Source organism: Sporosarcina sp. NCCP-2716 (assembly GCF_023707985.1).
Taxonomy (GTDB): domain Bacteria; phylum Bacillota; class Bacilli; order Bacillales_A; family Planococcaceae; genus Sporosarcina.
In genome coordinates, this window is sequence record NZ_BRCF01000002.1 from 288,388 (window position 1) to 386,225 (window position 97,838).

Genomic DNA, 97,838 nt, shown 5'->3' on the forward strand with positions numbered 1-97,838 from the left:
CTGGTTCCCCTTGTCGTAGCTGAATGTCTTGTTGCCGGTCGTTGACGTAACGGTCTGAAGGAGACCGAGCACATCATAGCCGATCTTCTCTTCAAGCAATACGGAAGTCCCTTTGGTCACTTTCAGACTGTCCATTTGCTGGTTGGCGTCGTAAGTGTACGTTGTATGCACGCCATTGACATAACGGCGTTGCTGCGGCTCACCGGTTGGCAGGTAATCGTATGCCCCCATGATGCCGCCATTTCGGTACATCGATTTCAGCTGATCGCCAGCGTCAAAGGCGAAACGCTGTGTGAAGGACACCGTTTTGGACGTACCTTTGATATCCGTCAGTGTTTCTGTCGGTGAATAGCCATATTCAATCTTTTGGGCACCTGACGTAATGGATTTGAGCTTGTCTGTGGTATCGTACGTAAAGCTAGCAACTGCATTGGTTTCTCCATTTGTGATGGTCGACACGTTGCCATTGACATCATACGTATACATCCACTTCAAGTAGTTATTGATGCGGATCTTGGTCAATTGATCATTGGCGTTATACTCATTTTTCAAGACACTGCCACTTGGCATGGTTTCCGTTTCTATATTGCCAAGTGCATCATACGTGTAGATGCTTTTCCCGTGTAGCGGCTCCTCTCTTGAGACCAGCTGGTTTTGCGCGTTGTAGTCAAATACTGTCTGGAATTTACGAGGGTTCAGGATGGTCTTGAGGTTTCCGTTTTTGTCATACGTATAGAACGTTTGGTTGCCGTTTTCGTCGGTCATCGACTTCAGCTGTTCGAGCTCGTTATATTCGTAGGAAACTTTGTTTCCTTTCGGATCTGTCACTTCCGTGGTATTTCCATATTTATCATTGACAATGGAAGTCTTTCGACCGAGCGCGTCAGCAAACTTCGTCTGGTAATTCTGCATGGCATCGTATTCATATGTCTCCGGGACGCCCCCAGGCGGTGTCATACTTTTTAAATTGCCATACGGTTCGTAATAGGTATACGTGGTTGTTTCGCCAAGCGGATTCGTTTCAGCAATGACATCTCCATATTGGTTATACTGAAACGTCGTAGTTCCGTCCGTATCTGTCACAGTCAGTGGCTGACTGAAATTGTTGTACGTGTAGGTTGTGCTCGCTTTCAGCGCATCTGTAGTTTTAATCAGATTCCCTTTGCTGTCATATTCATTTATAGTTTCGCTTCTGTTTGGTGCAAATTCGTTGGTGACATTATAATTATTGTCATACACGAAGGAGGAGGTTGCACCAGAAGGATCCGTAATCGAATGGATGCTATATTGGTTTGTCAACGCGTATTTAGTTTCGGCTCCATTGGCGTTAAATTCACTTGCACTGAAATTGCGGGTATCATAGGTGTAGGTTGTGCTGGATGCCTTTGGTGCAATTGCCGGCTGAATAACCCTTCTCAAAAAACCGGCATCGTACTCATATTGTGTTAGCTGGCTCTTCGAATCCACAATGCCTGTTAATTCTTGGTTCGTATTATAATTGTAGGTGGTGGTTAAGCCTGTAATTCCATCCTCGAAAAGTGTGGAGGACTTCAATCGTCCATCCGGACTGTAAGTGAAAGCGAATTTTTTCACGCCCCCGAAGACGCCAGATTCGATTCGCCCACCCGCATAATTGAGTGTCAATGTCCGACCAGTTGCATCCGTGATTCCGGTCAAGCGCCCGTCTGCCGAGCGTGTATAGGTCACTTTGTTTTTATTCCGATCTTCTGCATAGTCGATTCTGTAAATACGCGATTGGACTTCAGGATCTTTGATCAGATCTCTGTAGACGACGCGATTGCCATTAAAATCCGTTAGGACAAATGCGTCTGCGTTCGCTTTTGTCAATGTCAAGTATGTTCCTGGAGGAGCCAGGTACGCACCTGTAACCGCATTGTACGTGAAATGATGAGTGGTTCCATCGCTGTCTTGATAAACAACGTCCCGATTAGGAAACTCAGAAACCGTTTCACTTCCCGTAAAGGACCACCCATAACCGACCGGAGAATCCTCGACCGCTTTCGAGTTATACGTCCGAGCAAACTCAAATCCCGAGTTGCCTCGTCCGGATATTGCAAAATCCGTAAAATCGAGAACCAAGTTGCCTGTCCCTAAGTTGACATAGCCTAGACCTTCCGAAAGATCGTGTTCGGTATAAGACCAGTAACTTTCCAGCCCGAGACGGCTAACCGGATAGTAGGTGATCGTCAGCTTCGGTGAGTACTGCAGCTTCCCGGAGTAGTCCCCTGAGTAGAACTTTTTATATGTGGCTGTCTTTTCATTTGTCGCTTTTAGCATGACGCCGAGATTGCTGGATGGGTTAGCCATCCAATTCTGTACGATCTCCGGTGAAATTGCCCATTTAAATAGCTGGGGCTCACTAGCAGTAGTATCCAGTGCACCGATGGTTTGTGATGAAAGCAGCGCCGGACTGATGTCTCCTCCTTTAGCTGTCCATAAAGCCGCCAGTGTCCTGCGCTGCCACGTCGCACGGTTTTCTTCCCATGGACTATTCACTTCATACAGACCGATGGAACTCGCCGTATCGTTCCAGACAGAGGATAATCGCATATTCAGCTGTGCGTTCATAATTTTGGAACCTGCCGGCAGTTGCCCTACATCGAACTTCAGTAAGGACCGGACCGTATTACCAGAAGTACTGTGCAGGCCTGCTCCGAGTTCCAAGTCCGCCCCGCCCGTTTGATCTGGCAACGCACTACGAATCGTTGTGTCATGGAGATCATTCTTTGGCTGGAACACTTTCACCGTCGGATCAATGATGACAGGGTAGGTCCGCTCTGCCGCAGTGATCCATTCCATATCGGGCTTCAACGTAATCTGAACGGTTGTCCCTGTTTGCGTAACTTCCATGTGGATTTGATCACTCACGGAACCTTCCGGCATTGGGTTGTCTAAACGGGATGCGAACCCTTCTGGTAGATAAGAATCCATCATGACAGGCTTTTCAATTGTAAACAGCTTTTCTCTTGTCGAGGAATCGACGAAAAAAAGTTCACCATCTTCAGTCTTTTCAAAGGTCAGTCCTGTAACGTCAAATTCAAACACGTATTCTAACGGGTCATTGCTCGTCGGCTTTTCATGAAGGATGATGTCTTCTTTAAGCGAACTATTCCCGATCGTATAGTTGATATCCGTCTTCGGGTAGATTTCGTTGTACTCTACTGTGTTATCTGTGACATGTGCAGCCACTTGCTTCGCGGGTTGTGCATTTTTTCGCAGCCCCCGAATAGAGATTTTTTTACCTTCCTTCTCAATAGCGACAAGTGGCTCGTTTGGCTGAGCTGTAGAAGAAGAAAAAGAAGCGTCGAATTGACTCTTTTTGTTATGATATCTACCGTTTTTTCCCTTAACAATCGTATTGTCGATCTTCTCCCATTTTTTCGTTTCCTTATTTTTCACATGGATCGGTTCAGGCGAAATTTCCAGTCGGTATGCGCCATCCTTTTGTTTGAACACTTGGGATGTAGCAGTACGTTCGTCCTGTAACTCCACTTCTTTTTGAACAGCTTTCACATTCTCTTTCTGTTGAACAGGTTCGTTCGCACTCGCTTCCGACGAGACAAACGGCAACACCTGGTTTCCTAACATGAAAACAACAACTAACGACGCAATAAACTTCTTCAATCCTGTTCCCCCTACTGATTTTATAAAAGAATAATAGCAGGGTGATTCGGATAATACAATCTATTTTTTCTAAAATGAGTAAAAAAATTCAACCTAAAAAAATTCAACTACATGACCGCGCTTCTTTTCAATCCGTCTCCACCTTCAACAGCTGCATCCGTTCATTGAAGAAACTCCGGTACGACAAGTAGCCGAGGATGACACTCGTCATCGCGGCCGTCGCCAGCAGCAGGAAGACGATGAGCAGCTGGAACTGCACCGCCTGGATCGGATCTGCGCCGGCGATGATCTGGCCGCTCATCATACCGGGCAGCTGGACGAGGCCGATCGTCTTCTGGCTTTCGATCGTCGGGATCATGCTCGCCTGGATCGCCTTCAGCAGCTGCCGGTTGATCGACTGTTTTGGGGTTCCGCCGAGCGAGAGGATCAGTTCCGTCTCATCCCGATGGCTTTCGACTTCGGACGTGAACCGGTTCAGGAACAGGATGGCCAATACCATCGAGTTGCCGATCAGCATGCCGCTGATCGAAATGATGTATTGCGCGGTGGCCGGCACGATATGCAGGCTGAGCAGCACGCCCTGCGTGATCAGTTCGATCGCCGCAAATGTCACGAACAGCTTCCACGTGATGCCTTTCACGGCTTTCCCTTTGCGCCGCGCATTCTGGACAGCCGCCCCGATCATTAACAGCACCATCAGGACGATGAACACCGCCTGCTCCGACTCGAAGACGAACTTCAGCACGAATCCAACCGCGATCAGCTGGACGGCCGAGCGTACGGTCGCAATGAGCGTGTCCTTCTCCAGCCCAAGATTTAGCGTCTTCGATAACAACAGCGGGATGAGCACGAATATCAGCGTCAGACTCAGTGTCAGCCAGCTCACGACAGCACCCCTTTCACGAACCGCTGAACTTCCTCGTCCTCCGACGCATGGATCTGTTCCTTCGTGCCGGCCGCGCGTATGACTCCGTCCGCCATCACCCAGAAATTCTCCCCGACACGGGCCGCCTGCGCCAAATTGTGTGTGATCCAGACGACTGTCACCGACTCGGCGCGGTTCAGGCCGACGATGAGTTCCTCGATTTCCTGCAGCGATTCCGGATCCAAGGACGCCGTGATTTCATCCAGCAGCAAGATCTTCGAATTGTTGACGAGTGTCCGGGCGATCGACACTTTCTGGCGCTGACCGCCTGAAAGCTCCCGTGCATCCTGCGTAAGCACAGCCGCCGGCAGCCCGACCCGTTCCACCAGTTCGGCCGCCTGCTGATCAGACAGTGTCTTCCCCTGCAATCGCAGCGGCAGTTCCAAGTTATCATACACGGTCCCTTTCACCATTGGCGAACTTTGCAGCACGATGCCGACGCGGCGCCGGAGGGTGATCGGCGAAAGATCCCCGATCAGCTTCCCTTCTATGTAGATCTCCCCTGCTGTCGGACTGATAAGCCCATTGCACAGCTTCAACAGCGTCGTCTTCCCCGCGCCGGACGGTCCGATCAGTGCAGTGATCTGACCGTCCGGTATACTGCCCGTCGCATCGGTGATAATCTGTTTTCCATTGACTCCATACTGAACCCCTTCCAGACGAAGGGAGTTCACAACCTGATTCTCTTCTATATTCATCTCCACTGAGCTCCCATCACGTCAACTTTTATGCACTTGTTCCAAGCTGCAAAAACAGGTCTGACAATAAACATATTGGCCTATTGTTTTTATACCTTTTCGATCAATAATCAAACAATACCATATTTCATCTGCAAAGGAGCCTGAACACCCATGAATCTTCCGTTTCTTCATAAGAAAAGACGGAGCACCCCGCCGCTTCTGATTGCCGGCAGTTTCCTTTTCACCATTGCCGTCGGTACTGTGCTGCTGAAACTGCCCGCTGCGACCACGGTTCCGATCACCTGGACGGATGCCATGTTCACCGCGGCCTCCGCCACAACCGTTACGGGACTCTCCGTGTTCGATATCGCCTCGACACTGACCCTGTTCGGCGAGCTCGTCCTGCTGGCGCTCATCCAAATCGGGGGTGTCGGCCTCATGGCGTTCGCCGTTGCTGTGCTGATCCTGCTCGGACGGAAAGTCGGCATGAAAAATCGGCTGTTCCTGCAGGAGTCCTTCAGCCAGCAGTCGATCGGCGGCACCGTCAAGTTCCTGCGCAGCATCTTTGCCTTCGTATTCATAACGGAGGGCATTGCGTTCGTCCTGCTTTCCATTGTATGGGTGCCGAAGTTCGGCTGGACACACGGTCTGTACTACAGTCTGTTCCACGTCGTATCGGCGTTCAACAATGCAGGGTTCTCGCTGTTCCCGGACAACCTGATCGGATTTGCAGGGGACTGGCCAGTGACACTCATCATTTCGTCACTGTTCATTATCGGCGGGCTCGGGTTCACGGTTGTGCTCGACCTGCTAACAGTCCGCCGGCCGAGAAGTTGGTCGCTCCATACGAAAATGATGGTTTACGGCACGCTTCTGATGAATGCAGCCACCATGGTCATCTGGTTCCTGCTGGAATTCCAGAACGCCAAGACGATCGGCGGCATGCCAGTTGGTGATCAGCTGCTGACGTCCTACTTCCAGGCGGTCACCCCTCGGACGGCAGGGTTCAACATGGTGCCGATCGGCGAGATGACGGACAGCTCGATGCTTCTGACGCTTGTCCTGATGTTTATCGGCGGGGGGAGCGCCTCGACAGCGTCCGGTATTAAACTGACGACATTCCTCGTCATCGTGCTGTCGACCATCGCCTATTTCCGCGGCACCAGCGAACCGCACCTGTTCAACCGGACCATCAAGACCGAGATCATCGTCCGGTCGCTCGCGATCGCGGCCATCAGCTCGATGGTCGTCTTCCTCGCCGTTTTCCTGCTGACGGTGACCGAGCCATTCGGCTTCATGCCGCTTATGATGGAAACCGTCTCCGCCTTCGGGACGGTCGGCTTATCCGTCGGTATTACGGGGGACTTGAGCCCGGCCGGCGAGTGGATCATCAGTCTCGTCATGTTTCTCGGTCGGATCGGTCCGCTGACGCTGTTCTTCCTGCTGATCCGCCAAAAGAAAGAAACGTTCCGTTACACGTATGACCGCGTGCATACCGGATAACGAAAAAAAGCTGCACACCCCTTGCTCATAGAGGGGTGTGCAGCTTTTTGCTTTGGACAGCTTTCTCGGAAGCAGCGGTACAGCTTGCTTAGGTCAATTCCATCTTGCATCGCAGGCCGGAGGTCACTGGATCTTCAGCAGATCGAACGGGGTAATGATACCGATCAGCGGTTCCTCGGGATTGGCGGTCTCCGTAATGAGCAGGGCTTCCAAGCGGGTCCCTTTCGAGATGGCACGTTTGAAGTAGTCTTCCGCTTCATACACGGATAGATCGCGTCTGACAAATTCAAACGATTCTTTCCTTTTTTCGTAATTGTAGACGTCAGATAATGTCGGTATTTCCCGGGGAATATCGCCTGACGTCGAATGGCCGGCGAGCCAGTAAGTGATGCCCGCTGCAGTGATCAGCCCGAGGAACTTGCCGTCTTCGTAGAATGGCACCTGGCTGAACTTGTTCTCGTGCATGAGGCTCAGGGCGGCCGTCAGCTTGTCGGATGCCTGCAGACTATGTACCTTGCAGCCGAACAGGGCGCCCACGTTCAGCGGATTGCTCAGTTTCTGCTCCAGCTCTTCAATCCGCTCCACGATATCGTCATGCGGCTCAGCAATGACATAATCGACCCCCGTCCGGTGATGGACGATGGCGTTCCGCAAATCGCCGAATTCCCGCAAGTCCTCTTCGTTGTTGCGGACAATGGAGTTCTTTACTTTCGCTTTGTCGAGCAACCGGTAGAACGGCAAGTAACTGCTCTCGCCCACTTTACGGACAAGCGTTTTTTCCAGCCGGTTGTACGCCGCAATGAAGCGTTCTGAGTTTTTGACAGTCATACGAATAGTCAGCTCCTTTGTGGAAGTATACCCTTCTTCGGATGCAAACAACAAAAAAGAAAGCATCTCTCTTGATACGATAACGTACCAAGAGAAATGCCATAGCAGTTCTTTAAAATTGAGTTATCCCAAATACCGCATTGTAAAATTTATCTTCTTCCGGGTTTAGGCTTCTCGCCACCACCTCCGGCGCCTCCCCCAATACCTTTTCCATTACCACTGCCATCACCGTAATGATCCTGATAGGGAGGTGTGTATGCAATTGCGCTAGGTATATTCATACCTATGATTGCCAAAGCCAATGCCAAAGGAAGAGATAATTTTAAAAGGCTTTTAAAGTTACGCATATAATTAGCTCACCACCTTTCCAAATTTAATTGTATAATTTATTCCATTTATTGTCAATATAATGTTTAGTTTAATATGTTTTAATACTCCAGTAAAAAGGAAAATTGTTTTGGAGAGAAGCTTTGATATGATTCGTAGCTTATGAAAAGTCAACAGGATCTTGCTCGTCTAGCAACAATCAATAATTAATATAACAATACGTAAATTAATTCATCTTTCCTATGTTGAAGTGTTTAATCCTGAGATAATACTCGTACATACCAAGTGTATTTATACACTTTCTTAGGTTTTTTCCCGTACACTTCCTATCTAAAGTAAGTTTATGATTATTTAAAATTATTTAAAATATAAATTTTCCATCACCAGATATTACAGGAATTTTTGAAAAAGACTACAGATCAATCCAAACTTCCGGATCTTTCTGTAGTCTAATTCAATTATTAAATAGCTTACTACCCTTTAAAGTTATCTTTCTTTTTTAAACTCATCTCAATACAGACTTATTATTGGTTACTCGCTTACACCCATTTCATACAAACGCAAATCAGAACCCGGGTCTTTTGTATAGTTTACTACACGCTTGTTCGCACTTGTAAGCTCATAGCGGTATAGTGTCGGTGCAACCGGAACTTCGTCAAACATCAGTTCCTGCCATTCATTATAGATTTTTTTACGGTAGTCCAAGTCGAATGCTTTCTCAGAAGTACCTTGTTTCAACAGCTCATCATTCTTTTCACTAGTCCAGCGAGTGTAGTTGAATGAAGCGGTACGGCCGTAAAGACCGGATGGATCTGGGTCAGACCCAGTACCCCAAGCACCTTGGTAGATATCGATCTTCGGATCGTCGTTTTCAACCATGTCATAGAATGCGTTGAAGTCGTGCAGACGGCCGTCAACAAGTTCTACTTTCAAGCCGATATCTGCCCAGTTCTGCATGTAGGCTTTCGCGATTGGCTCAGCTGTTTCTCCGCCAGACATAGAAGCGAAGTTGATGACCAACTTTTCACCTTTCTGATCTTCACGGAATCCATCACCATCCGTGTCTTTGAAGCCCGCATCGTCAAGAAGCTGCTTCGCTTTTTCAGGGTCGTACGGACGTCCTTCGATGCTTTTATCATGGAAAGTATCGAATACAGGGATGATCAGAGAGGTTCCCGGGAAACGAAGACCGTGATACAATTTCTCTCCGATTGTTGCGTTATCCATTGCATACCACATTGCCTGACGCAATTCTTTGCTAGCCATTTTTGCATTTGGATCAGTTACGTTCTCTTTTTTCTTCGCATCCCACTTACCTTGTTTGAATCCAATGTACGTGTATGCATAGTCAACGTTCGCCAACAACTCAACATTGTCTACGTTTTTTACAGTGTCATACTGGTCAGTTGGAATTGTTGCCAGGTCAATCTCACCATTTTTAACAGCCTCGACGATTGTCGCTGGGCTCACTACTTTTTGTACCATTGACTTCAGAGCCGGCTTGCCTCTCCAGTAGTCGTCGTTACGAGCGTAAAGGACGGACTCGCCTGGTACGATCTTTTCGATTTTGTAAGGTCCGAAACCAATTGGATTAACACGGATCTTGTCTGAAGACTCAAGGTCTTTGATTGTTGTTTCACCAGTCATTACATCACCTACGTAGTGACGCGGAGTCGCATATGACCAGAATCCGGAAAGAATTGATGGTGATGCTTCAGTGAAATGGAATTCCATGTTCTTGTCGTCGATGATTTTAATTCCCGAAATTTCTTTTGTTTTACCTTCGTGGTAAGCGGGCATTCCTTCAACGTTCTCAATATTGAAGTCGTAGCGGTTGCCTGCATAGTCCGGGTGTCCAAGCAATTCATACGAGTAAAGAAGGTCAGTAGTCTTAACCGGCTCACCGTCGTGCCAGTTAACATTATCTTTAATTGTCAATTTTAGCACTTTGTTGTCTTCCGAAAGCTCGTATGTTGCAGCTCCGTTGTTTGTGATCAAATAGTCGCCGTCTGTGTCCAGTAATCCTTCATCAAAGTACTGGAGAATTTCAGCGTCATACTGCCCAGAGTAGAAGTTGCGGTTCAAAGTTCCTTCAAATGGTTCACTTGCCACCATAGCAATTGTCATTTCCCCGTCTTCCATCGGTTCTTTGTCATTCGATGTTTCCAATGGGAAATCAAGTTCCGCAGCATTTTCGTCGCCGCCCTTACCTGTTTCAGAGCCACCGTCCTTGCCGCCGTCTTTACCATTGTCTTTTCCACCCGCGCCATCTTTTCCGTTACATGCTGCAAGGAAAATGCTGAGGACGAGCATGAGACTTGCCAGAAGCATGAATCTTTTCTTTGTCAATTGTCTTACCTCCCCTTTTTTTAGGCCAATCTTTGTCTTGCATCCGACGCGCGTTTGACCGCTTGCCCGATGTAATTTATACACAGCATCATTACTAAGATCAGCAATGCTGCAGGTAACCATACCCATGATTTGTTTTGCACGATATCAGGATTCGTTGCAAATGCAATCAGTGTCCCGAGGGACGGTGTACTTGCTGGAAGACCGAAGCCCAAGAAGGTTAACCCGGTTTCCAAGCCAATGTTCCCCGCCAAGCTTAGTGTCATGTTAACGATGACGAGTGAACTTAAATTCGGGAACATTTCAAAAAACATGATTTTCCAGTTCGGGGTGCCGAGTGTCTTCGATGCATTGATATAATCGAGTTCTCGTTCCGCCAGTCCTTTTGACCGGATAAGCCGGGCTTTTCCAAACCAGGCAAATGCACTCATAATAAGCACAAACGAAAAAATCGAGTAGTTCGGCACGATGACAACGAATACGATGATGAACATCAAGTTCGGCAACACCATAAGGAAATCTATAATTCGCATGATCACATTATCGACCCATCCACCGAAGAAACCAGAAATCAGTCCTACGGTAAGTCCAAACAGGCCAGCGATCAGCGTGACGCTAAGTCCAATGGTAAATGAGTTGCGTGTACCGATCAGAAGCTGTCCAAATACGTCCCTTCCGCCATCATCGGTTCCGAGTAAGTGTTCCGATGATGGAGCTTCCCAAGTTTCGAGAAAGTTGACCCGCTGCAGTTGTTCTTGGTCGATAAACAACGGTGAGCTGTAAGCGGTTATCAGAAGAGCAAGCAGTAAAACCAAGGAAATGAGCGCCATTTTGTCATGTTTTATCTCTCGCCAGATCGTCTTTGCAAACGATGGATTGTTCACTTTCTCATCGGCAATCAGTTTTTTATCATCAATTGTTACCATCTATGATTCCTCCTCATTCGCTTTTCCTATTCAATCCGGATGCGCGGGTCTATAATGCTTAGAATTATATCTGAGAGCATTGTACCCACAATTACAGCTGCGCCAGAAATCATGACGATGGCTGTTGTGACGGTGAAGTCACGTCCTGTAATCGATTGAATGAAAAGCTGGCCGAGGCCCGGGTAACTGAAGATCATTTCCAAGAAGATCGATCCGGCAATCAGCCCGGTGATCTCATAGCCGAGGAATGCAGCGATCGGCAGCAGCGAGTTGCGTAAAATGTGGCGTGTGTACACTTTGCCTTCCGGCACACCTTTGGCCCGTGCTGTCTTAACAAAGTCCTTCAATTTCGTATCGATAATATCATTCCGCAAATACTGGATCGTACCGAATGTTGCTAGGATTGCTCCTGACATACCCGGCAGTACCAGGTGCTTAAATTTGCTGACATAGTACTCCCATGATCCGGCATCCAACCGGACGTCCACACTATTCCCGGTCGGGAACCATCCCAGCACAAATCCGAAGAAATACAGCATGAGTAGTGCGAAGACGAACAGCGGTGTCGCAAACGAAAAGTAGTTATACAGGACAATCAGCTTATCAGCCCACGTATCCGTCCACCTGCCCGCTATAATTCCGAGCGGGATGGCGATAATGTACGAGACAATTAGGATGAACAGTCCTAAAGTGACAGTCGTGGTAACACGGCCGGCAAGAAGAGATGTTACCGGCTGCTTGTGCGTATACGAGCTTCCAAGATCACCTTTCACTGCCTTGCCGATCCAATGACCATACTGCACATACCAGGGATCGTTCAGTCCATATTCCTCCCGTATTTTCTCCATTTGTTCGTCTGAGACGTTCGGGTTGCCCATGAAGGCACCAGTGACGGCGTCCCCCGGCATCTGTTTCGCGAGGACGAAGATGATCAAGCTTAGCAGGAACAACTGCGGAATCATGATGAGTACCCGGCGAATGATGAATTTGACCATCGGTTACATGCCCCCTTGCTGGATCGCAACGGAATGTGTCGGGGAGATTGGCTTCAAGTCAAACATCCGGCCATCCTTGTCAAAATAGCTATCGTATTCGGTACGGTATGCTGCATTGATCTCTTTGCGCATTTCCATTTTTTCGAATTTTTTTGCTGGATCCATTTCAGGGATCGCTGAGATGAGACGCTTTGTGTATAGATGCTGCGGATCCATGTAGACATCTTCCGCTGTTCCTTCTTCGACGAAACGGCCTTTGTACATGATACCGATCCGGTCGCAGATGTGTTTGATGACCCCCAAATCGTGGGAGATGAATAAGTAGGTGAGACCGAAGTCTTTTTGGATCTCCTGCATGAAGTTGAGCACTTGCGCCTGGACGGATACGTCGAGGGCGGAGACCGGCTCATCCGCAATGATCAGTTTCGGGTTGAGCATGAGCGCCCGGGCGATGCCGATCCGCTGACGCTGTCCGCCGGAGAACTGGTGCGGGTACTTATAGATCGATTCCGGGTTCAGACCGACACGCTCGATCATGTTCTGCACGCGGCTCAGCTCTTCTTTCGGTGACAGCCGTTCGAAGTTGCGGAGCGGTTCGGCGATGATGTTGAGAACGTTCTTCCGGCCGTTCAGCGAGGAGTACGGATCCTGGAAGATCATCTGGATGTCGCGCATATGCTTCTTGCGCTCATGGGCGTTCATCGTGGCGAGGTTCTCTCCATTGAAGAGCACTTCACCACCGGTCACTTTGTTGAGACCGATGATCGCACGTCCTGTCGTCGTCTTGCCGCAGCCCGATTCGCCGACGAGTCCGTATGTTTCCCCGGGTTCGAGTTCGAAACTGACGCCGTCGACTGCCCGGACTTGGTCGACGACCGACCGGAAGAATCCTCCGCGGATCGGGAAATGGACTTTCAAGTCTTTTACGTTAAGTAGTGACATAATGTTCATCCTCCACTCGTTCTTCCGGGAAGTGGAAGTCTTTGTAGCACGTACAGCGTACATAATGACCAGGTTCCACTTCATGGAGTTTCGGATTCTTTTCATGCGCCTCTGCAGAAATCCATGGAATCCGCGGGGCGAACCGGCATCCTTCCCTGTCCAGGTTCTGGATGGACGGGACGATCCCTTCGATGACATGCAGCTTTTCCTTGTCTGACATGTTGGACGGGATCGAGTTCAGCAGTGACCGGGTGTATGGATGGAGCGGATTGTCGAACAGCGACTGGACGTCTGCGATTTCGACGAATTCGCCTGCATACATGACGGCGACACGGTCCGCCATCTCCGCGACGACACCGAGGTCGTGGGTGATGAGGATGATGCCCGAGTCCGTGATGCGCTGCAGTTCTTTCATAAGGTCCATGATCTGTGCCTGGATCGTCACGTCGAGAGCGGTAGTAGGCTCATCGGCGATCAGCATGACCGGGTTGCACGCAAGCGCGATTGCTATGACGACACGCTGGCGCATACCGCCCGACAGTTCATGGGGGTATTGTTTGTAGATCCGGTTGACGTCTTTGATGCCGACTTGTTCGAGCAGCTCCATGACGCGTATTCTCTTCGCAGCCTTCGACAGCTTCATGTGGTAGTCCATCGGCTCTTCGATCTGGCGGCCGATCGTTGCAAGCGGATTCAGAGCTGTCATCGGATCTTGGAAGATCATGCCCAGGTCCTTACCGCGTATTTTGTTCAGTTTGTCGACTGGCAGACCGATCAGATTCTGCCCTTTCAAGTTCGCTTGACCTTCCAGTTTTGTCGTCTTCGCATTATGAAGACCCATGATGGAGAGTGCCAGTGCACTTTTTCCACATCCTGATTCACCGACAATCGCTACGACTTCATTTTTATGGACAGTCAGTGACACTCCATCCACAGCTGCGTAATAGTTCCCTTTGATGTTGAATGATGTTCGCAGGTTCTCAATTTCCAAAACTGACTCAGCCAACGCGGTTCCTCCTTGCCTTCCGTGATACGTAAAATCAGTGCAGCTTCATACTCAATTTTCAGATTTCATAATCTTTTTTCAACTATACTACACAATAAAACCAATGGCAATACTATTTTTCCAGAATATCAAATACATAGACTATTTCAAACATGACAAAACCGTGACAAATCCTGTAACAAAGGGGATTGTCCGCTTCTTGAGGTCCCCAAAAATTTTTATGTATATTCCGGAAGCCCATTCCTTCTGACTTCAAGCTAACTTCCATACAAATCAGGCAAAACGGACTTCCATTGTTTTTCTCTCAGCTTTTCAAAAGAATGCCTCGTCAGGTTTTGATTCCCTTCAAGACGCTGTATTGTTTTCCCGACATTTCGCGACACGAATATACACAACACAATAACATTAAACGTGTTGTGCCTCTGACAAGACTGCTATACAGACTGTCACACCTTTCACCAGCTCATCAAGCGGCCATCCGGGGATTTTCCCATGCCGGACAGCTAGATCGAAGGAAGCCGGCATATGAAGGAACCCCGACGGCATATCGGGTTTGTGGCCGGCCGCCCAATGGAGGCCGGCATACATGACATTGTTGCAAAGATACAGGCCGGCGGTGTTCGAGATGTCCGCCGGCAAGTTCTCTTGTTTCAGCCGTTCGACCATCTGCCGGATCGGCAGCGTGGAGAAATAGGCAGGCTGGCCCTCCAATTCGATCGGTTCGTCGACCGGACGGTTGCCTGCGTTATCAGGCGCTCCGTCCTTGACGTTCAGCGCCACCCGTTCCGGCGTCATCTTGGATCGTCCGCCCGCAAAGCCGAGGGAGAGGACGGCATCGGGTGTCTCCTGCTCGATATGTGCAAGTAAGACTTCTGCGGATCTGCTGAAATCGACAGGCAGGATCTTACCGCATATCGTATACTCCCCGATCGTTTTGCCGTCCAGCTGTTCGACGACTTGCATCGTCGGGTTGACCGGATAGTCGAGGAACGGCTCAAACCCTGTCAGCAGTAATTTCTTCATCTGCACCCTCTCTTTCATCGGACAGCGGCAGGTTCTGCTCTCACGCCTGCCTCCTGCATAATCTCTTCGTCATGAAGATGACACGCGACGAAATGGCCTTCGTCTTTCTCCAGCCACCTCGGTGTACGTTCAGCGCAGACACCCATCGCGTATGGACAGCGGGTCCTGAAGACGCAGCCTGACGGCGGGTCGATCGGGCTCGGCAGCTCCCCTTCCAGCAGGATCCGCTCCCTCGCTTCCTCAATGTCCGGATCGGGGATCGGGATGGCCGATAACAGCGCCTCTGTATAAGGATGAAGAGGCTTTTTGTACAGCTGATCGCTCGTCGTCAGTTCGACCAGGTGGCCGAGATACATGACGCCGATCCGGTCGGAAATGTACTTGACCATCGACAGATCATGGGCGATGAACAGGTACGTCAGACCTTTTTCACGCTGGAGGCGCTGGAACAGCTTCACGACTTGGGCCTGGACGGATACATCGAGTGCGGAAATCGGCTCGTCCGCGATGATGAAGTCAGGGTCAAGTGCCAAGGCCCGGGCGATTCCGATCCGCTGGCGCTGTCCGCCTGAGAATTCGTGCGGATATCGGTTGGCATGGTCCCGGTTCAGACCGACGTCTTCGAGCAGCTCATTCACCCGGTTGCGCAAGTCCTTCTTATTTTTATACATCCCATGGATCTCCATCGGTTCGGCGATGATTTCGTATACGGTCGACCGGGGATTGAGGGAAGCGTATGGATCCTGGAACACCATCTGCATTTTTTTCAGGAATGTCTTGCGCTCCTTATCGGTCATCTGATGGATGTCCTGTCCTTCGAACAGCACTTCGCCGTCTGTATTATTGTACAGTCCGAGGATTGTCCGGCCGGCTGTGGATTTGCCGCAACCCGACTCCCCCACCAGACCGAACGTCTCCCCTTGGTAGACGTCGAAACTCAGGCCGTCGACCGCTTTCAGTGTCTTCCCTTTGCCGACGTCAAAATGCCGCTTCAGATTTCTGACGGATAACAGGACAGGCTTGGATTGTGTCATCGGAGTTCCTCCTCGTTGGTTGCATGTCTGAGTTGTGTTTGCCAGGAAGGTTCGATCTGTACGCCGAGTCCCGGCTGTTCGGACAGCCGTACGGTCTGTCCCGAGTAGAGGACGCCGCCAAGGATCGGGTCGCCGCTTAACATGAGCGGTGCGTCGAAATCGACACGTGTCACGTTCTTCTGGCTTGCGGCGAAATGGGCGGCTGCGGTTATGCCGAGTTTCGTTTCGATCATACTGCCGGTCATGCACTCGACGCCATAGCTTTCCGCGAGCGCGTTGATCTTGAGCGCTTCGTGGATGCCGCCGCATTTCATGAGTTTGATGTTGATGAGATCGGCAGCGCCTATCTGCAGGACGCGGAGCGCATCCCTCGGAGAGAAGACGCTTTCGTCCGCCATGATCGGCGTCAGTGTGTGCTGTGTGACATAGGCGAGGCCGTCCAGGTCCTCCGCATGGACAGGCTGTTCCACGAGCTCGATCGCAAGGCCTGCGTCTTCCATCGCGGCGATTGCTCGGACCGCTTCCTTCGGCTTCCACCCTTGGTTGGCGTCCAGCCGGATCTTGACTGACGGCCCTACTGCGCGGCGGATCGCTTCGACCCGTTCGATATCGAGCGCCGGCGAGCCGGTGCCCACCTTTACTTTCAGCGTCGAGAAACCTTCCTCTTGATAACGTGCGGCGTCTTCCGCCATTTCCCGAGGCTCATTGACGCTGACAGTGAAATTCGAATCCAGCTCCTGCCTGCTGCCGCCAAGCAGCTGGTAGAGCGGCAGGCCTGCAAGTTTTCCAAGCAGATCATGCACAGCCATGTCGACAGCCGCTTTTGCACTCGTGTTGCGGATGATCGCTGTCTGGATGCGGCTGAACACATCGGCCCGGTTCCGGATGTCGGCACCGATCAATTTAGGGGTGATCACCTCATTGACGGCATAGACGATGCTCGCCATCGAATCCCCGGTGATCACGTGGGTCGGCGGTGCTTCCCCCCAGCCCGTTTCGCCGGCTTCTGTCGTGATCTTCACGTAGACGGAATGGGCGGTATGGACTGTGCGCAAGGCGGTCTTGAACGGCTTCGTCAGCGGAACGGCAATACAGCTGCAGTCGATGGAACGGATTTTCATAGTATGTACTTCCTTTCTTTCGGTACGGACTTCATCGTAAATGAAAAACCGTGTGCGTCGACGGATCGGCGCACACAGTTCCCCCCATTATTCTTTGTCAGCATACTTCAAGTCGAGATAGCCGACCGGGTGACGGAGAATCCCTGTAACGCCAGGCTTTTCAAGTGTCGCCTGGTTGTAGAAGTAGAGCGGGAATACTGGCATTTCGTCCATCAGCATCATGTCTGCCTGCTGCAGGAGCGTCCAGCGGGTATTCGCATCGGTTTCGTTCTTAATATCTTCGATGAGTTTGTCATAGTCTTTGTTCGACCATGTCGTCCGGTTCATGGACGAGTCGGTGATGAAACTTTCAAGAGCATTCACCGGGTCTGCGTAATCATACAAGAACGACGAACGGGACAGCTGGTATTTGAGCTCTTTCTGGTCGGCCAGGAACACGCTGCCTTCCACGTTCTGCAAGTCTACATCGACACCGAGGTTTTCCTTGAACATCGACTGGAGAGCGACTGCAATCTTCTGGTGGGCTTCGTTTGTCGAGTACGTCAGTGTCACTTTCGGCAATTCCGTGTAGCCTTCTTCTTTCATGCCTTCTTCAAGAAGCTTTTTCGCGTTTTCCGGATCGAAGTTGATCAGATCGCCTGCGTCTTCACGGAATTCGTTGCCATCCGGGCCGATGAATCCGTACGACACGAAACCGTGTGCCGGTTTTTCACCGTTTTTCGTGACGAATTCCACGATGTCTTCCTGGTTGACCGCTTCACCGAATGCGCGGCGGATCTTCGTATTCGTAAATGGTTCCATGGATGTGTTGAAACGGAAGAAGTAGACGCCTGCCTGGTCTTCCGTCTTCACTTCCGGATCATCTTTCAAGTCTTCTGCAATTTCAGAAGGGACGTCTGTGCTGTCGAGCTCATCGGATTTGTACATCTGGTAAGCTGTCGTCGAATCGCTCACCATTTCCCAGTTCACTTTGTCGAGTTTCACATTGTCCGCATCCCAATAGTTTTCGTTCTTCTCGAATACGAACTTCACATCATGATCCCACGAAGCGAGCTTGAATGGTCCGTTAGCAACGAACGAATCCGCCTCTGTGAACCACTTCGGATTCTCTTCAGCCGCTTTTTCGTTGATCGGGAAGAAGCTCGGGTTTGTGATGATATTCAGGAATGCTTCGTTCGGTGCGCCGAGTTTCACGACGAATGTCTTCTCGTCCGGCGCATCGATGCCGATGTCTTCAGGTTTTCCTTCACCGTTGTTATACGCTTCCGCCCCTTCGATGAAGTACGCGAGGAACGCAGCAGGTGACGCTGTTTCCGGGTCGAGCATGTGCTTCCATGCATAGACGAAGTCGTTGGCAGTGACCGGGTCACCGTTCGACCATTTCGCATTGTCACGGATCGTGAACGTATACGTCAGGCCGTCTTCGGAGACATCGATTTTCTCAGCTGTCGCTTCTTCCGCCTGGTGGTCCTTGTTCAGCCGTGTAAGACCTTCCATCAAGTTGTTGAGTGCGCTCCAGGAAACTGCGTTGAACCCGACGGACGGGTCGAACGACGTCGGCTCTTCGCCGTTGTTCAAGTAGAGCACTTTTTCGCCGGATGAGGCTTGTTTGTCGCCGTCTTTTCCTTCAGTCGTCTTCGAACCCGTATCGCCTTCCGTTTTCTTGCCGGCGTCTTCGTTGGCTGTACAAGCCGCCAGTACGACGATCAGCGCCGTGAATAAGATGAACTTGATCCACTTCTTCAATTGGATTTCCCCCTTTTTTTGTAAGGTCTTTCCCGTTCCCTTTTCAGGAGAACACAGCTTTCGCACGGGCATCCTGCAGCCAGCAGTCGACGGTATGCTGTTCCGTCAGCTGCGTAGAGGCCGGATATACGCGCTCACACACTTCCATGGCAAATGGGCAGCGGGCGGCAAATGGGCAGCCCTCCGGCGGCGCGAACAGATCAGGCGGTGTCCCGTCGATCGGCTGGAGTTCCTCTTCCTGCAGATCAAGCCGGGGCACGGAGTTCAGCAGCCCTTGTGTATATGGATGCTGCGGGTCGTAGAAGATCTCCCGCTTGTTCCCGATTTCAATGATCTTGCCTGCATACATGACGGCGATCCGGTCGGCGATCTTCGCTACTACTCCGAGATCGTGTGTGATCAGGATGATGGCGACGCCGGTCTTGCGCTGGATCTCCGCGAACAGTTCCAGTATCTGCGCCTGGATCGTCACATCGAGCGCCGTCGTCGGTTCATCCGCGATGAGCAGCTCCGGCTCACAGATCAGCGCGATCGCAATGACGATCCGCTGCCGCATGCCTCCGGAGAACTGGTGCGGATACTGGCCGAGCCGTTCTTCCGGGTTGGAGATCCCGACGAGGTCCAGCATTTCGACCGCTTTCCTGCGGGCTTCCGCCTTGGAGACTTTGTGGTGCGTGCGGACGCCTTCCATCAGCTGTTCGCCGATTTTCAGCGTCGGGTTCAGGGCGGTCATCGGATCTTGGAAGATCATCGAGATGTCTACGCCTTGAATGTCCCGCAATGCTCGTTTTGACAGCTTGGTCAGGTCTTTCTCCTTGAACAGCACTTGGCCGTTGCGGATCCTTCCGGGCGGCTGCGGGATGAGTCCCATGATCGTATTGGCGGTGACACTCTTGCCGCATCCCGACTCGCCGACCACCGCCAGCGTCTCCCCCTTGTATAAGTCGAATGTCACGCCGCGGATCGCCTGGACTTCTCCGCCGAATGTCTTGAAGGAGACTTCCAGGTTCTGTACGGACAGGATGATCTCCTTGTCAGCCCGGCTGCTGCTTGTGCTGTTTTCGTCTGTGGCCGTCGACCGCCCGGCTTGCCCCCCGATCGTTGCAGGGGCTTCCGCAAAGCTGGTCGACGCGGCCAGCTGATGTCCTGTCATATCCATTACCCCCTCAATTTCGGATCGAGCGCGTCCTGCATCCCGTCGCCTAACACGTTAAACGCAAACATCGTGATGGAGATGAAGAATGCCGGGAAGAACAGCCGCCACCAGTCGCCCGATAAGATGACTGGCAGCGCGTCATTCGCCATGACGCCCCAGCTTGCGTGCGGTGCCTGGATGCCGAGCCCGAGGAAACTCAGGAACGCTTCGGCAAAAATGGCACTTGGTACGGTAAGGGTCATCTGGACGATGATCGGCCCCATCGTGTTCGGCAGCAGGTTCTTGCGGATGATCCTCGGTGTCTGAGCGCCAAACGATTTGGACGCCGTGACAAATTCATAGTTTTTGATCTGCAGGACCTGGCCCCGGACAATCCGGGCCATTCCGACCCAGCCGGTGATCGTCAATGCGACGATGATCGTCGTCAGGCTCGGCCCCATGACGACCATCAGCAGGATAACGACAAGCAAGTGGGGCAGTCCGTACAGGATTTCGATGACCCGCATCATGATCGAGTCGGTGCGTCCGCCTTTGTAGCCGCTGACGCCTCCGTAGATGATGCCGATGAAAAAGTCAATCAATGCCGCCATGACGCCGACGAACAGCGAAATTCTTGCGCCATACCAAGTACGTGTGAAGACATCCCGTCCCATTTCGTCGGTCCCGAACCAATGGGCCGCACTCGGCGCCAGGTTCTGGCTCCGCAGATCGGTCGCCGTCACTTCATACGGAGACAGGATCGGTCCGAAGATCGCCATGAATGTCAGCAGGATCAGGAACACGAGACCGCTCATCGCCAGCTTGTTCTTCCGCAGGCGGCGCCACGCATCTTTCCAATAGGACAGCGACGGCCGGACGACGGCTTCGGCCTGATCTCCGTCATCCGTTTTCTTCTTGAACCACTCATCAGGTACGGTCAGTCTTGGATCTTTTGCGACCATTACACTTCACCTTCCTTTTTGTGAAGCTTGATACGCGGATCCAGGAAGCCATACAGGATGTCTACGACGAACAGCATGAAGACAAGGAATGCGCTGTAGAAGACGGTCGATCCCATGATGACCGGGTAATCGCGGTTGTTGATGCTCTCCACAAAGTATTTTCCCATGCCGGGAATTGCAAAGATCTTCTCGATGACGAACGTTCCGGTCAGGATCCCCGCGAGCATCGTCCCCATGATCGTGACGACAGGCATGAGTGCATTGCGCAGTGCATGCCGGGCGACAATCCGGAACGGCGTGAGCCCTTTCGCACGCGCCATCTTAATGTAGTCCTGCGTCAGCACTTCAAGCATGCTGGCACGCGTGAGGCGCGCGATGATCGCAGTCGGGCCGGTCGCAAGCGCGATCACTGGCAGGATCATATGCTTCGGACTGCTCCACGTCGCCGGCGGCAGCCATCCCCAGTTGACCGCCACTTGCTGGATGAGGAGCGTCGCCAAGACGAAGTTCGGGATTGAGATCCCGATAACTGCGAACGTCATCGCCCCGTAATCGATGATGCCATTATGCCGCAATGCCGCAAATGTGCCGAGGACGATGCCTGACAGCACGGCGACGATCATCGTGGCGATCCCGAGCTCAAATGAAATCGGGAAGCCCCGTGACAGCAGCGTATTGACCGACTCGTTCGGTTTTTTGATGGACGGGCCATAATCGAACGTGACAATGGATTTCAGGTAGTTCAAATACTGGATGGGCATCGGCTGATCCAATTTGTAGAATTTCTCCAAGTTCGCCTGGATGGTCGGATTAGACGTCCGTTCTTCATCGAACGGCGAACCCGGAATTGCGCGCATGAGTACAAATGTCAGCGTGGCAATAATCAGTATGGTGACAATCATCATGATGAAACGCTTCAATATGTATAGCGGCACTCTCGTTCCCCCTTAACAAAATTTGGTCTGCATCGCCAGTTCCGTCATGACGAGCATCGCTCTGTATGCTTCGATGATATCTTTTGCTTCGTACCGCACGATGGTTGTCCCTTCCTCGATCCGGCAGCCCGGCATCATGGCAGCCCATTCGGCTTCCCCGTAATTGGTGAACTCGATGCGCATCACCGGATTCTCAGGAGCAACGAGCGGCTGGATGAGATCCCGCTTCTCAAGCGCTTCCGCCATCTTCTGCTTCAGCAGCTCCTGGGCTTTCAGCGGATGCAGCGTGCGCACACAGGAACGGGAGATCGACTGTTTGACAGCCGCGGTCACGACGTGCGGGATGAGCAGCTCGGCTTCCCGGCAGGCACCGTCGTCTCCAGCGACCATCAGGACCGGCACACCGTAATGTCCCGCGACATATGCGTTGAACCCAAGTTCGCCGACAGCCGTGTCGTTAATGTAAATATTGCGCACACCGTAGATCATCGTGTGACTCATGACGCCGGGCTGGCCGGCGCGTGCATGGTAGCCGGCGAACACGGCGCCGGTATATGTACTGTCCAGCGACTGCACCATTGAAAGCGGTTTCACACTGCCAGTGATCAGTTCCGCGTCAGGATGGAGCTCTTCCGCCAGCAGATTGTTCATGCTCGAGTGGCTGTCGTTGACGAGCACTTCGTCCGCACCCTTTTCGAGTGCTGCTGACACGATTGCATTCGCTTCCTGCGTCATGATCCGGCGGGCGCGCTCATAGTTCAGCCGCTGAGAATCGACAAACGTTTCATCCGGCAGTGCAGTGATCCCTTCCATGTCTACTGATACAAATATCTTCATAATGATCCCCCTACAGACGACAGAAAAATCTGCTTATTTTACTTGTTATCTAACAATACCAAATATTTTTTGAAATAACAAGATAATTTGAGGAAATCTGACCGGAATATTTCATCTAATTTCTCATTGTCATCAAATTTGCGTGAAACTTAATTTCATGAAGCTCATTTTTGATTCTTTGCTCCCTTTCCTATTCCTCTTATTGCATTCCGCAGTCTCCCTTATCAATATGGCAAATTGCCCATTCAAATCAGAAGTTTTAATCTTAAATAATTTTTATTGACACAAACTTTTCGATTTTGTATGCTTTTATTACGGTTGATTTTTCAATATAACTCTGCTATCTGCTTCTGCAGCAGCATTCCTTTCCGACTGACCATTGACAGATGGTCAGTTATTTCTGGGTTGACTGCGCGCAGACAATGGGTCTCCAGTGCTGCAGAGACAGGAAAAGTGAACTGAAAAAAACACAGAAAGCAGTGGGGCATTATGGCGAAGGCCAAGAAGAAGATACACTATGCTTGGTGGACACTGGTTGCACTATGTATTATTGTCGGCATCGGGAAAGGTGCTTTAAATAACTCGGCTGGTCTGTTCATCCCCGGTGCTACATCGGACTTGGGCATTTCAATCGGGAACTTAACGATTTACTTCAGTATCGCGTCGATCGTGACGATGATCTTCCTGCCGATCGGCGGTAAGATCCTGGCGAAGTATGATACACGTGCTGTACTCATCACAGCGATGATTTTGCAGGCAGGCGCTTTCGTGGCGTTCGGCTTCAGTAATTCCGTGTGGGGCTGGTACATCTTCTCGATTCCGCTCGCAGTGGGCGGTGTCTTCACGACCGTTATCGCAGGACCTGTACTCGTCAACCAATGGTTCAAGAAGAAAAACGGGATGGCTCTCGGTCTGATCGGGGCTTCGCAAGGTCTCCTCGGCGCGCTCGCACAGCCGCTCGTAGGACGCACGATTGCGGATTCAGGCTGGCGGACGGGTTATATCTCATTAGGACTGGCTGCGATTATCATCGTCGTGCCGACCATCCTATTCTTGATCCGTAAATCGCCGCAAGCTGTCGGCGTCATGCCGTACGGAGCTGAAGAGGAAACAGCTGTCGAGCAGAGAGACAGCTCAGCGAACAGTGATGCTGACAAAGGGATTACGCTTGCGGTTGCCCGGAAGTCGGGCGCATTCTATGCCTTGTTCCTGTTCTTCCTGATGGCCGTATCGATTGCCAGCTTCTCCATTCACATCCCATCGTACATCCAGTCACTTCCTGAGCATTACGATGCGATCTTTGCAGGGAATGCGATGGCCGGTTATATGATCGGAGTCCTTCTCGGCGCGCTTGCTCTCGGTTATCTTGTCGACAAGATCGGCTCCCGGAATACGATTTACCTGGCAATGGTGCTGGCAATCGTCGCCGTCTTCGGTCTGCTGTACGGCACACACAGCGAAATGATGATCATCCTTTCGACTACTTTGTTCGGATTCACAGTATCGAATGCTGTCGGTACGCTAGCACCTGCATTGACGACGAGCCTGTTCGGCAGCCGGGAATACAGCCAGATCTACTCGACGGCTTCCCTTGGTCTGGCCATTGCAGGGATTGTCGCACTCCCTGCCTATGGATATATTTTCGATATTACGAAGAGCTACACGCCCGCACTCTATGCGCTGATCGTCATGCTCGTCCTGAATATCGTCTTTGTGACGTATGCTTTCGTCGGCAAGAAGAAATTGGTCGATGGCGGTCACTGGAACTGATAGAGGCAATTCAAAAAAGCTGTACCGCTGCGAGGGATTCCTCGGCGGTACAGCTTTTTTTAGTTTGTCGGATTATGTTTCACATGGAACATGGAAGCAACGGGGCTGGGACGACTGTCAGTCCATTTCGTCCTGTTGTTTCTTCTGACTGGGACAAGGAATTCAAAATCGCTTCTTCCGTCACCTCGGCCGCTGCCTGGAAGAGTGTATTCATGACAGGGTGTTCATCACGCAGGACCCGCACCTGTTCGTCGGGCACCTCTGACTGGTGTGCGAACCGATGTGCTGTCGAAAATACGATAACGATATCCCCGCTGCCGTTGCTATAGTGGCTGCCAGTGCACGCAAGTCCGGCGCCGGCCCGCTTGGCGATGCGCTTCAGCTGACGGCTGTCGAGCGGTGCGTCCGTGGCCAGGATGATCATGATCGAGCCGTCAGCAGGTTCCGGCAAATCGTTCATGGACGTCTTTTCGCCCCGGCAGTACCGGTCCGCTGCGAAGTCCTCCCGCCTGCCGAAGTTGCTCAGCACGAGACAGCCGAGCGTGAATGTCTCTGTTTCCAGTTCAATTCGGCGGGAAGCACTCCCGATGCCCCCTTTGTACCCGAAGCAGATCATCCCTTTACCTGCACCGACTGCCCCTTCAGCGGCTGGTGCAGCGGAAGCGGCATCGATCGCCTGGCGGGCATGCTCCTCGGTAACAGCGAGCAGCCGGATGGAGTTGAGACGGCCGTCGTTGCATTCTCCTGTGACGACATTGAGCGTACCTGTCGTATCGCCGATTTCAGGAGTCTGCCCGAGCATCCAGCGCAAGGCGCCTTGCGTGACAGCCGGGACACTGAACGTATTCGTCAGCATGATCGGAGACTCGAGCATGCCGAGTTCGTCCAGCTGGATCAGCCCTGTCGTTTTACCGAAGCCGTTGATGACATAACTGGCCGCTGCCACCTTTTCCCGGAACAGGTTGCCGGAATGCGGCAGGATAGCGGTGACGCCGGTTGCGATGTATTCACCGTCAGGCATGGGTTTGTCGAGCGTGACATGGCCGACCTGCACACCCGCTACGTCCGTAATGCAGTTGTTTACACCTGTCGGCAATGTCCCGATGATCATTCCTAATTCCCGCACTTTCATTGGCTGCTGTGTCATCTCCATCTCTCCATTCATCGTATAGTGACCTCTCAACTATCCCATACTGTGTGAAAAAGGAGGATCTGCAATGCTCACTGAATTTCCAACTATCCACACGAACGTCTGGGACGCGTTCTGGGCGGTCCCCGTCACGATTGCAATCGTCCTGGCCGCCCGATGGCTTTTCCGCGTAAAGCCGTCCTGGCTGTCCACTGTGGCGACGGCCACGGCACTCATTCTCTCGGTTTTCATCAGCCACCCGCACAGCTTATCCGCCGGCATCTTCATGGGATTCTTCTACAGCGGCGCGGCAATGGGCGCCTTGTATTCCATGAAGCAATCATACATTGCGTTCCGTTCCAAATGAGCCCCCTTATCTCTTGAGCGGGCAGAACCCGCACTGCATCAGGCCGGGGACGTCCTTGGACAGGCAGCACGTCTTCCGGACGACCGTATTCAGCAGCTGGGACGGCTCACATCCCTGCAGGTAGCGGGCAAACTCTGAACAGCCGGCAACCCCTTCCCAGGAGGCATCCTCCTTCAGACAATCCAATACGAGGCGGGCGTCTTTGGCGGTCTCCGGAGACTGCATCAGGACGTGGAACTGCCAGAGCCAGAAACCGAAGACGTTCTCCCATAAGACTTTTGCGGATATCGACGAAACGGAACGGAGGCTCTCGATGACCGAATGGATTTGCTGCAGCAAACCGCGGACAACCGAATTCCGTTCGCCCATAGTGGTTTCCCCCCATGCTTCCGGCAGCGGAAAGGCACTGACTGTCCGATTGCCGAATTCCTCGACTGCGCCAAAAACGAGCTCTTCGGGACGGCCGTGCCACAGCTCCTCATACGAGATGAACTGCCAGAGCTGCATCGCCGTGAACATGCCATATCGTCTCATGAAGAACGAAGCGGCGACGGTCTTGTTCGGACTGCCGCTGACCGCCTGCACGACAGTTAGGAATTCATCCACATGCTCCTGATTCTGCAGTGCAGCCAGCGTGATGAGCGGATGCTCAGGCACCGTCGTATAGACACCGTTGCTATGCAACTGAGTGAGTTGGTACGCAGTTAAGTTCGTCATACGTCCAGTATAGCAAAGAACGCTTGGCTGTGAATAATAGAGGGAAACAGAAAAAACCGCCCCCTATGAAAGGGACGGTCCTGCGCTCGGGGATCAGCCCCCAGCGACAGCTTTCTCGCCTTCTACGTTCGGACGGTTGTCTTCGCGGATCAAAGATGCTGAAATCGTACCGATCACGAGCAGGAAGCCTGCGAAGTAGAAGCCCATGTTGAGACTGCCTGTAACGTCAGTCAGGAAACCAGTGATGTATGGAGCCAAGATGGATCCGCACATCCCGATGAAGTTATAGACACCGAATGATGTGGAGTATGCATTTTTCGGTGCGTTGTCAGCAACGACAGCTACAAGTACTGGGTTAGTACTGATCTTACCGAAGATACCGTAACCGATCAATGCTGCGTAAAGAACATACATATTGTCGAACAATACGATCGACACGAGTGAAATCAGTGACAATGGAAGCATGACGAGCAATACCGGACGGCGTTTACCAAGACGGTCAGCAATCCAGCTGAACAAGATGGAGCCTGGGATCGCTGCCCAAGGAACGAGTGAAGATACTGTCGCAACAGCGCTTCCTTCGATGCCGCGGGCGTGCTGCAAGTAGTACGGCATCCATGTAACAACTACGAAGAATCCGTAGATCGCACAGAAGATGGTGATATACGACATGACCAAGTTGCGGTTCTTGAACAATGCACTCAATTTCAGTTTTTCCTGATTGTCGAGCATTGCCTTTTCTTCCTTGCCTTTCGGGTTTTCCTTCACGAGCCACCACATCAGGAGACCGACGATGACGACCGGGATCGCGACGATGTAGAACGGCGCTCTCCAGCTCATGCCAGCTTCAAGTGTATAACTTGAAAGGAAGTAACCTGCAGAAAGACCGAATGCCATCCCGCTGTTGATGATCGCGGAGCCGACAGTCAAATGTTTCGCCGGAATCGCTTCAGACGACAGTCCGTATTGAGGACCGTAGTAGAATCCTTGGAACACACCTACCATGAGCCACATGAGTACGAAGAGAACGAAGTTCGGCATCGTACCAGCGATTGCTGCAAACAGACCGAAAAGAATAATACCTGGGACCAACACTTTCTTTTTACCGATTTTGTCACCCAAAATTCCTGATGGGATGTTCAATCCGGCGTAACCGATGAAGAATATACTGCTGATCATACCGAGCTGGCCGGCAGACAGACTGAACTCGTTCTGAATATCATCCATGACCGGGTTCAAGATTGCGCGGGTGCCGTAAATGGCGACCCAACCTAAGAAGAATACGATAACGGCTTTGACCCAATACGGAATCAGTTCTTTTTTCTCGCCGGTATCATGCACTTGCTTTGCCATCGAGAGTTCCTCCTCTTTTTTCTATAATTGGTACTTCAGTAAAATGATCATTTACCTTACATTGGTATCATACGGCAGACCGCATTGCAGACGAATAAAATCAAATACGGGAACCTTGCCAAAACATTAAATTTCGACAATTACTTTTTGACCTTGCGTCCCGGCAGGACAGAATCCCATTCTCCTCTGCCTAGCTTATCCCGCTGCCCGCCTTTCATGTATGATGACGGGATATAAACGGCGGTGCCGCTCACTTAGGGGCTGCGACGCTCTTCAGCATATAGCCGAGACCGGGATAGGTGATGATATACTCCTCCGGTTCCTTCAGCCGCTCTTTGATCTTCCGGCGGATCCGGGCAATGCCTACCCGCAAATACTCGACGTCATCGCGGTACTGGGGACCCCACACTTCAGACAGCAGCGTTTCGTGCTGGACGACTTTATCGAGGTTGAGCGCAAGAATCTCAAGGAGTGAGAATTCCGTCTGGGTCAGCTTCAGCTCTTCCTCTTCGATCCAGATCCGCTTGCTGCCGACATCGACCTGCAGGGAGCCGGTCTCGATGACGGAAGAGGCGCCGGATGCCCCTTCCGAAAGGGCGGGCTGGCTCCTCCGTAAGACGGCGTTCACCCGTGCAAACAGTTCGTCGAGGGAGAACGGCTTCGTCAAGTAATCGTCAGCACCCAGGTTCAGGCCGTTCACTTTGTCTTTCGGGTTGCTCCGCGCGGTCAGCATGATGATCGGCGTGTGGGAGAACTTGCGCAGCTCTTCCAGTACGTAGAAACCGTCTTTCCCCGGCATCATGATGTCAAGCAGGATCAAATCTGGAGAGATGAGGTCATACTTCTCCAGCAGTTCTTCTCCGGAATCTGCAGTCACGACCTCATACCCGACCGAGCGCAAATTCGCCGAGATGAAACGTAAGATCTTCGCTTCATCATCCACCACACATATTTTCTGCTTCATCCCTTACGACCCCTCTCTTAACGGAAAGTAAAGTGTAAACGTACTGCCTTCCCCCGGCGTGCTCCTGACTTCGATCTTCCCTTCGTGCGCCTCCATGATCCCTTCGCAGATCGACAGGCCGAGACCCGTGCCTCCTGAGCGGCGTGTTGCTGTGACATCGACTTGGTAGAAACGGTTGAAGATCTTCTGCAGATGTTCTCTCGAGATGCCGATGCCGTTGTCAGAGACGGCGATCGTCAGATAGTCCTCCTGCTTTTCAAGCACGATATCGATCCGCTTATGCGCCGAGTCATTATACCGCAGGGCGTTCGTGAACAGGTTGACAAGCACCTGCTGGACACGCGTTTTGTCGGCATAGAAGAACAGATACTCCGCCGCTTTGTTGTGGAACTCGAGCACGGCATCCTCTTTCAGCGCCAGCGGCACGAGTTCGATCGATTTCTCGATGACGTGATTGGCCCTGACCATGTTGCGTTCGATATACATCGAGCCGGACTCGATCTTCGAAATGTCCATCCAGTCATCGACGAGATGCTGGATCCGTTCGATGTCTTCGTGCACCCCTTCCAGCAGTTCATGCTGGAATTCCGCTTCCCACTCAACATCGTCGCGAAGCAGTGTCTCGACGCTTCCCCGGATGTTCGTGATCGGCGTCTTGAACTCATGGGACGTCAGGGAGATCAGGTTGTTTTTCAGCGTGTCGATCTCTTCTTCCTTCGTGATGTCCCGGATGAGCAGGCCGAGTCCGATTTTATTATCGTCCGAAACGACGGAAAACTTATGCAGCATGTAGAAATCCGTGTCCCCGGCGTTCGTTTTGTACTCCAGTTTCAAGTCGCTCTTGTCTTCCTCGAAGAAAGCAGTCAGTTCTTCTGCACTCACTTCGAACAGCTCGTTGATGCGGCGGAAGACGTCGGAGAGCAGCTGCAGCGGGATGCCGGTCTCTTCCCCGTCGATGACATTGAGGAAGAATTCGTTCACGTAGTCGATCTCGTAATTGTTGTTCAGGAGCATGATCCCTTCCGACATGCTTTCCAGCACGGCATCGAGTTCCGCGTGTTTGTTTCTGTACTGCTCGAACAGCAGCTTGTTCTGCAGCATGATGGCGAGTGACCGCGAGAACGTCTGAAGGAACGACTGCTCTTTCGCTTCGATCGTCTGCCCTTCCTGAAGATCGATGATCAGATACCCGTTCGGCAGGCCGTCGAGGACGATCGGCTCCATATGATGGTTCGATCCCTGGACGTGCTGCTCCAAGTATTGCTGGAGGCTTTCATCCGTATAGATCTCTTCCTTTGTGACAGCGAGCTCACGGAACCAGATGTGCACGGAAAACGGAACGGTCGGTTCGATGTTTTTCAAGCACAGCTGGATGAAGTGCGAGACATCCATTTTCGACGAAACCGGGGTGATGAGCTGGTTCACGGCCTGCAGTTCGGCATTGCGCCGTTCGAGGTCGGCTGTACGTTCCTGCACCCGCCCTTCGAGCCGTGTGTTCAGTTCGATCAGCTGGTCGCGGTTCGTGCCGATCTCATACAGCATGTCATTGAAGTGGGACAGCAGATCGGTCATTTCCTGCGGCCCTTCGATCCGTTCCGCAATTTTGACAGGCTGATTCGTCTTATAGCTGGCGGAATAGCGCTTGATGGTGTCCAGCAGGTTGCGGATCGTCCGTTCCAGCCGGGTCGTCAGGAAAAGGCTCGCCAGGACGACAAAAAGGGCTGTCAGCGGGATGAACCACAAAATGGTGCCTGCCGCTTCCCGGAGCGGTTTGGTGATATGTGTGGACGGATTGGCGATCCAGACCGTCCAGCCGAGATCGGGCGTCTTCGCATACGTGATGAACTCTTTCTCCCGGCCTTCTTCTTGAATCGACAAACTCTTGACAGTGTCTCCGTCATTCGCATTGATAGACTGGACGATTTTGGAGTCCGTCATGTTGACCATGTCGGTCCTCGTGTCGACGTCCGGATGGACAATGACATTGTTATCCTGATCCAGCAGGACCGCATAGCTCGCTTCGCCCGAGATACGGGTCGAAATATACTTTTCCAGTACATGCAGATCGATGGCACCGAGAATGTACCCCTGCATCTTCCCTTCCGTGTTGAATATCGGGGACACGATGGCGACGAGAAGGGTGTCCGTCCCACCTCTTCCGTGGAAGACGTGGGAGACGACCTGCTGATTCGTATCGAGCAGTTCCTTGTAGTAGGACCGGTCACTGAAGTCCAGATGCTCCCGGGTCACCCCGTCCGTATAGACGGACGGGTAGAACACGAGCGACTTCCCATTCTTGTCTCCGACGTACAAATTCACGAATCCGGGGTAGTTGACTTTGATGTCCCTCAGACTTTCTTCGATCTTTTGCGTGTCTCCCTGCTCGAGGTAAGGGGCGATTGCGGCGGACATCGTCTCGATGACGCGGCCATGCTGTTCCATATAGCTGTCAATGTTGTCTTCCAGGAACTCCGTCACTTTCGTCTGGCTTTCCTTGTTGTCCTTAATGAGGGAAGAGAGCTGGAAAAACTGGAAAATCCCAAGAGAAATGATGGTTGCCAGGCCGATTGTCAAAAACGAATAGATGAGTTCTTTACGAAATGAACGGGATTTTCTTTTTTTCATCCAGTCTCCCCTCCTTCCTCTTCACTTCCGGCGCCTTATGTAAACATGAATTGGAGCAGGAATAGTAAAAGGGTATTGGCCTCGTCTTGCGACGCCGGCCAATACCTCGGATTGCATTATTTTGTAATCTGCGTGCCTGCTTTTCCTTCGACAGCCAAATCTGCCTGTCCGAGTGAACAGATGATCGCACGGCCGCCCATTTCAGCGAACTTCATGGCCGCTTCCATTTTAGGTCCCATGCTGCCTGCAGAGAATTGACCTTCGTCTGCATATTTCTTCGCTTCTTCGAGCTTGATGGATCCGAGTGCTTTCTGATCCGGTTTGCCATAGTTCACGTAAACGTTATCGACGTCCGTCAAGATCATCAGGACGTCCGCTTTCGCTTCTTCCGCCAGACGGAAGGCGCTGCGGTCTTTGTCGATGACTGCTTCGATGCCTGTCAGGCTGCCGTCTTCTTCGCGCACGACAGGAATCCCGCCGCCGCCCGAAGCGATGACGATGACTTCGTTGTCTGTCAGCATCTTAATAGTCTCGGAGCTGAGGATCGACTTCGGATTCGGTGAAGCGACGACACGTCTCCAGCCGCGGCCAGCATCTTCTTTGACGTCCCAGCCTTTTTCCTTGGCGAGTTCTTTCGCTTCTTCTTCCGAGTAGAATACGCCGATAGGCTTGGAAGGGTCTTCGAAAGCAGGGTCGTTGCGGTCCACTTCTGTCTGTGTAAGCATACTGACGACTTGGCGGTCCTGGCCGAGTTTCGTCAGTTCGTTCTTCAGTGTCTGTTCCATCATGTAACCGATGAACCCTTGGGATTCCGCGCTGCACACATCCAGCGGTAGGGCAGGGACGACATCTTTCGCTTCCTCGTTCTGACGGAGGATGTTGCCGACTTGCGGGCCGTTGCCGTGTGTCACGATAACTGTATGCCCGTTCGCTACGATCTTGGAGATGATTTCCGTGCTGATCCGTACATTTTCACGCTGGTTTTCATATGTCGCTTCCTGTTTAGGCTGAAGGATGGCATTTCCCCCAAGTGCGATTACTACTTTTTCTGACATTCCTGTTTCCTCCTTAGCGCTAATAATCCAAGCAACATGCCGAAAACTGTATCGATACCAGAACTGTGTCCCATATCGATCAGTTCCGACAGCAGTGGTTTCAGCATATAAATATCCGTCTTCTCTGTCAATGCGGAAGCCGCCCTGACGACTGTCGAGGTGAAATCCCCGTCCAGTGCGTACAGCAGATACTCCCGTCCGATATCCGTCGTCAGCTGTTCGATCTCCACGAGACTGCGGAGGACACTGCGCATTTCTCCCGACAGGATATCCGCTGCTTTGTCGATCGACAGAAGGCCGACAAGGTGGTCGTCTCCTGACGGGGTGAGTCCCTGTCCCCGTCCTAAAAAGAACCGGAGGACCGCTTCGATGCCGGTTTCGTCAGCTGACTGCACGGCTGCAATCAGTTCCCGTATGCGCTGATCGGTCTTCCCGGCAGGCGGGGCGTCCTCCAGATAGGCAGACAAAAACTCCCCGACTTCGATGCCGAGCCCGGTCGTCATCGGCTGGGCCAGAAGGATGGACGCGAGCATCGTCAAGTTGTCCCTCAATACATCCGCCGGAACCGGTCGTCCGGTGAGCGGCCATTGAAAGGGAGTTGACTCTGCAAGCGTTACTGCCCATCCTGTGCTGCCGAAAATGAGTTTCCGGGATTCAGGCTTCCAAGTGACCCGGTCGTCCTGATCGATCGTTTGCAAAAGTCCATACAAGTCACCGCCGGAGAGATGGACACCGAAGGGCAGCTGGCCGTTCTTCGCAGTTCCTATGAAGAACAGCCAGTCCCCCATCCGGATATTGGCTCCGTTCTGGAAGACGCTGTGCACAGTGCCCTCCGTATGCGCAGAAAGCAGCAGAGGAATGCGCTGTTCGTATCCCTCTGCCTGCAAAACGGATCCTGTTCCTGACGGCCGGTTCATCAGATCAAGCCAAGCTTCACGGCATAGGCTTCCAATGCTTTTTCGAAACACTCTTTCGGTGCACGGACAGTTCCTGCGCCCACTTGTCCCAATCCTGCTTTTTTGTTGGCGATTCCTGTGTTGATGACCGGTTCGATGCCTGTTTCGACGACTTTACGGGCGTCGATGCCGAGGCATGCCCCTTGGAAGTCCCATGTAGGGATCGTGAAGTTGCTGTTATGGGAAATACAGATTTCCGCCATCTCATTGCTTGTTGCCAGTGCGTCGTCGAAGCCGCCCGCACCTACAAAACGGGTAACACCTGGTGCTGCGATCATTGCCATACCGCCGACACCGAATGTTTCCGTGATTGCGCTGTCACCGATGTCCGGGTTAGCGTCTTCTTGAGAGAAGCCGGTGAAGAACAGACCTTGCGGCGTGTTGACAGGTGCAGTGAACCACTCGTCGCCCATTCCGCTGATGCGGATCCCGAAGTCTTTACCGTTCCGGCACATTGCTGTTACGACAGTACCGTCCTGAATCTGACGCGCAGCATCCATGACCGCTTTACTAGTCGCCATCATGACGTTCAGGAAGAACTGGTCCGTATCCGCAAGGAACTGGATGACGTCCTTGCGTTCTTTTTCGTCCATATCCAACTGGACGATGTACGGACTGATCTCTTTCAGGAAAATGAGGGACGCCGCGATGTTACGCTGGTGGAACTCATCGCCCATCGTGATCGCTTTAGCGATCATGACGTTCAGGTTCAAGCCGTCTTCCGTCAATTTCAATGCGTTGGCGATTGTTGGTCCGAGGACGTTCTGCATCCATTTCAGACGGTCGATGACTTCTTGGGAGTTCGCACCGAAACGCAGTACTTTCCCGATTCCTTCGTTCATGATGCAGTATGCTTCGTTGCCGTCTGTGCGGTTTTCTACGACAAATACCGGCATGTTGGCAGACGTGATCCCGCCCATCGGCCCGACAGCATTCACATGGTGGCAGGGGATGAATGTCACTTCTCCGCCAGCGAGCTGCTTTTCAGCTTCTTCCGGAGAAGATGCCCAGCCTTCGTAAAGGGATGCACCGATACAAGAACCTTGCATCGGGCCTGTCATGTCTTCCCACTTGATAGGAGGACCTGCATGCAGCAGGACTTTGCCATCGTTCAGTTCTTTGATCTTGTCTTTTGCAGGGACAACGTCCACCAGGAATGGTGCCGATCCCGTGATTTTGTCGATGACTGCTTTGTTCGCTTCATCCATTGACTTGTAATTCATAACCGTTCCACCTCATTCATCGTATTTACAGATGTCTCCATCTGCATGGAGAAGGTCCAGTCCGGAAAACGGAACCGGACCTCACATTCACTTGACGCGGGCATTACTTCAGCAAGCTGAGGATTTTCGCCATGCGGGCATTCCCGCCGGCAACCGGACGCCAGTCGTACTGGACGAACTGTGTTCCTGTGTCTTCCAATGCTTCCGTGAAGCCTTTCAAGCCGACGTTGATGACACGCGGGCGTTCCGATACGAGAGATGCAATGTCGTCAGATACGGAAAGGTCGAATTTCTTGTCAGACTTTCCGCCTTCCACGTGTTTCTTCTCGTTATCTTCAACGTGCAGGCCGACAATGTTAAGTGCTGTGCGGACGGCTTCGTTGTTTGTTTCTTTGACGATGACACCGGCTTCTTTCAGCTCTTTGACATGGCCGTCGTAGCTTTGCGGATCATTCTTCGTACCGCAGACAGTTGCCACGACATGGAGTGTGCGGCCGTCTTCTTCCGCTGCAGCCACCGCCTTCTTAATGGAAGGGAGCAGTGCGCTTGCCATGTCGTCGTGCGAACCGTAGCCGAGTACGAAGTCGAGCAGGATGACCGCTGTCGATGCATCTGCACCGGCCTGTTCGATGAATTTCGAGCGGGTTTCCGGATCGATCATCGGGTGCGGCTTGCCTTGTGTATATTTATCGTCACCGAGGTCGACGATTTCGTGACCTTCGTGTTTCAGGACGTACCCTTCTTCGTTCTTGATATGTGTGCCGAGGCCGAGAGCGTCCGAAATGAGGACTGCCGCTTCTGATGCGAGCGTACCGCCTGAATAGAGACCTTTCAGTGTCTTCTGGCCGTCTTTCAAGTTCGTGTTCTCCACTGTGAAGTCACCTGAGTTGTAATCCGGCTTCACTTCGTTGCCGCGTGCCAGGTCCACTGCGATATGGGCAGTTTCAGCAAGCGTATACGCCTGGTAGACGTTGCCGACGTATTCAGTCGGTTTTTCACCGAGGAATACGGCTACAACCGGCTTCGAGAGGCTCTGGAGCAATTCCATCACTTCGTTCCGCACATGCTCTGCAGGCGGCTTCGAGATGATCGTGATGATTTCCGTCTGGCTGTGGTTCTCGAGCGCACGGATGCTGTCCATCATCGTGATCGCACCGATCGGATCCTTCAGGTCGCGTCCGCCTGTACCGATGGCGTGGCTGACCCCTTCACCCAGATGGTCGATGATCGTCGATACTTCCTGGATCCCTGTACCGGATGCACCGACAAGACCGATGCGCCCTTTGCTGACGACGTTCGCGAACGCGAATGGCACGCCGTCCAGAATTCCTGTTCCGCAGTCCGGCCCCATGACGAGCAGACCTTTTTCGTGCGCTTTCTTTTTCAGGCGGAGTTCGTCTTCGACTGATACGTTATCACTGAACATGAACACATGAAGACCGCGGTCCAATGCCTTGTCCGCTTCGTCTGCTGCATATTGTCCAGGTACGGAGATCATCGCAACGTTTGCATTCGGCAGTGCGTCGACTGCTTTGTCCCATGTACGGACAGTTTCGAATCCTTGTTTCTTGTTGCTGATCGACTGGTCCTTCAAGTACTGATCGACTTTTTCGAGCACTTTGTCCACCATGCCAGCGTCGTCCGTATCCATGACAATCGCCATGTCGTTCGATTCCGCTGCTTCCAGCTCATCAGTGTGGAGACCGGCATCCTTGAAGATGTCTTTGTTCGCTGGTGTAGCCATCATGATCTGCACTTTGTTGAGACCTTCCATCGTCGATACCGAGTTCGTCAGCAGCATCAGGTTGATGGAGTCTTGGTACGAGTTCTTCTTGATAATCGTATGAAGCACAAAAATCACCCCTAAAGTAAATTTTTAAAATCAGCGCACCTACGTTAGAATGTGATTCCCTAAAAACCAATCACAAAACTGTACGACAGCTGGTTTTATTATATCCATAACCATTGTACTGTAACGCGTATTGCAGACGAATAAAATCCGGGAGCCGAACATTACAAAAACGTAAAAGATTGAATGGATTGCTGTATTCCTGCCGGTTCGTGTCGTAACATGGAGAGGAACTTACCGAAGAAGCAATGTAAAATGCACGTTAATTTGAAAGAACGAGTTGGAAAAGAGGATGCAGTATGGCTGGAACATTTGTATACCGCGAAGCGGATGGATGCAGCATCGGAGCGGCCCTCCATCCGGCTTCGGCTCCGAAGGCTCCGCTGCTCGTGTATATCCACGGCGGCGGTCTGATCTGGGGGACGAAAGAAGACATGAACAAGCAGCAGATCGCCCGCTATAACGAAGCGGGTTTCAATGTGCTGTCCGTTGACTACCGGCTTGCGCCAGAGACGAAACTGCCGGGTATCCGGGAAGACATCGGGGAGTTGTTCAAATGGGTGAAAGGGGAAGCGGCCGCGCAGTTCGACTATGACACGGAACGCGTGGCTGCAGTCGGCGGCTCGGCAGGCGGGTATTTGGCTCTGCTCGCGGGCACGTTCGCCGTCAGACCGGATGCAATCGTGTCCTTCTATGGATACGGACAAGTGACCGGTGACTGGTACCGCAAGCCGAGCCCTCACTTTACGGGTATGCCGGCTGTTCCGAAACTGCTCGCTGATCAGCTCGTGAAACCATCTGCGATCGCCGCCGCGCCGATCCAGCAGCGATATGCGATCTACCTATATTGCCGCCAGTCCGGTACGTGGCTGGACTGGGTCGCAGGTGAGGAACTCGCTGGGGATGCAGCGGAACTCGGCAGCTATGCCCCTGTGCAGCTGGCCGATGCACAGTACCCCGCCACCCTCCTCATCCACGGGGATGCAGATGAAGATGTGCCGTATAGTGAATCACTTGCCATGAAAGAAAAGCTGGACGCGCTCGGTGTGTACAATGAGCTGCTGACCATCCCGCGAGGACAGCACAACTTTGACGCGGATATGGACGACCCGGATTCTGTCCGTGCTGTCGAGAGAACGATTCAATTCCTGAAACAACGCTTTGCCATGAAGTGAACGATCCGGCAGCTGATGCCAGAAGGAGTGTAGACAATGATAGTGATGTATGAAGAATTGAAAGAACTGATGGCCCGTAAACTGGAGAAAGCCGGGCTCCAGCCGTCACACGCCGAAATCGTCGCGGACGTGCTGGCGCATGCCGACGCACGCGGCATCCACTCGCACGGCGCAATGCGGACGGAGTATTACGCGGAACGCATCGCGAAAGGCGGTATCACGGTGGATCCGGACTTCAAATTCACGAAAACGACGCCGGGGACCGCGGTGCTCGATGCGGATAACGGTGCGGGACATGTGGCGGCGAAAGAAGCGATGGAGCATGCGATCGGCATGGCACGCGAAAACGGGACAGCCGTTGTCGGTATCCGCCGTATGAGCCACAGCGGTGCGATGTCGTATTTCGTCCAGCAGGCAGCGGAAGCCGGGATGATCGGCATCTCGCTCTGTCAATCAGATCCGATGGTCGTCCCGTTCGGCGGAGCGGAGCCCTATTTCGGTACGAATCCGCTTGCTTTCGCAGCTCCAGGCAAAGGGGATGACAAAATCATCTTCGACATGGCGACGAGCGTCCAGGCTTGGGGAAAGATCCTGCATGCGCGCTCGAAAGGCGAATCGATCCCCGACACATGGGCGGTCGACGCAGACGGCGTGCCGACGACCGATCCGTTCAAAGTGACCGGCCTGCTGCCGATCGCCGGTCCGAAAGGCTACGGCCTCATGATGATGGTCGATATCCTGTCAGGCGTCCTGCTCGGCCTGCCGTTCGGCAAGCACGTGTCGTCCATGTATCATGACCTGACAGCCGGCCGTGAACTCGGGCAGCTGCATATCGTCATCGACCCGGGCGCCTTCACTAGTGCTGACCTGTTCCGACAAAATATATCCGGGATGATGAAGGAATTGAACGAAGTCAAACCGGCTCCCGGGTTCGACCAAGTGCTCTACCCGGGGCAGAACACGACGCTGCAGGAACAGGAATCGATGAAAAACGGCATCGAGATCGTCGATGATATCCTTGCCTATCTCCGCAGCGATACCGTCCACAACAACCAGTATGATCATAAAGATCCGTTCGCAAAGTGAGTTCATACAGAATATAACGAAACCGGTCAGCATACGTGCGCTGACCGGTTTTTTCATGGGATCCTATTGAGTTCGCCGGTCTTCAGCAGACAACCGCCTGTTTCAGCAGCAGGTCGCGCAGCACTTCGGCGCCTGTCAACAGCTGTTCCATGGACGTATATTCTGCCGGGTTGTGGCTCAGACCGTCTTTCGACGGGACGAAGATCATGCAAGCCGGACAGAAGCGAGCCATGTTCATCGTGTCGTGTCCGGCGCCGCTCGCCATTTCCAGCCACGTAATTCCACGTTCCTCACAGACGGCTTTCAATTCCTCGACGAGATCCTCATCCATCTGTACAGGCTCCTCGCTGGAGATTTCATCCATCCAGATGTCCAGTCCGCGTGCTTCTGCAATCCGGCTGACCGCCTGCTCGAGGGCAGTGACAACCCGCTGCCGGGATTCCGTGTCGGTTCCTCGGATATCGACGTCAAGCTCCGCAGCACTCGGCACGACGTTCATGGCGCCGGGCTGTATTGAGAACACACCGACCGTACCGACCGTACCATATTCCAGTTCAGCCAAGGCGGCCTGTTCGACGGCCAGCGCGATTTCCGCACCGCCGAGCAGGGCGTCATGGCGGTAGTCCATCGGCGTCGTGCCGGAGTGATCCGCCGTGCCGCCAACGTGGACGTGATACCGTGCCGGAGCCGCGATGGCCGATACGACTCCTACCGCCGTCCCCTGCTTTTCGAGGACGGGGCCCTGTTCAATGTGGAGCTCGACGAACGCTTTGAATTCGTCCTGGAACCGCATCGCCAAGTGGACTTCCTCCAAGTTCAGGCCATTGTCTTCGAATGCCTGCATGAGCGTCACGCCGTTCTTGTCGGTCAGCGAGCGGGTATATGCCGGGTCGAGCCGGCCGGACATCGCTTTGCTGCCGAGGGTCGACGCGCCGAAGCGGGCGGATTCCTCGCAGGCGAAGATGATGACTTCGATCGGATGACGGGTCTCGATCCCTTCCTCCTGAAGCGAACGCATGACTTCGAGGGCGGCAAGGACACCCGCCGTCCCGTCGAATTCCCCTGCTGCGTAGACAGAGTCGATGTGGGAACCGGTGGCGACGACGGGCAGTTCGTCCTGCTTTCCGTCACGCCGGGCGATCACATTGCCCGCATAGTCGGTCCGTACAGTCATGCCGATCTGTTCGAACTGCCGGATCATATGCTGACGGGCTCTGCGCTCCGTTTCCGTATAGGCGAGCCGGTTGATGCCTTCCCCTTTGTCTGTGAATGCACCGAGTTCTTTAAATGACTGACGCAGCCGATCGAGCTTCATGGCGATTCCCCTTCCCTGTCCTGTTAGTATGGATTCATTGGCAAACGTTCATTTTCAGGCTTCATCGGTGAACGGCTCGCTGACGTATTTGTCGCGTCCGGCCCCGATGCCGGCGATTGTCATCACGACACAGACGAAGACGAGGACAGCGAGCGGCACAGTCCAGCTGCCGGTCATGTCGTAGATCAGGCCAATCGCCAAAGGACCGGTCGCTGCCAGCAGATAGCCGACTGATTGGGCCATGCCCGACAGCTGCCCAGCTTGGCGGCCGTCTCTCGACCGCATGCCTAGAAGTGCGAGGGACAGACTGATGGTGGCCCCTGACGCCAGTCCGATCAGCATGCTGGACCCGACCAGGAAGGCGGAAGAGCCTCCGATTAGCAGGCCTGCATAGCCGAGAGCATACATGAGTCCCGCCGCCCCGGCAATCCCAGACTGGTTGCGGAACTTCTCCGCAAGCAGCGGTGCGACGAATGTCGACGGGATGCTGACCATCTGTGCAACCGACAGCGTCCAGCCGGCAGCGGACGGGGAGAACCCGGCGTCGATCAGGATCTGGGGCAGCCACGAGACCAGCGTGTAGAACCCGAACGACTGCAGTCCCATGAACAGCGTCACCTGCCAGGCGAGCAGCGAACCGAACAACCCTTTCCGTTTGGCAGCGACGAACACTTTCATCTCGTCTTCAGGCGCCGGCTGCTCTTTCTCCATGACGATGATCCAAAGTACCGCACCACCGGCCGACAGCAGCACCCATGAGCTGAGGGAGAGTTCCCATCCGAGACCGGCACCGGTCGCAAGCGGGATCGACACACCCGATGCAGCCGCTGCAAATACACACATCGCCGTCGAATAGATGCTCGTCATCCGTCCGACTTTGCGAGGGAATTTCTCTTTCAGGAACGCCGGGAGAAGCACGTTCATCAGCGCGATGCCGACCCCAATCAGCGCTGTACCGATGAACAGCAGCGGCATATAGGGCACCGAGCGCAGGATGATGCCGGCTGTCAGGAAGAACAGCCCCGACAGGATCATCCTCATGTTGCCGTATTTATTGCCGAAGCGGGCAGCGACAGTGGACATCGCTGCGAATGCGATGAGCGGCAGGCTCGTGATCATTCCGGCGCTCCAGTTGGACAGTCCGAGTTCGTCGCGGATCGTTCCGAGCAGCGGTCCGACCGACGTGATCGCCGGCCGTAAGTTGAAACCGATAACAATGATGGCAATGAGCAAAAGCGTCCGTTCTGCCGAAGATGGACGTTCTGTCTTTGTCGTGCTTGTATTCATAAGAACTGTCCTCCTCACCTTTTGTCTCAGTTGCTGAGCAGCCGTCTGACTGCACGTTCAACAGGATATGACTCTGTTCAATTTTCTGCCATAGATTGAGTGAAGTCAAGGACAGCAGCAAAAAAAGCGGCCGCGGGAATGCGTATTGCACACCCTGCTGCCGCTCTTTTTCCGTACGAGGTCACGTGCGGATGTTTCCTTGTCCTTCCTCCGCAAATGCCCTCTTCTTTTCCTCTGATTTTCCGATCAATGACGTGCCGACGAGGTCCCCTGTCACGTTAAGCGCGGTGGCTCCCATCCCTACCAGCGCATCGATGGACGTCAGCAGCGCAACCGCTTCGATCGGCAGGCCGAGCTGGACGAAGACAGTCGCGATCATGACGATTCCCGCTCCCGGCACACCAGCTGTACCGATGGACGCGAGCGTGCCGATCAGCACGACCATCATCATATCGGTCAGTGACAGCGGGGTGCCGGCGATATTCGCTGCGAATACGGCCGACACGGCAATCCGGATCGCCGCCCCGTCCATATTGACCGTGGCACCGAGCGGCAGGCTGAACCCGTACAGGCTGCGCGGAATGCCCATGTCACGGGCCGCTTTCAGCGACAGCGGCAGCGTCCCGGCACTGCTCTGTGTGACGAACGCAGTAGCGATCGGCGTCCTCGTATGCTTGAAGAAGTTCAGAGGGTTGACTTTGAACAGCAACATGGCCACGGTGTACAGGATGATTTGCGCAATCAGGGCGACGTAGAACACGCCGATCATGCCGCCGAGCTCCACTAATGTATGGATTCCCTGGCTGCCGACCGTTTTCGCCATGATTGCAAACACGCCGATCGGGACATACTGGAGAATCGCTTTCAGGATGAGGAGCGATGCTTCATTCAGCGCTGTGACCGATTTCAGCAGGTGTTCACCAAGCCCTTCCGTCTTCTCCGAACTGCGCAAAGCGGAAATTGCGATGCCGAACGCAAGCGCCGTGAAGATGATACCAAGCAGGTTCATCTCCGTGAAAGCGGTCACGATGTTCGACGGAACGATATTCAGGAGCACGTTCACGATGCCGGGGTTGTCCGGCACGTCGAACGACTCATTGCCGCCGAGCTGCATCCCCTGCCCCGGCTGGAAAAGCGAAGCGACCGCGAGACCGACCGTGATGGCGACAGCGGAACTGAGCGTGTAGTAGAGAAAGACCTTGCCTCCCATCCGGCCCAGATTGCTGATGGTCGTCTGGTTCACACCGACGATGAGGGTGAACAGGATGAGCGGGATGATGAGGAAGGTGAGCAGCCGGATGAGAAGATCGCCGAAAGGTGCCAGCACCTTTGCCTGTTCACCGAGAAGCAGACCCGCTGGAATCCCGAGGATCAGGGCGATCGTAATTTTTAAGATCAATGATGCGGATGCATACCGTTTCCAGATCGCTTTCATTTATCAGCATCCCCTTTTTCAGTTATCGAATAATCCCTATAAGCTTAGTAGGAAATATATTATCTTACAATAGTACAGTGCACTATCTCTGTCAATTCCCTTGCTCTCTTTCCTCTATTCTTCCCCTCGCCCGTACAAATACACCCTTTCCATTCTATTTTCCAAAGAATTGTTAGAATAGTTGTTTATCTGATTTTAGGAGTGGTACTACTAATACTAATTGACTTTTTTCAAAAGGAGGATTTCCATTGTCCAATCAAGTGGATAACTTATTCCGCGACTCGGAGTCTGCGAACGCACAGGCGATCGAACTGATCGGCACGTATGATCATCCATTGCTCGTATTGCTGAAGCAGACGCTGACAGACCAGCAGTCCGCACTCCGCACCCTCGTCTCGGAAACGGAAGGACAGGATCACCCGCCCATTGCCTCGTTCAAGAATGCCTGCACCCATGTCTATCATGCAAACGAGGTCTCCATGCCGTTCTACGAATCATGGGAGCGTGCTGTCACGTGGATGCCCGACCCCTCCCAAGCCATACAGGAGAAGCTCGGACCGCTGATGAAGAGCATGCATGGAAACCTGCAGGAAGCAGCACAACTGCTGGAATCCGCGTACGGCTACATGGCTGTCAAATATGTCATTCCGTCATTTTACTTACCCGCAGTACAAGAAGGAGGCGCATAACATGGCTTGGCAAGAAGAACGGATCGACCAGAATGTCTACAGCCAGGGAGACCCTGACAAATGGGTGTACAGCACGTGCAACATATGCTCGATCGGCTGCGGCTGCTACGTCGCGGTGAAAGACGACCAGATCGTCGGCATCAAAGGAAACGGGGCCCATCCGACGAACCGCGGGAGACTCGGGCCTAAAGGAGAGAACCAATGGCAGGCGAACCAGGCACCCGACCGGCTGACGTCCCCGATGATCCGGAACGCCAGCGGCCAGCTGGAGAAGGCTTCGTGGGAAGAGGCGATGGCACTGATCGCGGAAAAAGCGAGGGAGTCACTCGACAGACTCGGTCCGAACAGCATCAGCTTCTATTCGACCGGACAGGGCTTCCTGGAAGATTACTATACGACAGCGAAGATTGGGCGTGCCGGCCTGCAGACCCATCTGCTCGACGCGAACACCCGTCTCTGTACGGCTACTACCGAGTTCTGCCTGCTGCAGTCATTCGGCGCCGACGGCACACCCGCCTCATTCGACGACGTGGACAAGACCGACGTGCTCATGCTGTTCGGCCATAATCCTGCCGAAACCGGAACCGTCTTCTTCGAGCGTATCATGGACCGGAAACAGCGGACGGGCAAGCCGTATCTGATAGTAGTGGATCCGCGGGAGACGATGACTGCGAGAGAAGCGGACCTTCACATCCCGCTGAAACCGGGTGCCAACCTCCCGCTCATGAACGGCATCGTCAATGCTGTGCTGCAAAACGGCGAACTGGACCGGGAATTCATCGAAAACCATACAGTCGGCTTTGAGAAGATGAAAGAATCGGTCGACGGATGGACGCTCGAGCAGACGGCCGAACTGACAGGCGTGCCGCTCGACAAACTCCGCCAGCTGACGGACGTTCTCGGCTCGACATCGTCACTCGTCACGACGACTCTCCAAGGGGCCTACCAGAGCGGCAATGCGACCACCTCCTGTGTGGCCATCAACAACCTGCACCTGATCCGCGGGCTGATCGGCAAGCCGGGAAGCGGACCGCTGCATATGGCCGGGCAGCCGAGTTCTTCCGCAAACCGGACGGCGGGCGGCGTCGGCACCTATCCGGCCCACCGCAATCCGACGAACCCCGTCCATTTGAAAGAGATGGCGGAGTTGTGGAATGTGGAGGAAGAGCGCCTGCCGGCAGGTCCGGAGAAATCGATCGAGGATATCATTTCACTCATCGAGAAAGGGAAAGTCGGGCTGTTCTGGAACATCGGAACGAATCCGATGGTCTCCCTGCCGAACAGGAAGCGTGCGAGGAAGGCATTGGAAAGTGTATTCGTCATCGTCCAAGATCCGTTCCTGACGGAGACCTCCGCCGTGGCGGACGTCATCCTGCCCGCAGCCCTGTGGGGAGAAAAGGAAGGGACGATGGAAAACGCGGACCGGACCATCAACGTCCTCCGGAAAGCGATCGAGCCGCCTGAAGGCGTGAAGAGCGACTTCGAAATCCTGCTCGACTTTGCAGAACGGATGAAGTTCACGGACAAGGACGGCCAGCCGCTCATCCAGTACTCGACGCCCGAAGCGTGTTTCGAAGAGTTCAAACGTGTCTCGAAAGGCCGGCCGTGTGATATGACCGGCATCACGTATGACCGTCTCGAGAATGAGAACGGCTTGCGCTGGCCTGTGCCGGATGAAAAATCGGAAGGCACGCCGCGGCTTTACTCGGATTTCAAGTTCCACACCAAACCGGACGACGCGCAGACATTCAGCAAAGACCAGCTGACAGGACGGGCGCTGACCAAAGAGGAATACACCGAAATCGGGGCGAACGGCCGGGCGATCCTCCAGCCGACCCGTTATATCCCGCCGTACGAACAGCCGAATGATGAGTACCCGACCTGGCTGACGACTGGCCGTCTCGTCTGGCACTGGCATACGCGGACGAAAACAGCCCGTTCACCGATCCTGCATATGGCCGCCCAGCACGGCTACGTGGAAATCAACGAGCAGGACGCTGAAGAGATGGGCATCGTCGAAGGGGAAGTCGTCCGCATCACATCCCCGCGTGGTGAAATCGAAGTGCCCGCACGCGTAGGGACCGCCGTCCAGCCCGGACTCGTCTTCGTCCCGTTCCATTTCGGCAACTGGGATAAGAAAGAGGCGGCCAACGAACTGACCGTCGATCATGTAGATCCGCTCTCCAAGCAGCCGCTGTTCAAACAGGCAGCCTGCAGAGTCGAAAAAATCCGGACGAACCACCAAGTCGCAGCCGGTGACAGCCTGGAGTCGATTGCCGCCAATTACGGCATCACGGCAGACGAACTGAGAGCGGCCAATCACATCGAGACCCCTTACGAAATCCAGATGGGGACCGCGCTCGAAGTACCGGTTTCAATCATTAACACCCCGATCCAGCCGTATCTGCCGTATCGGAACAACATGTAAACACCGGAAGACCGCGAGCCATGCGGTCTTCTTTTCCATTGTGTCATCCACGGAAAGTTAGGCACTTTTCCATCTGGCTGCGGCTGGTGGATTTCAGTATAGTGAAGATAGGTGATGATGATGAAAACGAAAACAATCGAAACGGATAGGAACTGGTCCGGCGGCATTACGCTGCGGGACAGCACGTTCCCTGAAGAGAACAATATGGCGCTCCACGCCTGCATTTCGCCGTCCGACGTGCTCACAAATCGTGCGGACCTTCTCAACTCGCTCGGCCGCCGCGCGCAAGATATGGTCTGTGCAAACCAGACGCACAGTGCGAACTTCTACAAAGTGACCGCAGCGGACCGCGGACGGGGGGCACTTTCGCAAGCCGATGCCATCCCCGACACGGACGCCCTGTACACAACTGAACCGGACATTGTCCTCGCTGGCTTCATGGCGGACTGTGTTCCGGTCATCCTTGTCAATGAAGAAGCCGGCATCGCAGCGGTCGTCCACTCCGGCTGGCAGGGGACAGTGAAGGAGATCACTCCGAAACTTCTCTGCCACCTGATCGGGAACGAACAGTGCCGGCCCGAAGCGTTCCATGTATACATCGGCCCAGCGCTCAGCCAGGGGAAGTTCGAAGTGGACCGCGACGTACGAGACCGCTTTCAGGCCCTCGGCTACGCGGAGGACTTCATCGAATACAACGAAGCGACCGGCAAGTACCATATCGACAACAAGCTGACGGTGAAGACCCAATGCGAACGTGCCGGCATCCCGTCCGGCTGTATTACGGTCGATCCGATGTGCACGTATTTGAGCGAAGACGGGTTCTCTTACCGCCAGGATAAGCAGGCCGGGCGCCATTTGGCGTATGTCATGCTGAAATAAAACCTTTTGCTTCTAGGAAGCAAACGTACGGGAACAAACGTTCCTTTTCGTTGGACATTCACGATCCGGCGTTATATACTGTGGGTACTAAGCGGTCGAAGGGAGCTGGCATGATGGAGGAGAAAATTCTGCAATTGCTTGTGGATCTTACGGCGGATGTACGGGACGTAAAGAATGACGTTGGTGGTTTGAAGAGTGACGTAGGCGCGTTAAAGGGTGACGTTGCTGATTTGAAAACAGGATTAACTGATCTGCGTGTTGAAATGAACGAACGGTTCCATGAAGTTGATCAGCGTTTCAATAAGGTCGATCAGCGCTTTAACGAAGCCGACATGCGATTCGATAAAGTAGATCGCTCCCTGACAGGCATTGGTGGTTAATTTGAGGTTCAGACGGAACAGCGGCTGAATGACAAGAAGGAGATCGAACAGGAATTCAGGGCTATTAAAGTAAGGCTCTTCGACTTGGAGACGAAAGTGAATCGGACCCATTGAAAAAGGCAGACAGCCGCGTATAGCGGATTGTCTGCCTTTCGTATTTACAAATCGGATTCTGCGATGGCGCTCACAATTGCATCCTCAATCGGCGTAACCGGACCGGTGATGTAGTTATTGATCATGATCGAGAAGACGACCGGTGTCCCCTTTTTCGTCTCTGCATAGCCGGACAGTGTGGAGACCCCTGTGATGGAGCCTGTCTTCGCTGCCACTTTCCCTTTGGTCATATCACCAGCCAGACGGTTCCGCAGCGTGCCGCCGACCATTCGATCGCTCTCGCCGGCAAGCGGGAGGGATTCACGGAAAGCCGGATACCACGGCTCCTTCTGGGCACGGATGAGAAGGCCGGTCAATGTGTCGGACGAGACGAGGTTCTTATGCGACATGCCGGAGCCATCCCGCAGAACGACTGTATTCTTCGGGATTCCGAGACGTTCCAGCGTATCGGCCATGACCGCAAGGCCCGCCGACCAGCTGCCGTCCCCTTTCACCGCCCGGCCCATTTCCTTCACGAGCATTTCGGCGTGTCCGTTGTTGCTCAGCTTCATGAAAGGAATGTAGATTTCGTTCAGCGGCATGGATTCCTTTACCGCAAGCACCTGCGCATCAGCCGGTGCTGTTCCGCGCTGCAGCCCTTTTTTTCCGAGCACTTGGATGCCTTCCGCTGTCAGTGCGTTCCGGAAGACGTCCAATGTCATTTCGGAAGGCTGCCAGACAGCCGTCCACGATCGCGAGCTGGACGCGCCGACGGGGATCGTCCCTTCCACGATGATCCGGTTCGTACCGTGTTCCCGATGGATGGAGATCGACTTCTTGCCGTCCGCCGCGACGGTTTTCGCTTCGTTGACGATGACGGACGTTCCGGTGGCCGGGGTCAGCGTGACCGCAGGCGCCGCCCCTGATTTCGCTCCCGGTTTCACTTCCACGATGACCGTCCCTGTGTCATAGTCCTCGTTCGGAGACAGGTTGAGCGCCGACACTTGGGCGCCGACGTAGTTGAATTCGTCGGACCAGTTCAGATCCTGCGAATACCGGTCATCGTCGAACCACGTGTCATCTGCATACAAATCGCCCTGGATTTTACGGATCCCCTGCTGCTTCAGCTCTTTGGCGAAGCCGATGAGGTCCCGCTCCAGCAAGGTCGGATCCCCTTTCCCTTTCAAGTAGACGTCCCCTTTCAGGACAGGGCCTTTCTGCTGGCCGGCCGTCACGACTTCCGTTGAGAACCGATGATCCGGTCCGAGGACGTCGAGCGCCGCTGCTCCTGTCAGCAGTTTCATGTTGGACGCCGGCCGCAGACGGATGTCCGCCATGTGCGAATAGAGCACATCTCCTGTATCCGCTTTCTTGACGCTTACTCCGGTGATGCCTCCCTTGAGTTTCGGATCGGCCAGCAGCACGTCCAGTTTTTTCGACAGCGCCACGTTCGGCTTGGCCGACGGCGTCACGAACGCAGCTGATGCAGTCAGTACGGGAATCGTCTGCTCATACGCAATCGGCAGGACCGCAATCCCGACTATCGCAGCTGCGAGAAATGCCTGTTTCACGAATCGTTTGGAACCCATTACAGCAGCACACCCTTTCAACTTTTCTCCAGTATAGCAAGTTTACGCCGGGGAACGAAGAAATAATGCCGAATAATCAGAATTAAAGAGTTAGACGGACAGCGAGTGGTGGGTCGCTTGTCCTATTAGTGTGATGGTTAGACGTTTCGCTATGTGAATTGAGCGGTCAGCCGCGGAAATTGATCGCTTGGCGGTACGAATTGAGCGGTCAGCCGCGGGAATTGATCGCTTAGCGGTACGAATCGAGCGGTCAGCCACGGGAATTGATCGCTTAGCGGCCGGAATTGAGCGGTTAGCCGCAAACTGCCTTCATATCCCCTTTCCGGGTGGGGACAGAACAGCCTCGCGCACCCGCGGAGCCACTTCCGCACCTAGCAGGCGGATGGCGCTCATCACGTCGTCGTGCGGCATGGAGCCGACCGGCACGTGCAGGAAAAAGCGGCTGATGCCGAGATCCCGCTGCAGCTTGATGATCTTCTTTGCCACGTATGGCGCGTCTCCGACGAACAGGGCGCCTTCCATGCTCCGGGCTTCGTCGAACGCTTCCCGGGTGTACGGTCCCCAGCCCCGCTCCCTGCCGAGGACATTCATCGCATACTCGGTGGACGGGAAGAACGCATCTGCGGCAGCCCGTGTCGTTTCCCCGACGAAGCCGTGGGAGTGGACAGCGATCGGCAGCTGGCGGCTGTCATGCCCGGCCGCTTCCGCCGACCGTCTGTACAGCTGCACGAGCGGTGCGAACCGGGACGGCTGTCCGCCGATGATGGCAAGGACGAGCGGCAGTCCGAGCTGGCCGGCACGCATGACGGACTCCGGATTCCCACCGCTGCCGATCCAGACGGGCAGCGGATCCTGCACAGGCCGCGGGTACACACCGCGCCGGTCGATCGCCGGGCGGTGCCTGCCTGTCCATGATACTTTCTCCTCATCCCGTATCTTCAGGAGCAGCTCCAGTTTCTCTTCGAACAGTTCATCGTAATCGGCCAGGTCCTGTCCGAACAGCGGAAACGACTCGATGAACGAGCCCCGTCCCGCCATGATCTCCGCCCGGCCGTTCGAAATGCCGTCGAGTGTCGCGAATTCCTGGAAGACGCGGACAGGATCTGCGGATGACAAGACCGACACAGCGCTCGTCAGCCGGATCGAAAACGTCTGCGGCGCCGCTGCTGCGAGCAGGACCGCCGGAGAGGATGATGCATAATCCGCCCGGTGATGCTCCCCGACACCGAATACGTCGAGTCCGACCCGGTCCGCCAGCACGATCTCCTCCACCACTTCCCGAAGCCGTTCCGCATGGCTCTTCGTTACACCGGTATGCGGGTCCGGTGTTGTCTCGACGAACGTACTTATTCCAATCTCCATTGTTACTTCCTCCTCGTGCACGTTTGATTTCCTCCATTGTACGCCCTGTCCCTGCAAAACGGGAGATGAAACACTTTTTCAGGCAGACGTGATGCAACTGTTCATCAGCTCCGAAGAACATTCCTGTAAAAAAAGGGAACGTTCCTGCCCCTCGTCCGTATAGTCAGGGAGGAAGGCTATTGACATTACCTGAGGAGGGGACGTACATATGGAACGGACTCCGATTGTGGAGCTGAAGAATCTATCGAAAACCATTCATGGAAAAAAGATCATCGACGACGTCAGTCTGCTGCTGTATCCCGGACAGATCACCGGGTTCCTCGGTCCGAACGGGGCCGGCAAGACGACGACGATCCGGATGATGGTCGGACTGATGAAGAAAAGCGGCGGCGATGTCGTTATCGACGGCCAGACACTCTCCGCCGACTTCGAAGAGGCGATGTCGAAAGTCGGCGTCATCGTGGAGAACCCCGAGATGTATAAATTCATGACGGGGTATAAGAACTTACTGCACTTCGCGCGGATGCACAAAGGCGTGACAAAAGAGCGGATCGATGAAGTGGTCCGGCAGGTCGGCATGCAGAACCGGATCCACGAAAAGGTCGGGACGTATTCGCTCGGCATGCGGCAGCGGCTCGGTTTGGCGCAGGCCCTGCTGCACCGGCCGAAATTCCTGATCCTCGATGAACCGACGAACGGGCTCGATCCGGCCGGCATTCGGGAATTCCGGCAGTACTTGCGAATGATCGCGGAAACGGAGGGCGTCTCGGTCTTCGTATCGAGCCACATGCTGTCCGAAATCGAGCTGATGTGCGACCGGATCGCCGTCATCCAGAACGGGAAGCTGGTCGATATCCGGGATGTGCGGGAAACCCGGGAATCGCATTACTACATCGAAGCCGCTCCCGCTGAGAAGGCGGCCGTCCTTCTGCGGACAGCGGGCTTCGAAACCGAGCCGCTGGAGTCTGGCGTCGTGATCCAGGCGGAAAAAGCCCAGATCCCGGCAGTCGTCCAGGAGCTTTCGGCGGAAGGGCTCGATATATTCGCCATCCAGCCCCACCGTCGGACACTGGAAGACGAATTCCTCGAACTGACAGGAGGTGGCCAGCTTGCTGAAACTGCTGCAAAATGAATGGATGAAACTGTGGTCGAAAAAAGGAACGTGGATCATGGCCGGTCTGATGGTCATCCTCATCCTGGGCCTGGCCGGGATCATGAAGTGGTCGGAAAGCCTGGCAGGGGATGAGCCGGACAACTGGAAAGCAGCCGTGCAGGGGGAGCTGGAAGGCGATAAGGCCTCACTGGAATCCGGACTCTTGAAAGGCGAATCGAAACGCCTGGCGGAGGAGCGCGTTATGGTGAACGACTACCGTCTGGCGAATGACACCGCTCCCCTGCAGGATATCAGCCGGGAGATGATGATTTACGATCCATCCGTCGGCAGCATCGCCCTGCTGCTCACCGTAATCGTCGCGGCAGGAATCGTCGCTTCAGAATTTTCACAAGGGACAATCAAAATGCTGCTGACGCGGCCGGTGAAGCGCTGGAAGATCATGACGTCGAAGTATATCGCCGTGCTGCTGTTCGGCATTCTGCTCATGCTCATCGGGTTCGCCGTCACCATACTGAGTGCGTATGTTCTATTCTCGCCGGGCGGCGGCCAGGCACTCGCCGTTTCAGGCGGCAAGGTCGTTGAAGTTTCCGTCTGGAGCCACGGCCTCTACATGCTGCTACTGTCCTTCGCCAATGTGATCATCACGGCGACCTTCGCGTTCATGATTGGAAGCGTGTTCCGTTCAAACGGGATGGCGATCGGGCTGTCGCTGTTCATCTACTTCACCGGCAGTATTGTCGTGGCGCTGCTCAGCCGGTTCGAGATTGTAAAATACTTGCTGTTCACCCACATGGACCTGACTATGTATGAGACGGATTTCAGGCTGAACGACGACATAACGCTGCCGTTCTCGCTCGCAGTCCTCGCTGTCTACCTGGTTATTTTCCTGATTGTCAGCTATTCGGTCTTCACGAAACGGGATATTACCGCATGATGCAGCCGCCTGCTCAGATTGGATCTTATTCCAGTCGAGCAGGCGGTTTTCAGTTGCGAAAATGCAGTTGAAGGAGAGAGGCATAATTACAATTACGTTACACGTTTGTAACAATCGTCACAAAAAATCTTGACAGGCTGAGCATATATTGTTTATAGGCTAGGCACCGCGGGTAAAATGGCATAAGAGGAGGGACAGACTATGCAGAACGAGTGCGAAAACTATGTGATGGTTCGTGAGTTACATCACCTCAACCGAGAATATCAACTTGCGCCCACCCAACTGAAGCCGGAAATCCTCACTGACATTAACCTGATCCAAAATGCCCTCAGCCTTTTGAGAAACGATGTGTACCCCACCCTGTAATGTATCCAGTCCTTTAGACACTAGCGAATGAACTCCATACACGAACTCCTATATCAGAGACAGCAAAAAACCAGCCTCAGCAGGAAGACCTGCATGGATGCTGGTTTTTCAAGTTCAATTCTTTGCTGCTGCCTGCTGCTGTCCCGCCATGCCAGTCAAACTTCGCATCAGCGCCAGACAGATGACGAGGGCCAGCACACTGCACACCAAGATTGTGATGCCGAGCGGCCAGGCCGTCTGGTCGCCGGCGATACCGACGAGCGGTGACACAATCGCACCGCAGACAAACGGCAGCAGTCCGAGGAAGGCCGACGCACTTCCCGCTGACTGTTCCTGCTGCTGCATCGCAAGCGAAAATGCAGCTGGCGATACGAGACCGACGCTTGAGACGATGATGAAAAACGCGAAGGCGATGAGGGACAATGGGCTTTGCTGCCAAACACCAAACAGTAACAGCAATCCCCCGATTGTCGAAGTGATAACACCCATCAGCAGAAATCGGCTCTCTGAAATTTTATGGGACAGCCGCCCGGTGAGCTGGGCAGCTGCAATAATGCCGAGACCGTTCAGGGCGAAAAACAAGGAAAACTGCTGCGGCGACACACCGTACATCGTTTGCAGGACAAAGGGGGAACCTGCTATATAGGCGAACATGGAAGCGGAGATGAACGCCTGCGTGAAAGCGATCCCCATGAATCGGCGGTCTTTGAGCAGACGTGAAAATGTTTTGAAGACGGACAGAAGCCCTTTTTCCGCACGGTTTTCCGCCGGCAGTGTATCAGGGAGAAAACCCGCTGTCCCGGCAAACATCAGCAGTCCGATACCGGCCAGCACGAAAAACACCACCGGCCATGATGCGTAGTTCAAAATCATCCCGCCTGCAATCGGCGCGAGAATAGGTGCCGCCCCATTGACAATCGACAGCAGGGCCATGAACTTCGTCAGCTCGTGGCCCGCATACAGATCCCGTGCGCATGCCCGTGCAATGACAATACCGGCTGCCCCGGTCAGCCCCTGGACGAACCGCAGGAGGATGAACAGCCAGATTGTCTCGGAAATCGCACATAGGATGGAAGCGATCGCATAGACCGCAAGCGTGAATACGAGCGGTTTCCGTCTCCCGTATATATCACTGAGCGGTCCGAACAGCAGCTGTCCCGCACCGAGCCCGACCAGGCACGCCGTCAGACTGAGCTGTACGAGCGAAGTGGAAGCAACCAGATCCGCGGCGACTGCCGGCAGCCCGGGTAAATACATATCCATCGACAGCGGCCCGAACGCCGTCAGTGAACCGAGCAGGACGACGAGCCAGAATGTCGGCAGCGCTTTTTTACCCGCTACATCATTTGCCATATTTCCAAACCCTCTCTTGTAAACTCATAAAAGGGAGTATACCATACCGGACGATGACGATGTAAGCCATACAGACCGCTGTGCTCGAGCGGTCCTCTGACGGTGCCGCGGACACCGGGCAAAAAGAGGACCCTCCAACATACCCGTTGGAGACAGCCCCCACATGCTGATCTTATAGTTCGCCGGCTTCGAAGTTATCCGGCGTGATCTCAGGGTCTTCCGCGTTGCCGATGACAAACTGCACAAAACCGGATCCATCCTCCGTCATCAAGTGATAACGCTCGGTTGTTGTGAAATGATACTCGTTGTCTTCGTCCGCGGGTCCATTGAGTTTCAGTTCGTCCATCCAGCTGTCCACTTCTTCAGGAGAAGCAGACGGCTCCACTGCGCGGATCAAGACGCGGATGAGCGGAATGGCCGCATCCCGGTCGCTGTAAGTGGAAAACATGACAGCTCTGGCTGCATCATCCCCTTTTTTCGCGAGCAGCTGCATCCGTCGGTCCTCATCGAATTGCACGTCGACAATCTGGTGGTCTCCTCCTGAACCGGACGACTTCCACTCGACCGGATCCATCCGTTCTTCAATGCCTTCCTCTTCTGCAAAATGGTTGAAGTTTGTCTGGAACTCTTCTGCCGTAAGCCCCAACTGCATTTCGGACATTGCGGAATCAGGCTCGACGGTACCTGCAGGTGCATCGCCTTCCGTCGCCCCCTCTTCTGCTTTTTCTTCACTATCAGCTGTTCCTTCGGCAGATTCCGTGTCATCCGCTTCGTCTTTTGCTGTTTCAGAAACCGTATCGTTTTTATCGTTCTCCTTCTCCGCCTCCCCGTTGCCGCAGGCAGCCAACAGGGCCATGAGACATGCACCCAATAAAAGTGCGATCCATTTCTTCATATATATCCAGCTCCAATCTCCGTTTTTACAACCTCCTTACTATAGCGCCTGCTTCATTTAGAATCAATTTAATATACTGATAATTTATCGAAATGATCGGAAGCTACTAGATTCACTCGGTATGCCCTCAACTAATTTACTAACTGGTTGTAAGAGGAGGTTGAAAAATACGCATAGACAAAAGGAGAGGGACTGTTCGTTCTCCTCTCCTTCTGTCCTCCCGTCTTCAAGTGCCGCAGTATGTCCGATACGGAACTTCCGGATCAGCAGGCGCCGTGTAGGCCCGATGCTTATCGGAATAGGAATAAGGGGCAGCCAGCACTTCGTTCAGCAGACGCACTAGCTCCATGTCCCCTTCTTCAGCAGCAGCAATCGCTTCTTCGACGCGGTGGTTGCGTGGGATGACGGACGGATTGCTCCGCTGCATCACGAGACGCGACGCTTCGTCTGTCGCGGATTGTTGGGACCGGCGCGTTTCCCATCTCCGGCGCCACTTTTGGAACGTCTCATTCTGGAACCATTCAGGCACACCGGTCCGGTCGTCTGTCAGCGAGCGGAACGTGTTGGTGAAGTCGGCTTTCGCCTCTTTCATCAGCAGCAAAAGCTCTTTCACAAGCGATTCGTCGTCGGATTGTTCGTCCAGCAGGCCCAGTTTGGCCCGCATGCCGGACAGCCATTCGTGTTCGAACAAGCCGCCGAACCGGGCCAGCTGGTCTTCCGCGATCCGGATCGCCGTCTCTTTATCTTCAGCCAGCAGCGGCAGCAGCGTTTCAGCAAAGCGTGCCAGGTTCCATGAAGCGATCCCCGGCTGGTTGCCGAATTTGTAGCGTCCGTTTACATCGATCGAACTGAACACTGTCGCCGGATCATACGTGTCCAAGAACGCACACGGCCCGTAGTCGATCGTCTCCCCACTGATCGTCATGTTGTCCGTATTCATCACCCCGTGGACGAACCCGACCAGCTGCCACTTGGCGATCAATGCGGCCTGCCGCTCAATGACGCGCTGCAGCAGCTGCTCATACGGATTGTCGACTTCGGCCGCTTGCGGATAGTGCCGCTCGATGGCATAGTCTGCCAGCGCTTTCAGATTCTCCTCTTTTTGCAGGGCGGCAGCATATTGGAAAGTGCCGACCCGTACGTAACTGCCGGTCGTCCGGACGAGGACGGCGCCAGGCAGGACGGTTTCACGGATGACGTCATGCCCGGTCAAAGTGACCGACAGACTGCGGGAAGTCGGGATACCGAGCGCGTGCATCGCTTCGCTGATGATGTACTCGCGGAGCATCGGACCGAGTGCCGCCCGGCCGTCCCCTCCGCGGGAGAACGCAGTCCGCCCCGAGCCTTTCAGGCCGATATCCACCCGCATGCCGGAGGGCGTCATCTGTTCCCCCAGCAGAAGCGCCCGGCCATCGCCGAGCATCGTGAAATGGCCAAACTGGTGCCCCGCATAGGCTTGGGCGATCGGTGAGGCACCTTCCGGCAGTTCAGTGCCCGACAGGATTTCTGCCGTCAGCGCACCCGGATCCAGTCCGAGTTCTCCGGCAAGCCGTTCATTCAATACAACGATTTCCGGCGAAACCGCCTGTTCCGGAGGCTGCTCCGCGAAAAAAATGTCCGGCAGCCGGCAGTACGTGTTTTCAAAGTTCCATCCTGCTTGGGTTCCCATCCAACCACTCCTTTTCGTTTCATCGTACAGTCAGCCACGGAAAATTACACGATTGGTGCTCACTCCCGTCAGAACAGCAGGAGAAGCACCGAATACCCGATCAGTCCGGCAAAGAACGCCGGAAAACTGCTTTCCCGCTCTTCCGGCAGCTCTTCTTTCATGACGTTCAGCACGACCCCGCCGGCCAGGAACGCCGACAGCACGGAGATTAGGACATCATTCACTTCAAACAGGACACCGGCAAGCCAGCCGACCAGGATTGAGGCCGCCAGCAGCCAGCGGCCATACCGGTCATAATCCTCCTTATGCGTCACCCGGAGCCCCTTGTCGTTCGTGATGAAGTGCACACCCATCGCGACAAAGTAGAAAATCATGCCCCAGTGGGTGTGGTATTCCCCTTTCGGCAGCAAGTAGCCGATGATGGCATTGTAGACGGCGAACGAGCCGATATGGAGCCAGAAGACGCCCGCCGACGCTTTTGCTTCACGCCCCTCTTTTTCATTGCGCTTTTTCGAAGAAATCGCCAATTGCTCGAGCCCATAGAAGATCGCCAGACCGAGCATCGCGATAATATAGATGTGATGTTCGAGGAAATGCAGGCTCTCTCCCAGCTTGCCCTGCAGCTGCTCCTGATACTCACTCAGTTCCGGCAGCAGATGGAGGAATACATAAGCGGCCGCAATCCCACCCGCCACTGACAAAAACCGGCTGCGCGGCGTCTCTTTCAAGAACTTCATCTTTTTTGAAAGCAGATGGATGGTGATGAATCCTACCGTGAACACAAAACTGAGCCATACTTCCATACAGGAACGACCGCCTCTCCCTTGGATCTCTACTGACCTATACCCTGCCTTTCCTACATTCAAAAACAAGCAAGGAATCTCATATTCCCTGCTTGCCTGTTACATAATTATCCCTTCAATTCCCGCAGCTGCCGGTTCAGGTCGTTGAACTGCCGGTCGAGTGCTGCGTAATCCGGGCTGCCTGCGGACAGCAGGCTCAGTTTCCCGAGTACGGCCTGAAGTTCGGTCTCCAGGCGCAGCCGGTTCTGTTCGCCATTTTGCACGGGCGTCTCCGCTATCCGGTCCTCCCATTCGGCCAGGCTGTACGGCACTTTCCGGATGGACCGGTTCCCGAACAGCAGCAGACCGTCCGCCATCTGCTCGGTGAAGTACCTATCATGGGAAGCGAACAGCAGCGTGCCGGGATAGGTCGCAAGCGTCCGCTCCAGTTCCTCACGGGACGGCAGATCGAGATGATTGGTCGGTTCGTCCAGCAGGAGGACATCTGTCTTCCTGCGGATGAAGTCTAACAGTTTGACTTTCAGCCGCTCACCTTGACTGAGCGCACCGAGCTTTAGCTGCCAGTGGCCGGCGGTGAACCCCAGATTCGTCAGCCGCCTGCGGATCGCTCCCTGTTCCTCGAAAGACGGTGTCTCGAAATATTCGGCCATCGTCAGCTCATCCGGCAAGTCGAATGCGGTCTGCCGCAAATAGCCGATCGTCATTCCTTCCGACAGCCAGACGTCACCCTCATACGCCGTTTCTCCGAGGAGCATCCTGAACAGTGTCGTCTTGCCGCAGCCGTTCGGCCCGAGCAGTGCCAGCCGTTCACCTGTCTGGACGGTGAAGGAGGCATTCCGGAACAGGACCCTGCTGCCATAGGACTTTCCGGCTTTCGTCAGTTCGAGCACCCTCTTCCCTTTTCCCCGTCCCCCTTCCACGTCAAAGGATACGGCCATCTCCTGTTCAGGTGCGTCTATCCTGTCCTGTTCCAGTTCCGCTGCCAGCCGCCGTTTTTTGGAACGGATCTGGACATCCTTCTTCTTAACCTTCTTCCGATAGTATTCCTTTGCGCCCATCGTTCTGCCGCCTTTTTTGCGGGAAGTCGCATGCCCCGTGGCAGACCATGCATCCAGCCGCTCAATCTGACTCTCCACTTCCTCGATGTGGCGCTGCTGTTCTTCGTAATGCTTCTGCTGGACATACCGTTGGTGTTCCTTCTGTTTGCGGTATTCCGTGTAATTCCCTTCGTAGACGGTCAGCTTCCCGTGATCCAGTTCAAATATGCAGTTCGCCAGCTGATCGATGAAATACCGATCGTGGGAAACAAAAATGATCGTCCCTTCGTATGCTTGCAACGTGTCAACAAGCTGCTCTGTACTGCCGGTATCCAAGTGGTTGGTCGGTTCGTCCAGCAGAAGAAGTTCCGCTTCCTCCGCCAAGACGGCGGCAAGACGCAGTTTCACTCGCTCCCCGCCGCTTGCATGGGCATAGGCAGCTCCCGGAGGTACGTGCCAGCGGCTGTACTGATGGAAACGCTCCGTCTGTGTCCAGTCGGCAGCGCCTTCCGTTTCCGCCTCCTGCCGATAATAAGCGACGGACGGCGGACGGCCGATCCAGTCGAAACTCCCTGAAGATGGCTTCCGATCTCCCGCCATCATTGACAGAAAAGTTGTTTTGCCTGCCCCGTTCGGACCGACGACTGCGATTCGTGCATTCAGCTTCACTTCTGCCGACAGCCCTTTGAATATAGTGACATCCCCGTATTCCGCTGATACGTTATTTACAATTCCGCGGTTCATAGCCATTCCTCCATTCGTGGAGGGAACACAAAAAAGATCCCCCCGTTTTTCGGAAGGATCGGTTCTGCCGGCATTTCTAAAAAGCCGCAGCATATACGGAAGCCGGTGGAAGACCGGCAACGCAAAAGAGCTGGGACGGCAGTTAAAAATGGACAGACCAATCCTGTTTTTCAAACAAACAAATCATTTGTTTTACAAAGTCAGGAGTCAGTTGTCCATCCGCCACCCTCAGCCCTTTCTGTCAGTTAGTCTTACCAGTATAACAAACTCTGAATCATTTGTAATGCCAGTTTTTATTTCCCGACAGAAACTGATCATTTCCTGGGAAATATCCGCTACTCCGACAACTTATTTCCCGGGAAATCGACAAGAATACCGAATGCTGAAGCATATCACCAAGCGCTCATTCCGCCTTTTACATTGACGACACGGGTGAACCCTTTCTTCCTCAGAAGGCTGGCTGCCCGCGCGCTTCTCATTCCGCTTTGGCAGATGACATAGGTCTCTTTTGCAGGATCCAATGTTTCCATCTTCTTCGGCAGATCATTCAGCGGAATGTTTTTGAATTCCTTCACATGTCCGCCTTTGTATTCAGCAGGTGTGCGTACATCCACGAACTGCTTATTCTTATCTTTCAACAACGGTTTCACTTCCGCAGATGACACGGTCCGCACGCCTTTTGCAGGCTTAGTGCGCCAGACGATCAATGCAATCAGCACTAAGAAAATAATCCAGCCCATCCTCTATTCCTCCATTCATTTCTAGGAATAACCATACACCACGGGGTATAAATAAGTCGATATATCCGCTCATAAAAGGACCTGACTGACCAGGTCCTTTTCTTCTGCTATCGTTTGTCGGATAATGCCAGGAAAAAGGTTGCGACCGGTCCAAGCAATAATGAGAGCAGGAACCAGTTAAATCCTGATCGGTTCTTCCCTTGAGCCAGCACGGCGTTGATCAGCGCGAGGGTTCCCCAGCCGACGAAATATCCTTCATTCATTGTAATTGCCTCCTCTTTCTTATACGGCGAACATCTTCCTTGTTTACGTTTCTTTCACTCAAAAGTTTCGGTTTTCAATCCTGGAGTGAAACAGTCTGATAAATTGTACAGTTTTTTCCTCGCTATGATAGTATAGCAACAGAAGGGGGTCCATTGCCCTCAGACCTGGATTTCCTCCTAATTATCGATTCGGTTAATTACCGGGAAGTTGCCGGAGCCTGTTTGAAGAAAACAGGCTCCGGTTTCATGGCCCATAGAAGACAACTTTACAGAGGACAGGAAGTGAACGAGCTGAACACATTGCCACAATCCATGCAGCGTAAATTACTGGAAGCAATGCTCGACGGGAGTCGTGTTGCCGCTCTAGTTACGGATCCGGCTCAACCCGACAATCCGATCATCTATGCCAACCGGACATTCGAGAAGATGACCGGCTATTCACTCGAGGAGACCCTCGGACGCAATTGCCGTTTCCTCCAAGGAGAGGGAACCGATCCGAAGACGGTAGCAAAATTACGTGAAGCCATCCACTCGGAACAGCCTATCACCATCACGTTAAAAAATTATAAAAAAGACGGAACGATGTTCTGGAACCGTTTGACGGTCGAACCGTTTGAAGTGGAGAACAGGTCGTTTTTCATCGGAACACAGACCAATGTTTCCGTGGAATTCCAGCAGCGCAGAGAACTTGAGGATAAGGAATTGGAAATCGAACAGCTCATGCTGCCGATCATGAGGATCGATGATGGGTTGGCAGCCGTCTCATTGATCGGTGAGATGAGTCCACAGCGTTTTTCAGTCCTTACACAAAAACTGAGTGAATATGTACAGAGCAGCGGAGTGGATACGGTGATCATCGATATTACCGGTCTCTTTTGGGACCACGAGTCCCCTATCAGCAGCCTGCTCGCCGTACAGGACGTCTTGCGGCTGATGGGTACTCAATTATTCGTGACTGGAATTTCACCGAAAGTAGCCCGATCATTGACCGGATTGCAGAACGGTATGAGCGGATTGCGGACGTTCTCCAGCATTCAACAGGCAATCCAGATGACACGCTGAGTCACTTGGTATTACTTTTTGCCAATTGCCAATCCTTTAGTAGCTGTGCTAGACTGTGAGGCAATCGAATAGTTTCCTTCGGGGCAGGGTGAAATTCCCTACCGGCGGTGATGAGCGGTACGCTCTCAGTCCGTGACCCGACTGCAGTTGCTGCAGACGGTGGATTTGGTGAAACTCCAAAGCCGACAGTGAAAGTCTGGATGGGAGAAGGAACTTCGCGTTTTTCAAATTTTTGTTTGAATGACGCTTATTTTGTCATGCTTGTCCGCCCCGCATTTTCATTGCGGGGCTTTTTGTGTTCCATGAGGAATTGAATTAGCAGGAGTGGTATATCTATTGGAGATTGAACAGTACATGCAGCTCGCTTTTTCACTGGCGCAAGCTGCAGTTGGGCAAACGTCACCCAATCCTCCGGTCGGCGCGGTCATCGTGAAAAATGGCCGAATCCTTGGAATGGGCGCCCATTTACGTGCGGGTGATCGGCATGCGGAACGGATTGCTTTGGACATGGCGGGAGCGGAAGCATACGGCGGAGACCTGTATGTCACACTCGAGCCGTGCTCGCATACCGGCAAGACGCCACCGTGTACCGAGGCGATCCTGGATGCTGGCGTGAAGCGCGTTTATATCGCAATTCAGGATCCGAATCCTCTCGTTGCCGGAACCGGGATCCGGCTGTTGGAAAATGCCGGACTCGGCGTCTTCACAGGTGCTTGCAAACGACTAGCCTTGGAGCTTTATCAACCAATTTTTCATTTTCTCAGAACGAACCAACCTCATGTGACACTCAAGACAGCCATGACAATGGACGGCAAGATCGCTGCAGCGTCCGGCCACAGCAAATGGGTAACAAGTCCGGAATCCCGGCTTGACGTCCAGCGTCTTCGTCATGCCCACGATGCAATTTTGTGCGGCAGCGGAACGATCCTTCACGATGACCCCCTTCTTACCGCCAGACTGCCCCAAGGCGGACTTCATCCTATTCGAGTGATTTTAGATACACAGCTGAATACCCCTGTTGGAAGCCAGATAATTCGGAATGAGGAGGCCCCTGTCTGGATTTTTTGCGGACAGCCGGCTTCTGCTGAACGGGAAGCACAGCTCTCAGCTGCACCTCATACAGAAATCATCAGGCTGCCTGACAATACGATCACCATACCTGCCGTCTTGCAGGCATTAGGCGCACGTGGTGTTGTCACCTTGCTCGTCGAAGGCGGCGCCGCAGTCAATGCCTCCTTCCTGCGTGCCGGCGCCGTGGATCGGATGATCACTTATATCGCTCCGAAACTGCTAGGCGGAGTTGGTTCACTCTCACCGATTGGCGGAACCGACCCTCTGCTAATGAGTGACGCGGAAGACTTTGCGTTCATAAAGACCGAGCAGATCGGCCCAGATGTGAAACTGACAGCCGTACGGAAAGGAACTGACGGACATGTTTACAGGAATCATTGAGGAAATCGGCACTGTCCAGCACGTCCGTACTTCCGGGCAATCGATGGAACTGATCATCACGGCCCAGCAAGTGCTGACCGATGTCCGGCTCGGCGACAGTATCGCCGTCAATGGCACGTGCCTGACTGTGACTGCTTTCACTGGAAGCACGTTCACGACCGACGTCATGCCGGAAACGTTCCGTGCCACTTCCCTGCACAATGCGCGCACCGGCACGCGGGTCAATCTGGAGAGGGCGATGCCGGCGGATGGCCGTTTTGGCGGCCATTTCGTGACGGGCCATGTGGATGGGACGGCGATCGTTGCGGAAAGCCGGCACATTGAGAACTCCCTCGTCATGCAGCTGACACTTCCGCCCGGCAACACTTCCTACGTCCTTCCGAAAGGATCGATCGCCCTGGACGGCACGTCACTGACAATTTTCAAAGTAGCAGGAGATATGATTTCCATTTCCCTCATCCCGCACACCCAAAAGTCGACCGTCCTGGCTGAACGGAAACCGGGAGACCGGGTCAATGTGGAGTTTGACCTGCTCGCGAAGTATACGGAAAAAATGCTGCTGTCTGCTGCATCGCCTGAAAAGAAACCGATAACCGCTTCGTTGCTGGAAGAGAACGGATTTTTGTGAGGAAAGGGTGAATCTGTATGTTCGATACGATAGAAGAAGCGATTGAAGAGTTACGACAAGGCAGAGCCATCATCGTTGTGGACGATGAAAACCGGGAGAACGAAGGGGACTTCGTCTGTCTCGCGGAGCATGCCACGCCTGAGATGATCAACTTCATGGCGGCAAAAGGGCGCGGTCTCATCTGTACGCCGATCACGGAGGAAAAAGCGGATCAGCTCGGCCTTCCGCTGATGACGGAACAGAACACGGACGCCCACGGGACGGCGTTTACAGTCAGTATCGACCACGCCGGCGCCGATACAGGCATCAGTGCGTTCGAGCGGTCCGAGACGATACTGGAGATGCTTACACCCGGTGCGGCTGCGGCTGATTTCAGACGGCCGGGACATGTCTTCCCGCTGATCGCGAAGACGGAAGGTGTCCTTGCAAGGACCGGACATACGGAAGCATCTGTCGATCTGGCACGGCTCGCCGGCAGTGCGCCGGCAGCCGTCATCTGCGAAATCATGAACGAAGACGGTTCGATGGCCCGTGTGCCGGAACTCCGTCAGCTTGCCGATCGGGAAGGCTTGAAACTCATTACCATCGAAGACTTGGTCTGCTATCGTCTTCGCCAGGAACCACAAATCCGGCGGGAAGCCGATATTATGCTCCCCTCTTCCTATGGCTCCTTCAAAATGGTCGGCTATACGGAGACGAAGACAGGAAAAGAGCACGTCGCCCTTGTCAAGGGGGATCTTTCGACCGGGAAAACGGTCCTCGTCCGTATCCACTCGGAATGCCTGACGGGCGACATCTTCGGCTCGAGCCGCTGCGACTGCGGCCCCCAGCTGCAGGCCGCGCTCGCTCAAATTGAAGCGGAAGGCCTGGGCGTGCTCGTGTACATGCGCCAGGAAGGCCGCGGTATCGGGCTTATCAACAAATTGAAGGCGTATGAGCTGCAAGAGCAAGGACTGGACACCGTCGAGGCCAATGCAGCGCTCGGCTTCGCGGATGATCTGCGTGATTACGGCGTCAGCGCCCGCATTTTGCAGGACCTCGGAGTGACGGCAGTGCAGCTGCTGACGAACAATCCGCGGAAACTGGAAGGATTGGCCGATTACGGCATCACGATCACCGAACGGGTGCCGATCGAACTGCCGGCACTGCCGGAGAATAAGAAGTACTTGGATACAAAAGTGGAGAAACTCGGTCACCTGCTGACCGTCTAGGAGGAATTTGGAATGGGACATGTATATGAAGGACATTTAGTTGGAACGGGGCTGAAAATCGGCATCGTCGTCGGCCGGTTCAACGAATTCATCACCAGTAAGTTATTATCGGCGGCACAAGACGGCTGCATTCGCCACGGTGTCTCTGCTGACGACATCGACATTGCCTGGGTGCCGGGCGCGTTTGAAATTCCGATGATCGCTAAACGGATGGCGGATTCAAAGAAGTATGATGCGGTCATTACACTCGGCACCGTCATCCGCGGGGCGACACCGCACTTTGATTACGTATGCAATGAGACGGCGAAAGGTGTTGCGGCTGCCGGTCTCGAGGCAGGAGTACCTGTCATCTTCGGCGTACTGACGACCGATTCCATAGAGCAGTCGATCGAACGGGCTGGCACGAAAGCCGGTAATAAAGGATGGGACGCTGCGGTGTCGGCGATTGAGATGGCAAATCTTACAAAGCAATTCGCTTAAGTTTTCGACACAGTTCCCGTAGAATGGAAACGAAGCCTGAAAATAATAGGCAAAAAAGCGAATGTGCTCCGCTCTCCAGGACCAGATGAGTGCAAGCACCTTAAGAGGAGGCCTGTCAGAATGGCGATCACATACACCTTTGACATGGACAAGCTGACGAAAGAGAATATCCAGGAGCTGTTCCTATCGGTCGAATGGGAATCGGCATCCCACCCGAACGACCTGTATCACGCCATCATGCATTCCCATTCCGTGGTAACCGCATGGGATGGAGACAAACTCATCGGGTTGGCAAACGCGTTGTCCGATGAAGCGATGGCCGTCTATTTCCATTACGTCCTGACGGATCCTGCGTACCAGGGTCAGGGGATCGGCAAGCAGATCATGAACCGGATGCTCGAAAAATATGAGCACATGCACACCAAAGTGCTCGTTTCCTATCCGAAAGCGGTCGGGTTCTACGAGACACTTGGGTTTGAACCGGAAGAGACCAGCACGCCGATGTATGTCTTTACCTGAATGAAAAACGCACACCTTTTCGCATAAGGTGTGCGTTTTTTCATTTTGTGAAATCTATTTTTTTCGAAAGCGCCAGCATGATCATGCCGCCGACAGTCATCGACAGCAACTCGCCTGCTGCGACCGTGAACCACGTGAACCAGAAGGGGGCGCCGTACAGTACTGTCAGCTGCCCCGCTACGGTGAACATGGACACCGCGAAGATGAGCGCCGTCCAGACAAACTTCATCTTGTCCGACTTCAGTTTCTTCGTCGCCACACGGCTGATCAGCAGAACGAGGAACGTGGCTATCCCGCCGATGGGTACGTCGAGGAACCAGGTCGGCGAAAAGAAGTTGGCCAGCACGACACCGCCAGTCACAGCGATAATATACCGCTTATGGAACAGCGCAAGATAGTTGAACATCTCCGACAGCCGCAGCTGGACCGCGCCGAAACTGATGACAGCAAGTGTCAGTGTGACCGCCACGTACAGTCCCGCTACGACGGCCATCTTCGCAAGCTCACCGACCGCAATCCGCGGACGCTCTCTTGTGAGTATCGTCATATCGAGTCCTCCTTTGTAAAACAGCACAGGGCTGTTTTAGTGATAACTGCGGCCAAAGGAAGAAAGAGCCGATCGCTCCGTCAAAAAGTGCCGCAGTGCAGGCAAAAAAACCTGCCTGCCCAGTATAACAGATTCCCGTTCATCGCAGCTGACTTATTTCGCGATCCAGCCGCCGTCGATCGGGATGACCGCGCCATGGATGTAATCGGCAGCTCTGCCTGCCAGGTAGAGTGTCAGCTTCGCGACTTCATCCGGCTGTGCCCAGCGCCCTGCCGGCGTCTCTTCTGCCACTTGGGCCGCCATCTCACCGGCTCCTGCGAAATCTGCCGCATTCATCGGCGTTTCGATCGCTCCGGGCGCGATTGCATTGGCCCGGATCCCTTCGCGGCAATAATCGAGGTCGACTTGCTTCGTATAGCCGATCACTGCGTGTTTCGATGCGGTATAGGCAGCTCCTCCCCCTCCGCCGACCAGGCCGGCGATGGACGCCATGTTGACGAGAACGCCTGCGCCCTGCCGGAGCATATGGGGCAGCACGGCATTCGTCGTCAAGTACATCCCTTTGACATTTGTATCCATGATGCGGTCCCACAGCGCTTCATCCGTCTCGAGCGTTTTGGCGAAGCCATCCAGGATGCCCGCCGTATTGCACAGGATGTCGATCCTGCCGAATGTCGCGATCGCCAGTTCCACCGCCTGCTTCACATCATCCGGGCTGCCGACGCTTCCCAATCGGAAGACCATTCGCTCTGGGCAGTCTTCTTGGAGCCGGCGGAGTCCTTCTTCGTTCAGATCGAATCCGAACACAGAAGCACCGTGTTCCAAAAAGGCTGCTGCCTGCGCATAGCCGATGCCGGAAGCTGCCCCGGTGATGAACACCGTCTTTCCTACAAATTCGCCGTCAGTCATCGTTCATTTCCTCCATTCAAAAAGCCCATGATCGCTCATGGGCTTTCCCTCATTCATTACTGTACGATTATCCAGTCTTCTGCAAGCAGGTCACAGACGGTCGGCGTGAACATCGTATAGCCCTCTCCTGTCACGTTAATGACGAAATAAGGGTTCATTCTCTCACCGTCGAGTTGCTCAGCGTCGACGAGCTTGACGTACAGCTCTGCGCCGCCCCATCCTTGGCGAATCACTTTTTCGCCTGCTTTCAGCCGGGGCAAAACTTCTTCGAATGTCATATGGATCCATCCTTCTTTTATTGGAATGTAGTTTACGTTCTGTCTTTCGTGCAGCTGCCGTTCTGTTTAACCCATGTCAGAATCGACCGGATCACCGGTTCGAAGGCATATCCTTTGTCTGTCAGCTCATACTCGACTTTCCGGCCTGCCGGGACTGCCCGCTTCACGGCGAACCCGTGTGCTTCCAGCTCTTTCAGCCGTTCCGTCAGCAACCGGTCGGAAATCCCATCGATTTCAGCGGCCAGCTCGTGGTAGCGTTTCGGTCCGTCCAGCAGATGATAGATGATGATGCCCATCCACCGTTTGCCGATGAATTCGATCGTTGCGTGGAAACTATCGCATGCGCCACTGCCTGCCTGTCCGGCTGATTGAATGAGTTCTTCAGTTTTTTTCATCCGTCTTCCCCCATTCACCGTATAGCTTCACTTTACCATAGCCGGAGTTGACAAACAAGCTTACTAATAGTAAGGTTTATTCAATCTTACTATTAGTAAGTTGAAAACAAACTATATGCATGAAGGAGTTTTTCATATAACTGATCTTTTCGCCCCTTTGTCAGAAGTTATCCATACTCGGAAATCTGTTCGCAAGTTCGATCCGACCTACTCTATTGAGCAAACGGAAATCATGGAAATGCTACAGGAAGCGACGCTGGCACCGTCTTCGAGCAACTTGCAGCCTTGGCGCTTTGTCGTCATCCAGGATCCGGATACGAAGAAGAAGATCCGTGAGTTTTCGTTCAACCAGGAACAGATCGAGACGGCATCCGCCATCATAGCGGTCGTGGCGGATACTGAAATGTACCATAATATCGATGAAATCTATATGGCCAACCTGCAGGCCGGCCATATCGACGAAAAGAACGTCGCCATCCAGATCGGCAACGCCAAAGCGCTCTATCCGAACGCACCGAAAGAGGCACGGCTGAATATTGCAGCGTTCGACGCCGGACTCGTGTCCATGCAGCTCATGCTGATCGCGAAGGCGAAAGGATATGACACAGTGCCGATGGGCGGATTCGACAAAGCCCAGTTTGCAGAAGCGTTCGATCTCGGGGACCGGTATGTGCCGCTCGTGCTGATCGCACTCGGAAAAGCGGCCGCACCGGCTTATGGATCGACACGGCTGCCGCTCGATACCATCACGAAGTTTGTATAACGGATTGTGTTTGCGCCCTGCTTGCAGGGTGCTTTTTTTGTGTTTGCCCGTCTGCCAGTTCCCGCATATGCCTGCGGAACGCACTCATGACGAATGCATGCATATTGGCTTGTGTAACATAGTAGACGAACCAGGGCAGCGACGGCAAATAGTCATGGATCGCGATGATGGCTTCATCCGCCCCTGGGATCTTGCGGAATTCCATGCGGCCCCGTTCGTTGGCCTCGCTGTCCAACAGCAGGCCACCGGTGATGTAGTACAGGGCACGGTCTTCCGAGCTCCGTTCTTTCGAGTAGGACAATTCAAGCAGCGTACGCCTGCCGAGGAAGCCGATCCTGCAGTTCAGCTGATCATCGACCGCCGTCTGCACCCAAGGGTTCATGAACGTTTCCAGCCACTTCACGTAATAGCGCCCCGCTTCGTCCGCGGTCCAGCCAGCCGGCAGCTGGATCCGCTGGACGGAACGGACGTCCTGTTTCAGCGGTCCGAGGTTCGGCAGCCGGGCCGGACGTCTGGCTGTTCGTCCGCTCTGCTCTTCAGCAAGGGCCCGCTTTGCCGCATCACGGAAGGGCGTCTGTCCGTCACTGATTCCCTCAACGTAATGCTCGGGCTGGACGACCATCGCATGCTTCAGGCTTTCGACGAGCGGATAGACCATCTCCTTCGGGGTGTTGGTGACGAGCCGCAGCCAGAGGCGCGACAGGGTCAGCGTGAAGAACGGCACGCCGATCATCTTCGGGTTTTTCTCCATGACTTCGGCCGTCGCCCGCATCATCGTCCGGTACGTCATCACGTTAGGTCCGCCGACATCGATGGAACGGTCCTGCAGGTCAAAGTCCAGGATGATCGATGTGAGTCCGCGCAGTACGTCATTCAGTGCAACAGGCTGTGTCCGCGTGTTCGTCCATTTCGGCAGGATCATCACCGGCAGCCGCTTCACGAGTTTCGAAAGGATCGGGAACGAGGACCCCTTCGGCCCGACGATCAGCCCTGCACGCAGCGCCGTCACCGGGATGCCGGAAGCCCGCAGGACTCGTTCCACTTCGAGCCGGCTCTTCAGATGCCTCGACAGCTCCACTCCTTCCCCTTCAGGTATGATGCCGCCCAAATAGACGATCTGCTGGATCCCCTGCTTCTTCGCCGCTTTCGCGAAATTGTCCGCCAAGATGACGTCCATATCTTCGAACGTCCCTTGCGTCAGCTTGGCCGATTTCATCATCGAATGGACGAGGTAGACCGCGATGTCCGCGCCTTCCAGCCCCTTCTCGGCGTCTTTCATGGAAAACAGGTCACACGCCCGCCACGTGACGCCCAGGGTGCTGTCCCGCCGTCCGCCGCTCCGCGACAGGGCGATGACGTCCGCTTTTCCTTGTAAACAGCCGAGCAGATGATGACCGATGTATCCGCTTGCGCCCGCAATCGCGACGACTGGTTTCCGTTCTGCCATTCTTTCCGCCTCCTCTTGAATGTAGTGATGATGGGTGAGTCGAATGCTGGTTCCATTCTACTGCGAAAGCGTGAATTTTCATAATGAAGTGCAGAATCTTGGCAAAAGCGGAACTTATCCCGTCCGGTTACGTACTAAGACTAACCATACAGAGAGATGAGGAGAATAATTTGAGAAAACGCGACTGGATGATCACCGGCACCCTGTTCATCCTCTGCCTGGTCGGCTTCCGCCATGCCATGCACGGACCTGCCACATACATTCCGCTTCAAGCGGACCAGCTGCCGGCACAGGTGCAGAGCAAGCTGAAGACATCGGAACGCCATCCTTCCTTCCGCACGTGCCAGTATGGAAAGGACGTGTATATCCTCTTTGACAGCAACCAGCCAGGTGCCTATACGAAAATCACGATGAAAGCACACAAACGGTTCAGCAGACCGGAAGTCATCGCGATGCTCAATCACGCGACGAATAACACGGAAGCAACCGAAACGGCTGCACTCAAATTGCCGAACTCGACGGACCGTGACGTCAGGCTTGTCGTCCGGGATAAGCGCTGACAACGGAGGATGACGGCAAGAAGCCTGCTGCTCGGCATGAGCATGCAGGCTTTTTCTGTCTTTTATCCGTCGGAATCCCGGCCTCTCGCCGAATATCAGTTTTTCACCGGAAGCATCACACGCCAGCCAATCCAGCAGGCTGCCGTAATGAGCAGCAGGTACACTGAGGATCCGTACGGCAGCTGGGCCGCCAGGATATGCGGGACGACGAACACGCCGATCAGCAGCATGAAGAGGATCTGCTTGGCGGTGCCCGACTGCAGCGCTTCCCCGATCGGTCTGGAGAACGGCATCATCCCTTTCGAGCCCGCCCCGTAGCAGATCACCGCGTACAGCAGCGCCGCGATGAGGATGCTGAGCAAGTCGGGAACGATCCGCCAGCCGAACAGCACGCCGAACAGAATCGCCTGCAGCACGTATACCGGCAGGAACAGTTGCGCGAGGCTCGCTTTCAGTGTTCCCCGTTTCACAAGTGACGAATGGCGGACCGGCAGGACTTCAAACACCCAGGCACCTTTGAAGTTGCCGGAATAGCTTAGCATCATTGTCAGCGAGGCGATGATCAGGAAGCCAAAATAGAGCATGTAATACATCTGCGAATCCGCCAGATCGGCGAGCGTGCTGTCCTGCAGGGAGATATACAGGAACAGGAACGGGGCGATGAACCCGATGCCGAGCGCCGGATAGACTTTCAGCTTGAAGTCCCGCTCGCGTTTCATGAGCAGCCACGAAAAACGGAAACTGGCACGCTCTTCTTTGTCCCGGCAGAGTATGGTCTCCCAGAACGTCATCAGGAACGCACGCGGCTTCCTGCCTCCCCGGGTTTCCGAAAGCAGCTTCTGCAAATTCTGTTCAAACTGCGGCATTTTGCGGATATAGAGACTGATCGCGAGGACCGGCACGAGGACGGCAGCCGCCGACAGGACAAGGAGCGGTGTACTGGCATTGCCGCCGAGCAGCCATTCGAACGGAGCCGCAAACCAGAGCGGCGGCAACAGGAGATGCCACCAGTGAAATGCATACTCGACGGATACACCGACGAATTCGAACGACCGGATCAGCACTTGGTACCCGGCAAAAATGCCGACCGACAACAGGATCTGCACGTAATTGATAAGGTCCTTCAGCCGCTCCCCGTCGAACAGGCGGAGCATCGCCATGTAGGTGATCGCCGTCAGTGAAATGATCAGCAGCAGCAAAAAGACGAGCAGGACGAGGAACAGCACGAAAAAGACCGGGCCCTTCACCGCCAGCATGACAATCGACGGAATGCCGAGCAGCGCCCCTGCGATGAGCAACATGTAGATCGTAATATGGACAAGCTTCGCTGCGTTCAGCGTGCGGTCGTCAACAGGGGCGGCCGCAAGCAGCACACGGTCCCGCACGTCCAGTAACACGCTGGAGAAGTCCGCGATGAGCGACGTCATGATCATGAACATCGCAATCCCGAAGATGAGCCCCATCTGCAGCATAAGGCTGTCTCCGAAGAACAGGAAAGGGATCGTGACGAGGCCGTACAGCACATACAGGCCGAGCGACTTCAGGAACTGGTTGCCCTCCTTCAGTTTCGTCTGGGAAAAGACGACGGGCACCCGACGTTCATCCATCGTCAATTTCAATCCGACGATCGCCCGCATGGCGGGATAGTCGATACCGAATGTACGGAAGACTCCTCTGAACTTATCGAGCATCCGGAGGGAACGGAAGTCAGTCAACCTCTTCACCGCCCGTCACGGCATCGACGAATTGCCGCGCCGTCTGCTCGTGCGCATCGAAACCGGTCAGCGAGTTGAAGATCGTCTCGAGCGTCCCGTCGGCGTCCTGCCCTTTCAGCTCTTCGAAGGTGCCGTCCGCTGCAATATGACCACCGTGCAGCAGGACGATCCGGCTGCTGATTTTCTCGACGACATCCATGATATGCGAGGAATAGAAGATCGTTTTCCCCTTTTCAGCAAGGACTGCAAGTATATCTTTGACGACCATGACGCTGTTCGCATCGAGGCCGCTGAGCGGTTCATCCAGAAACAGGATATCAGGGTCGTGCAGCAGGCTCGAAATGATGAGCACTTTCTGCCGCATCCCTTTCGAGAACGAAGAGATCCGCGTATGCAAGACATCCCCGAGCCCCAGCACGGTCATCAGCGTCGCAGCTTTACCAGCTGCCGCTTCACGGTCGATGCCGTACAGCTCCCCGATGAACGACAAATATTCCATCGGTGTCAGCGTGTCGTAGATTTCCGCGTTCTCCGGCACGTAGCCAATACGACGCTTTACATCCCGGTCCTCTTCCTTCAGGTCATGGCCGAATATCTCGACAGTCCCGCCATAATCGCGGATCAGCCCGAGCAGGATCTTGAGCGTTGTGCTTTTCCCCGCTCCGTTCGGTCCGATGTAGCCGATGATCTGCCCCCGATGGACGTCCAGCGAAATCCCATCCAGCACGCGTTTCCCCGGATATTCCATCGTAAGGTCCCTCATCGAGATGATCGGTGCTTCTTCCATTTCCATCCCCCCTGGTTCGTTATGGTTGGTCTAAGCCTACCAAGACAAACGGAAAATTCCAATTGTTTTTTTGAGATGAAACCTGGAGAGGGGCGGCGGTGCGGTTGCTTGAGCGATTGTGCCGCTTGCTTGAGCGTATCTCCCGCTTGCTTGAGCGTTTCCCCGTTTGCTTGAGCGCTTCTCTCCATGCCTTGAGCGTTTCACCATTTACTTGAGCGTTTCTCTCCATACCTTGAGCGTTTCACCATTTACTTGAGCGCTTCTCCCCATGCCTTGAGCGTTTCCCCGTTTGCTTGAGCGTTTCTCCCCATGCCTTGAGCGTTTCCCCGTTTGCTTGAGCGTTTCTCCCCTATGTACTGCCTTCCACGGAAAAGGACCGCCTGTCCGGGCGGTCCTTTTCACTGCTTATGTGTCTGTTCATGCGCAAGGAGCCATTCCTTGCGCCACACCCCGCCCGCGTAGCCGGTGAGGGTGCCGTTTTTCCCGATGATGCGATGGCACGGCACCAGCACCGTCAGCTGGTTCTTACCGTTCGCGCTTCCAACGGCACGGACTGCCTTGGCACTGCCGATTGCGCAGGCGATGTCCCCATAGGAGGCGGTTTGTCCATAGGGGATATATGTCAGTGCCTGCCAGACATTTTGTTGAAACGGTGTCCCTTTTACTGCAACCGGCAAGTCAAAATCATTTCGGGCTCCTTTGAAATACTCGTCCAATTGGTGATAACAAAGAACGACGGCGGCCGGCAAGTTTTCTGTCAGCCCGGTCCCCGACTCACAGTCTTCCGTGAACAGCACCGAATGGACCGCCTCGTCTGTTCCGGTGATTTCCAGGACTCCAAGAGGCGAGTTATAATAGGCCTTCTTCGCAACGGATGATTTTGCATCGAGAGAAATGGTAATCGGCATCTGTTTCACTCCTTCGTCTTTTGTTTGATTATACCAAACGATTGTTCTTCCGTATCGTTTACGTCACGTGGTAAATCATAACGAAAAAGAGGTGTTTTTCATGCTGATCAAACTTGCGATATCGCTTGGATTCGTTATCGTTTCTCATTTCTCACCCACCGTGCCGGTCTCGTCCACCGTCGAATCGGAGACACCGGCTTATGCCAAATGGTCGAGACTCGCGATTCAACAGGTGCAAATTCAGTATCCGAATGCTCAGATCATCGATTACCTCTATATGGGCACCCGGCAGAGCACAGAAGGCATGGAAGCCACTTTTCGCTTATGGCTGCGGGAAGCCGGCCGTGAATACGGCGTAGTTGTGCGTGTCACCTATTCAGCGGAGACTGACAAATTGAAAGAGATCCAAATTAACGAAATCACTCCGCCGTAACCTGATACGCAGGAGTCGCGGAATGTCGACTGCAAACATACAAAAAAGCCCCTCTGCAACGGTTCACAGAGGAGCCTCAGATGAATTAGTCATTATCGGATTTCTGATTGTCCGCGATGGCGCGCGCTTCCGGCTGCTCATCCATCGTGAATGGTGCCTGGTGATCCAGTTTCAGCGAAACCGCGGTCGCTTCCTTCACGCTGTGCAGCATATCCGGATTCTCCGCAAGTTTGACGCCATAGGACGGGATCATCTCCTTGAACTTGGCCTGCCACTCGTCCGCCCGGTCCGGGAAGCACTTGTTCAGCAGGTTGATCATCACATGGACGGCTGTCGAAGCCCCGGGTGACGCGCCGAGCAGCGCCGCGATCGATCCGTCTTTTGCGGTGATCAGCTCCGTCCCGAATTGGAGAGTTCCTTTGCCGCCCGCTTCGGTTTCCTTGATGACCTGGACACGCTGGCCTGCGACGACCGTGTCCCACTCGTCGACTTTCGCATCGGGGATGAACGCACGCAGTTCTTCCACCTGCTGCTCTTTCGACAGCATCAGCTGTTCGACCAAGTACTTCGTGAGAGCCATTTCCTTCATGCCGGCGGACAGCATATTGAAGACGTTGCCCGGCTTCACAGACGTGATCAGGTCCATCATCGAACCGGTCTTCAGGAACTTCGGTGAGAACCCGGCGAACGGTCCGAACAGCAGGGACTTCTGGTTGTCGATGAACCGGGTATCCAAGTGAGGAACCGACATCGGAGGCGCGCCTACTGAAGCTTTTCCGTACACTTTCCCGAAGTGCTTCTCGGCCACGTCCGGATTGTTGCACACGAGGAACAGTCCGCTGACCGGGAAACCGCCGATCCCTTTGCCTTCCGGGATCCCTGATTTCTGCAGCAGGTGCAGACTGCCGCCACCCGCACCGAGGAACACGAACTTCGCCGTATGACGCCGCGTCTCCCCGCTGACGAGGTTGCGCACTTTCACGTCCCAGCGGCCGTCGCTGCGCTGTTTCAGCCCTTCGACACTGCGGCGGTACTCCATCTGCACACCCTGCTGCTCCAGATGATCGAACAGCATATTCGTGAGCGCCCCGAAGTTGACGTCCGTTCCCGCATCGATTTTCGAGATGGCGACCGGCTCTTTCGCATCGCGATCCTTCATCATCAGCGGCACCCAGTCCGCGAGCGTCTTATGATCTTCCGAATACACCATGTCCTGGAACAGCGGATTCTGCTTCATCGTCTCATAGCGTCTTTTCAAGAAACTGACATTGTCTTTCCCCTGCACGAAACTCATGTGCGGCAGCGGGCGGATGAAGTCTTCCGGACGCTCGATCCGTCCATTCTCCACCAGGAACGACCAAAACTGCTTCGACACTTGGAACTGCTCGTTGATGTTGATGGCTTTGCTGATATTGACGGAGCCGTCTTTGTTCTCCGTCGTATAGTTCAGTTCACACAGCGCCGCATGCCCGGTCCCGGCATTATTCCACTCATTCGAGCTCTCTTCGCCTGCACGGGACAGCTTTTCGAAAACGGTGATATTCCACTCCGGCACCAACTCTTTCAGCATTGCTCCAAGCGTGGCGCTCATGATGCCCGCGCCAATCAAAATCACGTCTGTATTCGTTTCTCCGTTGCTCATTTGACCCATCCTTACACACTGAATTTGCAAAAGAGATACAGGTTCCATCTCACGGAACCACCTCTTTTGTATTGCTGTTTCTCACTTGAATCTATTAGGAGCGATTAGTTGATAAATACACGTTCTTTACCCTACCAATTATAGACTAATTCAAGGAGATACAAAAGGGAGATGTTCGGGATGGCGTCCGAATTCCTGTATTCCTTCCATTTCCCTTACCTAAGGGACTCGACAGCCTTGCGGTCATCCAATCGGTTTTGCGACCCAGTGCCCTTCCTTCACTTCGACTAACTCTGTATTCGTTACATCGAATGTCCTCTCCGCTGCCGGTTCATTCCCCGTCTCCTGACGAAGACCCGTTCTCAGTGTTGGATCGGGAATCGGGATGGCAGACAGCAAAGACTTCGTGTAGGGATGAAGCGGGTTGTTATACAACTCTTCACTTTCCGCCAGCTCGACAATCTTGCCGGCATACATGACAGCCACGCGGTCACTAATATGTTTCACCATCGACAGATCGTGGGCGATGAACAAGTACGTTAGTCCGAGTGTGTGCTGCAACTCTTCAAGGAGTTTGACGATCTGCGTCTGGATCGATACGTCAAGCGCAGACAAAGGCTCGTCACATACGATGAAATCCGGCTCAACAGCCAACGCGCGTGCGATACCGATCCGCTGACGCTGGCCGCCCGAGAATTCGTGCGGATACCGCATGGCGTGCTCCGGCTCCAGACCGACCATCACGAGCAGATCCTCCACCCGTTTCCTCCGCTCTTGTTTGTTCTTGCTCAATCGATGGATATCGAGTGCCTGCCCAATGATATCGAGCACTTTGAAGCGCGGATTCAAAGAAGAATACGGATCTTGGAAAATCATCTGCATGTGCCGCCGCATCGCTTTCATCTCTTTTGGAGAAAAACGGTTGATGGCCATTCCTTGATAGAGCACTTCACCAGCAGTGGGTTCGGTCAGCCGCAGGATCGCCCGGCCTGTCGTGGATTTCCCTGAACCTGATTCCCCTACAAGTCCGAGTGTCTCCCCCGGCCGTATGTGGAAACTGATGTCGTCCACTGCCTTCGTCACACCTTTTTTGCCGCTGCCGAAATGTTGCTGGAGAGATTTCACTTGTATGAGCGGTAAAGTAGGATCCACTTCTTCCCTCAGCCGGGAAATCCGTTTTTCCTTCTTTTTTTCATCTAAACGGGGCAGCGCCTTTAACAATCGCTTCGTATATGGATGCTGAGGACTGCCGAACAGGTCAAACACCGTTCCGGATTCCACAACCTCCCCTTCCTTCATGACAACAACGCGGTCGCACATTTCCGCCACGACTCCGAAGTCATGAGTGATGAGGATGATCGAAGTGCCAAAACGCTGCTGGACGCTTTTCATAAGTGCCAGGATCTGCGCCTGGATCGTGACGTCCAATGCCGTGGTCGGCTCATCCGCGATCAGCAGTGCAGGCCTGCACGCGAGCGCCATCGCAATCATCACCCGCTGGCGCATGCCGCCAGAGAACTCATGCGGGTATTGGTCAACCCGTTCCCCGCTGTTTTGAATGCCGACTAGTTCAAGGAGCTCGATCGTCTCTTTCCTTGCTTCTTTCTCGGAGACTTTCATATGTTTCACTATACTTTCGGCGATTTGGCGTCCGATTTTCTTCGTCGGGTTCAGTGAGGTCATCGGGTCCTGAAAGATCATGCCGATGCCGTGGCCCCGGATGCTCTCCATCTCCTTCTCTGTCTTCAGGGTCAGATCTTCCCCCTGGAACTCAATGACCCCCTCTTTCACATAGGACGGCGGCGACGGCAGCAGTCTCATGATCGAACGTGCTGTGACACTTTTTCCGCTGCCTGATTCGCCTACAATGCCCAGCGTCTCTCCTTTGCCAACCTCGAAACTGACCCCTCGGACAGCATCGAAATCCTCGTGTCTGCCTGTGAAGGACACGTGTAGATTCTTCACTTTTAAAATCGATTCCATGTGATTGCGCCCCTTTTGTCATACTTGCTGCTTTGAAAAGATAGAATTGACAACCAATATCGTATATTCTATAGTTTAGTATACCGATCGGAATTAAACAATATAAAGGTGGTGAATTGGTTGTCACATAAGGCAGCTTCATTCTTCGGACACTCGTTCAGGAAAGCCAGCGGCCGGACTGCCTACCAAGTTCTTCTTCTGCTGGCCGGACTGCCTCTCCATCTTTTTACGTATTTCAGTTATATACGTAATGGAAGGGATCGACAGTACACGAGCATGCTGAATTCTGTGCAATCCGGATTAGCGGACCGGGGGCAGAAAGAAAAATGGCTGGAAGAGTATAAGGATCAGCTTGAACGGAAGCAGAAGTTTTTCAGAGAAAATGTCAGCCCGGCCGACATACACCGGGAAGCGGAAAAGCTGGCAGATGAAAAACTGAGTGCAGAGAGTAAACGGATCAGTGAGATGCGGCTCGAACAGACGGGGCAAAAAAAGGAGACCTATTTTTCGTACTTCCAATCGCTTCTTCAGAAACCTGCATTTTTGGTCGTCTCGTTCATTCCCGGATTTTTCATGTATGTACTGCTTTTCCTGATGAGCAATCCATTCATCCTGTATATTGCAGAGCGCCTCGTACAAAGTGTGGGGGTGATCATCGGGGTTGCCGTGCTGGTCTTTACGATCCTCTATATTTCTCCGTTCGACCCGGCCACCAACATTTTAGGGGAATCCGCAACCCAAGAACAAATATCGAACTTCAACCGATTGCACGGGCTTGATTTGTCCTACTGGCAGCAGCTCTGGAACGCTTTGAAAGGAATTGCCACGTTCGATCTCGGATCTTCGTTTGCTGGAAATGAAGATGTAGCAGCCAGTATTTCCAACAAGTTCCCGGTCACGTTAACGATTGCATTATTTTCCGTCATCATGGCGATTGTCATCGCGATTCCAGTTGGCATCCTTTCTGCGACGCGGCCGAATTCGTTCCTGGACTACTCGTTCATGTTCATCGCGCTGATCGGATTGTCCATTCCGAACTTCTGGCAGGGACTGATCTTCATCCTCGGGTTCTCCATCCACTTGAACTGGCTGCCTGCAACTTACAGTCCCGGGCATGCACTATCCCTGATCATGCCTGTTGTCGTGCTCGGAACCGCCCTTACCGCCTCCATCGCGAGAATGATGCGCTCCTCTCTTCTTGAAATTATCAACGAAGACTACATCATTACAGCGCGGGCGAAAGGACTGTCCTATGCGCAGACCCTGTGGAGGCATGCAATTGGAAATGCCATGATTCCAGTTGTCACCGTGATCGGCCTCCTATTCGGCGGCATGCTCGGGGGCGCCGCTGTAACAGAGAAAGTGTTCAACATCCGCGGAATCGGCAGCTACATCGTCGACAAGCAGTTCATCCCCGATATTCCGGCGATCATGGGCGGGGTCGTCTATATCGCCATTACCATTTCGCTGGTCAATTTGCTGATCGATATTTTGTACGCCTTGCTGGATCCGCGTATCCGTTCGAAGATTGACCACTCATGAGGCAGGTGAAATCTATGAAAGACACAATATGGAAACGCCATTCGTTGGCCGTTTCCACTGAATATACGCAAGCGAATTTCACGTGGGTGCTGTCGCTCGTCCTGACCGTGATCTTCCTCTGGAACAGCATTTCGTTCAAGACTGGTGATGTACACCCTGTCGTCTTCGGACTGTTCTGCGTCTGGGCAGTGACTACCGTCTTCCAGGTCTGCATCACTCGGAAGATGAAGAAAGATCTGCTCCAGACGGGTGTTATTCAACCGGGCACCAGACACCTCGGCTATGTCCAGCTCGTGGGTCTCCTGGCCGGCAACATTTTCGCAGGCGCTTTCGCTTTCAACTTGGTCAATGCGAAGAAGTCTGTGGAATATACGTTTGCGGTGTATACGTTGTTAACACAGCTAGCGGTTCTTGCCATAAGTTCGGTGAACCTATTCAAACCCTACGTCAGCGACACGTTTTTACCGTCCATGGGAACTCTCCTGCTGATCGGTCTGTTCTATCTCGTCGTACTCATCCTGATCGTTCTTCATGTACATGAGTATGAGGCGCCTCGCTGGATGACTTGGGTGGCGCTCTTGCTGCTGGCTACTGCAGTGTCAGGGAATCTGTTCGCCCTTCTTCTAGGCTGGAGCCTTCTCATGAAAACCAGGAGTTCGGACCATTCGCGAATGCTGAAATGGAACGTCACGTGGGAAAAGATCACACGGAACTCGACCGCCATGCTCGGCATGTTTTTCATCCTCCTGATGCTCGCAATCTCCATTACGAGCCGGTTTACATTCGACTATGCGCTTGCCGTGGAGAATAACTACAGTGCCATCTTGCAGCCGCCGAGCGCCGCCTATCCGTTCGGGACGGACAATTTCGGCAGGGATGTCTTTTCGAGAATCGTGTTCGGTGCACGGATTTCACTGCTCGTCGGATTGGCAGCCACAATCGTTCCGGGTGTGATCGGCGGTTTCTTAGGAGCAATAGCCGGCTATTACAGCAATCATGTCGATAACTGGATCATGCGGCTGCTCGATATCCTGTATTCCATTCCGGGCATCCTGCTGGCCATTGCCATCATTGCAGCGTTTGGTGCAAATACGGTCAATCTGATCATTGCCCTCAGTGTGGGTGCCATCCCGACGTATGCCCGTACGATGAGGGCGAACGTCCTGATGGTCTCCAACTATGACTTTGTGGATTCGGCTAAAGCGCTCGGCGAATCGGATTTTGCCATCCTGTTCAAACAGGTCGTCCCCAACTCGCTTGCGCCGATGATCGTCAAGTCGACTCTTACAATCGGAGGGGCCGTCATTGCGACGAGCAGCTTGAGCTATCTGGGACTCGGCGTAGAGCCCCACATTCCTGAATGGGGAAATATTTTAAAAGTCGGGAGCTCGTATCTGGAAACGAATTCGTATCTCGCCATCTTCCCGGGACTCGCAATAATCCTGCTCGTCCTCTCCTTCAACTTTTTAGGAGACGGGCTGCGTGATGCGCTAGACCCGAAGCTTGATTGATTACAACTAACTATTTTGGAGGGATTCATCGATGGGAAAGAAATTACTCTCACTCACGCTGCTGCTCGTGCTTGTGCTGGCAGGCTGCGTACAGACGAAATCGGAAGTAGAAAGTGAAGGGAAAGGCACCGACACCAAAGGCGGACCTGAAGAGAAAGTGAAGATCGAAGTTCTCGGAATGGGGTCAGGTGAAGAGGACCTGAACATCGTGCGTGACCAGCTCATCAAGAACGGATTTGACGTGAAGCTCAATATCCAGCCGGATTACGGCACATTCAAAGCCCAGCAGGAAGCCGGCAACTATGACCTCGCCCTGTCCAGCTGGACGACGGTGACCGGGAATCCGGATTATGCCGTCCGTGCGTTATTCAAATCCGATGGTGCCAATAGTCTTGTAGATGATGAAAAAGTCGATGAACTGATCGACCAGGCAAGTACAGAAACTGCGGAAGACTATACGAACACCTACAAACAGCTGGAACAGCGGCTTGTCGCTGAAAAGGCGTATATCGCTCCACTTTATAATTCATTTAAAGCGCAAGGCGTCAATAAGAAAGTCTTGAACCCCGACACGGTCCGGCTCGCGAAATCACGTGCCATCGCCTGGGAAACAATTGACTTCAATGACGCTGCAAAACGAACAGCCGACCCTCTCGTAACACAGCAGGCGATCGGCGACTTGACATCACTCGACCCGATCAAAGGAAACGACGGCTCCATTAACACGCTGAACACGAATATGTACGTTCGCCTGGTCAATTTAACAGACGACGATAAAGTCGTGCCGGATGGCTCACTTTCCTATAATTACGCAATGGCTGAAGGGAATTCCGACTATTACTTCCTTCTCCGTAACGACATTAACTTCGCTGCCGTTTCAGACGGGAAAGCAGTCGACACGGGAGAACGTGTCGGAGCCGAGGACGTTGTGTTCTCACTGAATCGCGCGAAAGATAAAGACTCCGTTCCGGATCACCGGACGTACAGCCTGCATGAACATATTAAGAACGCTGAAATCGTGACAGATCTCAGTGAGCTGGAAAAAGCGACTGTCTCCGGCGGCGATGAAACCGTTCAAGCCGCTCTCGAAAACGGTCTCGACACAAAATTGTCTGCGCTGGTCGATGACAAAACTAAAGCGGACAACAGCCAAGGCAGCTACCAAGTCGTGAAAGTCACGACAACCGAGCCATTCCCGCAAGTGCTGAACTACTTGGCTCACCAATCCGCCGGTATCGTCTCGGAGAAACAAGTGAAGAGCATTAACACGTATGATGTGGCTACTTTTGATGTAGACAAAGACATTCCTTACGGAGATCAGCGCACGGTAACGGAAGGCGCCGGCTACAATAACCAACTGTATGCAAGCGGGCCTTACATCCTTGTGAAAAAGAACGATTACCAAGCTGATTTTGTAAAGAACCCGGCTTACCGTGCCGGAAGTGAATTTGAACCGAAGATCTCAGCTGTCACTGTACGATTCATCGAAGACTCCGACAGTGCGCTCTCTGCATTGCGGAACGGGGAGATACACCTGTTCAACGGAGTCCCGGAAACGAAGTATGACCTCGTGGAAAAGGATGACAACCTGCTGCTGCAAAAGAGCGACAGCAACGCCGTGACCTATCTGCAGTTCAACACAGCCGGCAGAACCGTCTCGGACAGCGAGAACTTGCGCAAAGCGATCCTGTTCTCCATCAACCAAGATGAGTTCTTGAATTACTACCATGGCAACAAGAAAAAAGCATACTCCACACTCAGCCCGCTCGTCGATACAGGCAATGAGCTGATTGCCGATCAGAACCAAGTAAACGAGTTCCTGGAAGCCTATCGTAAGGAATAACAAACAAGCCGCCCCGCCCCCCTGGTCATCCAGGGAGCGGGGCGGCTTGTTTTGTTGGAAGCGGGCTGGCGGAAGCGGGGCGGTGCTCACAAATCTTACGAAACGCTCGTAGAAACTGGATACCGCTCATAAATTTCTGGAAACGCTCATAAAAATAGAATATCGCTCATAAATCTCGAAAAACGCTCATAAAAACGGATTTCCGCTCATAAATCTCGAAAAACGCTCATAAAAACAGATTTCCGCTCATAAATCCCAAAAAGCGCTCATAAACCCGCCGCGCACCCACGCCGTCCAAGACAATCACGACTCAAACAGCTCTTCCTCCAGCAGCGTGAACCCTTCGATCATCGTATCTTCCTCCACCTCGATCAGGATGCAGCGCTTACCATCAACATTCACCTGCTTCACGTACTTCAAGTCTTGCGGGCTGATCGAAATGTTGGCGACTTTCGTGCTGATCTTGATGGACTTCGTGTTGTAGTTCGGCACGACGTGGCTCGCTTTCAGCTCGTACGTCTCATCGTCGACGATCGTCTGGAACGCTTCCCGCACTTTCTCGGTATCGACGTCTTCGATGCCGCTCACCTTCAGCACGCGTTCGATCTCCTTCGAATCGAGCACAGGCACATACTCTTCATCTTCATCCTCTTCTTCCACCGTCGTCATCCGATGGAGTTCATCGTACACACCGGCCAGCGTCTGCGTGTTCACTTCCTCGCCGACCACATGCTTGACGATTTCTTCGAACACCGCCTTATCATCTTCTGCCGTCATGATCTCTTCACCGTCGAGCACACTTTCGATGAACGCATAATCGGGTTTATTCGCCTTCCCTGCGGCATACAGAATGTGGTTGACGTCCGCCGCATTGTCCGTAAAGCACGGGAACAGGAACCCGCCAACCGGCGACGCCAGCTTCACGATCGGATCCGCCATCTCGCTCGATTTAAACGCCCGGCCGTTGAAGTCGAAAACGAGCGACGGCTTCGGCAGCTCCGTATGGTTCAGGCTGCAGAGGATGAACGGCGTCGTGTACGTTTCATCACGTGCCCCCATCTCCAGCTCCTCCAAATCCGCCTTCGACTTCGTCGGCTTGAAATACTGCCCGCGGATGAACGTAATGACCAAATCCTTCTCGTATTGCGCGCTCTGCACCATCTTTTCCGCGATCAGCTGCATCTCTTTCCGCCAATCATTCGCATCAGACGCATGCAGTCCCGCATACAGCAGCTGCTGAGTATGATCCCGTCGCCCTTCCTCCGTCGGCGCGAACCGCACTTCGAACAGCTTCATCGCGAGCTTCCCGCCGAGCACTTTCTTGAAACTCGTCAGGAAAAGTTCCTGTTGGTCGCGATCGAGCAGTTCAAATGCCTGGCTTTCTTCATGATAAATTTCGCTGCTTTCCTGCCGTACATATACGTTGTAAATATCCTGGATCGTCAGCAGATCGGTCTCCAGTTTAAATTGCTTGCGGATTGCAGCAATATCTTTTTTGTTCATCGCAATTCCCCTGCTTTCTCTTCAGTACAGACCGGAGCCGCCGCGGCAGCTCCTGCATTCTTTCATTATAGCAAGCTTTCACCGCCACGTGCAGGAGCGGCACGATGATTACCGCGGCGACGGAACGGGTAAACAACAGACAGCGTCAAAAAACGAAGATGAGGAGAAGTGATCACATGGCAGAAACACTATTCACATCCACAGCAACGGCAAAAGGCGGACGGGAAGGACATGTCCAGTCTTCCGATAATGTCGTCAGTTTTGACACCGCGATGCCCGGCACGAAGCGGGCCAAAGAACTTGAGAACTCGACGAATCCCGAGCAGCTCTTCGCTGCAGGATATGCCGCATGCTTCGACGGTGCCCTCCAGCTCGTCGCCGGCAAAGAAAAAGTGAAATTCGACTCGGAAGTGACGGCGAACGTCAGCCTGCAGAAGGACGAGACCGACAACGGCTTCAAATTGGCCGTCAAACTGGAGGTCAAAGGGACAGGCATCGACCAGGACAAACTTCAGGAACTCGTCGAAAAAGCGCACCAAGTCTGCCCGTATTCGAAAGCGACCCGCAACAACATTGAAGTCACCGTCCAAGCGGTGTAACAAAAAAAGAGCGGATTTCCGCTCTTTTTCTCATGGCATGGCAGGCGCTTCCCGAATCGGGCGCCCGTGCATACGCTATATGGATCGCAAGAAACGATACAGGAGGAATCATCATGGGCAACTTCTTATCATTCACCGGCACGGTCACGCACATCGAGGACATCCCGGTCGGACAGCACACGGAATCGGAATGCTACAAACGCTTCACTGTCGAGCAGGGAGCTGACCAAACCGTCGACTTCACCGTGGCACCGACCACCTATTTCGCCGACCATGCCGTCATCGCAACAGGCGACACCGTCACCGGCTTCTACGACGCCGATGCGCCGGCCATCCTGATTTACCCGCCGCAATACAGCGCGCTCGTCATCAGCAAGGAAACGCCCGGCCAGTTCGTCATGGTCTCCCAGTTCGACGAACAGCTGACCAGCACAGACGGCTCCCTTCAGCTGAACCTGGCAGACGACACGCCGATCGTCCTCCCGAACGGCCAGCCGTTCAACGGCAGCCTCGCCAACCGGGACCTCATCGTCACCTACGGACGGACAACGCGCAGCATCCCCGCCCAGACGACCCCAAGCCGGATTGTCGTGCTTTGCAGGCATTCCTGATCAAGGAAAAGAAGCATACGTAAAACGCACAGCGGCATGCCCCTGTGCGTTTTCAGTCTGTCCCGCTTCCTCTGTGGACGATCGAATAGTCAATCGTTAATAATGGAATCGAGAATATCCACATGTCATGAGTGGCAGTCAACTTACCTCCCTCTGTTTCTTGAATGAAAAAGGTCTCCTCCAGCGGTAATGTGAATAAATCCCTGTCATTGAACGACAAATACACACCTGCGTCCGAAGCGGCATCCATGCTCTTACTTGTCAGCTGCAAGCCTCCCTCCACTGCCCGCAATTCCAAAATCCCCGTCATCGTCGAATAAGGTAACGGTAATGCAATATTCATATACATCCGTCCATCTGTTTCATGCTGCGAGTACAGCGCTGTGAAAATCGTCTGGTCCCCGATCTTCCGTTCCCACGCACGCACGCGTTGCCGCCCATCGAGCCCTTCCTCCAACGTATAGATGCCGCCGATCATCTCGACTTCTTTGGAATGGAGGGGTAGATTGATCTGCTGCGTCCGTCTGCTGATGAACGAGTAGAGAAAGGCAAACGGTTTGAACCAGCGATGCCAGCGGACCTTCGCGTACAGCCTGTAATCAATCGTATTTTCATAGAAATCCTTAAGTAAAGGAGATACCGATTCAGACGTCAGCCCATACACAGTCAGGTCATCTGACAGACCACGAATCTCACCGACACGGCCGATTTCTTCGGCAGCCCGCCTCCCGCGAATCCTGCTCCTCGGAAATGCCGGACGTTTGAAACGAGGATCAGGTACAGCCAACGACCACCCGATGATGCCAGCTAAAGCGAAAATAACGCAATTCAACACCCCGTGGAAACGGAGCATGAAGTCAATCGTCACGGCAACTAAGCCAAACCCATTACTCAATACATACAGCAACGAAAACGTAATGGTGACCGCCAGCGCACTAAACGCAAGACGCAGCAGCCATTTCTGTAAACGAGTCGTAAAAGTGAGTTTCCAAACAATCCAAATCAGTGCACAAATCCCGAAGATATATAACAGGACGGAAAACATTTCAATCCATCGTGAAAACGTAATTCCTACCGCCACCGCCATTGGCGCCGCCAATAATGCTCCCACAGCCCACCGATACAGACCCGAACCATGCAAGCGCCCTGTCAGCCCAAGGAAAATGGGCAAGATGAATGCCGAGTAATGGAAGTGAATGGCTGTCAGCCACGTAAGCAACGGACTGAATCCCAAATCGATGCCCGCAGCAAAAGCAAAATACCAACCGCCACCCATCGCCAGATATATGAGCCCGAGGTCGATCGCAAATTCTTCTGCATTTGTAAATCCCCGTCGGCGAAACCGGGTGATTCCGTAAAGAGCCACGTATACCGTGAACAATGCATACAGTGCAGCAAACCAGCCATCCCATCTAGTGGAGACTGCTTGTCCGAGCACGATCGCGATATAAGCAGGAATGGCGATATAGGGATAGTACTTCCAGAACCAATTCGTTTCCGTGACGACCATCCGGAGTAAGACGGGAATGTACACCAGTTGCGCGACCACCAGTAAATCGTATGGCCATGGTGCGGTACTGAAAAGCATGGCAGCCAGGAACAATAGTATATGAATGACGACAAACTTACGCATCCGGCGTGAACTCTCCTTCATACGAAAACACCTTACCTAACATTGGGTTCTTGACGTCAACGCAAATTCGAAAAACACCCTGCAGCTCATCATACGACTCCACAACTGTTGCTAAGCCTTGCAGAAATCTTGGAAGCGGGATTTCCATTTTCCCGAGTACCAAACGCTGGTTTAATGACTCGATTCTCAACTCGTAACGACTCACGACAGTAAACTGCAGATCCGCATACAACAGCGGCGGTTCCCCGAGATAATCTTTCACGACCATCCGCCGTTCATCCAAACTCATCAAGGCATTGAAATAGCGCACCTTTTTCGGAAAACAAAACCTTCGTTCCCAATGGATTTGTTTGTCGCCTGCTGAATTAGTAAAGCATGTATTCGTAATTGTAAACGGAATATCAGTTCCGCTTTCCGGAAAAACAAGTTTCCGTCTCGCTCCCAACCGAAAGAGCAAAGAAAGCCATTTCGGGCCGCCTGCTATACGATGCATCACGCCTGACGCTTGAAAGACCGGCTCTTCAAATGCATACCTTTTTTGCAGCATCGGATGTAGACGATGAAATCCTTCACCCAACGCTTTTCGATAAATGGACATTTCACTCTTCACCTCTCTCTTTTACACGTGGCAGCCGTCGGAAGATCACGGTTCACAAACAATCCGATGCCTGTCAAAACGAATAAAGAAAGATTGAATGTAATGGGATTGAATGGGTGAACGGCTGTTTCCGGCGCAGCAACAAAGGCTGCGAGTGTCAAAAGAGGGAAGGCAATGAGTTGCAAAAGAAGAAGATGTCGTTTCTTCCGATAAAACAACCAAATGATTCCGAATAACACTTCAACTGCACCAATCGTCCAAACTGCTGATGTCGCCGCAGCATCCGAAAGCGACAGGCTGCTTGCAACCATGGCCTTCTCTTGGGGGTGCATCGTCAGTAGTTTCGGCACGAGACCTTGATAGATCCAGAGGAAAGCGAAGTATACCGTGAGAACCTGCATGATGAAAAAACGAAAGTATTGCGACCTAGGGGCTTCCCCGCGTTCAATCCATCGCTTCAGCACATCAAAACTCAGGGCAGTTGCATACCCCATTAATGGGCGAAACAGCCGATCAACCAGCATTCCTACTGGACCAAAGTTCGTTTTATAATCATATTGTGTTAAAAATTTTGTACGTTCCTCTTGCGGCTCGTATTTCCAATAGCCGCGGCCTTCACGTATCGGCGAGACTTTTTGGTCAGTACCGAAGTGCAGCGAAGAACTTCGCGAGCCGTCGTCCAAATAAGCGGATCCACTGCTCGTTCCCCATCCTTCTACTGTCAAAAAAGGGCCAACCGTGCGCGTATAGGTAAACCGCTGGGGCTGATTTTCTTCCTTTGGTAAGTAAGAGATGGACGAAAAGCGCAAATCCCACTGCGCATGTAAATCGGGTTCCTGTGAAGCGTTCCAGATCTGCTGAACCGGAGCATTTATTATGATTTCTACGTAAATTGGTTTTGGCTTCATAGATTTCGCCTCCCGTATACGTTTTCCTGCACGTCCACTCATTATCTTAACTCGTATTTGGACTCCCCCTAGTTTACCAGTTCTGTTTACCGAATGATCTATTTGAAACGAAAAAGAGGCGCCGGAAGGGCACCTGTTTACTGCTTATATAAGATACTAGGGGAATAAGCGATTAGGAAGCAGTTACAACTCACTACCTTCATTTTATTAACTTATAAACTTCAGACACGCATGGCGCTCAAATGCTGGTAGTTAAAATGAGTATAATTCCACTATTTTCCCTAGAGGTAATCTACCCATATCACTCATATCCACAAAGAAGGGTGACTGCCATTTCTGGGTTTTCATCGCCTGTGTGCTGCTCGGATGATCCCAGCTTGGGTAAACTCGAAATGCCATTTTACCTGTTGTTGAAGCAGAACGAAGGATACCCTGTTTTAACAGGACTTCTTTCGGAAAAATGAACTGACCAAACTCGTTTTCATTCTTAAAGGTAGTGATCACTAAAAAGTCAGGAGCTTCCTCGTATACGTACGGTTGATTTTTACGATTCCCATCCTTTTCCCAACATGCGACAAACTGTCCTTCTTTGGCAGGAGTTACTTTTGCAACCCTGAACCGAACTGTTTTTGAAGCTAATTGGAATACACCTGCACCATACTGGTTGTTCTGATTTTCTTCTGCGATTGACTTTGCAAGCAAGTTATTCGGTTCGTAGATTAATTCATTTACATAACGGAATGCTGTAGAAAAATCATTCATCATTCCCACCCCCTCAGACTCACAGACTTAGCGTCACTTGCTAAAGTGTTTACTTATTTTCAAAGTTAACGCGTTCAGTTGATGAAGGATTATTTTACTGTCATTCTTCTGTTCTTAGTGATGAACCAATCAGATCCCTACTTTAGAATCAAAGTTCCTGCACAGGCAAAAAAGAAGGCTGCACAGTTAATGTAACGGAAAGTCTTCCTTCATTTCATATAGTTCAAAATCATCCTCATGAATAACAATCGAGATAATAGTTGTTCCTTTTTTAAAGAAATTAGTATGTCCCATTTGTTTTTCTTTCAACAGTTCCCACCCCCACGAATTAATCTCTTCAAAATACTCACTGGGTGGATATAGTCCTTGTTCTCCTCCGATATTCTTCAGCCGATACTTTTCGCCCTTTTTAATAGTGGAATTGTCGAATTGTACGTCACTTGACTTTGCATTTGCTGGAACCGGAAACTCTTCATTTATTCCTGCTTTTTTATAACTAACAGTCGTATCACCAGAAGGCGAACAGCCAACCAGACACAATACAACCAACAACAGTAGATAGAATCGACCTTTGTAAGTTTTCATCATTTCACCCTTAGACATTTTTTTGTTTCACTTACTTTCCTATCAGCTTTACTTTTCACCTGATAATGGCTTCTTTGAACCGTCTGCAGAATTGCAGAGACAAATAAGGAGCGACAACTATGATGTTGCCACTCCTTTTCATCTGCCATTATTTTTCGATAATGAAAACCCCGCCACAATGGGAGATGGGATAGAATTCGCTCGGTATCTTCAAAAGAGAACGCATTTCGTCATGAACGAAGTAGAACTCATCATCATCCCAATAGGCGATGCTATCCAGCCGGCATTTATTAAGGTGTTCCCGGGTTTCGAACGCAATGTCGCCGATCAAAATCTTGCCGCCGTCCTTTAGCAGCGGTCGCAACATGGCGATGAACTCCGCTTTCTCTTTGTCGGGTAAGTGATGCAGCGCGTAGGTGCTGATAATGGAATCGTACTGCCTGCCGAGGATCTCCGGAGGCAATCCCTTGGAAATATCCCACTCCAGCAAATTAGCATCCGGCATGGTCGGTTGTGCCAGCGCAATCATATTTGACGAAAAATCCACACCGTCAATATGATGTCCCTGCTCATACAATTTGCGCGTCAAGACGCCTGTTCCGAAACCGATATCCAGAATGTCGGAGTTCGGTTTCTGCATGGATTCATTAAAAATAACATTGAGTATTTCCTTATATCCTGCAAAAGGATAGGTATTGCTTTCCTCACTCAACTGAACGGTTTTGTCGTATTCATCCGCCCATAAATCGAAGCCTTTGCTCGTTAACATGAATGCTCCTCCAATACCTCTTTTGTTTGTGGGCATTCAACGAAGCTTCCTTTGATGAATTACCCGCAATGGATCCCCTTATCCTGACTGTCCCCTGTAGCGATATATGTAGTTACCATATGCCTCACACCTCTCCACGATTGTCATCCCATACTAGCACAATTACCCAGCTATGACACCCGAATTTTCAGTCTTTACTAATATCAATAAAATGCTTCAAAATCCGGGCGGTGATTCCCCAGACGGTGTAGCTGCCGTATTCGTAAAACCACTCTTCCTGTGTGCGGTTCCCCCACTTGTACTTTTTGCCGTTGTAGATTTTGTCGAACGGGAAATCGGGCAGGGGCGCCGGCTGGACCGGCACGCGGTGCAGCACCGGTTCGGTTTCCAGCAGCCAGCTGAGCGGAATCGTGAACACTTTCTCGACTTCCGCCGGGTTGTATGAATGGATGATTTCGTTGTAATCACATACGCCGACGTACGGAAAGACGACGAACGACGGTGACGCGATATACGGGCTCAGCTTGCCGGCAATCCGGACGGTTTTCGGGTCGATGCCGAGCTCCTCCTGTGTTTCCCGCAGCGCTGCCGCCATCGGGGATGCATCTTCCGGATCGATGCGTCCGCCCGGGAAACTGATATCTCCCGGCTGTTTGCGCATCGTGAGCGACCGCACCTCAAAGACGACATGCCAGTCGCCCTCATGCTCGACGAGCGGTATGAGCACCGCTGCGCGGAATGCCGTCTCCTCGCCGATGAACAGCGCGTTGTTCGCTTCCAACCGTTTCTGCAGATTGTCCATAAACATCACGTCTGCCCCCTCGATTTCTATTCCACTCATCGTACCATTGATGGCCATAGGAGTGAAGATGCGGCAGGCACTCCATTCACTCGTCCGTCATCGCTTTCCGTGCTTTTTCCTCGAACCCGCATTGCTGCATAGCTGCCGCGAGTTCGGCGCGCAGCCCGGCCGCATCATGTCTGACTAGTTCCTTCTCTGCAACCACCTGTTTCCCGCCAATGAACACATCCCGGACATTACCGGCATTCGCCGAGTATACGAGCGCTGAATACGGATCGTAAATCGGGAACATATTGACCGAAACGGTTTCCACGAGGATAAAATCAGCTTGTTTGCCCGTCTCAATAGAGCCGATTTGCGCATCCATTCCGAGCACCTTCGCCCCTTCAATGGTCGCAAGCTTGACGATTTCGTGCGCCGGGAATGCACTTCGATTGCGCAGATGGGTCTTATGAAAATTGGCGAACAGCCGCATCTGGGTGAACAGGTCCAACGTGTTACCGCTGCTCGGTCCGTCGGTGCCTAATCCGACCGTCACGCCAGCCGCCAGCAGATCCCGCACCCGCGCCACCCCTTTTGCCGACTTCGTATTTGCCCCGATGCAGTGAGCAACTTTCACGTCGTACTTACTGAGCAATTCGATATCATGGTCCGTCAGATGGATGCAGTGCGCCGCCACGAGCCGCGGACTGAGGACACCGATCTCTTCCAGGAATTCAACCGGCGTCTGACCCCGTTCTTGCCGGAGCTGTTCCATCTCGAAATCCATCTCACTCACATGCATCATCCACGGGACCCCGTATCTCTCGGAAATCCGATCTGCCTGCTGCTGGGCTTCGATCGTGTTCGTATACGGCGCATGCGGCGCCACAGAAGCCCGTACTCGATCATGTCCCTGCCATTCCGGCACAAACTGTTCAGCGTATTGCAGGCCGCCCATCGGCTCCTCCACATCCACCGTCACCGAGTCGATCACCGTTTCCGCAACCAGTGCCCGCGCATCCATCTCATCAGCCGCCCTCGCAAGCTCCTGTTCAAAATAATACATATCGAAAAACGTCGTCACCCCTGCCAGCTGCATCTCCGCAATGGCGTATTTGCCGCTCGCGTACGCCAGCTGTGCGTCCATGCACTCGTTCTCCAGCGGGAACAGGAAGCGGCGGAGACGATCCGGATAATCATCCCCAAGCGAGCGGAACGGAATCATGCCGATATGGGTGTGGGTGTTCACCATCCCCGGCAGCAGGATCGCATCTTTTGCGTCAAGATGCCGGTCGTACGCCAAATCCGCCGGCAGGGTGTCCATTGATCCCACCTTGAGAATCCGTTCATCCGCCAGCACGTAGCCATGGCGATATTGCCGCATGTCCGCATCCATCGTGACAATCCACGCATTCGTAATTAGAGTTTTCATCGTTCTCCGCCTTTCTGCAGGGCAATATCAAAATAAACGTACCTCTTTTACAAGCTGGCATGGGACCGAAAGTCGCTATGGACTGGCTTAGTCGTCAAGACGGGCTAATAGATACGTAGTCAACGCAGTGAAGTCCTGTACATGCTTTTCAACAATCGCCTGGAGGATTTGAAGGTCGATCGCCTGGCAGTCATGAACCGCGATATTTCGGAAACCGACCATTTTCACTAAGTTGGACGCTAGCTCGTTCGACAGAATCCCATTTTCCTGCAACAGGAGAAATGCATCCCGGCTCGCTTTCGGAACGCCAAGCCTGTTTTCACTGACCAGATGCATGGCCAAGTCTATACTCGCCTCGCAGGCACGCTGGATGTTCAAGACGATACTATCTTGCTTTGTGTAATCTGCTAAGTTGTCCGGGTTCCCATCATAGACTTCCTGGATCCGGGCAGCACACCGTTCGATGGTGGCGGCTTTACTCACGATGATGTCTTCATTCACCATATACACTCCCCCTCTTTTTCACAGCTTCCAGAATACCCGCCCGCTGCTCATTGAGCGTCGCGTACATGCTGTAGGCACGCATCCTTTGTTTGATGAATTCATTATCATCCCGGCAAAGAATCCGTTTGCCCGTTGAAAAAATCTGGACAGCGAACACTGGATCCACCTCCCGCAGATTCACGAGGTCTACATCCCTGCCGGCCAGTTCGGCAAGTTCACCGGCGAGTAAAAAACGATCGTACCCGGACAGCACATCTTCCGCATAATAGGCAATATCCAGATCGCTGTCAGCACGGGCTGTTCCTTTGGCAACCGAACCGAACAGGATGACAAAGGCAGGATTCACCCGCTCTGCCAGACGTGCCGCCACTTGTTGTAACGTTTCGTGTTCCACCATCTGATTCCGACCTCCTGCCATTCTTTCTTCCATCGTATCATCGACATGGCGTCCAGGCACGTCCGGATGCACCTCACTCTATTTCATAAAACCCCTTTGTCGTCTCCAGCAATTCCCGATAGACCTTTTCCACCGGCAACTGCTTCAATTCCGCGATCGCCGCAATGCTTGCGTGCAGCATCGCAGGCTCCGTCATCCGCCCGGCAAACGGCCCTTCGAACGGCCACGGTCCGTCGGTTTCGACCATGAGCTGCGAGAGCGGCACCCGGCGGGCGATGTCGCGGATCTTCGGCCGGTAGACGACTTCGGGAGTGACCGACACGGCATAGCCGTTCGAAAGCATTCGGTCGAGCACCGCGTCACTTCCTTTGAACCAATGGAAATGTGCTCGTGTCACCCCATGCTCCTCCAGCAGGTCACAGACCGTTTCCGCGTCGTCATACACCGCATGCAGCACGATCGGCAAGCCGGTCGCCGCCGCTTTGCGGATAAACCGCTCCAGCAGAGCCTCATACTGCGCGCTGTCGAGCGACGGATCCTCAAGCTGCAAATACCACGGCAGGCCGACCTCTCCAATCGCCGTGATCGACTCCCGCTCATCATCGATCAGCTGCAGCAGCGCCGCCACTTCCGCTTCACCCGGCAATGGCTGTTCCGGATGAAACCCGGCCGCCGGCAAAATGCGCCGGTCCTCCCGCGCCAGCTCCAATGTCCGGCGCGCAGAGGCCAAGTCGGTCGACATGGCGACCAATGCGCCAACGCCTGCTCGCTCCAGCCCGGCGAGCATCTGCTGCCGGGCAGGTTCACTGTATTGATCCAAATGGATATGGGCGTCGATTAGTTGGGGCATGATATGTCATCCTCTCATTCTCTGTCGGTATGCTTATGACTGTCCCTTTCGCCTTGAGCCTCTCGTTTCCCTTTTCCAAGGAAGGATGAACGATGCTTGCAGCGAAAACCGGGTATACTAATCTGAATGAATTCATCTACTGGAGGTCTTTCAAATGGGGTCTTTACTGAAGGATAAAGTGGCGTTTGTAACAGGGGCAGCGAGCGGAATCGGTCTGGAAGTGGCGAGAGAATTCGCGAAGGAAGGGGCCCGCGTCGTCATCTCCGACGTGAATGAAGAGGCGGCCAAACAGGCGGCGGAACAGCTGACGGCGGATGGCTATGAGGCAGCTGCGGCGGCCTGTGACGTGACCGACGAAGAACAGCTCGGCCGGAGTATCGACTTTACTGTAGAGAAGTTCGGGCGGCTGGACATCCTCGTCAACAACGCCGGCCTGCAGCATGTCGCGGACATTGACGAGTTCCCGACGGAGAAATTCCAACTCATGCTGAATGTGATGCTAACAGCGCCCTTCATGGCCATTAAAAAAGTATTCCCACTCATGAAAAAGCAAGGTCACGGCCGGATCATCAACATGGCGTCCATCAACGGCGTCATCGGGTTCGCTGGAAAAGCGGCGTACAACAGCGCCAAACACGGGGTCATCGGCCTGACGAAAGTCGCGGCACTGGAAGGCGCAGCACACGGCATTACCGTCAACGCCCTATGCCCAGGCTATGTCGACACTCCGCTCGTTCAGAACCAGCTGGCCGGCCTCGCGGAAACACGGAATATCCCCATCGAGAAAGTGATGGAAGACGTCATCTATCCGCTCGTCCCGCAAAAACGCCTCCTGTCCGTCCAGGAGATTGCGGACTACGCCGTCTTCATCGCGAGCGACAAGGCGAAGGGCGTCACGGGACAAGCGATCATCCTGGACGGCGGGTATACGGTGCAGTGAGGAAGTTCCGGAGTGACGGTTACAGGCAGGGGTATTACTGAAGAAAGCGCACAGACCGCTGCTAGGGTCTGTGCGCTTTTCATGTTTCATCCCTTATCGGGTCGACGGTATAGCTGCCGCTTTCTGCAAAAAGACTTCTTACCCGATCAGCGTCTGGTTTGTATCATTCTCATCGGTCAGGTAGGTGACTCGCTCGTACCCCGCGTTGACTGCTTTGGCATAGAGTTCACCTATCATCTGGTGGTCTTTTGCATAGATCCATACGTAAGATGAATCGGCCACGAGGAGAACGAGCTGACAGTCACTGGCCAGAAATTGCTCGTACGTGGCGATATCATTCACGGGAGTAGTGGAGCCTGTCGGAAAGGCCTTGATATCCACGAAGATCAGGTAATACTCCGATTCGGAAAGCACCCTGCGGAGCGTTTCCCCGCTCATCACTTCATCCTGGAACAACAATCTCCCCAATTCGTTATTCTCCATCACATAGGTCTCGTTCATCCCACCTAATTTCCATTCGAACGCCTCGATGTCCACGCCATCCAATAGGCCCGCCAGAATGTTATCGCACTCATCTGGAATGTAGAAAGATACACCTCTCACGCTCCGCCCTCCTCCCTTGCTTTTAAAGGAATAAACGTGCAATCCATGACAGCAGTATGTGACGGAACCTCTATATCTGAAAAAGACGATTTTTATCCCTCAATAATACCGTCTAATGCCTTCTGTATTTCTTTTTCAACAGGCGCACTTCCTGAAATTTCATTTTGCTGATGGACATAAATGATAAGTATATTCCTCTTTTCGAACACACTCACGGTATTCAGTTCCATCTTCTCTATTCTATTGGCAAATTCGATTTTGCCCTTCTTCAGATCATTATCGTTTTTGAATTCAAAGATACAAAGCTGTTTTTTTGTATTGACTTCATACGTCCCTGGCTTCACATTTCCAAGTTTTTGACCATAGGGATTTTTCGGAAACTCAGTTTTCACCAAGACGATTTCATTATCTTGCAAAGCCATTATCACTTCTTCTTCCGTAATATGAGAGCTGTCATTTGTCTGAACAGGTTGACAGGCAACTAAGAATAGAAGGAAACAAAAACTAATAACTTTCTTCAATTCGTTTCCCCCACTACAATGTCATTCGCAAATCCCACTGAAGGAAAAGACCATCTTCACATAACAGGCCATTTGTGACTTTGATGCGATCGCAACGCTGGAACTATGCTTGATCGCGTATACAGGTGAATGGGTTACCCCTCCACAAGCCCGTAGTATTTAAATAGTTTCCCCTCTGACTCTACGAGTAAAATCGGCCCTGCAACTTCTCCCGATTCTTTAGCCGAATAGATTTTTGCACCAACAGGCAATTTGTTCGACATCTCATCCTCAAAGGTTGTATCCGTATCATTTCTTGTTTTGATTTCCCCCACCTGCTCGTCTTTTGTTAACGTCAGTTCTTCAACCCAGTCGATGCCAGTCTTATAAATAACACCGTCGAATTGAAATAGATCAGCCTCCGGGTCTAATGCGAGAACCTCTTTTGCATCCGGATTTTCTGTTGTATAAGTTTCTGTTGTACTGATGGTTGATGAATTAGAACACCCGACCGCTAGTAAGGAAATAAAAATGGACAAACTTAATAATACTATTCGCATCCTCATCCAATCCCTCCTCGTATCGTTAGACGGGTAAGGGTACAACCAGTTTGTATTTGGCAAGTAGAAAATGTATGTTTCGGCAATTAAAAATGTAGGTCCTTGCCAATCATCTTGTTTTA

90 protein-coding genes, 1 pseudogene and 1 riboswitch are annotated in these 97,838 nt (G+C 53.2%); of the genes and pseudogenes, 27 read left to right on the forward strand and 64 right to left on the reverse strand.

All coding sequences use genetic code 11. From position 1 onward, the window contains the following. The 3 genes and pseudogenes from NFU03_RS05245 to NFU03_RS05255 all read right to left on the reverse strand — a co-directional run. The coding region (locus NFU03_RS05245) for a DNRLRE domain-containing protein (protein WP_251636707.1) at positions 1 to 3,645 on the reverse strand (3,645 nt) is incomplete at its 3' end. Positions 3,646 to 3,772: 127 nt separating this feature from the next. Next, positions 3,773 to 4,531: an ABC transporter permease gene (locus NFU03_RS05250; RefSeq protein ID WP_251636709.1), complete on the reverse strand. Its 759-nt coding sequence runs from the start codon at positions 4,529 to 4,531 to the stop codon at positions 3,773 to 3,775. Next, positions 4,528 to 5,160: pseudogene (locus tag NFU03_RS05255) on the reverse strand (ABC transporter ATP-binding protein); the annotation flags it as partial. The pseudogene NFU03_RS05255 and the gene NFU03_RS05250, both read right to left, overlap by 4 nt. A gap of 261 nt (positions 5,161 to 5,421) precedes the next feature. Between NFU03_RS05255 and NFU03_RS05260 the strand changes: the two are divergent. Then, a complete protein-coding gene (locus NFU03_RS05260) occupies positions 5,422 to 6,753 on the forward strand; it encodes a TrkH family potassium uptake protein (RefSeq protein WP_251636713.1) in 1,332 nt (443 codons plus the stop codon). A 123-nt stretch (positions 6,754 to 6,876) separates the two neighbouring features. On the opposite strand, the gene NFU03_RS05265 is transcribed toward NFU03_RS05260, so the two are convergent. The 15 genes from NFU03_RS05265 to NFU03_RS05335 all read right to left on the reverse strand — a co-directional run bounded on the left by NFU03_RS05265 (position 6,877) and on the right by NFU03_RS05335 (position 22,919). Next, positions 6,877 to 7,581: a CBS domain-containing protein gene (locus NFU03_RS05265; protein ID WP_251636715.1), complete on the reverse strand. Its 705-nt coding sequence runs from the start codon at positions 7,579 to 7,581 to the stop codon at positions 6,877 to 6,879. 149 nt (positions 7,582 to 7,730) lie between these two features. Further along, positions 7,731 to 7,928 (reverse strand): hypothetical protein, encoded by a 198-nt coding sequence (locus NFU03_RS05270; protein WP_251636717.1) that lies wholly within the window; start codon positions 7,926 to 7,928, stop codon positions 7,731 to 7,733. 511 nt (positions 7,929 to 8,439) lie between these two features. After that, positions 8,440 to 10,257: an oligopeptide ABC transporter substrate-binding protein gene (gene opp4A / locus NFU03_RS05275; RefSeq protein ID WP_309296251.1), complete on the reverse strand. Its 1,818-nt coding sequence runs from the start codon at positions 10,255 to 10,257 to the stop codon at positions 8,440 to 8,442. A gap of 20 nt (positions 10,258 to 10,277) precedes the next feature. After that, positions 10,278 to 11,183 carry an ABC transporter permease gene (locus NFU03_RS05280; protein WP_251636719.1) on the reverse strand — a complete coding sequence of 302 codons (906 nt, stop codon included), beginning with the start codon at positions 11,181 to 11,183 and terminating at the stop codon, positions 10,278 to 10,280. Between the two features lie 26 nt (positions 11,184 to 11,209). Next, positions 11,210 to 12,178 (reverse strand): oligopeptide ABC transporter permease, encoded by a 969-nt coding sequence (gene opp4B, locus NFU03_RS05285; RefSeq protein ID WP_251636721.1) that lies wholly within the window; start codon positions 12,176 to 12,178, stop codon positions 11,210 to 11,212. 3 nt (positions 12,179 to 12,181) lie between these two features. Continuing rightward, the gene (locus NFU03_RS05290; RefSeq protein ID WP_251636723.1) at positions 12,182 to 13,120 is read right to left on the reverse strand and encodes an ABC transporter ATP-binding protein; all 939 of its coding nucleotides are present in this window, start codon (positions 13,118 to 13,120) and stop codon (positions 12,182 to 12,184) included. Beyond that, positions 13,107 to 14,126, reverse strand: coding sequence for an ABC transporter ATP-binding protein (locus NFU03_RS05295; protein WP_251636725.1), 1,020 nt, complete (start codon positions 14,124 to 14,126; stop codon positions 13,107 to 13,109). The genes NFU03_RS05290 and NFU03_RS05295 overlap by 14 nt, the downstream gene beginning before the upstream one ends. 405 nt (positions 14,127 to 14,531) lie before the next feature. Then, entirely contained in the window at positions 14,532 to 15,149 is a 618-nt protein-coding gene (gene pcp, locus NFU03_RS05300; protein ID WP_251636726.1) for a pyroglutamyl-peptidase I, read from the reverse strand. Between the two features lie 14 nt (positions 15,150 to 15,163). Next, on the reverse strand, positions 15,164 to 16,183 hold the full coding sequence (locus tag NFU03_RS05305) for an ABC transporter ATP-binding protein (RefSeq protein ID WP_251636728.1): 1,020 nt from the start codon (positions 16,181 to 16,183) through the stop codon (positions 15,164 to 15,166). Further along, positions 16,180 to 17,304, reverse strand: a complete 1,125-nt coding sequence (locus NFU03_RS05310; RefSeq protein ID WP_251636730.1) for a mandelate racemase/muconate lactonizing enzyme family protein — start codon at positions 17,302 to 17,304, stop codon at positions 16,180 to 16,182. The genes NFU03_RS05305 and NFU03_RS05310 overlap by 4 nt, the downstream gene beginning before the upstream one ends. An 87-nt stretch (positions 17,305 to 17,391) precedes the next feature. Next, complete coding sequence (locus NFU03_RS05315) at positions 17,392 to 19,050, reverse strand: peptide ABC transporter substrate-binding protein (protein ID WP_251636733.1); 1,659 nt, start codon at positions 19,048 to 19,050, stop codon at positions 17,392 to 17,394. 43 nt (positions 19,051 to 19,093) lie between these two features. Further along, positions 19,094 to 20,203 (reverse strand): ABC transporter ATP-binding protein, encoded by a 1,110-nt coding sequence (locus NFU03_RS05320; protein WP_251636735.1) that lies wholly within the window; start codon positions 20,201 to 20,203, stop codon positions 19,094 to 19,096. Positions 20,204 to 20,208: 5 nt separating this feature from the next. Continuing rightward, positions 20,209 to 21,147 carry an ABC transporter permease gene (locus tag NFU03_RS05325; RefSeq protein ID WP_251636737.1) on the reverse strand — a complete coding sequence of 313 codons (939 nt, stop codon included), beginning with the start codon at positions 21,145 to 21,147 and terminating at the stop codon, positions 20,209 to 20,211. Further along, entirely contained in the window at positions 21,147 to 22,082 is a 936-nt protein-coding gene (locus tag NFU03_RS05330) for an ABC transporter permease (protein WP_251636739.1), read from the reverse strand. Before NFU03_RS05330 ends, NFU03_RS05325 begins: the two co-directional genes overlap by 1 nt. Positions 22,083 to 22,094: 12 nt before the next feature. Beyond that, entirely contained in the window at positions 22,095 to 22,919 is an 825-nt protein-coding gene (locus tag NFU03_RS05335) for a M55 family metallopeptidase (protein WP_251636741.1), read from the reverse strand. A 489-nt stretch (positions 22,920 to 23,408) separates the two neighbouring features. On the opposite strand from NFU03_RS05335, the gene NFU03_RS05340 reads away from it, so the two are divergent. Beyond that, positions 23,409 to 24,689, forward strand: a complete 1,281-nt coding sequence (locus NFU03_RS05340) for an MFS transporter (RefSeq protein ID WP_251636743.1) — start codon at positions 23,409 to 23,411, stop codon at positions 24,687 to 24,689. A 79-nt stretch (positions 24,690 to 24,768) separates the two neighbouring features. On the opposite strand, the gene NFU03_RS05345 is transcribed toward NFU03_RS05340, so the two are convergent. Then, positions 24,769 to 25,836 (reverse strand): DmpA family aminopeptidase, encoded by a 1,068-nt coding sequence (locus tag NFU03_RS05345; RefSeq protein ID WP_398289833.1) that lies wholly within the window; start codon positions 25,834 to 25,836, stop codon positions 24,769 to 24,771. 70 nt (positions 25,837 to 25,906) lie between these two features. Here NFU03_RS05345 and NFU03_RS05350 point away from each other — a divergent pair, with 70 nt between their 5' ends. Then, positions 25,907 to 26,185, forward strand: a complete 279-nt coding sequence (locus NFU03_RS05350) for a hypothetical protein (protein WP_251636745.1) — start codon at positions 25,907 to 25,909, stop codon at positions 26,183 to 26,185. 6 nt (positions 26,186 to 26,191) lie between these two features. On the opposite strand, the gene NFU03_RS05355 is transcribed toward NFU03_RS05350, so the two are convergent. From NFU03_RS05355 to fdrA, 8 genes are all read right to left on the reverse strand, one after another. Beyond that, positions 26,192 to 26,902, reverse strand: coding sequence for a hypothetical protein (locus tag NFU03_RS05355; RefSeq protein WP_251636747.1), 711 nt, complete (start codon positions 26,900 to 26,902; stop codon positions 26,192 to 26,194). A gap of 93 nt (positions 26,903 to 26,995) precedes the next feature. Then, positions 26,996 to 28,255, reverse strand: coding sequence for an MFS transporter (locus NFU03_RS05360; protein WP_251636750.1), 1,260 nt, complete (start codon positions 28,253 to 28,255; stop codon positions 26,996 to 26,998). Between the two features lie 250 nt (positions 28,256 to 28,505). Continuing rightward, entirely contained in the window at positions 28,506 to 29,219 is a 714-nt protein-coding gene (locus NFU03_RS05365; RefSeq protein WP_251636752.1) for a response regulator transcription factor, read from the reverse strand. A gap of 3 nt (positions 29,220 to 29,222) precedes the next feature. Next, entirely contained in the window at positions 29,223 to 31,844 is a 2,622-nt protein-coding gene (locus NFU03_RS05370) for a sensor histidine kinase (RefSeq protein ID WP_251636754.1), read from the reverse strand. Between the two features lie 116 nt (positions 31,845 to 31,960). Further along, positions 31,961 to 32,899, reverse strand: a complete 939-nt coding sequence (gene arcC / locus NFU03_RS05375) for a carbamate kinase (RefSeq protein WP_251636755.1) — start codon at positions 32,897 to 32,899, stop codon at positions 31,961 to 31,963. Next, on the reverse strand, positions 32,884 to 33,786 hold the full coding sequence (locus NFU03_RS05380) for an oxamate carbamoyltransferase subunit AllH family protein (RefSeq protein WP_251636757.1): 903 nt from the start codon (positions 33,784 to 33,786) through the stop codon (positions 32,884 to 32,886). Before NFU03_RS05380 ends, arcC begins: the two co-directional genes overlap by 16 nt. Positions 33,787 to 33,815: 29 nt before the next feature. Then, positions 33,816 to 35,078, reverse strand: a complete 1,263-nt coding sequence (locus NFU03_RS05385) for a YlbE family protein (RefSeq protein ID WP_251636759.1) — start codon at positions 35,076 to 35,078, stop codon at positions 33,816 to 33,818. A gap of 103 nt (positions 35,079 to 35,181) precedes the next feature. Further along, positions 35,182 to 36,930: an acyl-CoA synthetase FdrA gene (gene fdrA / locus NFU03_RS05390; protein ID WP_251636760.1), complete on the reverse strand. Its 1,749-nt coding sequence runs from the start codon at positions 36,928 to 36,930 to the stop codon at positions 35,182 to 35,184. A gap of 296 nt (positions 36,931 to 37,226) precedes the next feature. Between fdrA and NFU03_RS05395 the strand changes: the two genes are divergently transcribed. Together NFU03_RS05395 and allD are read left to right on the forward strand one after the other, a co-directional pair. Next, positions 37,227 to 38,102, forward strand: a complete 876-nt coding sequence (locus NFU03_RS05395; RefSeq protein ID WP_251636761.1) for an alpha/beta hydrolase — start codon at positions 37,227 to 37,229, stop codon at positions 38,100 to 38,102. A 36-nt stretch (positions 38,103 to 38,138) separates the two neighbouring features. Next, positions 38,139 to 39,188, forward strand: a complete 1,050-nt coding sequence (gene allD, locus NFU03_RS05400; protein WP_251636762.1) for an ureidoglycolate dehydrogenase — start codon at positions 38,139 to 38,141, stop codon at positions 39,186 to 39,188. Between the two features lie 82 nt (positions 39,189 to 39,270). Here the strand turns inward: allD and NFU03_RS05405 are convergent, their stop codons facing one another. From NFU03_RS05405 to NFU03_RS05415, 3 genes are all read right to left on the reverse strand, one after another. Continuing rightward, positions 39,271 to 40,503: a Zn-dependent hydrolase gene (locus NFU03_RS05405; protein WP_251636764.1), complete on the reverse strand. Its 1,233-nt coding sequence runs from the start codon at positions 40,501 to 40,503 to the stop codon at positions 39,271 to 39,273. Positions 40,504 to 40,557: 54 nt separating this feature from the next. After that, a complete protein-coding gene (locus tag NFU03_RS05410) occupies positions 40,558 to 41,790 on the reverse strand; it encodes a CynX/NimT family MFS transporter (RefSeq protein WP_251636765.1) in 1,233 nt (410 codons plus the stop codon). Positions 41,791 to 41,971: 181 nt separating this feature from the next. After that, on the reverse strand, positions 41,972 to 43,225 hold the full coding sequence (locus NFU03_RS05415; protein WP_251636766.1) for a dicarboxylate/amino acid:cation symporter: 1,254 nt from the start codon (positions 43,223 to 43,225) through the stop codon (positions 41,972 to 41,974). Between the two features lie 248 nt (positions 43,226 to 43,473). Here NFU03_RS05415 and NFU03_RS05420 point away from each other — a divergent pair, with 248 nt between their 5' ends. The 4 genes from NFU03_RS05420 to NFU03_RS05435 all read left to right on the forward strand — a co-directional run bounded on the left by NFU03_RS05420 (position 43,474) and on the right by NFU03_RS05435 (position 47,601). Then, the gene (locus NFU03_RS05420; protein ID WP_251636768.1) at positions 43,474 to 43,914 is read left to right on the forward strand and encodes a hypothetical protein; all 441 of its coding nucleotides are present in this window, start codon (positions 43,474 to 43,476) and stop codon (positions 43,912 to 43,914) included. A 1-nt stretch (position 43,915) separates the two neighbouring features. Continuing rightward, positions 43,916 to 46,342 carry a molybdopterin-dependent oxidoreductase gene (locus NFU03_RS05425; RefSeq protein WP_251636770.1) on the forward strand — a complete coding sequence of 809 codons (2,427 nt, stop codon included), beginning with the start codon at positions 43,916 to 43,918 and terminating at the stop codon, positions 46,340 to 46,342. Between the two features lie 120 nt (positions 46,343 to 46,462). Beyond that, the gene (gene pgeF / locus NFU03_RS05430) at positions 46,463 to 47,221 is read left to right on the forward strand and encodes a peptidoglycan editing factor PgeF (protein ID WP_251636772.1); all 759 of its coding nucleotides are present in this window, start codon (positions 46,463 to 46,465) and stop codon (positions 47,219 to 47,221) included. Between the two features lie 113 nt (positions 47,222 to 47,334). Beyond that, positions 47,335 to 47,601: a hypothetical protein gene (locus NFU03_RS05435; protein ID WP_251636774.1), complete on the forward strand. Its 267-nt coding sequence runs from the start codon at positions 47,335 to 47,337 to the stop codon at positions 47,599 to 47,601. 158 nt (positions 47,602 to 47,759) lie between these two features. Here the strand turns inward: NFU03_RS05435 and dacB are convergent, their stop codons facing one another. Together dacB and NFU03_RS05445 are read right to left on the reverse strand one after the other, a co-directional pair. After that, positions 47,760 to 49,283: a D-alanyl-D-alanine carboxypeptidase/D-alanyl-D-alanine endopeptidase gene (gene dacB, locus NFU03_RS05440; protein ID WP_251636776.1), complete on the reverse strand. Its 1,524-nt coding sequence runs from the start codon at positions 49,281 to 49,283 to the stop codon at positions 47,760 to 47,762. Between the two features lie 309 nt (positions 49,284 to 49,592). Beyond that, positions 49,593 to 50,645: an LLM class flavin-dependent oxidoreductase gene (locus NFU03_RS05445; RefSeq protein WP_251636777.1), complete on the reverse strand. Its 1,053-nt coding sequence runs from the start codon at positions 50,643 to 50,645 to the stop codon at positions 49,593 to 49,595. 208 nt (positions 50,646 to 50,853) lie between these two features. On the opposite strand from NFU03_RS05445, the gene NFU03_RS05450 reads away from it, so the two are divergent. The 3 genes from NFU03_RS05450 to NFU03_RS05460 all read left to right on the forward strand — a co-directional run bounded on the left by NFU03_RS05450 (position 50,854) and on the right by NFU03_RS05460 (position 53,059). After that, the gene (locus NFU03_RS05450; protein WP_251636778.1) at positions 50,854 to 51,777 is read left to right on the forward strand and encodes an ABC transporter ATP-binding protein; all 924 of its coding nucleotides are present in this window, start codon (positions 50,854 to 50,856) and stop codon (positions 51,775 to 51,777) included. Further along, positions 51,746 to 52,693, forward strand: coding sequence for an ABC transporter permease (locus NFU03_RS05455; RefSeq protein WP_251636780.1), 948 nt, complete (start codon positions 51,746 to 51,748; stop codon positions 52,691 to 52,693). Before NFU03_RS05450 ends, NFU03_RS05455 begins: the two co-directional genes overlap by 32 nt. A gap of 201 nt (positions 52,694 to 52,894) precedes the next feature. Further along, positions 52,895 to 53,059 carry a hypothetical protein gene (locus tag NFU03_RS05460; RefSeq protein WP_251636781.1) on the forward strand — a complete coding sequence of 55 codons (165 nt, stop codon included), beginning with the start codon at positions 52,895 to 52,897 and terminating at the stop codon, positions 53,057 to 53,059. A 114-nt stretch (positions 53,060 to 53,173) separates the two neighbouring features. On the opposite strand, the gene NFU03_RS05465 is transcribed toward NFU03_RS05460, so the two are convergent. From NFU03_RS05465 to NFU03_RS05495, 7 genes are all read right to left on the reverse strand, one after another. Next, positions 53,174 to 54,412, reverse strand: a complete 1,239-nt coding sequence (locus NFU03_RS05465; RefSeq protein ID WP_251636782.1) for a multidrug effflux MFS transporter — start codon at positions 54,410 to 54,412, stop codon at positions 53,174 to 53,176. Positions 54,413 to 54,584: 172 nt separating this feature from the next. Beyond that, positions 54,585 to 55,307, reverse strand: coding sequence for a hypothetical protein (locus NFU03_RS05470; RefSeq protein ID WP_251636783.1), 723 nt, complete (start codon positions 55,305 to 55,307; stop codon positions 54,585 to 54,587). A gap of 226 nt (positions 55,308 to 55,533) precedes the next feature. Next, on the reverse strand, positions 55,534 to 56,976 hold the full coding sequence (locus NFU03_RS05475) for a protein adenylyltransferase SelO (RefSeq protein ID WP_251636785.1): 1,443 nt from the start codon (positions 56,974 to 56,976) through the stop codon (positions 55,534 to 55,536). Positions 56,977 to 57,044: 68 nt separating this feature from the next. After that, positions 57,045 to 57,779: a hypothetical protein gene (locus NFU03_RS05480; RefSeq protein ID WP_251636786.1), complete on the reverse strand. Its 735-nt coding sequence runs from the start codon at positions 57,777 to 57,779 to the stop codon at positions 57,045 to 57,047. Between the two features lie 107 nt (positions 57,780 to 57,886). Continuing rightward, the gene (gene abc-f / locus NFU03_RS05485) at positions 57,887 to 59,560 is read right to left on the reverse strand and encodes a ribosomal protection-like ABC-F family protein (RefSeq protein ID WP_251636787.1); all 1,674 of its coding nucleotides are present in this window, start codon (positions 59,558 to 59,560) and stop codon (positions 57,887 to 57,889) included. Positions 59,561 to 59,952: 392 nt separating this feature from the next. Next, a complete protein-coding gene (locus tag NFU03_RS05490; protein ID WP_251636788.1) occupies positions 59,953 to 60,300 on the reverse strand; it encodes a rhodanese-like domain-containing protein in 348 nt (115 codons plus the stop codon). Positions 60,301 to 60,407: 107 nt separating this feature from the next. Continuing rightward, complete coding sequence (locus NFU03_RS05495; protein WP_251636789.1) at positions 60,408 to 60,563, reverse strand: hypothetical protein; 156 nt, start codon at positions 60,561 to 60,563, stop codon at positions 60,408 to 60,410. Positions 60,564 to 60,845: 282 nt separating this feature from the next. Between NFU03_RS05495 and ytvA the strand changes: the two genes are divergently transcribed. From ytvA to NFU03_RS05525, 6 genes are all read left to right on the forward strand, one after another. After that, positions 60,846 to 61,625 carry a YtvA family blue-light photoreceptor gene (gene ytvA, locus NFU03_RS05500; protein ID WP_251636790.1) on the forward strand — a complete coding sequence of 260 codons (780 nt, stop codon included), beginning with the start codon at positions 60,846 to 60,848 and terminating at the stop codon, positions 61,623 to 61,625. 70 nt (positions 61,626 to 61,695) lie between these two features. Further along, positions 61,696 to 61,841, forward strand: a riboswitch (FMN riboswitch). 120 nt (positions 61,842 to 61,961) lie between these two features. Next, complete coding sequence (gene ribD, locus NFU03_RS05505) at positions 61,962 to 63,077, forward strand: bifunctional diaminohydroxyphosphoribosylaminopyrimidine deaminase/5-amino-6-(5-phosphoribosylamino)uracil reductase RibD (protein ID WP_251636791.1); 1,116 nt, start codon at positions 61,962 to 61,964, stop codon at positions 63,075 to 63,077. After that, positions 63,058 to 63,705 carry a riboflavin synthase gene (gene ribE / locus NFU03_RS05510; protein WP_251636792.1) on the forward strand — a complete coding sequence of 216 codons (648 nt, stop codon included), beginning with the start codon at positions 63,058 to 63,060 and terminating at the stop codon, positions 63,703 to 63,705. Before ribD ends, ribE begins: the two co-directional genes overlap by 20 nt. Before the next feature lie 17 nt (positions 63,706 to 63,722). After that, a complete protein-coding gene (locus NFU03_RS05515; RefSeq protein ID WP_251636793.1) occupies positions 63,723 to 64,916 on the forward strand; it encodes a bifunctional 3,4-dihydroxy-2-butanone-4-phosphate synthase/GTP cyclohydrolase II in 1,194 nt (397 codons plus the stop codon). A 12-nt stretch (positions 64,917 to 64,928) separates the two neighbouring features. After that, complete coding sequence (ribH, locus tag NFU03_RS05520) at positions 64,929 to 65,396, forward strand: 6,7-dimethyl-8-ribityllumazine synthase (RefSeq protein ID WP_251636795.1); 468 nt, start codon at positions 64,929 to 64,931, stop codon at positions 65,394 to 65,396. A 120-nt stretch (positions 65,397 to 65,516) separates the two neighbouring features. Then, positions 65,517 to 65,915 carry a GNAT family N-acetyltransferase gene (locus NFU03_RS05525; RefSeq protein ID WP_251636797.1) on the forward strand — a complete coding sequence of 133 codons (399 nt, stop codon included), beginning with the start codon at positions 65,517 to 65,519 and terminating at the stop codon, positions 65,913 to 65,915. Positions 65,916 to 65,955: 40 nt separating this feature from the next. Here NFU03_RS05525 and NFU03_RS05530 read toward each other — a convergent pair whose 3' ends face one another. The 4 genes from NFU03_RS05530 to NFU03_RS05545 all read right to left on the reverse strand — a co-directional run bounded on the left by NFU03_RS05530 (position 65,956) and on the right by NFU03_RS05545 (position 68,044). After that, positions 65,956 to 66,462, reverse strand: a complete 507-nt coding sequence (locus NFU03_RS05530) for a QueT transporter family protein (RefSeq protein WP_251636799.1) — start codon at positions 66,460 to 66,462, stop codon at positions 65,956 to 65,958. A gap of 153 nt (positions 66,463 to 66,615) precedes the next feature. Next, a complete protein-coding gene (locus NFU03_RS05535; protein ID WP_251636801.1) occupies positions 66,616 to 67,371 on the reverse strand; it encodes a 3-oxoacyl-ACP reductase in 756 nt (251 codons plus the stop codon). Between the two features lie 56 nt (positions 67,372 to 67,427). Next, the gene (locus NFU03_RS05540; RefSeq protein ID WP_251636803.1) at positions 67,428 to 67,649 is read right to left on the reverse strand and encodes a DUF2829 domain-containing protein; all 222 of its coding nucleotides are present in this window, start codon (positions 67,647 to 67,649) and stop codon (positions 67,428 to 67,430) included. 32 nt (positions 67,650 to 67,681) lie between these two features. Beyond that, entirely contained in the window at positions 67,682 to 68,044 is a 363-nt protein-coding gene (locus NFU03_RS05545) for a winged helix-turn-helix transcriptional regulator (protein WP_251636805.1), read from the reverse strand. 115 nt (positions 68,045 to 68,159) lie between these two features. Between NFU03_RS05545 and NFU03_RS05550 the strand changes: the two genes are divergently transcribed. Next, positions 68,160 to 68,807, forward strand: a complete 648-nt coding sequence (locus tag NFU03_RS05550; RefSeq protein ID WP_251636807.1) for a nitroreductase family protein — start codon at positions 68,160 to 68,162, stop codon at positions 68,805 to 68,807. On the opposite strand, the gene NFU03_RS05555 is transcribed toward NFU03_RS05550, so the two are convergent. After that, positions 68,791 to 70,254 (reverse strand): NAD(P)H-binding protein, encoded by a 1,464-nt coding sequence (locus NFU03_RS05555; RefSeq protein WP_251636809.1) that lies wholly within the window; start codon positions 70,252 to 70,254, stop codon positions 68,791 to 68,793. The two genes, NFU03_RS05550 and NFU03_RS05555, sit on opposite strands and share 17 nt — an antisense overlap. A 170-nt stretch (positions 70,255 to 70,424) precedes the next feature. Between NFU03_RS05555 and NFU03_RS05560 the strand changes: the two genes are divergently transcribed. Continuing rightward, positions 70,425 to 70,814, forward strand: coding sequence for a hypothetical protein (locus NFU03_RS05560; RefSeq protein ID WP_251636811.1), 390 nt, complete (start codon positions 70,425 to 70,427; stop codon positions 70,812 to 70,814). 95 nt (positions 70,815 to 70,909) lie between these two features. Here the strand turns inward: NFU03_RS05560 and NFU03_RS05565 are convergent, their stop codons facing one another. The 3 genes from NFU03_RS05565 to NFU03_RS05575 all read right to left on the reverse strand — a co-directional run bounded on the left by NFU03_RS05565 (position 70,910) and on the right by NFU03_RS05575 (position 74,224). After that, entirely contained in the window at positions 70,910 to 72,529 is a 1,620-nt protein-coding gene (locus NFU03_RS05565; RefSeq protein ID WP_251636813.1) for a hypothetical protein, read from the reverse strand. Then, positions 72,522 to 73,316 carry an ABC transporter ATP-binding protein gene (locus tag NFU03_RS05570; RefSeq protein WP_251636815.1) on the reverse strand — a complete coding sequence of 265 codons (795 nt, stop codon included), beginning with the start codon at positions 73,314 to 73,316 and terminating at the stop codon, positions 72,522 to 72,524. The genes NFU03_RS05565 and NFU03_RS05570 overlap by 8 nt, the downstream gene beginning before the upstream one ends. Before the next feature lie 398 nt (positions 73,317 to 73,714). Continuing rightward, positions 73,715 to 74,224: a methylated-DNA--[protein]-cysteine S-methyltransferase gene (locus NFU03_RS05575; protein WP_251636818.1), complete on the reverse strand. Its 510-nt coding sequence runs from the start codon at positions 74,222 to 74,224 to the stop codon at positions 73,715 to 73,717. A 100-nt stretch (positions 74,225 to 74,324) separates the two neighbouring features. On the opposite strand from NFU03_RS05575, the gene NFU03_RS05580 reads away from it, so the two are divergent. After that, a complete protein-coding gene (locus tag NFU03_RS05580) occupies positions 74,325 to 74,657 on the forward strand; it encodes a DUF3889 domain-containing protein (protein WP_251636821.1) in 333 nt (110 codons plus the stop codon). Positions 74,658 to 74,742: 85 nt separating this feature from the next. Here NFU03_RS05580 and NFU03_RS05585 read toward each other — a convergent pair whose 3' ends face one another. Beyond that, positions 74,743 to 76,299: a malate:quinone oxidoreductase gene (locus NFU03_RS05585; protein WP_251636823.1), complete on the reverse strand. Its 1,557-nt coding sequence runs from the start codon at positions 76,297 to 76,299 to the stop codon at positions 74,743 to 74,745. Between the two features lie 243 nt (positions 76,300 to 76,542). Next, a complete protein-coding gene (locus NFU03_RS15710) occupies positions 76,543 to 78,282 on the reverse strand; it encodes an ABC transporter ATP-binding protein (RefSeq protein WP_285835413.1) in 1,740 nt (579 codons plus the stop codon). A 120-nt stretch (positions 78,283 to 78,402) separates the two neighbouring features. On the opposite strand from NFU03_RS15710, the gene NFU03_RS05600 reads away from it, so the two are divergent. The 3 genes from NFU03_RS05600 to NFU03_RS05610 are packed head-to-tail and all read left to right on the forward strand — an operon-like array spanning position 78,403 to position 83,178. Beyond that, the gene (locus NFU03_RS05600; protein ID WP_251636825.1) at positions 78,403 to 79,824 is read left to right on the forward strand and encodes an ABC transporter permease; all 1,422 of its coding nucleotides are present in this window, start codon (positions 78,403 to 78,405) and stop codon (positions 79,822 to 79,824) included. Between the two features lie 14 nt (positions 79,825 to 79,838). Next, the gene (locus NFU03_RS05605; protein WP_251636827.1) at positions 79,839 to 81,335 is read left to right on the forward strand and encodes an ABC transporter permease; all 1,497 of its coding nucleotides are present in this window, start codon (positions 79,839 to 79,841) and stop codon (positions 81,333 to 81,335) included. Positions 81,336 to 81,366: 31 nt separating this feature from the next. Then, positions 81,367 to 83,178 carry an ABC transporter substrate-binding protein gene (locus NFU03_RS05610; RefSeq protein ID WP_251636830.1) on the forward strand — a complete coding sequence of 604 codons (1,812 nt, stop codon included), beginning with the start codon at positions 81,367 to 81,369 and terminating at the stop codon, positions 83,176 to 83,178. A 303-nt stretch (positions 83,179 to 83,481) separates the two neighbouring features. Here the strand turns inward: NFU03_RS05610 and NFU03_RS05615 are convergent, their stop codons facing one another. After that, positions 83,482 to 84,681 (reverse strand): DUF4317 domain-containing protein, encoded by a 1,200-nt coding sequence (locus NFU03_RS05615; protein ID WP_251636831.1) that lies wholly within the window; start codon positions 84,679 to 84,681, stop codon positions 83,482 to 83,484. Between the two features lie 176 nt (positions 84,682 to 84,857). Here NFU03_RS05615 and NFU03_RS05620 point away from each other — a divergent pair, with 176 nt between their 5' ends. Beyond that, entirely contained in the window at positions 84,858 to 85,280 is a 423-nt protein-coding gene (locus NFU03_RS05620) for an organic hydroperoxide resistance protein (protein ID WP_251636832.1), read from the forward strand. Positions 85,281 to 85,393: 113 nt separating this feature from the next. Further along, on the forward strand, positions 85,394 to 85,891 hold the full coding sequence (locus tag NFU03_RS05625; RefSeq protein ID WP_251636833.1) for a hypothetical protein: 498 nt from the start codon (positions 85,394 to 85,396) through the stop codon (positions 85,889 to 85,891). Between the two features lie 52 nt (positions 85,892 to 85,943). Here NFU03_RS05625 and NFU03_RS05630 read toward each other — a convergent pair whose 3' ends face one another. From NFU03_RS05630 to NFU03_RS05680, 11 genes are all read right to left on the reverse strand, one after another. Then, on the reverse strand, positions 85,944 to 87,524 hold the full coding sequence (locus NFU03_RS05630; protein WP_251636834.1) for a YndJ family protein: 1,581 nt from the start codon (positions 87,522 to 87,524) through the stop codon (positions 85,944 to 85,946). Next, entirely contained in the window at positions 87,517 to 88,122 is a 606-nt protein-coding gene (locus tag NFU03_RS05635) for a DUF4166 domain-containing protein (RefSeq protein WP_251636835.1), read from the reverse strand. The genes NFU03_RS05630 and NFU03_RS05635 overlap by 8 nt, the downstream gene beginning before the upstream one ends. 8 nt (positions 88,123 to 88,130) lie before the next feature. Then, on the reverse strand, positions 88,131 to 89,030 hold the full coding sequence (locus NFU03_RS05640) for a DoxX-like family protein (RefSeq protein WP_251636837.1): 900 nt from the start codon (positions 89,028 to 89,030) through the stop codon (positions 88,131 to 88,133). 252 nt (positions 89,031 to 89,282) lie between these two features. Beyond that, on the reverse strand, positions 89,283 to 89,792 hold the full coding sequence (locus NFU03_RS05645; protein WP_251636840.1) for a MepB family protein: 510 nt from the start codon (positions 89,790 to 89,792) through the stop codon (positions 89,283 to 89,285). Positions 89,793 to 89,978: 186 nt separating this feature from the next. Next, the gene (locus tag NFU03_RS05650; RefSeq protein ID WP_251636843.1) at positions 89,979 to 90,377 is read right to left on the reverse strand and encodes a hypothetical protein; all 399 of its coding nucleotides are present in this window, start codon (positions 90,375 to 90,377) and stop codon (positions 89,979 to 89,981) included. A gap of 148 nt (positions 90,378 to 90,525) precedes the next feature. Further along, on the reverse strand, positions 90,526 to 91,146 hold the full coding sequence (locus NFU03_RS05655) for a class I SAM-dependent methyltransferase (RefSeq protein ID WP_251636846.1): 621 nt from the start codon (positions 91,144 to 91,146) through the stop codon (positions 90,526 to 90,528). A gap of 187 nt (positions 91,147 to 91,333) precedes the next feature. After that, positions 91,334 to 91,954, reverse strand: coding sequence for an NUDIX hydrolase (locus NFU03_RS05660; RefSeq protein WP_251636849.1), 621 nt, complete (start codon positions 91,952 to 91,954; stop codon positions 91,334 to 91,336). A 79-nt stretch (positions 91,955 to 92,033) separates the two neighbouring features. Beyond that, on the reverse strand, positions 92,034 to 93,362 hold the full coding sequence (locus NFU03_RS05665) for an amidohydrolase (protein ID WP_251636852.1): 1,329 nt from the start codon (positions 93,360 to 93,362) through the stop codon (positions 92,034 to 92,036). 87 nt (positions 93,363 to 93,449) lie between these two features. Next, positions 93,450 to 93,863 carry a type VII toxin-antitoxin system HepT family RNase toxin gene (gene hepT / locus NFU03_RS05670; protein ID WP_285835416.1) on the reverse strand — a complete coding sequence of 138 codons (414 nt, stop codon included), beginning with the start codon at positions 93,861 to 93,863 and terminating at the stop codon, positions 93,450 to 93,452. Then, positions 93,856 to 94,263, reverse strand: a complete 408-nt coding sequence (gene mntA, locus NFU03_RS05675) for a type VII toxin-antitoxin system MntA family adenylyltransferase antitoxin (protein ID WP_251636857.1) — start codon at positions 94,261 to 94,263, stop codon at positions 93,856 to 93,858. Before mntA ends, hepT begins: the two co-directional genes overlap by 8 nt. 73 nt (positions 94,264 to 94,336) lie before the next feature. After that, complete coding sequence (locus tag NFU03_RS05680) at positions 94,337 to 95,113, reverse strand: TatD family hydrolase (RefSeq protein ID WP_251636858.1); 777 nt, start codon at positions 95,111 to 95,113, stop codon at positions 94,337 to 94,339. A gap of 154 nt (positions 95,114 to 95,267) precedes the next feature. On the opposite strand from NFU03_RS05680, the gene NFU03_RS05685 reads away from it, so the two are divergent. Beyond that, a complete protein-coding gene (locus tag NFU03_RS05685; protein ID WP_251636861.1) occupies positions 95,268 to 96,053 on the forward strand; it encodes a 3-hydroxybutyrate dehydrogenase in 786 nt (261 codons plus the stop codon). A gap of 138 nt (positions 96,054 to 96,191) precedes the next feature. On the opposite strand, the gene NFU03_RS05690 is transcribed toward NFU03_RS05685, so the two are convergent. The 3 genes from NFU03_RS05690 to NFU03_RS05700 all read right to left on the reverse strand — a co-directional run. Continuing rightward, entirely contained in the window at positions 96,192 to 96,656 is a 465-nt protein-coding gene (locus NFU03_RS05690) for a DUF2691 family protein (RefSeq protein ID WP_251636863.1), read from the reverse strand. Between the two features lie 92 nt (positions 96,657 to 96,748). Continuing rightward, complete coding sequence (locus tag NFU03_RS05695) at positions 96,749 to 97,177, reverse strand: hypothetical protein (protein WP_251636864.1); 429 nt, start codon at positions 97,175 to 97,177, stop codon at positions 96,749 to 96,751. A gap of 134 nt (positions 97,178 to 97,311) precedes the next feature. Beyond that, a partial coding sequence (locus tag NFU03_RS05700) for a hypothetical protein (protein WP_309296253.1) occupies positions 97,312 to 97,838 on the reverse strand: 527 nt, incomplete at its 5' end.

Coding starts and splice junctions, on each gene's coding strand:
- NFU03_RS05260 (WP_251636713.1), top strand. CDS start 5,422: ATGAATCTTCCGTTTCTTCATAAGAAAAGACGGAGCACCCCGCCGCTT.
- NFU03_RS05265 (WP_251636715.1), bottom strand. CDS start 7,581: ATGACTGTCAAAAACTCAGAACGCTTCATTGCGGCGTACAACCGGCTG.
- NFU03_RS05270 (WP_251636717.1), bottom strand. CDS start 7,928: ATGCGTAACTTTAAAAGCCTTTTAAAATTATCTCTTCCTTTGGCATTG.
- NFU03_RS05280 (WP_251636719.1), bottom strand. CDS start 11,183: ATGGTAACAATTGATGATAAAAAACTGATTGCCGATGAGAAAGTGAAC.
- opp4B (WP_251636721.1), bottom strand. CDS start 12,178: ATGGTCAAATTCATCATTCGCCGGGTACTCATCATGATTCCGCAGTTG.
- NFU03_RS05290 (WP_251636723.1), bottom strand. CDS start 13,120: ATGTCACTACTTAACGTAAAAGACTTGAAAGTCCATTTCCCGATCCGC.
- pcp (WP_251636726.1), bottom strand. CDS start 15,149: ATGAAGAAATTACTGCTGACAGGGTTTGAGCCGTTCCTCGACTATCCG.
- NFU03_RS05305 (WP_251636728.1), bottom strand. CDS start 16,183: ATGACACAATCCAAGCCTGTCCTGTTATCCGTCAGAAATCTGAAGCGG.
- NFU03_RS05310 (WP_251636730.1), bottom strand. CDS start 17,304: ATGAAAATCCGTTCCATCGACTGCAGCTGTATTGCCGTTCCGCTGACG.
- NFU03_RS05320 (WP_251636735.1), bottom strand. CDS start 20,203: ATGACAGGACATCAGCTGGCCGCGTCGACCAGCTTTGCGGAAGCCCCT.
- NFU03_RS05325 (WP_251636737.1), bottom strand. CDS start 21,147: ATGGTCGCAAAAGATCCAAGACTGACCGTACCTGATGAGTGGTTCAAG.
- NFU03_RS05335 (WP_251636741.1), bottom strand. CDS start 22,919: ATGAAGATATTTGTATCAGTAGACATGGAAGGGATCACTGCACTGCCG.
- NFU03_RS05340 (WP_251636743.1), top strand. CDS start 23,409: ATGGCGAAGGCCAAGAAGAAGATACACTATGCTTGGTGGACACTGGTT.
- NFU03_RS05345 (WP_398289833.1), bottom strand. CDS start 25,836: ATGACACAGCAGCCAATGAAAGTGCGGGAATTAGGAATGATCATCGGG.
- NFU03_RS05350 (WP_251636745.1), top strand. CDS start 25,907: ATGCTCACTGAATTTCCAACTATCCACACGAACGTCTGGGACGCGTTC.
- NFU03_RS05355 (WP_251636747.1), bottom strand. CDS start 26,902: ATGACGAACTTAACTGCGTACCAACTCACTCAGTTGCATAGCAACGGT.
- NFU03_RS05360 (WP_251636750.1), bottom strand. CDS start 28,255: ATGGCAAAGCAAGTGCATGATACCGGCGAGAAAAAAGAACTGATTCCG.
- NFU03_RS05365 (WP_251636752.1), bottom strand. CDS start 29,219: ATGAAGCAGAAAATATGTGTGGTGGATGATGAAGCGAAGATCTTACGT.
- NFU03_RS05370 (WP_251636754.1), bottom strand. CDS start 31,844: ATGAAAAAAAGAAAATCCCGTTCATTTCGTAAAGAACTCATCTATTCG.
- arcC (WP_251636755.1), bottom strand. CDS start 32,899: ATGTCAGAAAAAGTAGTAATCGCACTTGGGGGAAATGCCATCCTTCAG.
- NFU03_RS05385 (WP_251636759.1), bottom strand. CDS start 35,078: ATGAATTACAAGTCAATGGATGAAGCGAACAAAGCAGTCATCGACAAA.
- NFU03_RS05395 (WP_251636761.1), top strand. CDS start 37,227: ATGGCTGGAACATTTGTATACCGCGAAGCGGATGGATGCAGCATCGGA.
- allD (WP_251636762.1), top strand. CDS start 38,139: ATGATAGTGATGTATGAAGAATTGAAAGAACTGATGGCCCGTAAACTG.
- NFU03_RS05405 (WP_251636764.1), bottom strand. CDS start 40,503: ATGAAGCTCGATCGGCTGCGTCAGTCATTTAAAGAACTCGGTGCATTC.
- NFU03_RS05410 (WP_251636765.1), bottom strand. CDS start 41,790: ATGAATACAAGCACGACAAAGACAGAACGTCCATCTTCGGCAGAACGG.
- NFU03_RS05415 (WP_251636766.1), bottom strand. CDS start 43,225: ATGAAAGCGATCTGGAAACGGTATGCATCCGCATCATTGATCTTAAAA.
- NFU03_RS05425 (WP_251636770.1), top strand. CDS start 43,916: ATGGCTTGGCAAGAAGAACGGATCGACCAGAATGTCTACAGCCAGGGA.
- pgeF (WP_251636772.1), top strand. CDS start 46,463: ATGAAAACGAAAACAATCGAAACGGATAGGAACTGGTCCGGCGGCATT.
- NFU03_RS05435 (WP_251636774.1), top strand. CDS start 47,335: ATGGAGGAGAAAATTCTGCAATTGCTTGTGGATCTTACGGCGGATGTA.
- dacB (WP_251636776.1), bottom strand. CDS start 49,283: ATGGGTTCCAAACGATTCGTGAAACAGGCATTTCTCGCAGCTGCGATA.
- NFU03_RS05445 (WP_251636777.1), bottom strand. CDS start 50,645: ATGGAGATTGGAATAAGTACGTTCGTCGAGACAACACCGGACCCGCAT.
- NFU03_RS05450 (WP_251636778.1), top strand. CDS start 50,854: ATGGAACGGACTCCGATTGTGGAGCTGAAGAATCTATCGAAAACCATT.
- NFU03_RS05460 (WP_251636781.1), top strand. CDS start 52,895: ATGCAGAACGAGTGCGAAAACTATGTGATGGTTCGTGAGTTACATCAC.
- NFU03_RS05465 (WP_251636782.1), bottom strand. CDS start 54,412: ATGGCAAATGATGTAGCGGGTAAAAAAGCGCTGCCGACATTCTGGCTC.
- NFU03_RS05470 (WP_251636783.1), bottom strand. CDS start 55,307: ATGAAGAAATGGATCGCACTTTTATTGGGTGCATGTCTCATGGCCCTG.
- NFU03_RS05475 (WP_251636785.1), bottom strand. CDS start 56,976: ATGGGAACCCAAGCAGGATGGAACTTTGAAAACACGTACTGCCGGCTG.
- NFU03_RS05480 (WP_251636786.1), bottom strand. CDS start 57,779: ATGGAAGTATGGCTCAGTTTTGTGTTCACGGTAGGATTCATCACCATC.
- abc-f (WP_251636787.1), bottom strand. CDS start 59,560: ATGAACCGCGGAATTGTAAATAACGTATCAGCGGAATACGGGGATGTC.
- NFU03_RS05490 (WP_251636788.1), bottom strand. CDS start 60,300: ATGGGCTGGATTATTTTCTTAGTGCTGATTGCATTGATCGTCTGGCGC.
- NFU03_RS05495 (WP_251636789.1), bottom strand. CDS start 60,563: ATGAATGAAGGATATTTCGTCGGCTGGGGAACCCTCGCGCTGATCAAC.
- ribE (WP_251636792.1), top strand. CDS start 63,058: ATGTTTACAGGAATCATTGAGGAAATCGGCACTGTCCAGCACGTCCGT.
- NFU03_RS05515 (WP_251636793.1), top strand. CDS start 63,723: ATGTTCGATACGATAGAAGAAGCGATTGAAGAGTTACGACAAGGCAGA.
- ribH (WP_251636795.1), top strand. CDS start 64,929: ATGGGACATGTATATGAAGGACATTTAGTTGGAACGGGGCTGAAAATC.
- NFU03_RS05525 (WP_251636797.1), top strand. CDS start 65,517: ATGGCGATCACATACACCTTTGACATGGACAAGCTGACGAAAGAGAAT.
- NFU03_RS05530 (WP_251636799.1), bottom strand. CDS start 66,462: ATGACGATACTCACAAGAGAGCGTCCGCGGATTGCGGTCGGTGAGCTT.
- NFU03_RS05535 (WP_251636801.1), bottom strand. CDS start 67,371: ATGACTGACGGCGAATTTGTAGGAAAGACGGTGTTCATCACCGGGGCA.
- NFU03_RS05540 (WP_251636803.1), bottom strand. CDS start 67,649: ATGACATTCGAAGAAGTTTTGCCCCGGCTGAAAGCAGGCGAAAAAGTG.
- NFU03_RS05545 (WP_251636805.1), bottom strand. CDS start 68,044: ATGAAAAAAACTGAAGAACTCATTCAATCAGCCGGACAGGCAGGCAGT.
- NFU03_RS05550 (WP_251636807.1), top strand. CDS start 68,160: ATGCATGAAGGAGTTTTTCATATAACTGATCTTTTCGCCCCTTTGTCA.
- NFU03_RS05555 (WP_251636809.1), bottom strand. CDS start 70,254: ATGGCAGAACGGAAACCAGTCGTCGCGATTGCGGGCGCAAGCGGATAC.
- NFU03_RS05570 (WP_251636815.1), bottom strand. CDS start 73,316: ATGGAAGAAGCACCGATCATCTCGATGAGGGACCTTACGATGGAATAT.
- NFU03_RS05575 (WP_251636818.1), bottom strand. CDS start 74,224: ATGCCGATTACCATTTCTCTCGATGCAAAATCATCCGTTGCGAAGAAG.
- NFU03_RS05580 (WP_251636821.1), top strand. CDS start 74,325: ATGCTGATCAAACTTGCGATATCGCTTGGATTCGTTATCGTTTCTCAT.
- NFU03_RS05585 (WP_251636823.1), bottom strand. CDS start 76,299: ATGAGCAACGGAGAAACGAATACAGACGTGATTTTGATTGGCGCGGGC.
- NFU03_RS15710 (WP_285835413.1), bottom strand. CDS start 78,282: ATGGAATCGATTTTAAAAGTGAAGAATCTACACGTGTCCTTCACAGGC.
- NFU03_RS05605 (WP_251636827.1), top strand. CDS start 79,839: ATGAAAGACACAATATGGAAACGCCATTCGTTGGCCGTTTCCACTGAA.
- NFU03_RS05610 (WP_251636830.1), top strand. CDS start 81,367: ATGGGAAAGAAATTACTCTCACTCACGCTGCTGCTCGTGCTTGTGCTG.
- NFU03_RS05615 (WP_251636831.1), bottom strand. CDS start 84,681: ATGAACAAAAAAGATATTGCTGCAATCCGCAAGCAATTTAAACTGGAG.
- NFU03_RS05620 (WP_251636832.1), top strand. CDS start 84,858: ATGGCAGAAACACTATTCACATCCACAGCAACGGCAAAAGGCGGACGG.
- NFU03_RS05625 (WP_251636833.1), top strand. CDS start 85,394: ATGGGCAACTTCTTATCATTCACCGGCACGGTCACGCACATCGAGGAC.
- NFU03_RS05630 (WP_251636834.1), bottom strand. CDS start 87,524: ATGCGTAAGTTTGTCGTCATTCATATACTATTGTTCCTGGCTGCCATG.
- NFU03_RS05635 (WP_251636835.1), bottom strand. CDS start 88,122: ATGTCCATTTATCGAAAAGCGTTGGGTGAAGGATTTCATCGTCTACAT.
- NFU03_RS05640 (WP_251636837.1), bottom strand. CDS start 89,030: ATGAAGCCAAAACCAATTTACGTAGAAATCATAATAAATGCTCCGGTT.
- NFU03_RS05645 (WP_251636840.1), bottom strand. CDS start 89,792: ATGAATGATTTTTCTACAGCATTCCGTTATGTAAATGAATTAATCTAC.
- NFU03_RS05650 (WP_251636843.1), bottom strand. CDS start 90,377: ATGAAAACTTACAAAGGTCGATTCTATCTACTGTTGTTGGTTGTATTG.
- NFU03_RS05655 (WP_251636846.1), bottom strand. CDS start 91,146: ATGTTAACGAGCAAAGGCTTCGATTTATGGGCGGATGAATACGACAAA.
- NFU03_RS05660 (WP_251636849.1), bottom strand. CDS start 91,954: ATGTTTATGGACAATCTGCAGAAACGGTTGGAAGCGAACAACGCGCTG.
- NFU03_RS05665 (WP_251636852.1), bottom strand. CDS start 93,362: ATGAAAACTCTAATTACGAATGCGTGGATTGTCACGATGGATGCGGAC.
- mntA (WP_251636857.1), bottom strand. CDS start 94,263: ATGGTGGAACACGAAACGTTACAACAAGTGGCGGCACGTCTGGCAGAG.
- NFU03_RS05680 (WP_251636858.1), bottom strand. CDS start 95,113: ATGCCCCAACTAATCGACGCCCATATCCATTTGGATCAATACAGTGAA.
- NFU03_RS05685 (WP_251636861.1), top strand. CDS start 95,268: ATGGGGTCTTTACTGAAGGATAAAGTGGCGTTTGTAACAGGGGCAGCG.